Genomic DNA, 115343 nt, shown 5'->3' with positions numbered 1-115343 from the left:
TCCTACACAGCCAAATCCTTGGATAACTACTTTCGCTTCTTTATTTACACCTTTAAACTTCCATGCTTCATCCGCGCAAAATGCAACACCGTAGCCTGTTACAGCATCATTTAAAAGGAAACAATCTATTTTAGTAGAAAGCAGATTATTAAAATCTTTTATTCCATTTTGAACACTTGCATCCTCCTTCATCGATTTTGTTAAAGGTATTCCTACATTGAATTCATCAAATACTCTTAGTACGTCCTCATACTTCGTACCTAAATCACTACCTAAAGAAACTCCTGCTTCTACATATGGCATCATCGCAATCAAAAATCTTCTTAATACGTCATATGCATCCGGGGCTTTATAATCATAAGCAATACCAGCTTTACATCCACCTGTAGTGATACTTTCTGAAGCCATATATTTATAAGCCATTGCCTCTGCCAAACGTTCTACTTCTTCCCTTGTCACTGTTGGATGCATTCTTGTCCCACCACCAGCATACCCTTTGACAAAGTTATGTACCACTAACCACCCTTTTGCATCTGTTTCACTATCATTCCACTCTACAACTAGGTAAGGTTTTTTCATTCTTAATAGCCTCCTTTTTAGATCATGTCTTATATTGGATTACTTGTGTTAGTATCTAAAAGTTATTTGTATACTGATCAAATACTCTGTTGAGTCGGTATATCTCCGTGTTTTTTCTTCATGCCAATCTTACCTTTATTTTTTCCATGACGTAAAAAGTAATAAAGATAACTTACACCCATAAAGCCTAAACCACCCATTAAGGAAGAGCGTTGAGTAGGATCAAAAGCCATAAATACTATGGATATTCCACATAAAACAAGACATAGAATAGGTATTAATGGGAATAGTGGAACTTTGTACTTTAAGTCCTTAACATTTCCACCATTTTTAATAAATTGTCTTCTAAAGTTATATTGCGACAAGGCAATTGCCATCCAACTGAATGTACCAGCTAGTCCAGTTACAGACAGCAGAACGACAAAAACTGTTTGTGCAGATACTACACTAGTAAGTAATGATACTAATGCAAAAAGAAGACTAAACAATACTGCATTAAACGGGACACCACGAGAATTTACTTTACCTAAAGCTTTAGGTGCCATTCCGCTTTTGGAAAGTGACCAAAGCATCCGAGAACATACATATAATCCCGAATTACCTACAGATAGCAAAGCCGTTAAAATAACTAGATTCATAATATCAGCTGCGTACGGAATCCCTACGCTATCAAATACTGCAACAAATGGACTTTCTACTACTCCTGCATGTCTCCACGGAATCAAAGCAGCTAAAACTAAAATGGCTAACACATAAAAAATTAGAACACGAAAAATGATACTTCTTATTGCTTTCGGAAGAGTCTTTTCTGGTGCTTCACTTTCACCAGCTGCAATTCCAACAACTTCTGCACCCTGAAATGCAAATACTACTGCCATCATAGTTGAAAATATAGCTGAAAACCCATGCGGGAAAAGCCCACCATCTTTTGTAAAATTAGTAAACAAAGGTGCTGAACTCCCTTTATGACCAAACCCAAATATAGTTGCTGCTCCAATCAGTATAAAAGCTATAACTGCAAATACTTTAATTCCCGCAAACCAAAACTCTGCCTCTGCATAACCTTTTACACTAAGAATATTTAAACCTAACAAAAGAACGATAAACACAAGACACCAGATCCAAACAGGTACATGTGGAAACCATCTTTGCATCAATATTCCGGCCGCAGTGAATTCTAATCCAACTGTTGTTGCCCAACTCAGCCAATACATCCAGCCAATCGTAAACCCAGTACCAGGACCTATGTACTTTGTAGCATAAGTCTTAAATGAACCTGTAACTGGCATTGTAATAGATAGTTCACCTAAACAAACCATTACAAGATACATCACCAATCCACCGAATAAATAGGCAACAACCGCTCCCCCTGGACCAGCTTGATTAATCGTTAGACCTGACCCTAAAAATAAACCTGTACCGATTACTCCTCCGAGTGAAATCATGAACAAATGCCGACTTTTCATGGAACGTTGTAACTGACCTTTTTCATTAGTAGAATCCATAAATGCCCCACCTTTATTTTAGAATATTCAGAAAAAACAAAACGTAATAAGAGAAAAAATAGAACTACTAAAATAGAATAAACCTTTATAAACATTTACAATTTCTGATAATCTCAAAAATCGCCACAGAACTAAACATATTGCTCTTACTCAACATACAATCTAAATAGTGAAAATGAATAAGAAATTAAAATCTTCTAAAACACCTCCTATTTCTGCCCATCTAAAATCGGAAATAACTTTCTCCTCTTCTCACTATTCTTAAGCAAAATTCATGCCAACAAAAAAAACACGAATAAACCAACCTATTAGCTATTCTTTAAATCTAAAAACAACTGATTTATTTTAAAATCTACTCAATTCATTTATTTTAGACTCAATTACATTTTTTAAAAAGGGTCTTTTCTCATTAAGATCATTTTATTTACTTAAATAATCAATCTCAAATTCTATCCAATTAGTACAGCAGGATTGCAGAAAATTTTTAAAAAAATTTAGTTACGTGAAATTTATTGCTTCAGATTTTGAAAAAAGGTACATTGAATTGCAAAAAAATGGAAAAGTATAATATGAAACAGAACTCCTTGAGGAATATTGCTTTTTAAATTTTATAATTACAAAAAAGCCAAGATATTGGAGAAAAAATGTGAAAAAGAAATTTTTTATTTCATTTCTTATTGTAAGTATGCTTTTAGGTGGTTGCTCTAACTATAAAGAATTAAATCAAGTATCGATTGTGGTTGCAATGGGAATTGATTACTTCCCAAAAGAAAAAAAATATCATGTAATCACTCAAATTTTTAATCCTAGTGCAATTGCAACTACAACACAGTCAGGTTCGCAAGCTGTTCCAGTAATTGCGTTAGATGAAAAAGGTAAAACCATTTCAGAAGCTGTACGAAATGTGTCTAAGAAAGGATCTCGACAAAATATATATTCTCATGTTGCTCTTGTCATAATAGGAGAAACATTAGCAAAAGAAAAATCATTGAATTATATTTTCGATGTATTTGAAAGAGATTCTAAAATTCGTGTAAATATTCCAGTTATTATTGCAAGAAATAAAAGTGTTGATGAAATAATGAATAACATAGCAGCACTTGATAAAATATCTGCTAAATCAATTGTCGGTAAAATTAAAAATACATCAGCTCTTTTAGGTGAAAATCAAGAAACATTAATGCGTGAGGCAATTTCTGCAATTTCTAGTAGTGGAAGAGAACCAGTAATAAATGGTGTGAGCTTAGAAAATGAAAGTGAAACATCACAAACACTTGAAAATGCTAATAAAGTCACTTCTAGTTATGATAGGATAAATGGCATAGGAATTTTTAGAGATGGAAAATTAGTTGGCTGGCTAGATGGACCACCGGCAAAATCAATACAAATTATTGATAATCTGATCAAAGAAACGAATGTGCAAATACCATGTAATAAAAAAGAATATGATTCGATGGAACTTACTCGGGTAAAATCTAAGACGGAAATTAAAATCAAGGATAATATTCCAATTATAAATATAAAAATCAATTCAATTGGCCATCTTGACGAGGTATTTTGTAATGCCAATTTTGATAAAGCAAAAACTCTCAATAAATATGAAAAGACAGCTGAAAATGTTATAAAACAATCAATAGAAAAAGGGATTTCTGAAGTAAAAAATCTCGGTGGAGATGCATTTGGATTTGGTGAAAAATTATACATGGTTAATCCAAAAATTTATAAAAAATATGAGAGTAATTGGAATGATACATTTAAAAAAGCAAAAGTAACAATAAGTGTCGACGTTCAAATTAATGATGTTGGAATGAGAAGGAAAACTTATCCTTATTAGGAGGTTGTCTAATTAGACAACCTTTTCTAGTTCAAAAATCAACAATTAAATTTAACATAGCCTTTAAATTTAATTTCTTATTCCTTTTATTAAAAATAAAAACCCTAAAAAGATTTGGTATTCCCTTTTAAAAATCTCCTTGCATTTGTTATGATGAGGTTTTACTAATAGATCTCTACTAGTCATAACGGACATAGTGTTACACTTAAGAATTTATTCCTTATATCCATGAAATTTGTAGATATTTCCCGGGAATTTGTAAAAAATTGATATAAAATCCAATATCCAAAGTATTATTTTAAGCTGAAATAAACATAGATCAGTTGATTTTTCATTCTACTGGTGAGTTAGAGTTCATTATCATAATAATCTAACTACACAATTAACTTATATCTATAAAATTCCAATACCTATCGGATATCGCATAGTGATACATTGGTTCAGTTATATGTTACTTTTTTTATTTCAAAGGAACATCTGCTGTATCGTTTAGAGACTTTTTTGTATCGCGTACGAATTTTCCCTATTAAAAAGACTTTTGAATGAATTAATCGCAATTTGTATCAATCAGCCAACGATACGAAACAAAAAGCCGATACATCCTTGTGGAAGTATCGGCCTGTAAGTACTTATTAAAGTATTCATTTTCAAAAGTTTTAATCAAATTTTTACAAGATTAGCATAAAAAGACTTGAATAGCTCATTTATTATTTAAATAAAGAGAACAGCCATCTCCATTTCTCTTTAGGCTTTTGTATCACAACTTCTAAACGTTTATTAAAATCATCTTGTGATCGCCACTCTATTCTCTGTTCTTCTCGCATGTTTTGTATTTCCTCTTGTAAAAAATCAATTTTTTGTTTTTCTTGTTCCAGTAATGTCTCGTATTGGATTTTTTGCTGTTCGGCTAATTTTTCAATTTTGGTATTAGTTTTGTTGGATGAATTTCCGATATTTGCACTTATATCATGATGGTCTTGTTGAAGCCTTGAAACTGCCGTTTTAAGTTCTGACATATCATTTTTCAATTGAACATTCATTTCACGTGCAGCTGCGAGTTCACTGACTAAAAACCTTAAAAACTCTTTTAATTGATTTGGGTCATGTGGTAAATTTTCATATGTATCGGATATCGCAATTTGTGTTTCATCGAAACCTTCTAATCTTTCTTTTTGTTGAAATACGAGGTCTTTTGCAGTATCTTCCAGGGGTTTTTCTGAATCGCGTAACGCTATAAGCACTCTAATATCAGATTGAACAAATATACGCCGATCTCCATCTTTCAAGAACTCATATCCATTTCGCTCTAAGATTTGGCCATACTTTCGAACAGTAGGTGCTGCAATACCCAGTTCTTCTGCTACTTCCTTGGAAGAAAAAGCTCGTTCATTCGGTTGTATATCACTTCGCATAACAGACCTCCTTTTTAACAAATATGAAGGATTTTTCGGCATATTGCAACATATATCACTGTGATACAAAAAAACATGTGATGATTTCCTACTTCAATCGTTTTTTAGTGTAGCGCTCTTACAAAAGCATTTTCCAATTAAGAGGTTGGAAACGGCAAAAGTTACAGTACAAGTAAGTCTTAGAAAAGCAATATGCACGATATATATACTAATTCATACTTTATAATCTAGCGCTTTTGATAGTGAAAGCACCTAAAAAATCCCCTTTTCACACTTAAGGAAAGTAGGGGATCAACACATTATACTAAAATTGACATTAATTAGCGCCTAAAGCACCAACTACCGGATGTGGAACATAAGGCTCTTGCAAATACGCAACTTCTTCAATCGACAATTTAACTGACAAAGCCCCCACTGAATCTTCAAGATGAGATGTTTTAGTAGCTCCAATTATAGGCGCACTAACTGGTTCTTTCTGCAGTAACCAAGCAAGAGCAATATTTGATTTTGTTACTCCATGTTTTTCAGCAATCTCTGCAACTCGCTCCACAACAAGTCTGTCTGTATTTTCAGTTGCACCATATTTAGATTTTTGAGTTTCATCCGTTTCAGATCTTAGTGTCGTATTTGACCAATCACGTGTCAATCTTCCTGATGCAAGTGGGCTATATGGAATTACTCCGATTTTTTCTTCCTTACAAAGAGGCAGCATTTCCCTTTCCTCTTCACGGTATATGAGGTTGAGATGATTTTGCATTGAGACAAATTTGGTCCATCCATTTTTCTCTGCAACATGTAAAGCTTTCAAAAACTGCCAAGCATACATAGCGGATGCACCGATATACCTTACCTTACCAGCCTTCACTAAATCATGAAGTGCCTCCATTGTTTCTTCGATTGGTGTGTTATAATCCCAACGATGGATTTGATATAAATCCACATAATCTGTTCCGAGGCGTTTAAGACTTTTATCAATTTCACTCATAATATGCTTTCGGGAAAGTCCGGAACCGTTCGGACCTTTGTGCATAGGGAAATAAACCTTCGTAGCTAGTACTATTTCATCTCGATTGGCATAATCTTTTAAAGCTCTACCAACAAATTCTTCACTAGTACCATCTGAATAGACATTCGCCGTATCATAAAAATTGATACCTAGGTCTAGTGCTTTTTTAATAATTGTACGGCTGCTCTCCTCATCGATTACCCATGGATGGATCCAACGTTTTGCATCTCCAAATCCCATACAACCAAGGCAAAGTCTAGATATTTCTAATCCTGTATTCCCAAGCTTTGTATATTCCATTTTAATTTCCTCACTTTCAAAAATATGTAATCTATTCATCTTATAAAACTATACTTGGACTACATCACTAAAATTATGATTGATAATCTCAACTAATTTAAATTCCCTATTCTCATATTCAAACTTTAAAATGCAACAATTTCCAATTCGATCTTGTTGTGTAATAGAGCTTTTGTGTTCCCAGTACCTCATAAAATTTCTCAAAGCTGCTCCGTGCGAAACAGCTAACACTACTTCATTATCTTCTTCCATTATTTTTTGACATGTAGTAACAATTCGTTGTTGCAATTCTTTTTGGTCTTCTCCGCCAAACTTAACAAAAAAGTCACCATAAGGTAGTGGAGGATTTAAATCTTCACTTTCACCTTCAAACGATCCAAAATTCCATTCTTTTAATCCTTTTAATCTTGTATACTGCAATTCTGTCACGATTTCTAACGTATCACTCGCTCTTTCTGATGTGGAACAATAAGCATGGTCAAAAATAATATTTAGTTCTTTAAAATGCTTTGCAGCAGCCTCCGCTTGTTTAATTCCTAATTCTGTTAGTGGTGAATCACACCAACCTTGAATCTTCCTTCTTTTATTAAATAATGTTTGGCCATGTCTCATTAAATAAAAAGTCTTTTTCATTAGTATCCCCCTTTTGGATCTTAAAAGCATATTTTAAAAATCGAGTGGTACGCATTCATTTGACCTTTTTTAGCCTCAAAATTTAATAACAACTTACAATCTTATAGTATCAATATATTATTTTTAATCGTTAGCATATTCCTCTCAAATAATTGCCTATTACTCTTAGTTCAAGAAAAAATTTAATAAGCTAAACATAAAAAAGCCCAAACCTTTGTTGCGTGTAGGTCTGAGCTTTTTACCGTTATTCTAAATAGATTTTCTTAAGACTTTGCTGCTGTAGTGTATTTTTCTTCCAAAGTCTTCTTTAAAAATGAAGCTAATTCGAGCATTCCGAATTTTCCAGCTTTTTCTTCTGCATCTGAGTTATAGTTGGTGTTTGTATTGATATCATAAGTAAAAATTGTACCTTCAGCATTTCTGATAAATTCGATTCCTGCAACTTGGACATTATTTTTAGCTAGAACCTCTTTATATTTATCAATAATTTCGTCCTCGAAGCCTTCAATGATTTGGAACTTAGGTTTCTCTTCTACTTCTTCTCCTACTGGGCAGAATAAATCACCAATTTGGCACGCATCAGCTGGGCAAAGTTCAAAACCTTCCGAAGTATCAACTTTAACTGCATAAACAAAGTTTCCTCCTACAAATTCACAACGAGTGATGTAGCTCTCAGGTGATTGGATGTATTCCTGAATCAGTGTAATTCCATCAACGGGTTCTTCAAAAGTCGGTCCTTCCACATAAGCCTTTAAAGCTTCGATACTATGGAATAGTTGAACCCCTAATCCTTTACCAGCACGATTATGTTTCGTAATAAATGACTGTCCAGCAAAGATATTAGCTGCCTTAATAATGTTTTGTTTTCCAACTGCTGCGATCGTTTTAGGAGTCTTCACACCATACTTGTTTAGCTCTAAATATTGTAAAACCTTACTAACTTCTAGCTTCAAGGCATTCGTTCCATTCAACACCGTACGACCATGTGCTTCAAGCCAAGCTAATACTTGACCAGTAAATTCGGCTGCAAAACGATGATCACGTGTATGAGAGGAAGCACTCATTCGGCTATAAAAGATCCCTTCTGGTGGTGCAGTTGATAAATCTACCGTACCTTCGTCTAAATGCCATTCCTCATAAGGAACTCCAAGCTCCTCTAATCTTTTAGTTAAATGCACAGTCCACTCACTATTTTCATGAATTACGTATACTTTGCTCATCTTTAAATCCCCTTTCTAGTTCTTTACTAAACTACGTTTTTGTTCTACTAATGGCATAACTTGTTTTGAAAAGCGTTCCATTTCCTCAAGTTGAGGTGAAAATTGTAATAATAATAAGTCGAGACCAGCTTCTTCATATTGTAAAATTCGGTCTGCAATTTGCTCTGGTGTTCCTACTAGATTTGGTCTAAGACCACGATTTGAAACTGAGTAATCTTGTAATTGGATTTGTTGTTCTAATTGTGATTTTGTAGTGAAGTCTTTAAAGCCTGCATACCCGCTTGAATCTTTCACAGTCGTAATTTTTTCTAGCTCAGCCAAAGCCTCTTCTTCTGTATCTCTACAAATAATATAAGCGGCCATACCGAAAGAACTTAATGGTGCATTTCCTGTTTGTTCACGGCGCACCTTCATACCTGTTACTTTCTGATTAATTTCTTCAACTGTTCCACCGTGCATCACATATGCGTCGCACTTTTCTACAATCGTTTGCTTTCCTTTTTCACTTTCTCCGCCTGCATATAGAATCGGATTTGGTCTTTGAACTGGTTTTGGAGCAAGCTTTGTATCCTTTAAGTCGTAATATTTACCTGAATAATTGAACGTTTCTTCTGTCCATAAGCCTTTAAGAACATCAATAAACTCCTCTGTCCGAGCATAACGCTCATCATGTTCTGTAAAAATACCGCCATATTGACGAGCTTCTTCTGCCCACCATGCAGAAACGACGTTTAGCGTAAAACGGCCGTTACTGATTTGATCAATATTAGCAGCCATTTTTGCTGTTACTGCAGGATTATGAAAACCTGGACGAATCGCAGTCATAATTTCGATTTTTTCCGTCACTGCAGCAAGTGCCGCTGCTGTTGACCAAGCTTCAAGTGAATCATGCTCCGGCCCTTTAATGTCGTTTAAATATAATTCAGCTATTAAAGTAGTCGAGTATCCCCATTTTTCAGCCGATTGAATGACCTCTTTAGCATATTCAAATGTTGGTGGCATTCTTTCGTCATCCACATTACGTAACCATCCTCCAAAAATCGGTAACCAAAAACCATATTTCATTTCTATTCTCTCCTTTATCATTAAAATTGTCTAGTTTTCGCATTGGTTAAGTTGGGTTTATATTTAATATAAATCAGTTATGTTTAACCTCCCACGTAAATAAATAAAAAAAAAGCCTCTTTCATTCAGAAAGAGGCATCGGAAACAATTGTTTTCGACTTATCTATCAGAATGATTTCATTCTGCAGGAAGTGGCACCTTTTCTTAATAAGGAGGTTGCCGGACGTCATAGGGCCTGATCCCTCGGTCACTCTCGATAAGTTTGTGTTATGTAATTTCATTAACTGAATCATAAATCCTAGTAAACAGATTGTCAATAAGGTATTTAAACATTTTTATCAAAAAAGCGCTTTCACCGTTGTATTTATTAGAAAAAATAAAATTTTATAATTATTTAAATACATAGTACCAGTTCCCTTTAGTTTCACTTCTGATTTTACTCGAAATTCAATTTTCGGATAAATTTCTTCCCACTTATTTATTTCTTTTTCTGTCATTCCGTATTTTGCTTGAAAGTTTAACCCAAGTCCGAGTGGATCAACATTTAATTCCTGTAAACGTTCTAGAAATTTTTTTGTTCTTGAGTTCATAAATTTTGATGCTGTTTTCTCATACTCTTTCAATTCTCTATTTTGATGTATTGATTTTTGGGATTCCTCAATAAATCCTTTTACCTTTATATGAACGTCTACATATGGCTTTTTATTTTTGCGCATAACGATTTTCATGTCAGTTTTCATATTTCCAGCACTTACGTAAAATTGATTTTTTCCTTTTCCAACATTAATTAATGTTGTTTTTTCTGGATTTAATAGTTCATTAAGTAATCTTGTTTCATCGCGATTTAATACTGCTTTAAATTTTTTTCCTTTAAAAACTACGGCAGTATTAATTTTAAAGGAACTATCGAACGGTTCAATAATAGGTAAATATGGATTTATACCGGTTTCCTTCAATCGCATATAGTAATCATTTAGTATCTCTGTAATTACATATGGTGACCTATTCGATTCTTCATCAAAGGTTAACACCATAGAATATTGATCAAACTTATCAATTACAATTCCCCAATTTCTTATCGAATCCTGCTGGATAAACTCAATTAAGGGACCAATAGCATATGTAAGTAATTCTATTGCCGTTTTTCCTTTTTCATTTGGAGCGACAGGATAGTTTAATATGTCAGGATTCAAATTCATTTATTTTTAAATTAAATTTATTTATCTATGCAAATGTTAAATGGTGGAATGAAGGGATACGCATAGCACCAAGTTCAGTATACTGGTAGTCAAGAAATGGTTCTCTCTTTGTATAAATTCTTCCCCCAATTCTTCGATTAGCCTCGATAATCGTAACTTGATGCCCTTCTTCTTTAAAAGTGACGCACTAACTAATCCAGATATACCTCCACCAATTATAGTTACCCGCTTTGGTGAATTATTTTTAGTTAATCCATTTTTGATAATTTTAAGCATTTCCTCCATCGAAGGGGTTTCTCGAACCAAAGGATACCACCTCATCTCGAAAAAAGATTATCTTATAAACACTATTCAATTTCAAAAAGATGTAGAATTTAAACATATATTTTGTATATAGATCTAAGGAAAAAAACTAATCTAAATTCTGTACATTCTGAATAAAAAACACACAGTAAAAGCTTTTTTAGTGAAAGCCTATTAGCTCAATTAAATAAAAAGTATAAAATTCTCAAATGGTTGAATAATAATTTTCGTACCTACCTCTTTACAAGGAGATTAGTATGAATTTATTTGAGAAGGGAAGTAAATTTATAATGGGAGTATTAAGTGGAAATCCTCAAAATGAACCTTTACATTATGGAGAAGTTTACGGTCTATGGACTCACCTATCAGCTACTAAAGCTGGCGTAGATACTTACCAAGTTTATATTAACCATACTGGTGATGAAGAGTTAAAATCATTTTTAAAACAAGTAATTGAAAGTTCAATGAAACCTGCAATTAAAGAAATTGAAGAAGTACTTCTACATAATGATATTGCAGTCCCTCCTACTCCATCAGAACGACCAGAAGCAGATTTGGAACAAATTCCAGCTGGAGCTAGATTTCAAGATGCTCAAATCGCTTACATGGTTGCTGCTGCAATAGCAGCTGGAGTTACAGCTGATGCATCATTAATGAGCCAATCAATTCGTGAAGACATTGGTATGATGTTTGCTAGTTTTGGTGCTAAAAAAGCGAAAGATGGTGCGGCACTACTACAAATCATGAAAACAAAAGGTTGGCTAGTTCCGCCACCACTTCACTTTGAAACAAAGCAACAATAATAACATTTTTTAAAAAATTGTCCACCATAATATTAGGTGGACTTTTTAGTACTGTTTTATTTATCTGCGTACTAGAGTAGTAGATAAGTGTAATAGTCATCATATTTTTAATTGCCTGCAAAATTCGAGATATTGTCACACTTTTTTTATTTTTTAATATATCATTTTGTTAAAATTTAATTAAATTTTAGTAAAATTTTAATAATAGAAAAAGGAGAATATATGTGAAAAAATATTTTTACTCATTTTTGGTACTACTATTAGCTTTTAATTTTGTAAAACCGGTATTTGCAAATGAGGAAAGTTTTAATAAAGATGGTATTTTTAAAGATTACAATGAGGAAGAAAATTTGTTAATAGTAGATGATTCTATGACTAATAGCGAGCAGAATGCTATAATTGATGGTTTTTTAGCAAATCCTGAATTAGAATCTTTAATCGTTTTAAATGCATCCGAACTATTAGAAGTTCATGTTCCCTATGATGATATTAAACCTAAAGCTAGACTTGGAGTTAATATGTATAAAGTAAACAACATTCGTAATGGTAGTGATGTTACAGGAACCAGTGCTATTGCCACTGCAATCGGTGAGCCAGGCGTAACGATTGGAATCTCACAAACTAAAAGTGTAGCAACTACAATCAGTTCTAGCTATGGTGCTAGTAATTCAGCATTAAATGCTTCAATAGGATGGGATGTTACCAAAAGTACCTCTGTTTTAATTACAGGTTCAGTGAAAGTACCTAATACAGTAAATGGTAAAAAAGTTGCTAAATTAGCATTAAAAGCATACTCCGTCTACAAAACTAAAAAATTCGATGTTCATAAAATGCCTTGGTATTCAATTTATTGGGATTTGGAAGGCACAGGTACGGCTAATAAGGCTAATGGAGTAGAATATAAAAAAACGTATACTTATAAATAATTGAGGTTATTAAAAGTGAACAAAAAATACTTATATATATTATTAATGTTAATTATACTTATAGGAAGTTTAAAGATACCTAGTATATTAGAGACGTCATATCCATTAAGTAAAGAAGATATAGGACAATCTTTTTATAATATAAACTATTTAGTACAAAGTCTGTTTTATTTAGTTTTTATCATCTTTATTAATATAATATTATTGATACTTTTTTTAAATAATAAAGAGTAAATGCTGTCTCTGGATAATCTCGTTCATTTGGTTTACCAACAAAAGAAAATATTAACTGCTTACAAGCTACATATTGAAAAAAGTGCATTTCCACAATATAGAATAATGCACTTCTTTTTCAATATGTTTCAATCACAAAGATTAATCGTTACCAATCAATTCTTTCTCCATCTCTAAAAAATTCTCCATTAGGTCCATCACTTCCAATTGTTGCTAGCCAAATAATAGACTTTGCAGCTTGCTCAGGAGTTCTTGGGGCAGATGGTCCACCCATGTCAGTACTTACCCATCCCGGATCGACGGCATTCATTTTGATATCTCCTTTGATTTCTGCAGCTAACAATCTTGTCAATCCATTTAGGGCAAGTTTAGATAGCTTATACGCTCCTACTTCTGGAAATGCCATTTCACTCATCGCTCCATATTCTGAAGAAACATTAATAATTCTTCCATAACCTTGTTTCTCCATAATAGGAATAAATGCACGAATCACATTGTACACACCGAAAAAGTTGGTTGTCATCGTTTTCTCGAGAATTGTCGGTTCCATCTTTAATAAATTTTTATCTTCATGAAAAAGCACACCAGCATTGTTAATCAATACATCTAATCTTCCAAACTTCTGACTAACAATATAGGCAGCATTGTTGATGCTTTCTTGATTGTTTACATCCATCTCTATAAAGGAAACGTCTAGTTTGAAATCATTAAATTTCTGGGTTATTAATTTTCCATTTTCAAGATCACGACTTGTTAAAATCACTTTAAAACCATCCAAAGTCAATTGTTTGACTAACTCATATCCAATTCCTCGATTTCCACCAGTTACAAGTGCAATACTTTTTTCATGTAACATATAGCTCCTCCTTGTATCGTTTTTCCCATTAAAAAGGTAGTCTCCCTTATAAGGAAAGTTGTTTAGTTGAATTAGATAAATAATTTCTGAATAGCATACTTACCAAACCAAGTATCAATGATAAAATTCCCACTAATATGACATATCGTGTACCTAACTCAGTTATAAATGTCCCACCTACAGCTGCACCAATTGTTGTTCCTATGTTACAAGCAGACAAAAATAAACCGTTAGCAAAATCTGGGGCCTTGGGTGCTGATGATGTAATCCAATATTGATTGATATTCCCACCAATACCAGCTAAAATCCCCCATGCTAATGTAATAAACAAAACAGATACGGTAAAACCACCTGTAAAGAATAAAATGATATAAACGATCGCTAATATAAATGGATAGATGACAACAGTTTTACTCGCATTTTTCGTTAGTAATTTCCCTGCTACTACGTTACCTATAATATTAGCACTACCAAATATGAAAAATATTAAACTTATAAGTTTCGGAGACATATTCGTAACTGTTTTTAAATACTCAGCAAAATAACTATACACTCCAAATACCGCTGAATTTAATAAAATAACCCCCACGATTGAAAGCAATGTAATCGATTTTTTTAAAACGCTTAATTGCCTTCCGTAAGAAAGTCTTTCCTTTACAGGCATCGATGGTAAAAAGAGTAATGTAGCAATGAATACAATTATATTAACAATAGCAAAGAACGCCATTGCTAATTGCAAATTAGCTGCAGTTGCAATAAAACTTACGATTGGTACACCCACAACCATCCCTGCAGAAACCCCAATAAATACTTTAGAGACAGCTTTTGTAGCTTCATCTTTACTTACTGAAGCAGCAGCTACTGTAAAAGCTAAAGAACAATAGATCGGATGAAAAAATGCTGGAATTATACGAGCTAGCAAAAGAACGTTAAAACTATTTGTAAATATTGAAACCATATTCCCCGCTATGAAAATACTAAGGACAAGTAACATCACTTTCTTGCGATCTATTCCCGAAAATAATAACGGCATCGTTGGTCCAGCTAATGCAACAGCAAATGCAAATAGACTCACTAACAACCCTGCTTGAGTTACACTAACATCATATTGCGCTGCAATATCTGGTAATATCCCAATAACCCCCATTTCAGTGTTTAAAATGCCGAAAACACCAAACGAAAGTATAAATAAAAGTAAGTAATTACCTCTCACTCTAATCCCCCTTAGTAATTTAAAAAACACCCATCATGGAAGAAAATCGAGAGTGTTTACAAATTTAGATTTTAAAAGTTACTAAAACACATGTTTAGCTTGGCAATGATTACTGTTTCTTTTCACTCTTTGTAATCTATTCTAAAGTACATTTTTCATATAGCAATTGCTTATATCTTATAACTTGATATGCTTGATAGGCATATCAAGTTTATATATACTGGTATCATTACTAAGGGGGAATGATGCATGGAACTAAGAGTATTGCGATATTTTCTTGCTGTAGCAAGAGAAGGAAGTATTACGGGTGCTGCAGATTTTTTGCATATTACACAGCCTACCTTGTCAAGACAGATAAAGGATCTTGAACAAGAGTTAGGAAAAAAACTATTTACTCGAAGTAGTCACAGTATAATTCTTACAGAAGAAGGAATGATTCTGCGAAAAAGAGCAGAAGAAATCATTGATATGGTAGATAAATTAGAGGCAGAATTTAGCTCAATGGAAGAAACAATTAGTGGTGATGTTTACATAGGTAGCGGAGAAACAGAAGCAATGAAACAGATCGCAAGAGTAGTAAAAATTCTACAGCTAAGCTATCCAAGTATAAGATATCACCTTTACAGTGGTAACGAAGACGATGTGACTGAACGGCTAGACAAAGGGTTAATCGATTTTGGGATTCTAATTCAACCCGCTGATTTATCAAGATACAATTATATAAATATCCCAGCCAAAGATGTTTGGGGCGTTGTTATGAGAAAAGACAGTCCTCTTGCCTTAAAAGATACTATTCAAGCAAGGGATTTGTTAAATATTCCATTAATCTGTTCGAGACAAGCAATGAAAAATACATTTTCTAAAAATGAATTTGCGGATTGGTTTAGGGAAGAATTTGATAAACTAAATATCGTGACTACATACAACTTAGCTTATAATGCTGCGATTATGGTTGAAGAAGGTATTGGATATGCGATCGTACTTGATAAAATCGTGAATACATCTAGTGATAGTAACCTTTGTTTTAGACCGCTAGAGCCAAGGCTAGAATCTGGCCTAAATATCGTTTGGAAAAAACATCAAGTTTTTTCGGCTGCTGCAAATCTGTTTTTAAGAAAAATACAGGAGGAGTTTTCAAATTTTGCAAGTTTTCAATAAATTGAATTCCCCCCCAATATTCATATACACAAATATGAATATTGAGGGCTTCTGTTACTTAGTAACGAAATTCCCTATTTTTTTACTTTTAAAAATAGCTTCCGTTCCTGCTTCCAAAGCAGCCTCGTAATATGAACATTTATGCTGGATTATTTCCATCGTTCTTTTTAATTCTTCCATCTGTGCTTCTACACTAGCTTTTCTTTCCAAAAACATGTCATATCTTTGTTGTAATGTAGAGTCTCCATCGGAACACCATTCAATGAAATTTTTAATTTCCTTAATAGGCATCCCAGTCGCTTTCAAACATTCAATTACTTTTAAAGCTTCAATATCGGATTCTTTAAACACTCGTATTCCACTAGTTGTCCGTTCTACAAATGGCATTAAGCCTTCTTTGTCGTAGTATCTCAAAGCATATACTGTAAGATTCAATTCTTTTGCTACTTCACCGATCGAATATGTCTTCAATATTAATCTTCCTTTCATTTAGATCTAGACCTCGAGTTAACTCTATTATTATGAATGGATTTTATCACGTTATTTTTTTGATGTCATTTTTAAGTACACAAAATTTTTTCTTTCTTAAAAATATCATTTAATCACTTGACCTAGAGTTAACTAGAGGGAATATCATGGTGGTGAAAGAGAAAAAAATGATTGAATAGTTCAACCCAAGTGTTTAATTTATTCTCTTAAAAAATATTAATTTGGAGGTTTTATAATGATAACTGCAAAAGCACGAGCTGTTGATGGTCCTGACAAATCCTTTCGAGTTGCTGAGATTAAACGACGTGATCTTGATTTAAATGATGTTCTAATTGAAATTAAATATGCTGGAATATGCCATTCTGACATCCATACTGCACATGGAGAATGGGGTCATGTGCACTACCCACTTGTACCGGGGCATGAAATTGCAGGAGTAATCACCGATGTAGGAGCAGAAGTTACAAAATATAAGATTGGTGACAGAGTTGGCGTTGGATGTATGGTAGACTCTTGTGGCGATTGTGAAAACTGTCGTAAAGGAGAAGAACAGTATTGTCTTAAAGGAAATATCCCTACTTATGCTGGTGTTGACAAATACGGTGAGCCAACTCAGGGTGGTTACTCATCCCACATAGTTGTAACAGAGGATTTCGTAGTTAGAATTCCAGATAATATTGAACTTGATGTTGCAGCACCATTACTTTGTGCAGGTATTACTACATATTCTCCATTAAACCATTGGGGAGCAGGACCTGGTAAGAAGGTAGCTGTTATTGGTATGGGTGGTCTTGGTCATATGGCTGTCAAAATTGCACATGCAATGGGTGCAGAGGTAACCGTTCTATCACAAACATTGAACAAAAAAGATGATGGTTTACATTTTGGAGCAAGCCATTACTATGCTACAAACGATGCAGAAACATTTGAAAAACTTGCAGGTACTTTCGACCTAATTATTAACACTGTAAGTGCAAAGATTAATTTGGATGCCTATTTAAGTTTACTCACTTTGGATGGTACGCTAGTAAATGTCGGTGCTCCAGCAGAGCCGTTGTCACTTAGTGTTTTTTCACTTATAGGTCATCGTCGTTCATTTGCAGGTTCAATGATTGGAGGAATTCGTGAGACTCAGGAGATGTTAAACTTCTGTGGAGAACATAACATTGTACCTAATATTGAAGTTATTTCAGCTGATCAAATTGACGAAGCATACAAGCGAGTTCTAGCTTCTGATGTGAAGTATCGATTTGTCATCGATACTAGCACTATGTAGGGTGTACGATTTAATTATTACTTATATTTTTTGAGATGTCCTAAAAGCATTGCTTATGTGGCATCTTTTTTAATGGAGGAAGAAAAATGATAAAAAATGAAGAAGTAAAAAATGGTGTCATATTCCCTGTTGGCGAAAAAAATGAAGCATACGCACAATTTTTTGTAGGACAAAGTTATCTTAAAACCTTAATTGCCGATCCTAAAGTGAATGTTGGTGTTGGGAACGTGACCTTTGAACCTGGTTGTAGAAATAATTGGCATATCCATCATGATGGATTTCAAATTTTATTAGTAACCGGCGGAGAAGGTTGGTACCAAGAAGAAGGTAAACCAGCTCAATTCTTAAAGGCAGGTGATGTGATTGTTACTCACGACGGTGTGAAACACTGGCATGGTGCTGCAAAGGATAGTTGGTTTGAACATATTGCAATAACTGCAGGTACACCGGAGTGGCTGGAACCTATTTCAGATGAAGAATATGAAACTTTAACTAATTAAATTTTAAAAACTATCGCAAAAATTAACCTGTATTACAGAAGGATTTTAAAAAATAGTCGATAATCTAAATACTTTTTCTTCAATTTTAATATATTGTACTAAGTATTTTCTTTTTACCAAATTTCACCTATTTTAAAGAGAAACTAAGGTTTCTCTTTTTTTTAAAATATCTTTGAAAATATAAACCAAGAAAAAAGTACAGACTGAAATAATTCCCCAACCTGTACTACGCTATTTTTATTTCATTCGTTTTTTATATACATTCATCGAAATCATATAAAACATAATCCCAATTCCCACTAACCATAACACTGCTGTTACAATCGTACCATAATCCGGCTGACCAGCTAAAAGGGAACGCACACTTTCGGCGATTGGGGTCATTGGCTGATTTTCTGCAAAAGCACGAAGCTTGTTACCCATATTATTTGTTGGGACAAAGGCAGAACTTACAAACATTAAGCCCATTAGTAGATAAGAGAACACGCTCGCACCTTCATACGATTTTGACATTAGCCCGCATGCTACTGCTATCCAAGTGAAAGAAAATACGGTAAGCAGGATCATACCAGCTGCTAATAGCCATTCCACGAAATTAGCGTGAGGACGGAATCCCATGATAAAAGAAATGAGAATCACGGCAGCAACTGATAAAATGTTTAATATTAAAGTTGAGATGACATGCCCTCCCAATATCGATGATTTAGCGATTGGCATGGAATGAAATCGATCAAAGATACCTCTAGTCATGTCTGTGTTCACTCGAACTGCTGTATATGAAATCCCCATTCCAATACACATAAGCAACACACCTGGAACGATAAAATTCACATAATCTACTTTATCCATTGTCATGGCACTACCGAAAATATAGACAAAAGCAAGCATTAGCATAATCGGCATGAGAATTGTTGTGATAATTGTGTCAATACTTCTTAGTGAATGCTTCATCACCCGACTGCTCATTGTAATTGTATCGCTGAAAAAATGGTTTCCACTCATTACTATTCTCCTTTCTTTCCGGTAACAGCGAGGAAAATTTCCTCAAGGTTCGGTTGCTTTTCTACGTATTCCACTTTTTTAGGTGGAAGAATTGCTTTTAATTCATCCAATGTTCCTTGAACGAGAATCTTTCCTTCATGTAAAATCGCAATACGGTCTGCTAGTTGTTCGGCTTCTTCTAAATATTGAGTAGTGAGAAAAACGGTAATACCAGCTTTCGCCATATCACGAATCACTTCCCACAAAGCTAAACGTGCTTCAGGATCAAGTCCAACTGAAGGCTCATCAAGAAAAACAAGTTCAGGTGACCCAAGTACTGTCATTGCTAAATCCAAGCGTCGTTTCATACCGCCTGAATAAGTAGCAAGAGCACGATTACCAGCTTCGACTAAATCAAAGCGACGTAGACTTTCTTCTACTGCTTCTTTCCGATTAGGCAAATGGCGAAGTTTTGCTACTAGCTCGAGGTTTTCGCGCCCTGTCAAAATATCATCTACTGCAACGTTTTGTCCGGTTAGGCTGATTTTCTCACGTACTTGTTGTGGGTTTGTTTGAAGGTTGGCATTACAAACTTCAATTTCACCCTGATCTGCTTGCGATAGTGTAGTCAAAATTTTTATAATAGTTGTTTTACCGGCACCATTTGACCCAAGTAAAGCGAAAACACTGCCTTTTTCCACTTCAAAATCTACACCCTTGAGAACCTCAATTTCTTTGAAGGATTTTTTCAGTCCTTTCACTGAAATTGCTGTACTATTCATAATTATTTCCCTCCCATATATGAAGTTGAAGGCGCGTTCTCAACAGCGTAGTAGCGCCTGCAACTGTTTTTTCTATATTGAATGACAATTAATCTAGCGCTTATTTTTTCTTACCCACACGATCTAGAACGCTTTTGTTCAAATTATTGCGTAACTTATCATCCCATCTTTTCGCTTGATCGGTAAGCCCATTAGCGAATGCTGTCAAGTCTTCACCTGTCAATTCCAATACGTCTTTGCCATCTGCCGCACCATCTTCAAACAAATCAATGAGATCATATTGGATTCTCAGCATATCCATGCCACTTCCAGAGGCGAAACTCCACATATAGTTACAGATTGTTTTGTATGCTTCTGAGTAGTTTTCAGGCAAAGCTTCCACACGCGCCATCATTTCTTTGTATTCTTTTTTGTCATCAAGTATCTTTTTGATAAAATTTATCATGATTTTTAGCCCCCTAATTTATTTTTTATTCGTCCAAATTTTTACTTGCTGCTCAACTCTACTCTCAATGTCTTTTTTCAAATCTACTTGCCCTCCAAATATACTCGCTGATTCTCCATCTAATTTTGAAAGAGCCATTAATTCGTCAGCAAATGCCGCCACGTCTTCACCGGTAACATCTAGTACATGCTTGCCTTCTGCTGAACTTGCTTCAAACAGTTCATACAAATTGATGATTTCTTCACCAAATCCATAACCGAAATTCCACATGTATTTTTGAATCTTTTTAAACACAAAAGCGTAATCGCTCGGTAGAGAATTGACTTTTTTCATAAATGCTTTATATTCTTTCTTGCTTTCTAAATCGCCAATGATTAGCTCTATAAATTTCTTCATAATTACTTCTCCCCTTTTAGGATATTTATTTTTGATGAAACAAAGTCCCATTTTTTCCAAAATTGCTGTAATTCCTCAAGTCCAGCTTCGGTTAATGAATAAAACTTTCGAGGTGGACCCATTTCAGAACGTTTTTTCTCAATATTTACTAATTCTTTCTTTTCGAGCCTTATCAAAATTGTGTAGACCGTACCTTCGACAACCTCTGTAAAACCTAGATCATTAAGGAGACGCGTAATTTCATAGCCGTAAGTATCACCTCGACTAATGATTTCCAGTACACAACCTTCTAATGAACCTTTGAGCATTTCTGTTAAATTTTCCATTGCTTACACCTCCTCTATTCGTTGGTTAAATTAGTTTTCGGTCTATATTGAATAGATAAAACCGTTTTTCAAGCTAATTAGTAATACAGATATTCAGTCTCACTTAGTACCGGATAAAAAAATATCTAAAATAGCCAATGGATCAAGGATTTCAAATGATAATTTTTACATGAACTCTTTTCAGCTATCTAGCGTGACTGATATTCAGTGTTACTTAGTAATAGTATATTGTATTACTAAGTAGAGAAAATGTGAACCATTTTATAAAAAAAATTTTATAAACATTTCCTACTATTTAGTATTACAGATATTCAGTATTACTTAGTACCATTACATAGTAACACTAAGTAGTGCTAATTATCAAGTTGTTAAAAAAAATTAAAGTTGTTTTGTTTTACCAATTAAAGTGAATGGTAATGTAAACGAATCAAAGAGGCATTTATTAACTAACTACTTACATGGCGTATATCTAAATGTTATCAACTTCTTACATATTATTGAAGATAGGGCTTTGCAAAAGTAATCCACCGTTTGAATACAGGCTCAATGAGAGGGCATTCTAACTATTGTTGAAATTTTAGTATTAAATTTTCACTAACATATAATAGGAGGAAAATACTTATGACACAACATCAGCATTCTCATAAAACAGGTGAACCAGTAATGGAAACAGGTCATTATATTGACGCAGATGGCGAACATATTGAATTAAAAGCAGGACAAACATTCCCAAATTGTCCTTCATCTGGTCATCCAACAAGTTGGAAACACGAGCAATAATATATTAAAAAAAATAGCACTAAAATGCTATCTTTTTTATACGGACAGAAATAAAAATAAGTTATACAGATCAACTGTACTTTTGAAGTAAAGGATTATTCTTCCTGTTATAAAATGTTGTGGAGATCACAAAAATAGAAATAGAAAAACATTTGACTTATATGAATATATGCTCATATAATAATGTTATATATATGAATAGATGCTCATATATACACGTGTATAATTTGACAGAAAAATGGAGGAACTCTATTTGACGAATGAAAATATTCAACCATGCGAACAACATCTCGATGAAGAAACAGTGTTCATGGTATCTCAAACATTTAAAGCTTTAAGTGACCCTACTAGAATACGGATCTTAAATTTATTATGTACGAAAGAACATTCCGTAAATGAGATTGCAGACATTTTAGATTTGGGTCAATCGACAGTTTCACATCAATTGCGATTTTTAAAAAATTTACGACTAGTCAAGTTTAGACGTGAAGGTACTACACTCTTCTATTCACATGACGATGACCACATTATGAATTTATTAAAACAGTCAATTGAGCATGCTACACATACCTAAAATGACATTTTTAAATAGGGGGAATGAAAATGGGGCATAATCATGAACATACTCATACCCACAATACAAATAAAAAAGTATTACTAATTTCATTTATCATTATTACAGGGTATATGATTATTGAGGCAATTGGCGGTTATCTAACGAATAGTCTTGCACTATTATCGGATGCTGGTCATATGTTAAGTGATTCAATCTCCCTAGCAATCGCGTTAGTCGCATTTAAATTAGGTGAAAAAGCCGCAAGCAAAAGTAAAACATTTGGCTATAAACGATTCGAAATACTTGCAGCAGTATTAAATGGTGTCACGTTAATTTTGATTGCACTCTATATATTCTACGAGTCGATCAATCGTTTCACAAATCCACCTAAAATAGCCTCAACGGATATGCTAATAATCAGTGTAATTGGTTTATTAGTCAATATACTGGTGGCCTGGATTATGATGCGTGGTGCAGACACCGAAGAAAATATAAATATGCGCGGTGCTTATTTACATGTCTTAAGTGATATGCTTGGTTCAGTTGGTGCGATTATTGCTGCATTATTAATGATTTTCTTTGGGTGGGGATGGGCAGATCCGTTGGCGAGCGTGATTGTAGCCGCTTTAGTACTGAGAAGTGGTTATTATGTCACAAAAGCCTCTATTCATGTGTTGATGGAAGGAACACCAAAAGAAGTCAATCTAAACGAAGTGATTCAATTAATAGAAAAAACAGATGGGATTCAAAGCGTACATGATTTACATCTTTGGACGATTACAAGTGGTCTAAATGCCCTTTCTTGTCACGCTGTGGTGGATGATCAATTAACAATTGAAGAAAGCGAAATAATTTTACGTAAAATTGAACATGACCTCGAACATAAAGGTATTATGCATGTCACAATTCAATTAGAAACTGCTGCTCATAAACACGATAATTCCATACTTTGTCAAATAAAGAATGAACCATCCGCTCATCATCATCATCATCATTAATAAAACTAATCTTATTGATAAACAAGTGATTTAGGTGACTATATTATTTTTTTACAAATTCTTTTTTTAACAGCATGAAAAAAATGATCCTCTTGTAGAAGATCATTTTTTTTTAGTTCTTGATAACAATGCTTATAAAATTTAAAACAAGCCCCAAACATCTAAATAATAGGCACCGAAAATAAGAAAAATAAGGATTGAAGCTATCGATAAATAAACAACCAAGATCCTTGAAAATTTAAACGTCTGATTATTAATATCATTTCCCTTGATAAAATAACTGATCGTTGAAATGATTAAAGCAAAAATTCCAACTATAATCGATGATAATCCAATGATTTTTGATAATACGCCTCCTATATTTGCATTAGAAGCCAGAGTTGAAAAATGAAGATTAGTGATTAAAAAACCAACCCCCATAATGGTTATACTTGTTCTTACCCAAGCAAGATAAGTTCTTTCATTTGCTAAATGCTGTTGTATATATTTAGAATCAATTGTTTCTTTCTGCTTTTCTAATGCATTATTCATATACATACCTCTGTTTCTATATCTTTCTTCAATATAACCTCGACTCTCATTAAAGGTTCACTAACTTATTATCCTTTCTTGTTGATACTTGTTTATTTCGGTTTCCAAAAAGGAATATTAATAGCGCTGCAATTACCATCGCAATTGACATTCCATAAATTGCGATGCTATATCCATCTGCTGCATTTGCACCAGAATTTTGAATAAGTTTCCCAAAAATAATCGGAGTAATAATTCCCGATGAAGTCATTATTCCAAAATACGTTCCTGTCATAACACCTCTTTGCTGTGGAAGTATACTAACTACAATAGCTGGACTAAGTGTGTTTACAGTAATCACCAGTGTATTTACTAATGAAAGTACGATGATAATTGAACCCGACCCATTCATTAGTGGATATAATAAGTACAAAATCCCTGCTAGTAAAACACTGATAGCAGAAAATAAAATGCGCGATTTCCATAAACTATGTGTTTTTTTGTATAAACGATCTGAAATAATCGATAGTACGATTGCTAAAATAGCCCCAATTAATCCAGAAATAGCAATAACCGATGCTGACTGTTGTTCAGATAACCCCTTTACTTTTATTAAATACGAAGGATTAAACGTAAGTCCAAAGACAATGAAGGAGTAAGCAATAAATGCAATTAAAGTTGTAAAGATGAAAATAGGAGATCGTAAAGCTTTCCAAACATCTTTTCTATTATTCTCTTTTATGTTTTCCATCGTACTAACTTCTTCTTCAAAAGTAACAGTTGGTTTCATTCTTCCTAACCAAAGCCAACAAATGAACCAGACAAAGCTAAAAATGCCAGAAATAAAAAATGCTTGTCTCCAACCATAATTTGATATTAGGGAAACGATAATAGGAGCTGTAACAGCTATTCCAACAACATTTCCAAAATTAATGATGGATATGGCTAACCCACGTGATTCTGGCTTAAACCAATTACTAATATGACTAATTGCAGTTGCCAGAAATGCGCCTTCTCCTGCACCTAATAGTAATCTACTGATAATTAGAACCGGTAGACTTGATGCAAACAAAGCCAAAGATTGTGCGATTGTCCAAACAATTGCCATAATAGCAAGTGATTTACCAGTACCAATACGATCTGATAATGAGCCACCTATTATTCCAAATATTGAAAATAACCAAAAAAAGCTACTACCTAAAATACCATACTCGGTAGAGGTTAAGTTCAAATCTTTCGTAATATGAATTCCAGCTAAACCTAAAATTGATTTGTCAGCAAAATTAATAATAGCCATAATAAAAAGTGAAAATAATATGATCCATTTCGCCAAGCTTTTCATCCAAACTCCTGCCTCTCAACAAATCTATCCTTTTTCGCTAATCCTTAGTAAACATACTTTTGGAAAAACATCTGCACAATCTATATTTTTTCCTACATGATTGAGCAGATGCTTTTTTTAAAATTGAATCATTCATTATTTTTTCTGTTAATTAAGGAGTTACGATATTTATACAGCGTTCGAACTCATCTAAAAGTGATAAAAATTCATTCAATTTTGTTTGATCACCAGAAATGATCAATTTTCCTGCTCCCACTGCTTGTTCGGGTGAAAGAAGTCCTAGTAAAGTTCCATAAAATGCAAATTGATCAATTGTTAATGAAACATCTGCATTGTCATCTAACTTATTTGCTCTCGAAAATAAAACAGAATTTTCCAAATATAAAGCGTATACTTGCTTAGTGTCTGATAATATTACATTTATCGTTATTTTTTTGCCTTCTGCTTTTGGACCATTTAATTTAACGGCTATTAATTTTAAGAATTCGTTGACTGGCATATTCTTAATGATTCCCGAGACATCTAGTGGTGCATTTTCTTTATTAATTCCATTTCTTAGTTCAGATGCACCTACAAGATAAATATTTCGCCAATTAGCTGATTCAGCTTGATACCCTAATTGCTCAAATGCATCTGCTAATAAATGTTTAGCATCTGAATTTTCTGGTTCAGCCATAATGACATTTTTTAATACTTGAGCGACCCAACGATATTCACCTTTTTCAATATCAGCTTTTGCTTGTCTCAAAATATTTGTTGATCCACCCATGTATTCAACATATTTTTGGCCAGTTTCCACTTGTGGTAGTGGATCTAAATCGGAAGGATGAGCACTATAATAACCTAAATAATAATTGTAAATACCTTTTGAATTATGCTTTAAAGTTCCATAATACCCTCGATTTCCCCAGTAAGTATCCAATTCTGTTGGAAGTTTGATTGTTTCAGCTATCTCATCCATCGTATATCCATGATTGGCTAATCGCACTGTCTGATCGTGCATATATTTATATAAATCACGTTGCAATTTTAAATGATTGATTGCATTATCTTTCTCCCATACAGGCCATGCATGAATCATTAGTAATGCATCAATCTCTTCATTTTCAAATAATTCGATTGTTTTATCTAGTGAATTAGCCCAATGTAATGCATCTCTCGTTTTTGCTCCTCTTACAGTATAAATTTGATGCATAAATTTATTAGCATTCTCTGATACAAATAATAATTTGTAATCCCTAATAAAAAAATGCATTTCAGCTGGTGCTTCGGTGTTTGGCGTTAATAAAAATTCAAAAGTTACACCATCGACCTCCATCGATTGGATTTCATTTTCTATTTCAACATTTGGTAACTGAAAACTCATAGTACCTGAACCCATTGTTGGTCCAAGTCCCACTGATACTGAGCCTTTTGTACCGTCTGGTAAATCTTTCCCAAACTGATATTCCGCACGACGCGCCATGATTGTACCTAAAAGTGCATTCTCACTTAAAGCTTCTTCTGTAAAATATTGAGGAACTATAATCGGAATATTAGGATTCTCAGCATAATTAAGCACAGCTTGAATACCGCCAAAATGATCAGCATGACTTTGACTGATTATAATGGCCGTTACTGGCTTTTGTGGTCGATGCTTATAATATAATTCCATCGCGGCTTTAGCTGATTCATTACTTCCTAAAGCATCAACGACAATCACTCCCTGTTTTCCTTCAATAAAAAAGTTAGTTACAAATGATTGTCCACGAACTTGATATACTCCTTCTACAACTTCAAACAAACCAGAAATAGCCTGTAATTGTGCATTTCTCCATAAGCTAGGGTTCACAGTCTCAGGAGCAGCGTCATTTAAATAGTTTAACTTTTCGATGTCCCAAACAGCTTCTCCAGAATCATCTTTAATAATTTTGGCTTCTAGTGGTGCAATCAATCCTCTATTTGCATCCAAGAAGTCCTGCCGATCATCAAAATTTAGAGAATCATATACTGCTAAATTTGCTTTTTTTGTAAAAGATGTTGCCGCCATCGATTGAGTTAAAATGTTATTTGTCATAAGAACCTCCATAATTTGATATAAATTCAAAAGCTATTATCAGAAAAATACTCTATTAAACTAATTAACCTTCACTTGTTCAACATTTAAAGCTCTTTTTAAAATCTTACCTGTACTATTCTTAGGTAATTCATTCTTAAATTCTATTTGTTTAGGTAACTTGTATTTTGCAAGCTTGTCCTTGCAGAAATGTAAGATGTCGTCCTCTGTTAAGCTTTCATCATTTGATACAACGAAAGCCTTTACGATTTCTCCGTAATCTTGATCACTTATTCCTAATACAGCTACTTCAACAATCGCTGGGTGTTGATAGATTACTTCCTCTACTTCTCTTGGATATACATTGTATCCATTTACAATAATCATGTCCTTTATTCGATCAACAATATAGATATATCCGTCTTTATCCATTTTTGCTAAGTCACCAGTATAAAACCAATCATTTTTAATGGCGTTAGCTGTTGCCTCGTGCATACCTAGATAGCCAATCATGACGTTTGGACCTTTTACAATTAGTTCACCTATCTCACCCCTTGGAACTTCATTTCCAAATTTGTCGACAACCCTATTTATGACGCCTGGAATATCTACTCCGACAGACCCAATTTTTCTTATTCCTTTTATAGGGTTAAATGCCGTTACAGGAGCTGTTTCAGAAAGTCCAAATCCTTCAGCTATAGTAGTCTTATATTTTTCTTCAAATCGTTGAAGTAATTCAACTGGTAATGATGCTCCACCTGATAAACAGACTCGCATAGATGCGAAGTACTCAGTTGAATAATCTTTTAATTGTAATAAAAAGTTAAACATCGTTGGAACACCAGCAAATAATGTCACTTTCTCATTAAAAATAGTATGAATGACTTCAATAGGATTAAATTTTTGAACTATTACGATATTAGCACCACTCATAATTGGTGTATTAATACAAACTGTCATGCTAAATACATGGAACATTGGAAGGGCAGCTAACATGCGATCGTCTTCATTAAACTCTACTAATTTAATAATTGACTCTGCATTTGATGCCATATTTCTGTGACTTAGCATAGCTCCTTTTGGTCTTCCTGTTGTTCCAGAAGTATATAAAATAACAGCAAGATCTTCTTCCATAACTAAAGCAGTGTCATAGTTTTTTGAGTTATTTACAATCAACTGCTGCCAATTGAATTCAGCTTTTTTCGATCCCACGTAATAATGCATTTCGATCTGTTTTAATTCTAATTTAATCGAAGCAATGATTGGTTCCAATGTAAAATTAGCGATGACAGCTTTTGCTTGGCTATTCGATAAAATATATGAAATTTCTTCTTTCGTAAAGATCGGGTTAACTGGTACAACTACACCACCTGCACGAAGAATTCCATAATAAGCGATGACAAATTCCGGACAATTACCTAATACCAAGGCTACTTTATCACCTTTTCTAATTCCATCATGTGCTAAACTAGAAGCTACACATTCAACTTTTGAATATAATTCACTATACGTTATATTTTTATTTTCAAATGTAATTGCATTACGATTTGGATATTTTTCTGCACTTTTTCTTAGTACTTCATTTAAATTCCAATTCATAAAAATTTCTCCTCCTGATAACTACATACCATTAGTAGGCTACATTCTAGTAAATTAATGAATTAAGAGAGCTAGATTGAAATTGTTATACTAAAGATAGACTCTTTTATTATTTCGTTCCAACTTTATACATAAAATTAAAATATAATTGAGGCACCATCAAAAATTTTGACGGTGCCTGGTAACTATAAATAAAAATTATGAAATTACTAAGCCAGAACCTGCAACTTCATTGGAAACTTTTGCTATTACTTCAGGTGGAATTTTGAAGAATATTCCGCAAGGATCACTATGAACCATCGCTACAATGTATGCCATATTATCGACATTCACCTCAAAATCAGCAAATGTACTAGGAAGACCAACTTTTTCACGTAAATTACGGATGAATAAAACGACTTCTGCAAGGCACTCTTCTGTTTTTTCCGGTATATCTTTTAAACCTAAAGCTTGTGCAAAACCCTGAATTCGTTTCAAATAATATGGTGCTAGTGATTCCATTACATTTGGTAATAACACTGCATTTGCCAGTCCATGTGGAATTCCAAATTTCGCTCCAAATACATGAGCAATATTGTGAACTGGAATTGCATTAACTGAAAGACTGAAAGCAGAAATTGCCATCGAACTAGCCATTAACATATTTGATCGTGAAGCAAGATTATGTCCTTCATGAACAGCAGTAGGTAAATTATCTACAATCATACGAATCGCTTGAATTGCATATGCATCTGTCATTGGATTCGACTGAGGTGAGAAATAGGCCTCAATCGCATGAGTTAATGCATCAAATCCTGTAAAAGCTGTAATTTTCGGTGGTAAACCAATTGTAAGTTCTGGATCTAATATCGCCATATCAGGGCTTATAAATGTGTTTAGGATATTCGTTTTAATTCCGACCTTTTCATTGAATACTACAGCGATAGGTGACACTTCCGCTCCAGTACCTGCAGTCGTTGCAATTGCAACATGTGGAATTGGAATATACTGAGCTTTTGGCCAAAATTCCATTACATTTCCTACAAGAAGTTCTTCACGAATGTCATGAACTTTATTATGTAGCATCCATTTAATTGCTTTTACTGTATCTAAAACACTTCCGCCACCAACAGCAATTAATGCATCTCCATTACATTCTTTATAGAACTTAGCTCCGCGGTTTATGATTTCACCTTTAGCATCCTGTTCTATGTCCTCAAAAACACCCACTATTTGTACATCGCTAGGTATTGTTTCAAATAACTCCTTAATTTTATCTGTAATTCCTGCTTGTGTTATTCCTTTATCCACATAAAGAACAGCTCTTTTACCACCAAGCCCTTTAATCATTTCAGGTAACAAAGAGCGAGCTCCAGCTCCACTGTTTACAACTGTTCGAACCGAAAACTGGAAAAATGATGTTATCATGAAATCACCTTCTCTTTTCTGTTTAAGTTTGTTTAATCTAATCTATATTCATTTGTTTTTTTCTATTTTTATAATAAGATGCCATACCAAGGTTTTTGACTTAGTTCAGGAGTAAGTGAGCAATGAACATGTTTTACTTGCGTGTACTCGTCTAACGCATACCGACCAAGCTCACGACCAAATCCACTTTGTTTATATCCTCCAAATGGTGCGTCGCTTCTTAACATATGCCAGTCATTAATCCAAACTGTTCCCGCCTTTAAATCTTTTGATATTTTAAGAGCTTTATTTACATCTTTAGACCAAATACCAGCTGCTAACCCATAAATCGTATCATTAGCAATTTCAATCGCTTCTTCAATCGTCGAATATCGAATGACACAAAGAACAGGTCCAAAAATCTCTTCTTGAGCGATTTTCATTTTATTATTAACATCCGCGAATATCGTTGGTTCAACAAAATATCCATTATCATATCCCTTACCTATTAAACGTTTACCACCACAAACTAAACGAGCTCCTTCTTGGATTCCAGCATCAATATAAGATAAAACAGTGTTTAGTTGTTGTTCTGAAGCCATTGGCCCCATTCCAGTCGTCATATCAAGCTGGTTTCCAATCGTAATTGAAGAGGCTAAATTCGCTAATCGCTCAACTACTTCATCATAAATCGAATCATGTACTAAAAGGCGCGTTCCTGATTCACATAGTTGTCCAGAATGAAGACAGAAACCGAATAAACTACCTGGAATAGTAATATCTAAATCAGCATCAGGTAATACGATCGATGGTGATTTTCCTCCTAATTCTAGAGTGACTCTTTTAACTGTTCCAGAAGCTAACTCCATAATCCGTCTTCCTACTTCAGTAGATCCCGTAAATGCTACCTTATCTACATGTGGATGAGTTGCTAGCACTTCGCCAACAGTAGCTCCCGGTCCTGAAACAACATTGAAAACTCCTGCCGGGATTCCAGCTTCAGTAGCTAATTCTGCTAGTTTCAAAGCGGAAAGTGGTGTATTTGATGCAGGTTTAACAACAATTGAATTTCCCATTGCTAGCGCAGGTGCAATTTTCCACATTGCTAAAAGCATTGGTAGATTCCAAGGTGTAATTGCAGCTACGACACCAACGCCTTCTCGCCATACTTGATTGTTGCTTGGTCCTGGAAAAGGTAGAATTGGCAAAGACTCAACAAATGGATACTCAACAGTAAATTTGGCTGTTTGCTGTAGTAAATCTACTAAATATAAAATATCCAAATTTGAGATTCGTCTTACAGTAGCTCCAGAACTAACAGATTCCAAGAATGCAAGTTCCACCGAATGTTCAACAATCTTATTCCCGAAATTAATTAAGATTTGAGCTCTTTCTTTTGGAGATTTTTTTGACCAAACTCCTGAATCAAAAGCATTACGAGCAGAAGTAATAGCTGCTTCGGTATCTTCTCTTCCAGCTTTAGCTACTAGAGCGACTACTTCCCCTGTTGCTGGATTTTTCACACTAAACGTTTCACCACTTTTTGCAGGTGTCCATCTACCATCAATATAAAGCGGAAATTCCAATAATTTTTGAGTCGTTTGCATTTAAAAACCTCCTAAAATAGTTATTAAATTAGTTAAGTAGGAAATACAGTTATACCTGACCCCCTTTTGAGAAAACGCTTGCAAATTAAAAGAAATACTTAGAAAATAATCTTAAGGACTTGTCTTAATTTAAAAATTAAGAATTATCTGAATTGATTGTATAACTTCACAATCACTAAGTAAAATTAGGATTTGTAATACCTTGTTCGCATTTTTTAATATCTAAAAATAGAGGTTTTTTATTATCCAAACTTATTTCTAATATAGTAATCTTTAAAAAGGTGGTCACCATATGCACATTCAAAAACTTAAGATACTTTCTGAAGTTGCTAAAACTGGATCTTTTTCTATTGCAGGTCAAAATCTTCATATAACCCAATCTGGTATTAGTCAGGATATAAAAAAAATAGAAGATGAATTAGGAATAAAAATTTTCGATCGCTCTCGATATGGGGTTGTTCTATCAAATGAAGGAGCCAAAATTGTAAATAAAGCAAATGAGGTATTGTTAAAATATGAAGAAATGTTTGAAGAAGCAAGAATGATTCTAGAAATACATTCTGGAAATCTAAGAGTTTCAACTATACCTGCTTTCTTTACTTATTTATTAAAACCATTAATTGAATTTAAGAATTTATATGCAAATTTAAACATAGAAATTTTAGAAAATATAACTGAACATACAGTTGAAGCGGTTCAACAAAATAAAGCAGAGATCGGACTTATATGTATATATGAAAATATTTTGAAAAATATTGGGCTTTTAAATTTTGAAAGGATTCTCGAGGGGAAACTAAAGGTTTATGTAAGTAGCGATTCTCCTTTTGCTAAAAAGAAAAAAATTACACCAGAGGAAGTCCTTCAGCAGGCAGTAGTATTATACAATGGTGATTATATCAATTGGTTTGTTAATAATTTTCAACTTAAATTTGGAAAAATGAATATTCTTTTATCATCCAATCAAACGGAAGAATTATCACGATTAATCTCCGAAGGATTTGCAATTGGCTTTGCCCCAGATTTTGCTACTAAAAGTAACCCTTATGTTATTGAAAACAAGATTGTTGAAATTGACCTTATAAACTATGAACCTGTAAATGTTGCACTTGGAATTATTCATGGAAAGAATAGAAGTCCTTCAAAAATAGAGAAACACTTAATCCAGTTTATTAAATCTGAATTACAATATTATATAAGTTAAAAAACATCATTATATATTCACTTAGCCATCACATATATCCTCATGTTATTAATAATATTGAATAGTCCATCGAATCATTTAGATTCTCTGGACTATTTTTTTATCATCTACTATAAGGGGTACAGTCTACTAATTGGTGCTTTTTGTAATTTAATAGATTACTTAACCGATAAATATCATTGTTCATACAAAGTAATTGTTAGTGTTATTTAATGACCTAGCAATTTGTTTTATTCCTTTTTCAATATCTGTAGGTTCACAATTTGAAACGTTGATTTTTAATATTTTTTCTTGAAAAAAATTATCTAAATAGTTTTGCTTAATTGATTTAACCTGAATATTATGTTCATTTAATTGTTTAATTAATGCAGTCATATCAACTTGCTTGGGCAAAACAATATGACTGTGCATTACGAGTTCGGTTGCGTACTTGAAATTTATTAGATGAGTTTTTAACGACGTTTGAAGTATTTGAGCACGAGCTAGATATTTATCTCTGACTTGTTTTTGATAGTGTTCAAACATACCACTTTTTAAATACAACTCTATAGCTGCTTGTGAAATCATTGAACTATCTATATCAATTACTGTTTTAAATTGCTGAAAAGTTTCTATTAACGAATCAGGTAAAACTGCTATACCAATACGTAAACCTGGGAACATAATTTTTGAAAAACTTTTCAAGTAAATAACACGACCATGCAGATCATTTGCAAACATAGGATCATTTTTATTCATATATTCAAAATCTGCTAAATAATCATCCTCTACTATATAAACATTGTATTTATAAGCTAATTTTAAGATTTCTAATTTTTCTTTTTTATTATAGGAAGTTCCTAATGGGTTTTGAAATCTAGGCATAGTGTAAAAAAATTTTATATCACCCTCACGGAAAATTTGTTCGAGTTCTTGTAGATTAATCCCCTCTATTGTTCGCTTTATCCCTATTACAGGTAATTTATATAGTTTTACTAAGTCAATGTATAAATGATAACTTGGCTGCTCTACTAAAATCTTAGTTTTATTATTTGAAAAAGGCATAGTACTCAGTAAAAAAAGAGCTTGCTGAACGCCTGAAGTTATAAATATTTGTTTTTTTTGAGCAAATACTTGATATGATTTTAATAATTTTTCAACCTCATTTATTAAAGACGGTAAGCCCTTATCGGTACCGTATCGAAATAAGTCCGCTTGAAACGTATCAGCTGCTTTATTTAAACAATGTTGGAAATCTTGATACGGAAACGAATGCCAATTAGGAGCTGAAGTCGCAAAATCAATTTTACTCGTTTTAAATGGTTGTTTAAACATCTTATGCTCAACTACATAAAAACCACTTTTGGGTCTTGCATAAATAAGGTGTTGATTTTCTAATTTCTCAAGTGCAGTAAGGATACTACTATTACTACAAGAAAAATGTCTCGCTAAGTTTCGTATTGATGGAATCTTTGATCCCGCTTTTAACTCTCCAGTTTGAATTTGAGTAAGTAAAGATTGATATACATATTCATATTTGAGCATTATATAACTCCTTTAAAGGATCCTGTATTTTTCCTGTATCGGTACAGATGTCTAATTTTTAAACGTTACAATTTTAAAATGCACATAAAATATAAGCATTGGCCGGTTCAAAATTTAGTATAGGGAGAGATGTATTTTGCGAATTCAAAAATCAAAACAAACTCTTTCATTGAAAGATTCAATCGAATCACGTCGTAGTATTCGAAAATTTATTCAAGAAACAATTCAAGACGAAGAAATCCAAGAAATTTTCAACCTTGTTAGATTAACACCTAGTGCATGGAATATTCAACCATGGCATTTTCATATTATCAAGGATATTCAACTTAAGGAAAAACTTCAAGAAGCAGCTTATGGTCAGAGACAAGTAACCTCTGCTCCAGCTGTTGTAATTATTTCAGTTGATATGGAGAATTCGATTAGCCGTTTATCCGAAACAATTCATCCTGGTATTTCTGAAGATCGAAAACAAATTGAAGTAGCTAATCTTACATCTGTATTTGAAAAGATGAGTAAAGGAGAACAAATAGCATGGGGTCTAACACAGGCAAATATTGCACTTGGTTTTCTTTTACTAGCAATTCAAGGTCTTGGTTATTCAAGCGTGCCAATGTTGGGTTTTGATCAAGCGAAAGTTAAAGAACTGTTAGGTCTTCCCGAGCATGTAGCTTTTGCTGCAATGGTACCATTTGGCCACCCAGACTCAGATGGTTATGAACATCATCGTTTTGATTTAAATAAAATTATTACTTTTCATTAATAAGAAGGAGCAGGCTTTTTAAACCTGCTCCTTTCTCCCTTATGTTTGAATCCTCCTGTACCGATACAGATACAAATTATTTACCTCGATAAGGGTTACTTTTTTACATAAAATTAGCATTAACAGTTCTGATTAATAGGGGGAAAACATTATGACAGATAATAGAAAAGCTTATTTAGCGATTACTATTTGTTCATTAATCATTGGGTTATCATTTCTTTTTGTAAAACAAACGTTAACAATAGCATCACCACTTGATACCTTAGCACATCGTTTTACAATTGCTTGGCTTGTTGCCACGATCATTTTAATCTGTAAAAAAGAAAGTATCAGGATTAAGAAAGGTGATTTAATTAAAATTTCATTTCTTGCCACATTTTATCCAGTACTATTTTTCTCATTGCAAATTTTTGGACTAATGCATACAACCTCCTCTGAAGCAGGTGTTATACAGGCAACAGTTCCAATATTTACTTTGATACTAGCCAGCTTACTATTAAATGAATCATCAACAATTGTACAAAAAATTGCGATATTCATTTCCGTACTTGGGGTCATGTATATTATGTATATGAATGGAGTTAAGAACATTAATACTAGTATTGTAGGTAGTATGTTAATCTTACTATCAGCGCTTGCAAATTCAATATATAATGTTTTAACAAAAAAACTCATTCAACAATATTCATTATTTACGATCACATATTTCATTACTCTTATTGGGTTTATTGTATTTAATGGAATTACTCTATTTTTGCATTTAAGGAACGGAACAATTCAACAATTTATCCTGCCTCTTAAACACAATGATTTTATAATTGCTATATTATATTTAGGGATTTTTTCTTCTTTAGGTACATCCTTTCTTTCAAATTATGCTTTATCAAAATTACCAACTTTTCAGATAAGTGTATTTCAAAATCTATCTACACTTATTACAATTTTAGTAGGTGTTTTGTATCTCAAAGAATCATTCCACTATTATCATATAATCGGTAGTTTTCTTATTATCTTTGGGGTTGTTGCTGTAAATTATTTTAATAAGAAAGTAATCGTAGATAAACATATTCGTAAAATAAATATGTAAATTTATTAAGTCAAAGAAATTTTGATAACACTCTAGATGCAGTTCAAGTTGCTAACTAAGAAATTAAATCTATATATTAAAAAACATAAAACCGTGTAATGAAAGGGGAACATTCTATCGAGGAAGTGGATCCAACAACATAATCAAAAACTTATATATGTAGAAAAGAGGCTAAAAGAATTTTTAAATATAATATTCTATAGTCTCTTTTACGTTAAAATAAACAGGCCCTTAATAATCGCGGACCTGCTTGTTTTCATTTATATAAAAACTATTCCAATTAGTCTTTTAAAAATGTTAGTAACGCTTCATTAAATTCTTTTGGATGAGTTGCGTTTAATCCATGCGGACCACCTTTTATTAAAGCCAGCTTACTATTAGGAATGGAATCATATGTACGTTTTCCACTTAACTCAAATGGTACAGTTGCATCAGAGTCACCGTGAATAATAAGAGTAGGTATATTGAACTTTTCCAAGTCCTTTCTAAAATCAGTCTTACTAAATGCCGTTATACAATCTAGTGTTCCCTTAGGTGAGGCACTAGCTGCAATATCCCGATTATATATACGGAATGGCTCACTAACTAAATCTGTTTGATTACCCGCCGCGAAAAATCCCTTCGTAAATTTGTCAAGAAATGCTAGGCGGTCGTTTATCACGCCACTTTTGAATTCTTCAATTGTTGCATCATCAAATGCTCCTTCTGGATGATCCTCTGTTTTGTATAAATAAGGAGGAACTGCACCAGCAAAAACAGCCTTTTCAATACGATCTGTACCATACGTACTAATGTATCGAGCTACCTCTCCTCCACCCATAGAAAAACCAACAAGTGTGACATTTTGAAGATCTAAATGTTCTAACAGTTTATGTAAATCAGAAGCAAATGTATCATATTCATATCCTTCCCACGGCTGTGATGATTTTCCAAAGCCTCGACGATCATATGTAATGACTCTGTAACCTGCTTCAATAAGAGCTAGTACCTGATACTCCCAAGAGCGTCCACTTAAAGGCCAACCATGTATTAAGACTACAGGTTTCCCTGAACCATGGTCCTCATAATAAAGTTCAATTGGAGCATGATTTTCATTACCTACAGTAAATTTTGCCATCTAATTTTCCTCCTATGAATTTTCATTATTAAACCTATGTCCTTGCTTCTCTGATGAAAAAAACTTTTTACTCCAAAACATTAAAATATTTTTTTGCAAAATGTTTATAAGATGATTATATTCCCTTCTATTAAAATTGTAAAATTATTCCAAATATATCAAATCAATTACTATTTTAAATTACAGTTTATTTGTATAAGCCATTCTCGGTACCATCAAGTGATGGAGATGAATCCCTTTAATTTCTTTAACAGTTAGGTAATTGTCTTTCATAACAATAAGCTTGTTGCCCTTAGTTCCTAGATTTTTTGTGATAAACACTTATCGAAATTAAATAGTCAAAAGATTAGGTATAAAGCCACATTTTCCATTATGGTATATTATGGTAATATTAGGATGATTTTGACAAAAGGAGGGCGTATATGGTTAAAACAATAGGTCTTATTTGTGGTAGTTTACGAAAAAACTCTTATAATCGAATCATTGCTCAATCATTAACAGAGATGGCTGATTCCCATCAATTTCGTTGGATCGAGATTAATGAACTACCTTTATTCAATGAAGATTTAGAAACAGATGTTCCAGAAGCAGTGACATCATTTAAGTCTGCTATCAAAGACGTTGATGGTATCATTATTGCAAGTCCAGAGTACAATTCTGGAATTCCAGGCGTATTAAAGAATGCATTGGACTGGGCATCAAGACCTCGGGAATCTGCTGTTCTTAGTAGAAAACCGGTTGGTTTAATTGGTGCAACTCCTGGAGGACTAGGTACTGTTTATGCTCAAATACAAATCAGAGAAATACTAGAAACTATGCAAGCTCATGTTCTTCCATTTCAAAAAATGCTGATTTCCCAAGTACATGAAAAGATTGATTCTGATCATAAAGTACTTACTGACGAAAAAACAAAACGTTATCTTCATCGTTATTTACAACAATTTATAAATTGGATAGATAAAACTCCTGTTTTAGATTAATAGAAGGAGTGCATTTTTTTCTGATTTTTGAGAAACTGACTGACGTGCACAAACGAAGAATTTTATGATAATATTCCAGTTTTAAACTTTGTTCGATTACTTAATTTTTAGGAGGAATACATAATGTCTGATCTCTATTCTCGTATTAATAAAGATGATGCTGTCGTTCTTTTAGTGGATCATCAAACTGGTCTTATGGCTGGACTAGTTCGTGATTATGGTGTTGACGAATTCAAGAACAATGTTTTAGCTCTTGCTCACACTGCTAAGTTTTTTGATTTACCGGTTATTTTAACAACAAGCTTTGAAAATGGACCTAATGGACCATTAATGCAAGAATTAGTTGATCTTTTTCCTAACGCGCCAAAAATAGCTCGTCCTGGACAAATTAACGCTTGGGATAATGATGATTTTGTAAAAGCAATCGAAGAAACTGGAAAAAAACAACTTATTATCGCGGGTGTAGTTACAGATGTGTGCGTTGCTTTCCCTGCACTTTCCGCTATAAATGCTGGGTATGAAGTATTTGCTGTTACTGATGCTTCAGGAACTTTCAGCAAACAAGTTGCAGATGCGGCCAATACGCGTATGGCACATAGTGGCGTGCAACTTTTGAACTGGTTTAGTGTAGCGTGCGAATTACAACGCGATTGGCGCAATGATGTCGAAGGTTTTGGTAATTTGCTTGCTAGTAATCTTCCAGGTTATCAAAATATAATTGGAAGTTATAGAGGAGCTCAACGAGATTTCAGTAAACAAAATGCATAAATTTAGCGCTGATTTAATCAGCGCTCTTTGTTAAATTAGAAGCAAAGCTCATCTGACGTTTGCATTCCATAACCATGTATTGGAATCTCCAAAAAACCATCTTTAAACGATAATATATTTGGTTAGTACGAAAAAATAGAAAACAAAAAAGAGATTGGCCAAAAAGTAGGCTAGTTCACGGATGAGACAACTTTCTCGTAGCTAAAAATATGGTTAATCTGTAAAATGGTAGCGCAGGCATAAGCACCCACGCTACCATTTTCTATTTAATCTATTTGCTATTACTTAAGCAAATTATTAATAAGTGAGAACCACTAGCTTCTAAACTCACTTTAAACACTTACAGAAAATTTTTTATTAAGTATTCTTTAATTTGGTTATATTCATGCTGGTAAACAGGTCTTCCGATGGTCCCATATATAACCTTTACATCAAGGATTCCTAAATCCTTTAAGAAGTTCAGATACTTTCTCGCTGAGACCCTTGAAATGCCCACAACATTTGCCACTTCTTCGGTGGAAAATGGCACCTCCTTCAATTCCTGAATCGCTTCCCATACTTGCTTTAAGGTATCTTTAGTCAACCCTTTTGGGAGCTCTTCAACTATTGCAGCTTCATCTCTGTGAAAAAGATAATTATCGAGCTCCTGTTGGCTAACTGCTTCCAGTTTATCGGTAAACCGTGTCTTTTGCTGATAGCTGACAAGAGCAGCGTTGAACCGTTCAAATTCAAAAGGCTTTATTAAATAATCGACAACACCGTACCTTAATGCCTTTTTGATTCGCTCTAGATCCGATGCTGCCGAAATAATGATTACATCAATTTCAAGTTCATTTTTCCGGAGGTACGTTAATAGCTCTAACCCCTGTTTGCCCGGCATAAAAATATCCAGAAGTATAAGCTGTATCTCTTCCTTTCCAAGCAAAAGGATCGCATCATCAACTGAATTGGCTACTGTAATCAAACGGAAACCACCAATCCTAGAAAGGTATCGTTTATTGATTTCCGCCACCATAGGGTCATCTTCAACTATCATTACATTGATCATGCCTTTTCATCCTCTGCTTTATAAGGTATATACACCGCAAAATTCGTTCCTTTTCCCGGCTTAGAAGAAATGATTAGGTCCCCTTCAAGTCTTTCAATACTCTGAGCTAAAAGATACAGTCCGACCCCGCGGTTATCTCCTTTCGTGGAGAAGCCTTTATCGAATATTTTATTTTGCATTGCATTCGTCATTCCCATACCTGTATCCTTCACTTCGATTGTTAAAATATCCTCTGCGTAATCAAGCTTTAAGTCAACTTTTTTGACAGGACTGTTCGCTATCGCTTCCATTGCATTATCGACGAGATTTCCAATAATCGTTATTAGTTCTTGGGTGATTCCCGGGTTCACAGGTTGGGGAATCTTATTGGAGCAATCAAATGTTAGTGATGCACCTGATTCTCTTGCAAAGCTTAGCTTGCCAATCAAAAATCCTGCTAGAACCGGATCCTGGACATTCTTGGTTACAAAACCCATTTCCATTTCCCGGTGGTTAACCGTTTCACTCACATAGTTCGCAAGTGTATCATATTGTTCAGTACGGACAAGGCCAAGAATAACATGCATCTTATTCATGAATTCATGGGCATGGGCACGGAGGGCATCCGCATAATTCTTCACACCTGTGAGCTGTTCGGCCAATAACTGAACTTCCGTTTTATCACGGAATGTCGCAATTGCTCCAACCGGTTGATTATCCACCACTACCGGTACCCTGTTTACCAAAATAGTAACCCCATGCAAATCCTGTTCCTGATCAACCTCAGTTTCTCCAGATTTCAAAATACGGGTTAAGCGTGTCTCAGGCAAATAATCTTCTATTTTGAGTCCCTTTGGATTCCCTTCTAGGCCAGCTTTTTTAAAAAGCTTTTGGGCTGCCCTATTTACAAGGGTAATTTTTCCTTCTTGGTCAATGGCTATAATTCCCTCACGCACAGATTGGAGCATGGAACTCCGCTCTTCAAGCAGCCTGGCAATAGCGAACGGCTCAAGGCCCAATAGGATTTTTTTGATAAACCTGGCCAAACCCACCGCACCGGTTACCCCGATTAATATTCCAATTATTGTTCCAATCAGCATCCCCATCCGGCCTTTATGTACAGCCTTCGTTACGTTTTCCAAAGAAATTCCTACAGCAACAGCGCCGACTTGTTTCCCTTTTGAATTCTTTATAGGTGTAAATGCCCGCATGGAAGGGCCGAGAATCCCCTTTGAGTTAGATACATACTCTTTCCCTCGAAGGACTGGGCCTTCATCTCCTCCCCTGAATCTCTTTCCAATTTCACTGGGATCTGGATGGGAAAGCCGAATTCCTTTCATATCCATGACGACAATAAAGTTAACATGCGTTAAATCTTTTATTTGATTAGCAATAACCTCTACTACTGTCGAATTTGTTTTCCCCTCAAGAGACCCAATCACTTGCGGGTTAAGAGAAACGATCTTTGCAATATTAAGTACCTTTTCTTTCTGTGTCTCTTCTACACTGGAGGTAATTCTTTTACTGATTAGCAAATCGGTTATACCTAGTGACAAAGCGACAACAAGGCATACAAAAAAAATGATGATGGCTTGTAAACTAAATCTGCCCTTTTTCATATTCTCCTCCAGGTTATCTGCATAATTATAGTATGAATAAGGTTTATCCATTACATACTAAGAGACCGCAAAGCTCTCTGGAAAGAGGTTTGCAGTCTCTCTTATTAGTAAAATTTCCCCCGTCACAATTGGTTAAAGAATGCAATTGTAACGAAATAAAGATGGAGTCAACGTAAAACTTTGCTCCATCTTTATTTTTATCCAATATTTAGGCTCTGTTTTATTATTAAGGACTAACTGTTATTAGCATTACCCGTAACTTCTATACTTCTAAAGCTACCCTTTTTATTTCTTTATACTCAGGTTTCCACATTGCTTCTTCAATCTCATTTTCAACATCTTGAATATCTATCTTTGCAATTCCTTCATGTATTGCAGCATGGGCTACTTCAATGGCTACGTATTTTGAGACTTCATGAAGCTTTTCAATGGATGGCAGAAGGGATGCTCCAACTTTACTGGTGTCAGACATACTTGCAACCGCATTAGCAGCCGCTGCAAACATTCCTTTTGAGATCACTTCAGCTTTTGCAACAATCGCTCCCAATCCTAGGCCTGGGAAGACAAATGCGTTATTTGATTGTCCAATTTCATAAGAAACACCTTTGTATTCCACATTGGCAAACGGGCTGCCTGTTGCAATTAGAGCCTTGCCATCGGTCCACTTAATCAGATTTTCCGGCACTGCTTCAGTCAATGCAGTAGGGTTGGACATAGGCAAGATGATGGGACGCTCAACGTGCTTGGCCATTTCTTTAATAATTTCTTCAGTGAACGCGCCGGCTTGTCCAGAAGTACCAATCAGGATTGTTGGCTTTACCCTTTGAACTACTTCCATTAATGAAATGATCCCTTTCTCATCCTTATCCCAGTCCTTAACTTCATCTACTTTTCTTGCATAAGGCTTCTGGAAGTGCAGAACATCTGCTGTTTCATCTGTTAGTAGACCCCGATAGTCTACAGCCCAGAAACGATCTAATGCTTCTTCTCTTGTTAATCCTTCTAGAACCATGGCATCTGCCATTTGGTCTGCGTTACCGATGCCGGCAGCCCCTGGTCCAAAGACAACAATGCGTTGGTCCTTCAGGGATTCTCCTGTTACTTTCAAAGCAGACATCATAGCAGCAAGAGTAACAGCACCTGTCCCCTGGATGTCATCGTTGAAGGTAAGGATTTTGTCACCATATTTGTCCATAATTTTTCGCGCATTGACGTTGCCAAGGTCCTCCCAGTGAATGAGAACCTCTGGAAAGAACTTTCTTGCAGTTTGAACGAATAAATCAATGAATTGATCATAACGATCACCTCGGACACGTGCGAATTTGTTACCGATATACATAGGATCTGCAATCAAAGCCTGATTGTTCGTGCCAACATCCAACACGATTGGTAGAACACGGTTTGGATCAATACCAACTGCAGCCGTGTACACGGCAAGTTTGCCAATCGCAATATTAATACCGCCTACCCCTTGGTCCCCAATACCAAGAATGCTTTCAGAGTCGGTCACGACGATTAAATCAATACCATTCTTTGGCTTTCCAAGATTATTAAATGCCTTTTCAATACCCTCAGGATTATCAATCGAAAGATATAAGCCATCTGGGCGACGGTATCTATGGGAGTATGACTGAATTGCATCGCCAACAGTAGGAGTGTAGATGATTGGGAGCATTTCTGCCAGATGATCTTTCAAAAGACGGTAAAACAAGACAACATTACGGTTATATAAATCATAAAGCAGCCCGTTTTTGAACAGATTAGTCGTCCGCAATGAATATTGTTCATAGACCCTATTCACTTGTTCATCAAGGGTGATTACTTGTGGCGGTAACAGACCCTCAAGTCCAAGTTCTTCTCTTTCCTCTTTCGTAAAAGCTGTTCCTTTATTCAAAAAAGGATTGGTGAGAACTTCTTTTCCTTTTATTGTAGTTATAATAACATTCTCATGTACATTCATGATGTTTCCTTCCTTCTATCTTAAAATGGCTATTCCTAACGCAACCATTTTAATAAAATTTTCCTTATCTCATTATTTTTTTAACTAAATACCCTTTTTTGTAACTAAAAAAAGCAGTAAGTGAAACCACTGACTGCTTTTTACTTGTTACATTTTCAAATTGGCTTCAAGGCTTCGGAAGCATATTAGCCAGGAAAACAGTAGATTTTTATTTTATTGTCAGGATGCCCTTGCAATTGATTTATTAGCTTTTTTCTTTTCGGACATTTTAAATACATAATTAACAATAATAGGACAGACTATTGCAGATATTACACATGCTGCTGCAACTTGCGCAGTAGCTCCCGGTGCTATTGCAGCTAAGGTTGGATCTGCTGCAGCAACAACAGCTGGTGTAGCTACAGCATTCCCTGCAGTTGACCCTGTTGCTAAACCAACGATCGGATTTTCTTTAAATAACTTTAAAAGTAAGTAAGCTCCAATTCCAGTGAATGCAGCTATTAATCCTAGTAATATGCCAGGACCTCCCGCTTTTATAATAGTTGAAAAATTCATTCCTGCACCTAATGGAAATGAGAAGAATGGGATTAATAATAATTTACTGCTTCCAAGGAACTTTCTCATATCAGAATCAATATTTCCTAAAATCATTCCTATTACAATTGGAATTAATACTCCTAAAAGTGTTTGAAAAGGAATTGTGGCAAGTCCAGATGCACCTAGTGCAACTAATGTGAAAAATGGACCATCTTTTAAAGAAAATAACGCATATGCGCCTACATCGGTTTCGTCACCATATGATGAAGCAAGAGATGCATATAATCCACCATTAGCATTTAATAACGCTGCAAGGATCGCTAATGGTGATAAACCTAATATTCCGGCTGGCCCAAAAAGCATTGCTACAGTTAAACCTATACCTGCACCCACTATAAATTTTCCTGTTAATAATATTGCACCTTTTTTTAATGCCTTGGGTGCCAATTTGAAATTAATTTGTGAACCAATTAAAAACATAAAACACGCCAAAATAGTAGATGACGCTTCTTTACTAAATAATGCCGTTGTAAAACTTCCAATTTGTAAAAATTGCGGGAAAAAGGTATTCGTTAATACTCCTAAAAAAAGTGGAACAACCATCAGACCACCTGGAATTTTATCAAGCGTTTTCTTTATTGGAATTTGCATTTTTAACCCTCCTAAAATAGTTTTATAATCTCGAATGAATCCATTGTTATACCAATCGTTCAAATAATTGTAGAAAGCGGTTCCAATTCCCTTGCTTACTATATCTTAATCACCCATGTTTTGTTACCTGTCTATCATATTCGGATAAAAACTGTTTTCATAGTTTATGAAAGTTTAATAATTCTTTTTGTAAATAAAAAAAGTAAGCAGTTTCAAAAATGAATTGTTACCCGAATAATAGACATTTAAAAAAAAGGGTCTATTATTCGGGTATTTTTATGTCCTCGACATTCAAATCCCGTTTATAATAAAAATATAAATAGATGAGGTCGGGGAAAAATGAGTAAAATTATTTTTAGTAGTTTTCAAATAAAACAACTTGAAAAAAATAGTAATGTGATTAAAGTATCAGATCGTTCAATAAGCTATAAACCAGAGTTTAAATTAAAGGCTGTATTAGAAAATCTCAAAGGAAAAGGCCCTCTTCAAATCTTTATTGAAAATGGATTTGATATAGAAATGATAGGTAAAGATAAACCAGGTCAATGTTTAGAACGCTGGAGAACTACTTATAAAATCTATGGAGAAGAAGGTTTTTATACTGAAACACGAGGGAAAGGTTCAACCGGAAGACCTACTTCAAAGGTTCAAACAGCTGAAGAAAAATTAAAGAAAGCTGAAGCACGAATAGCTTTTCTTGAGGCAGAGGTAGAGTTTTTAAAAAAGCTCGACGAACTAGAAAGGCAGGCGGCGAAGAAAAAGAAACGTTAACAAAAGCCGAGAAATTTGAATTAATTGAACAGATAATAAGACAACATGATTATCAACACATGGTCTCAAATCAATATGACCGTGAATCCAAAGTGCAGGATCATACCCCTCTTCCACTGTATATTCATCATCACTGATTTGATACAAACCAGGTGGTCGATCTAACGTCACTTTCGGAGGTGTATTATCGACCAACATTAACATGACGTGGATTATAACACGGCTTATGGTCGTATGTTCATCGTGAAGATTGGGCCAAAGCCTTAGATTATGCAAGGATATTGGAGCAAATAGCTATAGAAGGAATTTGGTATGGAGAGGCTCTAATGATCCAGTCGATTGTATTAAGACGTTTGGGTGGTACTTTAAATGAAATATTAGAACTTATCGAGCGGTCTGCTCAAGTTAGTGAACTTCATGCCGAATTTGCAACAGGAAATCGTTTAGTCACATATATTGAATTTGGACAGCTTGAGTATTTAGATCAATACCTTGCCTGGTATGAAGGAAGAGACTACATTTTTATGGGCTTACCATTTATGCTGGAAGGATTTGTTAAATTAGGACGATTGGAAGACAATACATGCAGATACCAATCTTCTAAAAATTATTGAACAGAGTCAAATTGAAAAGAATAGTTAACAATTTCATCGGTTACATCTGTAATTTGTTTATGTTCATAGTTCGGTGGCGTTCTTTCCGAAAAATAATATTACCAAATACTCAAATCTTCGAAAGAACTGATCATACAAGAAGATATGTACCTGTTCCAAAACAAGGCAAGGAAAATAAAATCAATGATACGATTTGGGAAAATGTCTATGATTTATCAGCTATGGGGACGACCAATACATATTGGAACTAATTTGAAGGGAAAACAGTTTTATTTTGTTATGAAGGAAAGAACTTGCATAGGGAGTATGTGCAATCCACTTAGTAATAGGTGATTTTTTGTATTTAAAAGGCCTTCCCAAAAGTCAGTTCTCCTAACTTAAGGGATAGCCCAATTTTTATTTATACATTTTTATTTGTGGTGCTTCAGTACTGTTACTCTGATTTAATTTACTGTTTTTATAACCGTAAGTAACATAAATTACTAAACCGATTACTAACCAAACCAAGAATCCCTTCCAAGTAAATGCTGAAAGTTGTAGCATTAAATATACACAGAATACAACAGCTAATACTGGTACTACAGGTACCCAAGGAGTTTTGAATCCGCGCTTTAAGTCTGGGCGAGTTTTTCTTAATACTAGAATACCAAGAGAAACAGCAGAGAAAGCGAATAGGGTACCGATATTTGTTAATTCAGCTAATTTGTTTAATGGAATTAAGCCAGCGAATAAAGCAACTAGTCCGCCAGTTACCCATGTACTAGTTACAGGAACTTGAGTTTTCTTGTTAACATTTGATAATTTTCCTGGTAATAAACCGTCTTTACTGATTGCATAGAATAGACGAGATTGTCCAAACATCATTACGATTAATACAGTTGTAATACCGATAATTGCGCCAAGTGAAATGAAACCAGCTGCCCAATCTTGGTGAATAAATGCTAGTGCAAAAGCAACAGGGTCTTTAACACCTAATTGATCAAACGGAACGATACCAGTAAGAATTAATGAAACGACAATATATAAGATGGTACAAATTGTTAAAGCCGTGATAATACCGATTGGTAAGTTACGTTGAGGATTTTTAACTTCCTCAGCTGCAGTTGATACTGCATCAAATCCAAAGTAAGCAAATACTACTACTGCAGCACCAGCTGTTACCCCATGGAATCCCATTGGCATAAATGGAGTCCAGTTATGCGGTTGAACATACCAAACACCAACTACGATGAAAAGTGCTACTACTGCTAATTTTACAATTACCATAATTGTGTTAAGTTTTGCTGATTCTCTAACACCTCTAGTAAGAATGAACGTTACTAGTAAAACAATGATTACTGCCGGTAAATCAATGAATGTATGTTTAGATGGATCAAATGCACTTGTTAAAGCTGTTGGAAGGTTTACTCCAAAACCATGTAATAAACTTTGGAAATAGCCAGACCATCCACTTGCTACTGCTGAAGATGCAAGTCCATACTCTAGTACCATATCCCAACCTAATATCCAAGCAATGACTTCACCAAAAGCAACATAACTATAAGTGTAAGCACTACCAGCTTCTGGAATCATAGATGCAAATTCAGAGTAACAAAGTGCAGCGAATGTACAAGCTAAACCTGCAATAATAAATGAAAGAATAAGTGCTGGACCAGCGTAATCAGCTGCTGCTACACCAGTTAAAACGAATATACCTGTACCGATGATGGCACCGATACCTAACATTGTAAGATCAAACGCCCCTAGAACTTGTTTAAGTGAACTAGGCGAACTGCTTGAAACTGATTTTTTTCGAAATAAATTCATATGAGCCTCCTCTAAATTCTTGTGCTACTTTTTTAATTTTTTAATAGTTTCATATTTGTTTGTAAAAAATAGAAAATTCCGATAACTAAAACCAGAAAAATTTAATTGTTAGAATTAAACGATTTTTATCTTATCATACGATTTGTAACTATACAGAGCATTTTTCAACAAAAAAAAATATTCAGAAAATGTGCATAACGACTATATTCAGATCCTTTATTACTAAATTTCTCCTTTATATAAAACTTGCAAAAATTAAATAAGCAAAGACAGCATGGGCTTATTATCCCTACCCTTGTTACAACCTGACTACAACACTTTTACAATCCCTGATTTGAAGAAACAAATTTATTGGCTAATCCACCAACTGCTTTGATTCTAAATAGAGCGATTGAATGAATTTTTTCATGTTGATTCGGCTTTGATTAGTGCTTTTTTCACTTTTACCTTCAAGCTCTAACATTTTCTTTCGGACTTCCGAGAAATCGAAAAACGTGGATGAATACGCTTCGAATTTTGGATTCGTGTAATCTGTTAATCCTAATGAGGCAATATGGATGAGCACATGGTAAATAGCTCTGCGAACTCGTTGTTCGGAGGCTTTCGATTCTTTTTGTATTTCCGCCTCGGTAGCCTGTTCTCCAAGCGATTTTTTGGCATATCCATAAAATATTTCTTTTAGAGACGGAAAGATGTAGAAGGATCCAAACTTTTGTTTTTGGTCCTGCAGGAATTCTAAAATATTCATCAAGTCTTCACTTCCGCTTTCTCCGATAATCCCTAAATCCGAAATCAATGAACGGCCGGCTTCGATTATGTTTTTTGTATGAGAAGCGCCGAATGGTGGCGACTGATGACCTTTTAATAAAGTTAACGATTCTTGTATGCCTCGAATTGATTTTTCCAGAATCACCCGTTCGTTAACCTTTTTTAACACTCCTGAGATTTCAATGCGGTTTAACGGCTTAGTGATGTAGTATTCTGCTCCTAAACTATATACTTCCCCTATGAGCTCCTTTGCCTCTACTTGCGAAATCATCACGAATTTCCCCTTGAATTCAGAAGAAAGAACACGAATTGTTTCAATTCCATCCCTCTTTGGCATCAGTAAATCAATAAGTACTACGTCTACTTTTTTGAGCGCAAGCAAGTCATTGTCTACCAATGATCCGTCTTCTGCTTCACCCATCACTTTGCCTAAATCCTCATCCTCAATCAAGTCTATCAGCATCGCTCTAATAGCTGGATCATCGTCAATTATAAAATAATTCATTTAATTTATCCTTTCTGTATCATCGCATTAATCGGGAGCTCGATAACAAATACTGTTTCTTTATGACTTTCTTTTAGCTTAATATGTCCGCCAAGCTTGTCCACGGTTAGTTTCACATATGAAAGTCCAATTCCTGTAGAAGGATTGCCGGAAGCATCATACTTAGATGTAAACCCCTCTTTAAAAATGACTTCTTTCAACTTCGGTGCAATGCCTGGTCCATTATCACAGACATGAAATTCTACAATCCAGTCTCTTCGAATGACATACAACGATACATGTCCCTCTTGCTCGATGGCTTCCACCGCATTTGCGATCAAGTTATTGATCAAAGATAATACCCTATAGACATGATATGGCGGATGTTCCCCTTCGACGTGCATAGAAAACAAAATGTGTTTATTCAATAACTCTGCATACCGTCTATTGGAAACAAGGATAATGTTACTCAGTAACTCAATGCCCATGTAGTCCTCTAGCTTTTCAGTAGAAATCAACTGTGATAGTCCAGCATAAATTCGCTGATTATCTTTTTTTACTTCATGCACGAGACTTGCAATTTGCAGTGCGGTTTGGGAAAAATGGACATGAGAAACTTCCGATTTCAACCTACGATAAAAATCATAACTTATGCGGGTGATTTCTTCCGCATTTTGCATTGTTTTCTTAAGCTGTACCGATTCCTCATACAAATTCGAAATGAACAACAGCATTTGCTCGTTTTGTCTACGCTGCTCTTCCACTGCCAATTTTGATTCTCTCAGTTTAAAAATGTTAAAAAAGCCAAGTACAAAAAAACTTCGAATAAACGAGATAAAGATAATCTGTTCGATTGAGTGAAATGCAATGATTTTATCCGCTATCGAGTATCGAATCACCATTTCAACTAAACTTGCACCAATTTCTATGACCATTCCTAGTAATCCAATCATAAATGGCTTGTTATGCTGCTCATTCATTTTTGTAAAATGAAAGATGAAAGCGAACACGACGTAATAAAAGAGTACTGGAAAATGACTGTAAAATGCCTCATCAACCGGTATGTCACAGATAAGGACCGCCAAAAAAAACCGAAATACAAACACACTTGTCCCAGTCAAAATTCCTGCAATATTCGGGTGAATGCCCCTTCCCAATAACAAAAATAAGAAAAAAGCCGGTGTCCCCAGGCTGACACGGAATGCATCATTGAACGGATAGAATTTAAACTCTCCAGCAAGCGGAACGGTAATCATCAAAAATACAACTGCTAAAATTCGTTCCTTCAGTTCCACACCTCCAAACATTAAACATTTTACTCAAACCTTTGGAAAATTGAAATAGTTGTGAGAAAATTATTTATTTTTTATTTTTTATTTGTAGGTTTTTGTATGATTCGGTATGATTTTGAGTGGAATCGCTTACATTCATATTCTTAATAAACTTGAAGGGGTGTATGGGATGAAAAAACTAAAACTTGGGTTAGCTTGGCAGATTGTAATTGGTCTCATTTTAGGTATCGCAGTTGGAGCTGCCTTTTATGGAAATCCAAATATTGAAGGATTCCTTAAACCGATTGGAGATATTTTTATTCGTTTAATCAAAATGATTGTTATTCCTATTGTTGTCTCAAGCTTAATTGTCGGTGTTGCCGGCGTTGGGAATATGAAAAAGCTTGGTAAACTCGGTGGTAAAACGATTTTATATTTTGAAATCATCACAACTATTGCCATTCTTGTTGGATTGCTAGCGGCAAATATCTTTCATCCCGGTAGCGGCGTTGATATGTCATCATTACAGAAAACAGATATCGGAAGCTATATACAAACAACCGAAATGACGAAAAGCCACGGTTTTGCTGAAACTTTCGTCAATATCGTTCCACCAAATATCATTTCAGCAATGACAGAAGGCAACATGTTAGCCATTATTTTCTTCTCTGTTTTATTCGGACTAGGTTTGGCAGCGATCGGTGAAAAAGGAAAACCGGTCATAAAGTTTTTCGAGGGAACAGCTGAAGCAATGTTCTATGTGACAAATCTAATTATGAAGTTTGCTCCATTTGGTGTATTTGCATTAATTGGTATAACGGTATCAAAATTCGGTGTCCAATCACTTATTCCATTAAGTAAGTTAACAATTCTTGTTTATTCAACGATGATTTTCTTTGTGTTAGTTGTTTTAGGACTTGTTGCAAGATGGGCAGGCATTAACATTATTCATTTTATTAAGTTATTAAAAGATGAACTGATCCTTGCTTATTCAACGGCTAGTTCTGAGACTGTTTTACCTCGTATTATGAATAAAATGGAGAAATTTGGATGCCCTAAAGGAATCACATCGTTCGTTATCCCAACAGGATATTCTTTCAACTTAGATGGTTCTACGTTATATCAAGCATTAGCGGCCATTTTTATTGCGCAAATGTATGGTATTAATTTATCGATTAGCGACCAAATCTCATTAGTACTTGTATTGATAGTAACATCTAAAGGAATTGCAGGGGTTCCGGGAGTGTCGTTTGTTGTATTGTTGGCTACGCTCGGTACAGTTGGAATTCCGGTAGAAGGATTAGCGTTTATCGCAGGTATTGACCGTCTTTTAGATATGGCGAGAACAGCAGTTAATGTCGTAGGTAACTCGCTAGCGGCAGTTGTTATTTCTAAATCAGAAGGTCAATTCGATAAACAAAAAGCGCAAGCTTATATTAAATCACTTGATTCCGGTAAACAAACAAATGTAGCATAATCTTTCTTAACATGATAATTGAGTAGACCAGATTCACCGACTACTAAAATTGCATGCATTGACTACATTTCTTAAGCCTTTCGATTTTTTAGATCAAGCTCTTCTTCTTGTAATCAACTAATCTATATAACAACAATTAATCGTTTAAATTAAAAGCCTGTATCTTCAAATACCAAGTAATTTTCGATACAGGCTCTTTTTATCTATTAACATTGTTATGTTTAGACTGACAAAAAAGAGAAACTCACAGGATAAAGAGTTTCCCTAAAAAATAGGTGATATTGGTAAAAAAGAAAAAAGTAACTGTACTTTATTATATAAAAATTATTATGTATCGTATTAGTTATTCGCCTAACTTGTTGGAAGTCTTTTCCACAGTTATATAACTAAAGCAATACATTAGTTACACAAGAAAAGCCTTAGTTAACCCTGTATAGGCAATTTCATATTCTGATTTCTCGTTCCAAAACCTAATGCAATCGCGGCGCCAATACAGCAAAAAAAGCAACCAGCAATCAAATACACTGATGGATCAGACTCACCGATTAAAACAGAGGCCACTCCACCAATTGCGGGGAAAAGGGCGACCATATAGCCACTTTGAGCTCCTCCAATTTTTTCTACTAGCTTCAGATAGAATAACCATGCAGCAAAAGAAGCAACCAACGTTAAATATAACAACGCAGATAAGTACGTAAAAGATGTTGGAAAAATAAATTCTTTCCCTTGAAACAATATTATTGCTCCCATCAATATACTGCCCACTGTAAATCCAATTGCATTTGCATAAATGGGATCAACCTTGCGATTTGCATTTCTTGCCGAGCATGCGTCACCAACTGCTGTTAGGAGAGTACCTAGGAAAGCGAAAATAATTCCTTTTATGTCATGGAACCCTTGAAAATTTTCCATTGTCGGATAAATTAGAATACACACTCCCACTACACCAAGAATACCTCCAATTAGAACTCTCGAATGTAATTTTTCTTTTAAAAAAATCCGGAGAGCAATCGGCGTTAAAATCACTTTTAAAGAAAATACCAATGTTACGATTGCTGCAGAACTCAAAATTGTAGCGTAATAAAGACACAGATAGCTTAATGCAAAGTTACATATACCAAATGCCATTACAAACGGGAGATCTTTAGTTGTTGGTCTCCCCTTTGGTCGAATGAACAAAACAAGAACTAAAAATAAAAAGGCTGTCATAACTAGTCGAAAAGTTAAGGATAATTCTAAGCTTACTGGAGTTCCTTGAATTTTTACAGCAATAAAATTAAGTCCCCATACAATCAAGCAAAAAATATACATAAATTTTATCATTAATATTACCTCTTCCTAATGTTCCTCCAGTAATTGTAACAAATCAAACTAAAGTAGTTCAAAAGATTCTCAAATCATTTCTTTCAATAATTTGCTTTTTAGTTCAATTAAAAAGCGACCTTCTATTGAAGTATCGCATTGCTTTAGTTGAACAAGAACTCACATTTCCGTTAATTTATTTGCCTTCGTGCCAAGCTTTTAAGACATAATACAAAAAAATCTACTATTATAGAGTTGTCATTCACAGACTTAGAAAATCTAATTTTTAAATTCTAGGTTGGTAGTCTTAATTTAAGTCTGTCTAAAAAATTAAAAATCCCTAAATTAAAACCTTTTTGGTTTGGTGGTTTGACAGTTTCGTTCATATCAGTTGCATAAGAACGTTTAAGCATTGACTAATAACTGTCCCCATCCTTTCAGGAAATTAAAAAGACCGTGCAAGACGGAATCCAAGGTCGTCTATGCAAAATGACGGATGGCTACGACGACGACATGAAGCGCCACAACCTCTTGCTACCTCTGCCCAGCTACCACCTCGAAAAATTCGATATGACCCATAGACCTGTTCATCATATAAATCCCAACACCACTCCCAAACATTTCCTAACATATCATACAGACCCCATGCATTCGCTTCCTTTCTTCCTACTTCATGTATTTTATCTCCAGAATTTTCATTATACCAGGCAATTTTATCAAGTTCACCGTATCTATAACCCGTCGTCCCTGCTTTACACGCATATTGCCACTCTGCTTCTGTAGGAAGTCTATAGCCATCTGATTCCCAATCACAAAATATGTTTTCACCATCATTACTTATTGAATAACACTCTTTCAGTCCTGCTTTCTGTGAAAGTAGATTACAAAAAGAAATTGCATCATTCCAAGAAACATTCACAACTGGTTTTAGATCTCTGACAAAAGTATTAAGTGATGTATTTGTAATAGTATTGTATATACCCATAGTTACAGGATACTGGGCAAGAAGAAATGGTCTTATTTCAGTTTTCCATTTACTTTTTATTCTATCGTCTCTTAATTCTATATTTCCCCCTGGAATTTTTACCATTTGATAGTCAATGTAACTCTTAATTTCATTTGACACTCTGTCTTCCTCCTATGATCATGATTTAATAAAAATCACCTCGTTAAGAACTATAATATCAATTCAAAAATTACGTTGGTTTTTTGTAGATAAAAATCCGTTAGTAAAATAAAAAAGTCTACAAATCAGCATATTCGTTATACAACAAACGCATACGATAGTTGTATAAATTAAGATATATCTAGAAGTAAAAATCCTAGACTTAAAAAACTCAATTTAATACTGTATAACCAAGTAAATGAACACCAAAAACCGGGGAATAACTGTCATCACAGATAAGATTTATAAAACTGGGGAAACGATTAATTTCTAAATCCGATCAATATGAACTAGTTTATAAACCAACATTTTCAAAGAAGGTTAAAGAAATAAAATTTAGTGTAGATCCGAATTAACCGTTCTATTCTAATTAAACAGTCATGTCAAAAGGTAGTTATGTAAAAATACTGTATCTGATTTATAAAAAATTCGCATTCTATTACTTCTATGTAAATTTCTTTATACTAGAAGACACACAGATTAATATTATATATAAAATATTAAGTATTCAGCATAAGCCACTTTTTATTTATTTGTTTTGATATTATAAAAAATAAAATAAGGAGGGTTTTTGATGGAGAATTCACAAAAAGTTTTAAAAAACGATGCATTATGGGCGGTATTCTTAACTCCGCATTTTTTATTTGCTATTTTTATTATTGCTTACTTTATGATCTGGTGTTTCAATCCGCAGGATAACATAGTAATTGCAGTTGCAATTAGTTCCTTTTTTTATTTTTTTGTAGATTTCTTTATTTCCTTACAAGAATCAAATGATAAACAGAATCCAGATCTTGTAAAATTTAAATGGCTTGCATTTGGTGCTACTTTTCTATGCTTAGGCATAATGCCATTAATTGTACCAATATCGAAAGTTGAATATGGATTAGCTGAATTTATTTCTTTTATAACATTTACTGGTGCAGCTGTTTTACATGCGCTAAAACAAGCAATTCCTACTTTTAGAGAATTAAAAAAGTTTCAATAAAATGATGGTTATACTCCATATAGAGCTGTGTCTACAAACTTAAAAGATGGTTATTCACCATCTTTTTTCTTTTTTAGTAGGCTCTGTTAAATTAAAATTTGATTTGCATGCGTTAGCCATCCATGAATCCTCAGATTCACAACAGTGAATGGAAGTTTATATCGTATTCCCATGGTAGTTGAACAAGAACTTCAACTCGATTGAGCTTTTTTTATTAAAACGATATATTCAAATATCACAATTCATTTAGTAAATTAACTATAGTCATAATTGTTCTATAAGGTGGCTTACTCACTCTTGCTTTAGTCTAAGAAGCAAGTTCAAAAATGCGCTTTTGTGTTTGGTTTTGGAGCCTTGTCTAGCAACCATGGGTTTTGCATTAAGTAATTATTCACCACATACTGCATATCTTGCTTATCTACGACACGATCAAAATTGATGTCGGCATCACAATTGTTTGCTTTCCAATTGGCCTGAATGAAAAGCGCATCTTGAATATCAATTACAATATCTTTGTTCACATCTCCTGCAGGTGCATAGTCATAGTAGAGTGCTTTCGAGTATGGTTTAATTACACCATCTTCTTTCAATCCAATCGTAAAGGTTTTCTTTACAGTGAAATGCCCCGGCATATCTACTTCCAGTGTAAATGGTTTATCTGTTAGTGGCAGATTAGATGATAACGAAAAAGGAAACATCCACCTATTGCTTTCAAGTGTGTTTGGTTATTCTTTCCCTGTTTCATCTGTCACTTTGACTTTTGCGCCCGCCTCTACATATTTTATAGTTGATGGTTCATCAAGACTTGGAAGGAGCGTAAATGCTTCTGCATAAACCCACGGTTTCATGAACGAGTAATTTCGATTCACAAGTTATGGCACACCGATACCAAATGTGGAGTTGGACGTATCATCTGTATTTGTGTATGATACATTTAATTCGTCAAAAGATAGATATCCTTCAGGGGCATCATCTTTCATTTTGAATGTGATATCTACCATTGGAACTTTTCCGGATACACCTGTTTGTGTTGCCTTGTCAGTTAATGTCGCAGTAATCTTCCTTTCCATGACCACTCCAGTTCCGTCTGGATCCATACTTACTGTCTGAATATTCAATTTCCCCTCCAATGTTGGGTGTGGTTTGATACTTACCAGTTGCGCACCTTGGGATATAGTTGTATCAAAAAAGGAATACACTGCTTGCTTCATGTTTGTCATGTTGTTCATGGCAAGGGTAATCGTCACCGTATCACCAGCTTTTACTCTCTGTTTATCGGCAATAGCAGTTCCATAAGGCGTGCCTTGTTTCACGAAATTTACAACTTTATAACTAGAATAGTTCTGTACTGTTGACATGTTTTCTGCATACATGTTGACCTGGAATGGTTGCATAGCTGTGTTCACTTTGAATTGTGTTGTAAAGTTACCGTTTTCGTCTAATGGAACGGATACTTTCCCGCCTCTACCAGGCAACGTATAGACAAATTTATTATTGGCTTGAGACACATTCATACTGCCAGCTTTCATTTTTTCTATATCTGGATCGTAAACAGAACCTGTAAGTGTTATCGTTGGTTGATCTGGGTTATATTCATATACACCAGAGTCTACGTTAAGATTGAGATTTGGCTGTGTAACGCTATTATAAACCGGTGCATCTGAGTTAAAGGTTCTTTTATATTGATAAGATCCAAAGCTATTTAAACCTATTACTTTGTATTAAAAGAAATTTTGATATTTCATTGTAAAATAATAAACAAGAGTTAAAAGAGCTAAAATCGAAAAGTTATAAAAGCTAAATCTTATAAGGTACATTTTACTTTTTAGTGGCTCTCTCTTAATAAAAAGTTTAAATGAAATTACACTTGCGAGAGAAGCAACAATCGTACCAAGTCCACCTAAATTTACACCTACTAATAAAGGCTGCCAATTCACGGAGAATTTTGATAAAAAGATCGCAGCTGGTACATTACTTATCAGTTGGCTTAAAAATATGGAACTGAAGAAGATTGATGTGGGACTTTTGAGATTTTCGCTGGCAAATGTGTGTACTACCTTTAATTCGGATATGTTTCCTATAAATATAAAAAAACAGATAAAAGTAATAAGCAATAAATAATCAATTTTTTTCAATAATTTGATATCAAGTATACACGCGGTTCCAAATGCAATGATAAACGCAAGTTTGTAGTTTAAAACCCCTAGTATGGATGCAGATATGATTCCAAATAGTACTCCCCATACTGTTGCCTTTTTTTTATTTTTTATAAGAATATATGGAAGTTCCATTTCCAATGTTTTACTTTTCAATCTTTGATTAAAAAAGAATAACAGAACAATTCCCAGAACCACTAATAGAAGAATTGTTGTAAAAAATTGTATAGGCCTTATTTCGTAGTAAGTAAATATGAAAAGATTTTGTGGATTTCCCATTGGAGTTAGGCTGCTTCCAATGTTAGCAGCAATTGTCTCTAGTATAATAGTATCTAACATAGAAGCTTGTATTATCTTACTAATTATAAGTGTTAATGGTACAAATGTTATTAATGCCACATCATTTGTTACAAGCATGGAACTAAAAAGGCATAATAAAATTAGGATTGCTGAAACACTTTTACTATTATGACATTTACTCAGTATAGCAATGGCGAACTTATCCAATAGTTTAAGATCTTCCAGAGCCTTAACTACGAGCATAAGATTAAATAAACTGATTAATACTTTAAAATTTATATAATCCAGTTTAGGTGGATGGAATAAACAGCTAACGATTGCTAACAAGAGTGATATGGTAAATACAATGTCTTTTTTTAAAATTCCAAATTTCAATTTCGATTTTTTTTCGTTTTCCACATAAATATATTCTTTCATCAATCCCCCTCCAGTATTTTCTATTCTACTACACACCCCTGTTTCTTGCATTTGAAACCTCGATACACTTAAAAAATGCCATAATTTCCATTAATTTCTTTCGGAACAAAACTGCCATTTAGTTACATAAGAAATTTTACGAATTTTAATAAAATAAAGTCTTTCTGCCCCAATTCTGCCCCATATAACTGTTTCCCTATAAATCAAGTACTGTTATAAAACAAAAAACCTCTTGATATACAAGAGGTTTAGGTATGATCCCAACTGGACTTGAACCAGCGACCCCTACCCTGTCAATTACAGAGTACGAGTATAATTCATTATTTATGAATATTTTAGGTCAATAGAGTCCAGTAAATCAAGCGGTCGATGAAATTTATTCATCATAAATCTATTAATTCTATAGTTTCCAATATGTCTGTGCAATTTATGTGCAATCGAAAAGTTTTGTTCACGAGGTAGGGTGATTGGTGTAATAGGAAACTGATTGTTTAATTTATATATACGATAAACAAATTATAATTCATTCAGGATTCACGATTTTATTCCAAGATATATTGACTTAAAGAATTATTTACCACTTGAAGAAAAAACGTTTCTTATCCAGCAATCGTAAACATGCTTGCCATAGAACAATGTTTACCTCAACTACGTAAAAAACGACACATAGCAAATGCTACATGTCGTTTGATTAATTATGCTTCTACAGTATGTTGATCCATTCCACTTCCGTATTGCTTTTTGAAAGCTACAGCAAAGTATGCTAAAGATAATACACTAAATAAGACAATAAAGCCTAATAAGATTATTACATTATGCCACATTAAGCTATAGTCTCCAGTGGAAATAACTACCTTAAATGCTTGAACAGTATATGTCATTGGTAAAATCGCATTAAAGTGTTGTAAGAATTTCGGAACTAGTTCTAATGGGAATGTACCAGCACTTGTTGTTAGCTGTAAAATTAACGCAATAATAGCAAGAAATCTTCCTGGTTCTCCAAAAACAGTTACTAAAAATTGAATTAACGCTAAAAACGCAAAACTCGAAACAAGACTAATTAATAAATAGTAAGGTAAAGATTTAACTTCTAGACCTAATATACATATTAATGCAACACTTGCTATAACTGATTGGATGATTCCTACCACCATTAAAACACCTGTTTTTCCAGTAAACCAAGCAAAAGCATTTTTAGGACGTGATGCAGCAGCTCTCATTGGGTAAACAACCGACATCAATAGACCACCCACATATAATCCCATTGAAAGGAAGTATGGTGTGAAACCTGTTCCATAGTTAGGAACATTATTTATACTTTCTTTTTTCAATTTAACTGGATTTGAATACATATCTAATTGTTTATTATTTACACCAACATCTTTTGTTTGCTCTTTCGCATCACCTAATTTTGTTGATAACTCATGTGATCCATCCTTAATTTTACCTAATCCGCTGTTTAGTTGATTAGATCCATCTGCCAGTTGATTCACACCATTTTCTAACGCTGGTGTATTATCACTTATTTGACCTATTCCACCTGCAATTTGACTCATACCATCTACTAATTTTGGTGAATTACTACTTAATTTATTTGCTCCATCATTTAGTTGATTAATACCGGACAGTAATACTGGTGAGCTTTCCGACAGTTTATTTGTTCCATTTGCTAAAGCTTGAGTTCCTGTAGCAAGCTGTTTTCCACCGTTATTTGCTTCTCCGAGTTTTTCTCCAAATTGAGTTAAGCCATTTGTCAATTTTGTTTGACCAGCAGCTAATTTACCTACACCTGCTTCAAGTTCATTACTTTTTTCATTTAAAGTAGTTGCTCCTGCTGCTACTTGCTTACCACCTTGGCCTAGTTGCCCTGCTGCAGATGATAAATCACCTACGCCATTTGCAACTTGCTTACTACCTGAAACTAACGCTTCGATTTTTGCATTATAAGCATCTTGTTGTTCCTTAGGTAATGAAGATAATAATGGTGCTACTTCTTTCTGTAATTGAGATAGCCCATCTGCTACTTGGCTAGCTCCTATTTTCGCTTCATTCGCCTTATTTTGCCATGTAGTTAAATTGGCTGATAATGAATTTGCACCATCTGCTAATTGCTGAGTACCGGCTTTTAGTTGAGGAAGATTTCCGTTTAATAAATTTAACCCGCCTAACACTTGTTTTGAGCCGTCAAGTAGTTGACCGTTTGCTGAATATAATTGATCTAGACCATTTGATAGAGAATTCATACCAGTATTTAGCTTAGACGCTCCAGCGTTTAAATCACTTACACCTTTTGAAAGAGGCCCTACACCAGTATGAAGTTGGTTAATTCCTTGAGATAATTGTCCTACACCATTTGTGTATGCTACTAAACCATTTTTCTCTTTTTGAGAACCATCATTTAATTTACTAACACCTTCTTTTAATTCAACTGATTTACCTTCTAATAGTTTAAGTCCATTTGCAAGTTTCTCTGAACCATCCTTAGCAGTTCCAACACCTTTATCTAATTTTGATGACCCATCACTAGCTTGAGCAATGCCACCAGTTAATTCGCCAATACTATCGTAAATCGTTTCTACATAATTTCGAGTTATTGTATTAGAAATTTTTTCTTTTACTTTTTCAGATGCAGAATTTCCAATTTGTGCTGATAGAAAATTGAATCCTTCATTTGGAATATATTCCATTGTTAAATGTTTTGGATTTTTTTCAGAAACAGAAGCAGCGTTTTTTGAAAAGTTTTCAGGAATACGAACTGCCATATAATATTCTTGATTTTTCAAACCTTTCATAGCCTTTTCATTGCTAACAAACTTCCATTTGAAATTGTGATCTTTTTTAAGGTTCTTAACAAAATCTTTTCCTATGTTTAAAGACTTTCCGTCAACTGTTGTTCCCTCATCTAAATTTACAACTGCTACTGGTAATTTCTTTAAACTTCCGTACGGATTCCAAAATGCCCATAAAAACATTCCACTATATAATAATGGCACTAACAATACTGCAATCACTGGAATTAAAAGCTTTTTGTTTCGTACAATATGACTTAATTCTTTTCCAAATTGTGAAAACACGTCTCTCTCTCTCCTTCTTAAATTGAACAATTGACCATATTGTTCAAACGGTCAATTTTATTTATTTAAAAATGGATTATCATTTTGACAATCCATTTAAAATATAGAAATTAAATAGTTCTGTAATACGTTGCTTATCTAGAGGCTCGTGATCTCTGCTCCATTCAATCGTTAGTGTTGTATACAACTTATATAAGACTACAGCAGTGATTTCTGCATCACATTGAACGATTTCATTTCGATTATTCGCTTCTTCAATCTTACGCTTAAGATATTGAATAACCACATCGTTAATTCTCTTAATTGCGTCATGGACCTCAATTGTTCCAATTTCGCGTTGTTCTTGAAGAAGTTTAATCGTTAAATCATGTTCTTTTTGAAATTCCGTTATTGTTTCGATTCCTTTATGAATTTGGGTAATAAAAGAATCAGAATCACAAATGGCATTTTCCGCTACACTTTTCATATCTAAAATTAGATTATTAATAATTTCATCAAATAATTCCTCTTTATTTTTGAAAAAAGTGTAGATCGTACCTTTTCCAACATTTGCTTGCTTTGCAATTTGACTCATTGTTGTAGCTTTATAACCAAATGTTCCAAAAGATCTTGTCGCTGCCTCTAAGATACCTTTCTTTTTACTTGTACTCAACGTATTACGCTCCTTTTGACTAATTGACCGAAAATGTATTTCGGTCAAATTGATGTTCTTAATTTAACATACCTTTTTCATCTTTTCAACTTTGATTTAAAAAAATTTACTTTTTTTTGTAATCTTTGTTGTTATTTAAGAGGACAGCAAATTAATTGAATCATTGTATCAAATCTGTTTATTTTTGTTCAAACATTTTTTTTTGTAAAAAATCAATAAAAACAGATTTAGATTTACCTTTTAAATAAATAAAATCAATACTAATATTTATTTTCACAGGTGGTGTCATTTCTACTCGAAATAACTCCCCATTTTCTAGTTCTTGTTTGACACAATGTTCAGGTAAGAAGCTAATGCCCATTCCCTGTATTACTAATTTTTTTGCTGTTTCCATATTATCAACTTCAATGGAAATATTAGGGTTTAAATCATTACTTGAAAATAGCCGATGAATCATAAGCCAATCCATTGAACCATAATCAAAAAAGATAAGAGGATGTTTACTTACATGTTCAATTGTTACTTTTTCTTTTAAAAAAGCATGATTTCTAGGAACAAAAAGACTAATAGGATCATTATAAAGACGAATTGATTCTACTTGAGGATGTGTTTCAGTTCGGACAATACCAAAGTCAACTTCTTTATTAATGACCTTGTGTAGAATATCTTTAGAATGTCCCGTCATAATCTTTATTTTGACATCCTTAAATTCAGATTTAAAAGCAGGTAAAATTTTAGGGAGAACATTATTTGAAATTGACAAAGCACTCCCAATCACTAGTTCATAAGGAATAGTTACTTGATGTAATCCATACTTTGCTTCTTGAAAAGATTGGAGAATTTTTTGTGCGTGTGGAAAAAAATATTCTCCTTTTTCAGTTAAAGAAATCTTATTCCCATTTCGATGAAAAAGCTTTATATCAATTTCACGTTCAAGGGATTGAATACGTGCTGTTACAGACGGTTGAGATAAATAAAGAGCCTCTGCTGCTTTATTGAAACTCCCCAGTTGACAAACATAGATGAAGGCTTCAATATTTTCAATATTCATATCAATTGCTCCTTATTTTAGTTCACCAGTATTTTTATTACCTATATTTCAACATTTACATTGTACATATAAAAGATAAGAGAGTATTAGTATTCACATATTCTCTTTTCTTCCATTACACAAATTGTATTTCTTTATTTGTTCCAGTAGCTGTTTTAACCACCATTTTAGCTAAAATTTCCGTTGGATCAATGACACAAATATCATTGGATGATTTAAGTACAAGGGGAACCTCTGTACAACCTGCTATAATAGCCTCTGCCCCGCCCTTTGTCAATTGATTAGCGACTGTTGAAAAGCATGAAAATCCTGTTACTAAATCACCGCCTTTAATTGCATATATTCCTTTCATCACTTCTTTTTGCATTTCAACATCTGGTTCAATAACCTCAATATCATAGTTTTGGCAGCTGTGTTGATACAATTCTGTTTTAATAGTTCCATCCGTTGCTAATAAGCCCACCTTTTTAAATTTGTTTTCATGTAAAAACTTGGCTGTTTCTGCAGGCATATGCAAAATAGGAACATTAACAGATTGTTCAACTGGTCCAAAGAAAAAATGTGCTGTATTACACGCAATAACTAGAAAATCCGCTCCAGCGTTATGTAGTCGTTTTGCTGATTGTATAATATATGGGGTTGGATCTATTCCCTTACCCAATATAGCCGTTGTTCGATCAGGTATTTGAGAATAGTTGTCAGCGATGATATGGATATGGTCTTGATCCTTTTTTGCTCGCGTATAAAAAATAATTTTATTCATTAAATCAACTGTCGCCATTGGACCCATTCCACCAATAATTCCAACTACTTTCTGCATTTCTTTCACCACTTTTAAATGTTTTCTTTATTATAGTTTTTCTTTTATGTGATGAATTATAGAAATAATCTATACAGTTATAGAATCTATGTATCTTGAAATGGTTAGCGTATTAACTAAAGCAGTTAATAGTTAATTTAATGAAGCGAAAGAAAAGTAAGTACATAAAAAATTAGTAATATTAAATCAAATAACAAAAAAATCCTGCAACCAAAGGAATAGGCTTGAGCATATTTAATTTATCTAATTAATAACTTTGAAAACTCGTTGTACTAAACCAACATCTCTAGCAAAAACTCGTAAAATATTTAGAGATAAGCTTTGAATATCTTGAGCAAATAGTTGTAATTTATCAGTTACAGAAATAGCCATACAAAAACGCCCTCTTTTCTTATGATTCTACAGAAAGAATGGCGTATTTTTCCATTTTAGGGGGGGGTTCAACTGGAAAAGATACCCGAAACCTTAAGGCATCTTTCACTAGATAACCACCTTTACACTCTTTTCGCCATCGCTCTACTGAATATCAAGTTCACTGCAATCACGAGGACTGCACCGATAAGGGTTGCAAATATACGGTCGAACAGAATGATAAACTGGAACGGCTTGCCGGCTTCCATGATCAAAATAATGAGCGGAATCATGGTTGCAGAGTATACAAGATAATTTCGAACCTTTAGAAGAGGTCGAACACCTGCGAATAGCCCGATACTTATAACTAACCCCCAAATCGGTAGCCTAGTTGCGAGAAGCAAGCTCGCAACTATCACGCCGATTACTGTACCAAGCACTCGTTGTGTTGTTTTGATTGGTAAGAGTTCTATTTTCCGCTGAGTAAGGATCACTACGGTAATTGCAATCCAATAGAAGTGGTGCTCGGGCCAAAGTATTCGCAATCCCTCAGCTATACCTAGACATAATGCGAGCCTGATTGGGAATTGCCAACCGGATAGGTGTGCAATAGAATTCCGCCATAGAAAGATTTTTCTCGATGTTGGCTCTTTCACAGCTACATCAAGCGATGATTTAAAACAACGGTGTACCCATATGCCTAGCACCAAGCTGACACTGACGGTCCAAATCGCCCCAGCTAGGATTGAAAAAATTAGTTCCATACGGTACTCCGTCTGGTCGACCATGTTGAGGATGATGATAAGGAATACGACAAAGCGTGTTGTTGTCACCGCGAAGGCACGACTATATCCGCCAATTAACGCAGCAAGGCTTACCTGCAGAATCAAGACTCCAAATGTCAGATAGCCATGTCCGGAAGAGAGAATAGCAGCAATCGCAGCGAGCACTACTGATATCAGCGCTGATGCCAATTTTTTCCCGTGATTTATAAAACTCGAACCGACTTTCACGCTACTGACTGCCAAACTGCCGATCGTTGCAGCAAAACCAAGGGCGGGATAGCCTAAAACTGTGGCGAATACAACAGGTCCGGCCATACCTAAGCCGGCGGAAATGAGTTCTACTATTTCTACCTTGTCCTCCTTAGACCAAGAAAACACTAGCGCCCTATATGTCTTTACATTCATCTATTGCACCTCTTTCGACCCAAAGAGTAGGGTACAGTTTAATATGGCTCTTTCTTTCATCCATGAACAAGTGGTGATATCTATGTCCATCAGGCTAATATTTTAAAGTTTCCCCAAAATGAAAATTTTATCTTTCCAGAGTTATTTATAATAATTCAGCTCATTTTTTCGATATGGGGAATTGCAATTTCTTAAGTTGATGTCAATGCGTTGCGTCAGTGTCCATATTCAAATAACGTATGCGTTAGCCAACATGAATCCTCAGATTCACCACAGTGAATGGAAGTTTATATCGTACTTCCATAGTAGTTGAAAAAGGTTTTATCATTTTTACATACATATAGATATTTTTATGAAACTATTTTATTACTTAAAAGTTGCCCCACTCACTTTACGAACAAATATCTCTTGTTTTAATACAATTGTCTTACCCCATAAGCCATCCATCGGTAATTTCACTTTCCCTTTATAAACACCTTTTGAGACTTCCTTAAATTTTCCATCTGCAGTGCAGTTTGGAATTATCTTTTCAAACACTACTAGTTATCAGAAATAAAATAAAAAGCCCAAACCTCTGATTCACTTAGGTTTGAGCCTTCTCATTCGTATGATCCCAACTGGACTTGAACCAGCGACCCCTACCCTGTCAATTACAGAGTACGATTATTATTCAGGATTTATGAATATTTTAGGTCAATTAAATCCAGTAAATCAAGCGGTCGATGAAATTTTATGCACAGCATGTCTGTTATTTCTATTACTTCTATTTTGTCTGTGCATTTTATGTGCAGTGTTTAAATGAATAAGTGAGGTAGGGTGCACTTATAAAAGAATTAATATAAAGTTTTTTACACATATACTAATAACTAAGAAAATTAATTCGATTTGAAAATATAATTCAATAGATTTACTTATTTTTTATTTCCCCTTATCATCATGCGGATATTTATGTGGGCTATTTATTAATTTACGTAAATCTCCTCTATAAAAAACATCTTTGAATTCTTTAAAATTAAATGGAATTAGTGGTGCTAAGTATGGAACACCTACTGAACGTAAACGAGACATATGTATGATCATTATTAACAATCCAATACCCAAACCTGTGAAACCGAAAAAATTCCCTATAAAAAGAAAAATATAGCGTATAGGTTGAAGGGAACTCGGTAATGTACCAACTGTAAGCATAGTGCTTGTAAGGTAAGCGATTCCCGCTACGATGAGACTAAGAGGGTGAACTAGCTTTGCATCTATGGCTGTTGTACCGATTGAAATTGTAGAGATTAATGAAACAAGTAGCATCATTTCCCTTGAGATTTTATATGAACCAATTCCTAATATTTGTAACAAAAAGATAAGTAAGAATACTTCAGCCCACAAAGGTAAAAGGGTAGCTGTTTCTACAAAAAACTTTTTATGTAGTTCTTTCGATACCAAATGGTCATGAAATTTTGCAAATGCAAGATAAAATCCAGGTAACAAGATTGTTATAAGGAAACATATTATTGTTATAATGCGAACGCTTAACTTTAATTGTTTAACATAATAGTCACTTGGTTGCTGTAAGTATTGAACGAATAAATTAGGCACAATTGTTGCAGATGGGGTACCGTTCACCATAATTGCAATTCTTCCTTCATACAATGCGGCAGAAACAGCATCCGGCAACTCAGTATTAAAAGACAGCGGAAAAAATGTTTTCTGTTTTCCTTCAATTGCTATTTCAATTACTCTTGACTCAAGTACATAATCAACTTGTAAAGAGTCAATTCTATTATGAACTTCTTGCAAAGCAATTTGATCAACTCGATCAGTTAAATAAACAATTGCTATATCTGTTTTTGCAACTCTTCCTATTTTCTTCTTTTCTACCATAAATGTAGGTGACTGAATCATATTACGAAGTAAATTTAAGTTCACTTTCATTTGTTCTGAGAATGCAATCAATGGTCCTTGAATATTACGTTGTCTTGTACTCTGTTCAACTGAACGTTGTTGCCATTGTGCTGTATCAACAAGTATGCCACTTTCAAATCCATCAATTAATACAAGCGTTTTGCCACTAATAATCCCTTCAATAGAAGATGATATTGATGTTATTACCTCAACATTTTCTGAACGAATATAATAAAATGCTAACGTATTCATAAATGTATCTTTATCATTGATTCGAATACTATGTAAAGGATCAATTATACTTTCGCGTATTAGCTCAGTATTAACAATTCCATCTATATACAATAATGCACCTATGTTGTCTCCATTTGCGTTTAATTGAAATTGTCTTACAAAAAGTTCGGGTGATTCGTGTAATCCTCTTTGTATCAATTTTATATTTTTATTCAGGCCCTTACTTAGATTTTTCACTTCGCTATTCATATATCACCTCGAAGCATTTTTATACCAATCTTTTTTAGTATCTAATAATCAACAATTAATATTCAATTTCACTAATTACTTTTTTGACTTTATCATATTCTTAAATATTTAATTCACAACTTAAAATTTCATATTGCTAATAAAATAAAAAGATGTCTCTAATGATACAATTCATTTGAGACATCTTTTTTATTCATTATATAAAATTACTTTACTAATTTTTTATTATTCTTTTTACTCAATTAAATTTTTAACCGGCCTTTTATTGTCGCTGCTCTACCATTAATTTCTACACCATTTTTCACGAACTTTGAAATTAGTACTGTTTATTTAGCTTATGATCTATAACTGTTGTTTTAGATGCAGTACTCTGATTTCCTTCACTATCTATGGCATAAACTGATAGAACCGTACCTTCTTTTTGTTTACTTAATTTAATGCGATACGCTCCTTTAGAATCCGCTTTTCCAGTTGCTATAATCTCATCATTTTTCTTAATAATGATCGTTGCATTTGCTTCTGCTTTACCAGTTAGATCATTATCATTGTTATCAATCGTATCGATTATTGGCGCATTTGGAGCTGTACGATCTAATACGGTGGTTGATAATGTTTTTTGGTATCCTGTCATACCTTGTACTTGTAATGTTAAAACCGTACCTGCTTTTTGAGGACTGATTTGAATTACATATTTACCTTCCGAATCTACTTTACCTGTTGCGATAATACTATCTTTATTTTTCACTGTAATATTTGCATCTTGTTGAGCTGTACCAGAAATTGTAGTGTCATTGTCATCAATCGTATTGACTGTAGTTTCTACATAATTTCGTTTTAAAACAGTCAGTGCAAATTCTTTCGTCGTCCTTGCATTTCCTTTTGTTATTGTTGCTGTTAATGTGATTGAACGATTTCCATCCTCAAAATATGGGCGAATTACTGTTCCATCTTCTTTTATAACAGAATCATCTCTAGAAGACCAAGTAATAGTTGTATCATTAGTACCTTGTGTTGGTAAATTCAAGTTAGATGTAACAGCATTTTGATCTGTATTATTATTTTTAATCAAATTCCAAACAACCGATGATTTTGCTGCCAAAACAGCTGGTTCGTCAGAAGAATCTTTGCTTCTTACAAAGAAATAAAACATTTTCCCAAGTCTTGCATCACCTAGTTTTATATAAGCGTATACTGGAACGTATTGATTTTGAGCAGGTCTTTTCACTTTTCCATCATTTGCAATGACGTCTGGCATGTCCGATTCCCATCGAATTTCGACACCGTCATTTCCAAAAGTTGTAGGGAAGTTTAAATCCTTTGTCACGTCCAAATCACTTGTGTTTTCTCCAAGTAATTTGTCAGTTGTTAACCCTTGATACACTCGTAGTACTTTTGTTCGTTCTGCGTGTTGTGTATCTCTTAGGACTGTTAGATGAAATGTTTTGTATAATGTACTGCTGTTTCGTGTGATTTTTGCAACAAGTTCCACATGTGCATCATCTTCGTCAAATAACGGCAGGTACACGCGACCTTGATTTGTAATATGCTTTTGATCATCAGAAGTCCAAGTAATTACTGAACCATTTGATCCTCTAGTTGGTAATGATAAAGCTTGAGATACATCACCTTGGTCAGTATTTCCATCACGAATAACATCCCAAGTAATAGTTGAAGAATCTTCAGCAACAGCCATTGAATCATTTTGAGTTTTCGCTTTTACTGTTAGGTTAAACGTCTTAACAGCAGTAGCACCGCCTACAGTTGCAGTAGCTGTTAATGTAATATTCGTATCTTTATCTGCTCGATATACCTTCCCATCGTTTGTGATGATGTTTGGATCACTGCTTTCCCAACTAATTTCTGCTTGATTATTTTTATCATAGAAAGGTAGCACTAAATTAGTCGTTACATTCGTTTGCTCTGTGTTACCACCTTTTATCTTGTCCCAATTCAACTGTTCCGCTGCTTTTGTTGCTAGAGGTTGATCTGTGCCCTCTGCTGCTCCTAATCGATAAACTACCACATTAAATACTAATGGATGGTTCCCTGCAAATGGGTGACTAGGGTTCTCACCGATTGTACTTCCACCATCTATTTCAAAATAGTTTGCTCCTGGTTTTAACTCACCTGTTGGCATACTGAATGGTTTTACGCCTGGATCATTGTTATATCCTTCTGGGATATTTCCTCCAGTTTCTTCGTTAAATGCATCGTCATATGGACCACTTCTCCATTCTAACGTTGGATCAAATAAGTTTTTATAGAATTTATCTTCTCCCGCTACTGCTCGATTCCAATCAACCCATTCAGCGTAGAAATTCATTCCATCCGCAGTTATCGACCCTTTTACATCATATGTTGAATCATAAGTAAAAAATGTTGCAGTACCCGTTGAATCAATAATCGCGTTATCAAATTTCACTTTTGGTATATACGGATTTTTGATGACAGGTACTTGGATCGTTGTCTCGTGACCTAAATAATCAATCATCGTTACCGGGAACGTACTTTCACCTTTTGGTATACTACCCGGATCATTATATCCAACAGGACTATTAAAGGTATATACATCTCCTAATGGCAAGTCCCACTCTGGAATAGCATTAGGATAATACGATGTTGCCGCTTTTCTTTGTTGATTTCCAACTAATAAAATTGGTGCTAAATCTGGATCCGCTGACCATGTTTTATTGTTACCATAAGGTGTTACAAGATAACCTTGAACCCCTGGATCGAAATTTTCTACATGGTAAGTCTTATTGTAATGAAGTTTTATTTCTGTATTTCTACTAGCATCTTTAAATGGAACAACATTAATTGGAAGTTCAATGTTTGTACCATCATTTTTAATGATTACTTTATCTGCTGTAACACTTACATTAAATGTAGTAGTACTTGCATTTCCCATATAATCGGTAGTTGTAAGGACGATAGAGTGATCTCCATTTTCTAACACAACTGGATATCGGAAAGTTTGAGCAGATCGATCAAGAGTTGTCACGCTTCCCATTGATTTTAGAGAACCACCATCAACAGCAACTTCTACTTTATATCCCCTTGAATTTGCTATTTCATCTTTCACTGTCGTATTTAACATGAGAGAAACAGGATCTCCGCTCTTTTCTACGAATGCTTTCATTTTATTCGCATTCACTGAAATCGTTGGTGCCACTGTATCTACATATGTCTCGATACCAATAGTTGGAATTTCTGCATCATTCCAATGTTCACCATCAGCTAAACATACATACTTCACAACATACTCTCCTGCAGGTAAATCTTTTGGAACGGTATATTGTCCTTTAATCGAATACTCACTGTATTCTCCATATGTTGGTTTTTCCGTCATCACTTGATCTAGATCAAGATCGATAGGACCTCCAACAATTGTATTATTATCGTAATAATCTTTTAAAAGGACCGCTTGAATTTTTTTCACAGCACCTGTACGTCCAACAGCTTTAAAATTCAAACTAAAATTGTCGCCAGGCTTTACGTTAGCAGTCCAATACATACTTGGAACGCTGTCGCCTAAAGTAGCTGAATATGAATCGATCCAAACATGATTACTTGTTTTATTAACAATTACGGTATGAGTTTCACCATAATTTCCGACTTTATCGATTGGCGCAATAGTGATGATGTTTAGTCCTTCATTTAATCCTGGTACATTTAACTCATATGTGCCATCTGCATTTTGTTTAACATCTGATTTATAAGTAGTAAAGGGCTCGCTTCCATTAACGGCTAGATATACACTTCCGTCAACTCCACCAGCATCTCCATCATCCATCGTCCATCGCACAGTATAACTATCTTTATTCGTCACTTCTGGATGTGTTTTTTCATCATAGTCAGCTGATCTTAATAAATTTAATTTCGGTGCTGTAGTATCCTTATACATAGGAATATAAACTGTCGGTTGTGGTTTTGCATTTGGTGCATCTGCTGTTGCTGTAACTGCAAAGTAATATTGTCCATCAGGAACAGGTAGTCCTTGATTATACGCATACCAAACCCAGTTTTGTGAAACCTGAGAAGGTAAGCCACCTGAATATGGATCGTTTTTGACATTCCATTCTTCATCTGCCAAATGAGTCACAAGATTATGTCCTTTATCAACAACATCTATTTTTATGTTTCGTGCGCTTCGGAGTAGGGCAAGCGCTGGTACTGGGAAGAATTCAGGACCAAAAGCATAAAACTTGTCACCTAAAGCAATCTGAGCAGGTGTTGTTGGTTTACCGAATAACTGTTCATATCCAAAATAGAAAGGACCTGTTTGAACTGCTAATTGTGTACCAAATCCTGACTGTGTCCATACATCCGTGGTATTTGGTGTATCGATGACTTTTGGCTCATCCCATTTCCCATAAAAACCATTATATGGCACGTTTAGTGTCGGGTTATTTGAATCTGTCGGTGTTAAATAAATATAGCCCTCAACAAATGTATTTTTTACTGTAGCATCTGTTAAAGATAAAGTAACAGTTACTCGCTTAGTTGAATTTGCTGGAATTGTAATTTCGTTTAAATCAAATGATAAGTTTGCATCATCTAAATATCGACTACGAATGTTATCTGAATTTGTCTTAAGCTTGTCTTTTAAAACATCCGTCATCACAGTTCCATTTAATTTGTAAGTTACAGCTTTATCTGAAAGATTTGAAGCAGTTAGAGTAAATGTTGTATCTTTGCCTATTTCTTTCAAACTAATACTACCAGTACCAGTTGAGCCGGTAACAACCACGGGAGTTTTTACAGCAAGGTCTGGGCGAATCATCCCTGTACCCTGTCTTCTAGGTTGATATTCAGTCATATAGTCACTACGGTCAATTGAATTATTACCATTTACATAATCTCTTTTTGCTGGAATCGATGTATTCATAATTAAATTCTTCGATAACCCCGCAAAAGCTCTTGTTCCCGGTTTAAATCCTTTATCAATTAAAGCTTGCATTACATCTGCAACCGCACCTGCTACATATGGAGCTGCCATAGAAGTTCCATCTTCGCTCTCATACGCATTGTGTTTATTCGGATCAGCGGTTCTAACTGATGAAACAATCGCATGACCAGGAGCCATTACTTCTGGTTTTAATAATAAATCACTAGTTGTCCCCCAAGATGTGAAATCCGTTGGTTGCCCTGGGTTTGATTCAGCGAATGCTGAGCTTACTTTCTCATCAGTAATTTTAAACTTGATTGACTTCTGAGTCGTTGCATCTAGTGGTCCAAAAACTGGGCCCCCTCCACAAGTGCTAAGTGGACCAATAACTGGGCCATCATCGCCACCACATGAAAGTATATCGTCTAATGCCTTACCATCATCATAACTAATAAATGAAAATGGAATTGTTTCGAATCCTTGAGGATCTGGTGCTGGTTGAGAAGAACTTCCGTTATAAACAATTACTCCAGCAGCACCTTTTTGTTCCGCATTTGCTACCTTTTCTGCAAAACTTATTGTTCCACGCTTAATTAAAACGACTTTACCCGTCACATCTAATCCATCGTAATCTGATGGTACGCCAATACGTTCATTTCCACTACTGTCTTTTCCTAGCGAAACTAAAGTATACTCTTTGTTTTTGTCTGATGGCCAATTCCAGTCATCGAGACCTTCGCCAGAAATATCATTATCAACTTCGTCTGTATGAAATTTATACGTATGTTTGGAAACAATATTATTTGCAGCTGCAACTGTAAATGAATCTGGATAAACACCTGGATTCCCAATTTTATTTAAATCAGGAGTTTGTCCAATTTTTATTGTTTCACCCATACCACCAGATCGATCTGCATATGCATTAGACGCATTTCCGGCTGCCACTACGACAACATGTCCCTCGTCTGTTGCATTTCGAATCGCAATTCCTAATGGATCGTTAGGGTCTCTTGTATCGAAAGAAGAAGATGAACCTAAACTCATGTTAATTACATCTGCTCCTAATGCAGAAGCATGGTCGATACCTTTAATAATATCTTCTGTTAATGCACCAGCTTGATGGTCAGAGAACACTTTTTCGGCAATAATTTGTGCTTCTGGTGCTACCCCTTGTATAACTGGGCCAGATCCAGCAGCAATTCCTGCTACATGTACACCATGTGAGCTTGTTGCATTATTTGGATCTTCCACTCGTGGGATAATATCATCGTTTTGATCAGCCCAATTGTACCCGTCTACTACTTTTAGTGAAGTTGTGCCATCTAGCCGTTTAAATTTCCCTTTTTTAATTCTTGCTTTACTCATATCTTTCGGATCTGGGAATGCTTCATGCGTATAGTCAACTCCAGTATCAACTACTGCAATGACCATCCCTTCTCCTTTATAACCAATCGGTTTTCCTAAAGAAGAACCATTCCAAAGGTTTTTAATTCCTGTCAAATCATGCTGTTGATTTACAGCTGGCGTAAATGTTTGTTGTAATGTAACAGCTTGTACATCTGGTAATGATTTAATGTAATCTATATCTTCAAATTTAATATTATCGATACTAAATCCTTTAAATATATTTTCAAATTCATGCTTAAATTCTAGTTTATTACTACTCTTCGTTTTACTATTTGATAATTCACTCATGATTTGGTTTTTTGTCGTTTTAATATCTTCCTGAACACTAATTGCAGCATTGGTCACAGACATTTTATTGACTCCAACATGATCAGCCGCTGTCAACTCCGAAACCGTTTGACCTTTAAGCTGAACAATGACAGAAACCTTCTCATCTGGCTTATGAACTTCAATATTCGACATTTTCGCCATATCTGCTAGTTTCTTTTTCTTATCCCTTTTAACTGCAGCCTCAATGCTTTTTTTACCCTTCTCATTCAAGGCATCTAGATCTTTTTGAGACAAATTAGGTGAATTCAAGTTTCCTTTACCATTCGTTACAAATATTCCTGATTTTGGTTCGGATTCTTTTACTGTGAATGGATTTTTATGACTATTTTCCTCAGCAAATACAAAATTCATGTTTGACATGACAAGGCCGAAGACCGCCATATACGACATTTTTTTCAACAATCTTTTTCTATACTTCATATTTCCTCCCCCATTGACTGAACAATCTACTAGTGAAGTTCACTTGCTCAATCGAAACCCAAGTTATAAATCTAATTATTAAGAATTTTATTAATAATAAAACTTATTGTGTTTATTGTACTTAGGCTTATATTTGCTGTAAATTGGGGTTAATTTTACTTTACTGAAATAGATTATTAAAGTTAAGACCAACAAAGCTTCAGTTCCACTCGCAAATTTTGTAGTAAAATGTAGAAATTCTAAATAAAATGTAGAATTTCGAAGTGGATAGAATATAAATAAAAAAAATTCTATTTTAAACTTGGGGGAATTCGCTAAATAAGATCGTTAAAAGTTATACTGTCAATTTAAGATCGTGAGAAATTATTTTAGAATAGATTATGATTTATATATTTTTCATTCATAACTTACTAGAAAAACAAAATAGCAGGTAAAAAGCTTAAACTTTTAAGTATAAGAGTTTGAGCTTTTTCAGACGTGTTATTAATCAACGTAGATAATTACTGATTTCAACGAAAGTCCTTTGAAATTCACACCATATTTGACTCAAAATATAACATTCGATTTAACTCAGATAAATCATTAATTTTTCAAGAAAAAAAATCAAAAAAAAAGCTTACACATCAAAATGCTGATATGACAAGCTTATAGAGTATGACCTCAACTGGAAGCCAACCAGCGAACCCTACCCTGTAAATTATGGAGGACGAAGATAATTCAGTATTTATAAATATTTTAAGTCCATATATAGTCCAGTGAATCAAGCGGTCGATGAAATTTAACCCAACTTCATAGGTACTATGCTACTATCCGATTCCCTATCACCACAGTGAAAGGAATATTGAAGATTTCTTCCATTGTAGTTGAATAAGTATTAAAATTTCCCACCTAATCTTCCCCTTGCTTTTTTGACACTTCTACTATATTAATTTCCTCGTATGTGCTAATTGATTTCTTTCTATCTTTTTATTTTTCTCTGTCCTGATTACGATTTTTTCTAGTTTAAATAATCGACCACCCCATCAACGATTGAGTTTGTTGTCTTTGTTTGAAATTCTTCTGAATTCATTCGTGCTTCATCGGTTGAATTCGAAATATATCCAAGTTCAAGTAAGATGCTTGGTCTCGGGTTTTCTCTTAATACATAGTAATCACCAAAACTTACCCCTCGATCTCGTGCATCCAAACCATTAGTAAAAATATGATCATGCATTAATCTAGCTATTGGCTTGTCCACTATTTTATTATAATAAGTTGTAATACCTTCGACTTCATTCGTAAAAAAGGCATCAAAATGGATACTAACAAATAAGTCTGCATTACTTTCTTCAGCAATTTCCACTCGATCCCCAAGTGATATTTTTACATCATCATTACGCGTTAATATAACTTTAGCGTCAGTACGATTCTCTAGCTCATTTTGTATATTTTTGGCCATTGTTAATGTTACATCTTTTTCATTCGTTCCGTTTTGTCCACTTGCACCTATATCTTTTCCACCATGACCTGCATCAATGACAATTGTTTTACCAGCTAATATCTTCGCAGAAGATGTATTTACTCTCATTCTATTTTCAGTTGATGCTTGAGCTGTATTTTCTTTATTTTTTAATAGTCCATTATCTTTATGTTTAATGATAAATACTAATATCATAATTGATATAATTAAAAATAAGAAGGTTCTTATCCCCTTTTTTTTCTGATTCATATAAATTCCCCCCTAGTTATCTATCTATCTTTCAGATATTTAATAGTCAAATTGTTGCTAATGATGACAAACTCAATATTAGATAAAGATGAATTGAAGATTAAAATTTCAAAGACGTCAATCATTCCAAAAATTTAGTGAAAAATGTTCGTTCGGATTATATACCTTAAACGCATAACCTTTTGCTCTTAAAAAACTAACAATTTCAGGAAGTGCATCCAATGTTGTTTGCTTTTCGTGAAGTAAAATGACTTCTTTATTTTTGTTTGTTTGCTTCATTACTTCAAATACAACTGTCGAAGCGTTCGCAGTGTTCTCCCAATCAAGTGTATCTACATTCCAATCCCAAATCTTTAATCCTGCGTTAACTGCATCATTGCGAAGTTTTAAACTCAAACCTGGTCTCGAGCCATAAGGAGCACGAACTAGTCGAGTTTTTTCACCAGTCACACGATTGATAATTGATAAAGTTTGTTCCATTTCTGAAACAAAAAAACCTTGTTTGTATAGTCGATGATAGTTATGGGTCATACTATGTGCGCCAATGTAATTCCCTTCATGAACCGCCCTTTTTACTTCGTCTAGATGGTTATTTACGTTTTTTCCAATCATAAAGAAAGTCGCATTTATCTTTTCCCTGTTAAGTACATCAAGGATTTGGTTTGTTAGCATACTCGGTCCATCATCAAATGTCAGATAGACAACTTTCTGATTATGAATAATTTGTTGATTCTTAATGGATAAATTGATTTTATTTTCTTGCTCCTGATTTTGCTTTTGACTACTTTCTATTGATTTATTTAGTTTCCCGGCCTCTGATTTCTTAGCAGTTGATTGTTTTGCATGATCATCTGTGTTTTGTTTGTCACTGTTTTTGGAGGTCTTTAATTGTACTTGATCGCTTTCGGCACTTTTTGCTACATTTTCAACAGCAAATCTTTTTAATTTACCAACTAAATGGTAAAAGCTTAAGAATATGAGTAATACCGCACATAAACTTAAAATTATGCTCATTAACATCCATTTTTTCTTTCTTTTACAGGATTTCATCTCTCTTTCACCGCTCTCTCCACTCCTTGAATATCTATACAATAAAAATAAAGCTTCCGAATAAAGATAAGATAAAGATGAAATGAAGTATCAATGAAGATTGATAAAAACGGACAAAACGGACAAAAATTCTGGTTTTTACTATTTCTGGACATACAAAAAGAGACCATTTATGAATGGTCTCCTAAAATTTTATTCTTTTACTCGTTTAAGTAAGTCATTACTCTGTTCTGTATAATCTTCGCTACATTTTCCGCAGTTTTTTGACCCTTAAAATAGCTTTTCGATTCTTCCTCTATGATGATTCTGATTTTTTCATTCCATCGTACCTGTGTATTCGCTTCAGAAATCATTTGTTTCAATGGCTCCAATGATGCTTCTGAAACCGTTACTGTAGCACCTTTGCCACCTTTTCCGCCATTATCTTTTGTATTGTCTACTTTTCCATCTATTACATCTGTAAATTCCTTCTCATTTGCTGCGATATTCACAGGAAACATACCGCTTACTGATTGAGTTTGTATTTCATAAGAAAGTAAAAATTTCAGGTAATCCCATGCTTCCATTTTGACAGTGGAATTTGCATTCATCGCATAGCGATCGTATCCAGCAAAAGTAACACCTGTCTCTTTTTCCGTAGAATGTGGAAAGTCGTAAATGCTCGCATTCTGATAGTACATAGCAGAACGCATCGCATAATCGTTTACAGAATAGATTGGTGAGCTTGTAAAATACGTTGTTTTCTGCACACCGAGCTGATAATCTGATAAAACGCCGTCGTCATACATTTTTTTTACTTTTTTGATTAAATCAATAAATAACGGAGAATCGAATTTGGCTTCCTTTTTCTCCATATCAATCAGTTGGTCGTAGTTTTCATTTGAGAAAACTAAGGGATTTAAGATACCTTCAGGTGTAACTTGCATCACAGTATCAAGTGTTCCTTTTGACTTTAACTGCTTGCTTATTTCTGTAAATCGATCCCAAGTCCAGTTCTGGTGGTCATCAATTTGGATGCCTGTTTTTGAAATCGCTTCCTGATTTGCAATTAAAGCACCTAATGAAAAACGCGTGGGCAAAACGTACAGACCGCCATTTATTTTAGACTGTTCAAGAATGTTCATGTAATATTGACTTTTGTCAAAAGACGTATCATTTTCAATGTATTGATTGAGATCAACAAAGGCATGTTTATCAATGTATCGATCAATCGGCAAACTTTGATCGTTCAAGATGAATAAATCAGCACCTTTTCCAGATAACACTTCTGTCGTCGTCTGTGACACATATTTCTCAAGTTGAAGTAGAGATATCCCGCCACCGCCAGAAGCAAAGCTTTTCAGTTCGATTGTAATATTTGGATGTTTTTTTTCGTATTCCTTCGCAGCCAATACAAAGTCTGGGTGCTTCCCTAAGACTGAGATGGTGATCGTTTTTTTCTCATCTTTGCTTACCTTTAACGAAAGATCTTCCCTATTCATTTTTCCACCGTTGTTATTACCACTTTTGGAATTGTTTTGTTCTGTTTTCTTACTTCCCTCACTTTGTGTGTTTCCACTACTACAGGCGAAAAGGCTAAATATTAGGATTAAACTCATCAATAAAGCCACTATTCTTTTCATTTTTTCATCTCCCTTTCTCATATTCAGTTAATGTAAGATTACCCTCCTCAAATAAAGATGAAATGAAGATGAAATAAAGTTTTTTAAAAGATTAATAAAAATTTTAACTTAATAATAGTTGGTTAATTCTAGGAGCGGTAGCTTGAAATAAAAAATCGCCCTTTTGACTAGGGCGATCCAACAGAAAAAATAGTATAGTTAAATTTTTTTAACACAATTTCACTTATTTTTATTTAAGCAAAAGTAAAATAATACGCCATCCGATGTATTCATGACCCCGTACTTCACACCATGTAAATCTAATATATTTTTCGAAATGGCAAGCCCTAACCCAGTACTACCTTCTAATCGTTGTCTAGACCTATCTCCACGATAGAAACGTTCCCAAACCTTTTCTAATTGGCCATCTGGTATATGTGATCCTTTATTTTCCACACTTACTTTCACTTGTTCATCTTCAATTGTCATTGAAATAAAGATATGTTCATGAACAGGGGTATAACGGATAGCATTTGTAATATAGTTTGTTATGACTTGTTCAATTCGATGTTGATTTGCGAACACTTCGATTGAAATTAAATCTTTATGAATTGTTAGTTCCTTTTTCTCAATGTCTAAAGATAATTGATTACAAACATGATCAATTATTTTATCAATAAAAAAAGGTTCCATTTTCATTTTATACGTTCCAGACTCGTATTTAGCTAGTTCTAGCATATCAACAATTAATAGATCCATCTTATCGACTTCTTTTTCCATCGCTTCAAAATAGTAGTCCTTCTTATGAATAGCAACACCGTCTTTTAGTATCGATATACAGCTTTTCATTATACTGAGCGGGGTCTTTAATTCATGAGAAACACCTGAAATGAACTCTTTCCTTGTATTTTCTAATTGTTTTTCTTTCTCAATGTCTTGTTGTAATTGCGTAATATGTGAATGTAACGTATTGGAAAGTAAATTAATATTTTTTGATAAATCGCCAATCTCATCTTTCGAATGATATTCAATTCGTTCTGAAAAATCTAAGTGTGCAATTTTTCTAGTTGTATCGTTTATTCTTAATAAGGGTCTTGCAATTTTGAATGAATAGTAAATGGACGCTAAAATTGTTAGAAGTAAAACAAACGCAATGATATAGACAAAATAATCTTTTACCATTTGTACTGCTTCGTCAACTGGTTGTAGGGACGCCATTGAAAAAATATAATATGTTTCACCATTTTTATTTTTGATTGGATCGATAAAAAGTTTATATTTAATGCCATTTTGTTCATAATCGAGTGTTTTGAACGTTTCGTACTTAGATTGTTCATCAAACAATAAGCTCGTTTGAAACTCATTAATACGATCCATCAATAAGTTATTACTATATATGATGCTTGAAACATCATTCCGATTAGGAATCCGTACCTCTTGTATGATTCCCTTTGATCGATTGATTCGATAATTAGAGACATACTTTTGAGTTAATTCTACTTTCTCTTTTAGATTGTAGTGTTGATTAGTAGGTTTTATTTCTTTTTCAATGTTTGTCCAAATATATTGATTTACCCAATATGAATTATTCTGTACTGAATATAGATAGAATGGGATTTTTCTATTGTTTTTTTCAACAGTATATATATCCACACTATCTCCTTTTGAAATCGTAGGCGTATCTTTTAAAAAATCTTCTGCTTTAAAAAAATGATACAGAGGTACCCTTAAAAAATGATATGAACTTTTGCCTTCTTCTATTTTAATTTCCACATAATAATCACTTGCAGTTTTTATATTCCCATTTTGATCTAATGTTGTTATCCATGTATTTTGAGCACGATAAAAGTCTTGCTCTAATTGCTGGATTGTTTGAACATTACCTTTGCTTTTTAGGTATTGTTTCTCAAATGATTTGATACTTGATTTCAGATCATTTACTTTTCGATTTGCATAGTATTGTTTAAAAAAGATTGTTTGACCAATATAAATGGATCCAGTGATAAGCAAACACAAAGTTGTCGTTAATAAAAACAGTTTTAAGACTATTCCTAGTTTCATAGGGTTTCCTCAAACTTATATCCTGTTCGAATGATCGTTGAAATCAGTTTTGATTTACTGCCTAATTTTGTACGTAAATTACGGATATGTGTATTAATTGTTCGATCATCACCATTGTAGTCATAGCCCCAAACCTTTTGCACAAGTTGTTCTCTTGTAATCACAATCCCATGGTTTTGCATTAAATATGTTAATATTTCAAATTCAGTATGGGTTAAGTTGATATTTTCACCATCTACTTGAACTTTCCGTGAAGAAAAATCAATCGATATGCCATGTTTAGTTAATGTATCTTTCGATATAGCATTCGTTTTATATCGACTTTCAAGCAAACGTTTAACTCTTGCCAGCAAAATTGGAGGACTATACGGTTTTGTAACATAGTCATCGGCACCTAACTCAAACCCCAGTAGTGTATCATCCTCATCAACACGTGCAGTTAACATTATTATTGGTACATTTGAAGTTTTACGTATTCTTCTACAAACTGCCCATCCATCAAGCTTCGGTAACATGATATCAAGAATAATGAGATGAAAATCTTGTTCTTGAAACAATTCCAATGCTTGTGCACCATCGATCGCTTCAATTACTTCATGACCTTCATATACTAAATAATCTTTTACGATTTCACGTAAAATCGTTTCATCTTCTACTATTAAGATTTTGTATGGCATGATCTATCCACGCTCGCTTTCTATGCTCTCCCATTCTTATATTTTATCCAACATGCAATTTTATTAATTCATGATGTATCCTTTAATCCTTTGCTCCTGATAGCTGAATTCCCTTGATTAAATATTTTTTTGCGAATCCAAAAATCAATAACATTGGTGCCATATATAAAATTGATGCTGCGAAACCAATCCCTTTTGTATCTTGGATGATTTGAGATAAATATAGTGACAATGGAAATTTTGATGGATCATCTAGAAAAATAAGTGGTTGCTCAACCATATTCCAATAATCGGCGAATAATAATACGACTAGCGCAGCAAGTCCTGGTCGAATAAGTGGTAATATGATCTTTATAAAAATCGTAAAGTGACCAGCCCCATCTATTTTTGCAGCTTCGATATATGAATAAGGAATCGTCATGACGAATTGTCTGAGCATAAACACACCAAACGCACCAAATATTCCTGGGAAAATGATGGCTCCAAAACTATTTAAGATCCCTAACTGTTCTGCAATAAGATAATTCGGTACAAGTGTGACTTGAAACGGCATCAACATGGTGACCATATACACGAAAAATAGCGTATCTCTTCCTTTGAACTTTAGTTTTCCAAAGACATATGCTGCAAGTGATGCAACAATCAGTTGACCTAGTATGATTGGAAATACCATTAAGACGGAATTCCCATAAAATTTCATATTTGATTGTTCTTTGTCAATGAATGATTGTTTTTTGTCAAAGAATCCTTTATATTGTTCAAACGAGAACTTTTCAGGAAGCAACTTCAAATGGATAAACGAATCTTTTTGTGCATTGTTATCTTGTTGATTTTCAATATCTGATGGATAGTTTTGGCTAATTTCTTTCTCTGTCATAAAAGAATTAGATAACGTAAAAACGATGGGAAAAACCATCATTGCTGCCATTATCAATAAGAAAAAAGTTAAAATCCATTTTCGTATTAACGACTTTCTTTTCATCCTCTTCACCTCTCGTTCTTAACTCATAAACTTTCGATATCGACGTTCAATCGCGAAGAAAACAAACACTAAAATTAAAATACATATGACCATTAATGACGCAGCAGCGGTTAGTTTTTGAACATTTAATGAAGCAAACATGTTGTTCATATAGTGCTGAATCATATAAATGCGATCATAAGGATAATCTCCTGCGATTAGATACGTTTCACGGAATACTTTGAAGGAGTTAATAATGCTCATTAAAACAACAAAAAACATCGTTGGCGTTAAGTAAACCAAAGTAATCTGTCTAAATTTAAATAAACGACCTGCGCCTTCTATATCGGCTATCTCATAGTAATCTTTTGGTATATTTTGAAGCCCAGCTAAGAATAGGATCATGTTATAGCCGATGTTTTTCCATAAATAAACAACAGATACAACTGCAATCGACCAATTTGACTTCATCCAATCGATTTGAGTAAAGCCTAAATTCACCAACCATGAATTAAATGTACCGTTCCAGTCAAATAATATTTGCCATAACATTACAATCGAAGCGACTGGTACAACAATTGGTAAGATGAATGAACTGATAATGATATTTTTAAACAGTACTGTTTGATGCAAGCAAAGTGCCAGTAGTAAAGAAATGCCTATTACAAGCGGGACATTGATTGCCGTAAACCAAAATGTGTTTGAGGCTGCTTTTAAAAATGAAGCACTTGCTAATAGCTCTTTATAATTGAAAAGACCAACAAAAGAACCACCAATCGCTCCATCTTTAAAAGAATAAATCGTACCCATTACAAATGGAATTAGATAGAAAAGGGAAAAACCAATTAAACTAGGTAATAAGAAAAATGTTGCGACCCTACGATCGTTATTTAATCGTTTACGAATGTTCATGTACTCACTTCTTTCTATAATTGAGTAATTATAATTTGATTAATAATTCTGCTCGGAAAGAAGTATATCCTAATGAGATAAAGATGAGATAAAGATGAAATAAAGATTTGGCGAAAAAGTAATTTGTTAAAACAATAAAAAAATAAAGTATCTGTTAACTTTTTAAACACAATAAAAAACTGAGAAAGAAGACTACCACCTCTCTCAGTTTTTAATTATTTTTCATGTGTTTTAACATCAAATTCTAATTTTTTTAATTCGCTCTACTTCAATGACAAGACCATCCCCTATCTCTTCGATTTCTGCCTTAATTGCCTTTTCTAATTCATGTAAAGTATCATCAAATAGCGGTAAAAAGAAAGTTTAGGCTATCTAGGAGTTAGCAAATTGATTTTTAGTAGTAAATCCTTTTTGTACATTGCGATATACATTAAACCCAATATTTAGTGTAAAGGAAAACACGCAAGATTTTGCTTATTGGATTCTGGGTTGATTCCTGCAAAAGGTATAAAAAGACCATATCGCTATGCGGTATGGTCTTTTATTTGCCGAATTTTTCTGTAAACAAGGATTTGGTATATGAGTACGATCCCGTAAAATACCCAGAATGGTAGGGAAAATGTAATATTTAGTAATTTTGGCAGGGTTACAACAAAGACTGATAGGAGGTAAATCTGACTAAACTCCACTTTCGCTTTCATAATCCATTTTAACAGGAGTCCAATAACGGAAGCGACTAGTGCACTCCAGAACATGCCTATGACACCCAAAAGGTAATATAACACGATGAACAAAATCCCGAAGATATACATCAGATTAAACCATTTGAGGAGGTCTTTTTTGGTGAAAGACAGCTCTTTAAAGTCTTTAAAATATGTGGTTTTTGTCTGCCCCTGATTTTTTTGGATGATTTCGTTTGCTGTCACCAAAAAACCAGTTTGATATGAATCCAATATGTGTACTGTCGTTTTCCCTGTGGTATCCACCACGAAAATGGAGTTCTTTTCTTTCTCCAAATAAATCGGATGGTCGCTATTGACTGTCAATCTTCCGTCCTTTAAATTAAATTCCGGTACTTTCGTTTGAAAAGCGGATTTCATAAGCGTCATTTCATGGTAAAATCCTGGAAACTTCAATAGTATAAATAGTACCGTTAAAATAAGCGGAAGTAGAAATATATATTTTACTGCATAGGAAAATTTTTTATCTGTCAAACCAGCATAAAAGTTCATGTTCCATAGACTACACACGAAATCATTGAAAAATTTCATTCTATCACCCCGCTTTTATCCTATTAAGGACCCCGTCCAGTTATTCCTTTTCTTCTTCTGATTTTTTTCTGTTTCAGGCATTACTATCTTTTTCAAACTGTTCCCTTTCCGATAAAAATCACTTTCATATGATCTCACCCTTGTAAAATACAACAAAATACAAGCCTAGCTCATTTAAAGCCGGCTTGTACCAAAAATTAACGCTTTACTGTAATTTTTTTTGAATCTGTTGTAACTTTAAATCCATCCTTCGTGGTTACACCTGCAGAAATATAATACGTACCATCTGGGACATTTGATTCAGGTGTCCATTTCATACGTAAAGTATGCTCATTTAATACTTCTTTTGTATCAATTATGTTGCCATTTTCATCTTTAACATAAATTTTCCAATCTACACGATTGTTTGCATAACCAGTTATTTGAGCCGGATTATTTTCGTTTACATTTGTTCCAGAAACATAAAACCAACTAAGAACCATATTGTAATCAATATATGATTCGTCACCCCAAACAGTATAGCTTTGATTGTATGCATAATCATAAGCCATTACTACAATACCTTTTGGTTCAGTTGGTACACTAAGCGATGTTTCTCCTTCGTTCGTTTCATAATACTCCCCATTTACAAATACAATGGCACCGTTGTATCCGCTACCACCGGCACTATCAACAGCATTAAATGATATTTCATATTTTCCATTTTTTGGTTGAACTTGAATATCTGATACTTTTACAGCCTTTGAATCAATCTTTACAGGCAGCTTTACATATTGTGGTTTCGCAGATTCATAATCCAAAGTTGATTTGATTACATAATTATAAGTACCATCTGGAACAAACTCACCCTTCTCATTTGTTTCGTTCCATGTATAATTAGGCGCAGAATATCGATCCAACATATAGTAGAAATCACCATTAGCCATGTTATTTTTTGTGAATTTAAATGGTGAACCATCCGGTGTGAATTCACTTAGGTTTCCTAACCATTTCACTTTTTTCCCTTTTTGATCTTCAATATACATTTCAGTTTCTTTTAAATTTCGTAGTACTTGAAACGACGGATAAACACCTGGTGCGAACGTGTTTGGTGAAATCGTCATATGATCTAAATTAAAGCTATTTGTCATTCGATCATATCCCAATGGAGTTTCAGATACATCATCCCAAAGTACAGTATATCCTACATATACACCATCACTCCACGGAGCAGGATCAATATTTTTTGGTTTTGTCCAATCACCTAAAAAGCCCATATATGGCATAGCTAAAGGAACTGCTTTGTCTTTATTTGCACCAGTCGGTATAAGACGAACAAATCCTTCGATAAATGCGTCTTTCTTTAAGGTTCTAGGAAGTCGAATTTCAATATTTAAGTTTTTTTCTTGTCCTTGCTTAATCTTTAATGCAAGTCCTTGTGAGTTAGTTATCTTTTCTCCGTTTACATAGACAGAAGCACCCTCTACACGTTTACTTTGTAACGTTAAATATTCATTAGAATAATCCTTTTTCCCGTCATTGTTGTAGTCGAATTCTTTCGTTTCAGTTCCATCTGTTAAAACGTCTACATACACAGAGTATTCTAAATCATCTTTTAGATTAAGGTTTTTAAATGCTTCCACATTCAAGTTGAAAATCGCTCGATCATTTTTAATTTCTTTTAACGCTACAGCTCCAGCTTGCTCAAGTGGTGCCCCTTTTCGTGTAATAATAGCCGGAGTCGTAATTGCATTTTGAATTTGCATTAAACCAGAACCTTGAATTCGAGGAGAATAAGGTAATGTGTTATTCGAGTTAGGATCCATTATCATCTTCGAAGTATTCATTAAAGCAATTTTTGATTTTAGAACAGTCTCCTCAGAATGGCTTAATCCTTTATTATATAATGACTGTAATAAAAGTGCTGCTCCTCCTGCTACATGTGGTGTTGCCATTGATGTACCACTATAAACATCATATTGATTTCCAGGTACTGTCGAATAAATATTTCCGCCAGGAGCAGAAATTTCAGGTTTAAAATCTAACGTATAAGGTGAACCATAAGACGAGAAAGAAGACATTTTGTTTTTATTTTCATTATCGACATATACTCCACTTGAGAGTTGCATACTTATTTTTTGCCCTTTAGATAATTTTGAGATTAAATCATCACCTATAGCTTTAGAAGTAGTAACGGATGTCAAGAAGTACGGTGAAAAATCTACATTAGGGTAATCTGGTAAATCTGAGGGTGGTACTTGGATCAGTGCAACTGCCCCTTTCCTTGCTGCTTCTTGTTGGAAAGTAACATTCCCTCTATAGCCTGTTGATGGAATTGGTTTTGTTACAACGATTTTACCATTTACATTTTTACCCGCGTAATCAGCAGCTCTTCCTTCACCAACGTAAACAAATTCATAATTTTTCCCTTCTTCTAAAACGTCACTAAGTTTCTTATCAGCTTGATTTTTATATGGGAAATTTTCACCAGTAGTTGATTGCATAGACTCCACATGCATTTTTGAATTTTCATAGGATGCCACAGATAAAGCAAAAGGACTGACACTAGGTGATCCTACTGTTCCAATATCTGGGTTCTCAGCAAATGGTAGTGATGTTCTTTCTAATAAATAATTTTTCGTACTATAAGCAGCATTTCCTCCTGCAACAACAACCAAAGTGCCCTGCTCAGTTGCTTGACGAATCGCTTTTTGGACTGGATCATCTTCTTCGCCAACCCACCCCGAATCACTTCCTAAGCTCATATTAATAACATCTGCACCCATCGTTACTGCGTGCTGTATTCCTGCAATAAGATCATCCTCATATGCTCCGCCACCATAATCCGAAAATACTTTTTCTGCTAACAATTGTACGCCAGGTGCAATCCCTTTTACTCCGTCATTTGTTTCATCTCCATTTGCACCAATTGTTCCTGACACGTGTGTACCATGTGGACTTCCAAATTCGCCAGGAATAACATCTGTGTCATCATCTGCCCAGTCATATCCTGTTGGAACTTTGTCGCTATACCAAATATCATTCACATTTGTTTCTGCAAATTTCCCTTGAATCTTTTCTTTAGTCCACTTTTCTTGTTGTTTTCCTTTGTCAGTTATCGTCAAATCCTTATGTGTCCAGTCAATACCTGAGTCGATTACTCCAACTACTAAACCTTCTCCTTGATATCCATATGATTCCCAAACTTTTTGAGCTTGTACTAATTCTTTACTGGCAGCCATAGATGGTTGGAACACTTTAGCTAGATGAATATTTTTTACACCTTGAATTGATTTGATTTCATTCACATTCTTGTATTCTGTTTCAGTACTAAATCCATTAAACCCTGTAAAGAAACGATGTTTTACATGAATATTTTTTTTCGTTTTATTAAGTTTATTAATGACATTATCTTGCTTTATCTTAAACTCTTTCTCTTTTGTTTTTTCAGACATGGCTGATGCATCTACTGGACTATCAACCTCAACTATTATTCTTACTTTATCGTCTGGTTTAAACTTTTTAATTTGTTCTTTATCTAAATCGTATAAGTTTTTATCTCCAACATGATTTTTGTCACCTGATCGTTTTTGACTTTGTTCAGATATTAATCCTTTTTTTATGTAATCGCTTATATTACGATTTACTTTTTCATTTGATGAATTATTACTAACTCCTTCAGCAAATACATTTGATGAAAATAGTATTACAGATAGACCAACTGAAGAAATTACCTTGTAAGGAAATACTTTTCTTTTTTTCAAACTCTCCACCCTTTCAAACTATTAAATTATAAGCGGGTAGTCTTTACAAGAAAATTAGAGGATTAATTTGATGGAATAATTCTAAATTTAGTTGAAGTTTACAGCGAGAGAGACAGCCCCATTTAACTAGTCAAATTGAGACTACGATCTTTTTTAGATCTTGAACAAGATTAATTCACTTTACTTTTGTAAGGCAAAAATAACGATTTAAATATTAAAGATCTAAGACTTTATTGAAATAAACAAGAATATGTAATACCTCATTTCTACTTCCTTATGTTTTGTTAAAATATCTCCCCTTTCAAATTTCATATCCCCATTTCCATAACGGAACTTAATAGATATTAATCCGTCAAAAATTTTCAACAAGACAAATCTAATATTCTATCGATTTAGAACGGGAACTTTATTCATATTGTATTTGTACATGCATTCACTGTAAATTGGGGGAATTATTCATTACTTCGTTACAAGAATAGACATTTTCCTCTTATTTAAATAGCGAAATTTGAAGAATAAAATAGGTTTATGTAAAATACTCTTTAAGTATTTTATTAAAATAAGTAAATTAGATTGCTAGAGATTGGGGTAAACGGTCATTAAGACCTATAATATATTGACATTATTTTAATAAAATGGATTATTTAAATATGAACTTAGTCAATAGATTCTAAGTATATAATTTTAAAAACAATCCCCTTTGCAGGAAAATTTTACAAGAGATTTTTTTAATGTACTGCTATCAAGAGAATTTAGACATCGGAAATAGTGATTTAGAGCTTTCAGCGATTGGACTAGGTCTGATAGGAATGTCCCCAGGAATTTACAGTACGATAAATGATGAAGAATCAATTAAAACCTACCTCCATTGATGAGATTGTTTCCGCCAATTCCAGTGATTACATCATTTCTCCATGTACCTTTTAGTTTGTCACTTCTAGATGTACCAATGATCGTACATTTTTTTCCTGTACTAGTAGTTGCAAACGTATTATGACCTGGTAATAGTAAACCTAGGAAGTGTGAGTAGCGTCTACAATGATTTTCCTAGCATCCCTAATTAAAGTAATTTTTAAACATGATTTTATACTTAAAGATTAATAGATAAGTTCGGATTTATATCCAATACAACAAGGTGAGGTTCGGTAGTTAAACCACAAAAGGATGCGACAATATTAATGATAATGGGCGAGAACCCGAAGATCGTTAGTGATAGAATGGGCCATTCAAGAGTTGAAACAAAACTTGGTATTTACTCACATTCAAATGAAGAAATGCAGAAGAATACAGTTGATCGATTTGAAGAAAAATTTGGTTTAAATTAATACTCACGTGAATTTTCTGTGCAGTCTTTGTGCAATGAACTTTACCCAAAAAAGTAACAACTAAAAATAAAAAAAGCCCAAACCCTTGATACACTTAGGTTTGAGCCTTCTAATTTGTATGATCCCAACTGGACTTGAACCAGCGACCCCTACCCTGTCAAGGTAGTGCTCTCCCAGCTGAGCTATGGAATCAGAATGTAGGCTGTTAAAGCCTTACAGCTACTGAGTTTCAGGCAGTTGAGTACTTTTCAGCATTTCTCAACCCTAACTCCATTTTAAACAGATGTGGAAAAGGTGTCAACTGATGTCTTAAAGTGCTCAACTGATTTTCTAACTTTATGACCTGTTATTACTATTTTAAAAGAAGTTCTTACACTCATTTATTGAAAGTCTTTTACCTGAAAAAGTATAAGTCTTACTGCTTATCAATCAAGTTTCCTATGCTATTATTATTCTACTATTTTAGAAAAAAAAGAGCAGGAGCACCAACTACCACTAAATAAGTTTATGAATTTATTTAAAGTTATCAGTATCTACTGTTATTAATATCAGCTCAGCTCCCCCAGGAACTACTATCTTCTCTGCATCTGTAGCTGTTGGTATTGCATCTCCATCATCCTCATAGACAGCCAGTAAAGCTCCTAAAGCATCATGAGCCATTTCAACTGCTTCCTCTAGTGTAGCCCCATCAGTAAAGCAATTCTCTAGATCAGGAAAACTAACAGTAAAAACATCCTCCTCAGGTTCAATAACTACATAATACTTATATATAGTCATTAAATTACCTCCACACTATTATTCTTCAAACACTACTTCCTTATCAACTTGAGTGATTCTCCCCTCAAATGACCACCCTTTAGCCTCAATAAAACTAATAAATTCCATAAAAAACTTTTTCTCATTTATATCTAGCTTTTTGTCATCTGAAAATATTGTACCTTTTATTTCAACTCCTAACTGTTTTTTCACATTATAAATATTGCTATCAGCTATCTCAATCAGTTTTCTAGCTATTAAATCTATATTTGGAGTTCCATAGAATTCCATAATTACTCCACCACCCTTACTATCCATAGTTCTATATCTATCAGTAAGTAATTGACCATCTTTATTTTTTTCAATACCAATTTTAGCCTTATCCTCATCTGTGATTATTCTTGCCACATTTTTGTAAACATCCATTGATACCCCTCCAAATAATTGTTATTTAGTTAATATAAATTGATAATACTAAATTGTAAATGTTTTCCATTATTATGTAATTCAGTATTCTGTTATTCTCTCCAATCATCAGGCTCATGCTCTATCATATACATAGCAATAGCATAAGCATCTTTTGCATCTATATTAAAAGTATAGGCAATGGAAAGAGCAGGAAAGACTGTTATGAGGATTTTATGAACTATAAAGAAAAGCATCCATTTAAAATAAAGAGGTTATTTATAAGTAGGAGCTGAGATGATGCTCATGCCTTTTTTATTGTAAATATCTTTGTACCAATTAATATGACATCCCAATTTGAGTAACATAAGAAAGCAGGATTTGAAAAAGTCTGCTAAAACTTAAAGTATGTCCACTAAAGTAATTATTTTCTGACAACTATTAGAACCCTTGATATGACTGGGTTTATAAATTAATAAAATTTTCAGTTATATTAAATTTATGTAAGAGTACTTTAAATGGACATTGATAATTAGACATATATATGAATAATCCTTATTAAACTGTTAAATAAAAAGTTAAATACAGTTAAAGTTATTAAAGATGTAATGCTTTTAAGGATAAGTCTGTTCACTATGTTCACCTTTGTATAAAACATACTGATCTAAAGCTCAGACAACAATTAATAAAATAATATTAAATATTGTATAGACATAACAATATAGATACAGATCAATAAATAATTAAAAAACAGCCTAATTTAGCTTAAGGATAACATTTCCCTTTGCTGCATTAGGCTGTTTTTTTTGTTTATATATTGGAATATTTTCTGATGTTGGATTATTAGAAAAATAGAAATACAGTATTACCAAGTGTTATCACTATACATATATCCAAGAAATTAAGAGTCCATCTAATATAAAAAATATTTACAATTAATTTTACCTTTCAAATCTATATATTCTCCATGCATTATTCCTGTTGTACATGATCCTAATAATTGTATATGTGAATCCATCTACTCTGCTTTAGGTCACAATTTATAAATACTACTTTTGTTACTGATATATGAGACAGTTTCATGTCAGTAATATCAACCACATTCAAACAGTCTCAATAGCAGTTGATTATGAGACCATTTATTTATATTGTAAGCAAAAGAAAGGGGGGACATGGGGGAGCAGGAGTAGCTCTGACCTGCAAGTAGTGTCTAAACAATTTCTACAACAAAAAATACTTTTAAGTTGTCAGATAATCTAACAATAGTCTTATAAGATTATAAAAAAGAGCAGGATTCTATTCTCCTACCCTTTAAGTAAAAATCAATTACTTTCTCATAACTGCCCATCTGGAAAAGCTTTAAGGAACTTTATTCTTTCTTTTATTCTGTCTATTCCTTCTAACATATTAAATATCCTTTCATCTAAATCATAAGTAGTTAATTTAAAATAATGTGTCTTTTCTTTACTAGCATCATCTTTATTTAAAGTTGCTAATTCCACCATTAAATCTTTTAACTCTTGCTCTACCCTTTTTATAGCATTTCTCATTGCAAATTTTACTGCTCTATTATATCTAAAGTTTAAGATAGTTTTACTTTTACCCACCTCATGTGTCTCAGAAAGCATTTGTAGGAAAAGATCTTTTTCACTTTCAGTTAAGTAATCAATAAGTTGATTTTTGTTAATTAACTTAAGAAAATAATCATCATTACTAAAAAGGTCATGATTTTTAGGTTCAACTAGGAAATTTTCATCTGCAAATATGTAATGAGCATCTGACTCAACTTTTTCTTCAATATTTCTAATATGCTCAACTTCCTTAGAAACCTCCTGAATTTGTTCTTCTGTCACATTAAAATCCTCATCCAAATATTCTTTTGCATTTATAACAAATTTATCAGTTCTATACATGTAGAAATTCTGATTTGTTTCATTATAAAACTCTTGGATAAGTTGAGGATGTGGTCTTTTAATTTGTCCCTTAGCCTTCTCCCACCAATCCTCTTTTCTATCTTCAGTAATTAATATTATCGGAGATGAATTTTGCTCATCTTTTGCTCTGTCAATTATTTGTTTCCATACAATTAAGTCACCAAACAAATGCTGATACCTAAAATCACCATATGTTCTAAAGCCTTCTTTATCCTTTTTTCCACTATCCTCAAACCCTGGGGGTACATTATTTTTATATCTAACAATTCCCTCTTTTTCAATTTCATCAATTCTCTTTTGTGGGTATGGCACTCCAATAATTCCATCTAGTAAAGATAATAAATCCTTTTGTATTGTGTTAAAGTCAGGTAAACTGTCAATTTCTCTCTTTATCTGATCTTGTACCTGTTCATTTGCAAGTTCTAATCCATCAAGATAAAATTGAAAATTATCTGTCATTATGTAGGGATGTTTACTTTTAACATTACTTAAAGTTTTTTTAGCATCATCTTTTAATTTTTTTAATTCTTTTCCTAATAGGTCATAGCCCTCATGTTGCTTAAACATATTATCTTCATGATTGAAAAAGTACTCAAGTGCAACTTGATGAGGAATCCATAACCTACCTTTTTCTTTTAATGTTTTTAGTATATCTAATAGACTTTGTGTGGACTCTTTTGTAGTGTATTTGTAGAAATTTATTAAAATGTTTGTATCAACTACAAAAACTGCTTTGTCCCATAAATCTTTTAATTCATCTTCTGTATAAGAAATAAATCCTCTAAATTTTTCTAACATAATTATCTCCCTTAAATCTCTATGTATATTTAAAAAAGAGGCTTCCTCAGCCTCTAATTATAATTATTTATTCTTCTGAATTTCCATTAGTTAATAATTTAGTTGCATTCTCAATTAGTGTTAAAGTTTTTTCTACATCAGGGAAAGCTTGTTTTGTTTCTTCTGGAGCATTTAGAGCAGTATGTACTTCTGTACCCTTTGACAATAGTTCAGCTAACTTTTGAATTGAATGTGATAAATTAGTATGATATTCCTGATGACTCTCATCTATATTAAAGTCTTTCATTAAAGCACTTGCATGTGACTGAGCTTGCATTTTTATATTCTCTTCTAAAGCCTTTAAAATTAATTGTCTTGCATTATCTTCTGTCTCAAGCATTTTTATAGTATGACTTGTTTGTTTCCATGATAAATAGCTACTTTTCAAAAAGTTAATTGCACTATTAACAAGTCCACCCATAAAAATAATTGCTTCTTTATTTTCTAATATTATTTCTATCCAATTTGAACCTGAATCAAAATTTTGTAATTTAATAGATGATTTGTATTCATTAATAAAGGTCTGATTAAGTATCATATCAATTTCTTTCATGAAGATTGAGACCTCTTTTAATTCTGTATACATTGGTAATTTTATACTTATTGAATTTTGATCCTGTTCTGGAAGAGCTTCTTTGATTGCATTTATTACTGCAACTACTTTTAAGTTTATGATATCTATTTTAGTGGCAAATGTAGTAAGTCCAGTACCATCAACAATTACTCTTTGGCTCTTATCATGAAATATAGTATCCATTGACTCTAAGTACTCAATATCTTCCTTAAGAAAACCAAGATTTTCTAAATTTCTGATAGCTTTATAGATCTCTTGAAATGCTAGAATTTCATATTTTCCATTTATTTCTTTGTATTCAGCTCTTAAAAAGTTAACATTTTCTTCTAATATCTGTTTAATTTCTCTTAGTCTCATTTCACTAAATCTCCCCAAACATACTTCCATTTATTTCTAATTTATCATTTTTTGACAAGAATGAACATAAAATTACTTAAATTTACAATTCTCTATAATTTAAATTTATAAATAAATTCACTCCTACTTTTTTAATTTTAAAGATATTGTCATATTAAAGAAGGACTATTAAATAAGTAGGACACATATTTTCAACCTCTGAAAGTAATATTGCATTCTCATTAAGGGTTAAGTCTCTTCTTTTAGACATATAGTTCACTCCACTTTATAAACTACAGTACAACCTGTACATTATTCTACAAAAATCAACTAAACCCTTTTTTTCCAACATTATTACATAACAAATAAGGAGCTAGGCTGTCATACCTGCTCCTTAATCTTTTAATTTATTTTTTATAAAAGTTTGTTTAATGGATTAAACTGTTCATTTGATCTTTGTAAATCCTCTACACTCATATTCAAGTATCTTTCTGTAGTCCTAATAGTGGTATGTCTTAGTATTCTTGAGAGGCTCTTAATGTCTCCTCCTGACTGGATATATGTCTTAGCAAAATAATGTCTACATACATGAGCTGAGCATCTATAGTTCAATCCTACAACCCCTGAAAGTCTTTGAAAAAAGTTTCTCACTCCATCAACATTGAGAGGTTTCTTTTGTACATCCATAAAAATATGTGTTGGTAGTTCTCCAAAATGTTCTATGTTATATGCTTTCCATGATAATAACTCTTTAATTAGTAAATCACTTACAGGAATAAACTGCTCTTTCCTAGCTTTGCCATATACTCTCATCATTGCATTTTGCAGATCAAGATCAGACCATTTAAGGTTGCAAACTTCCCCTCTTCTTAATCCTGTAGAAATGAAAGTTAGAAAAAGATAATAATTCCTTTTAGCAATGTGAGGAAAGTGTTTTTCTAATCTACATCTCCTCTTTAAATAAGAAATAATCATTTTCACATCTTTATCAGTAAATGCAGTAGTATAACTGTCTTCTCTAACCTTTGTAATGGCTTTAAATGAATTAGTTTCTACTATATCCTCCTCAATGCCCCAATTAAATAAAGCCTTTAACAGTTTTAACTTTGTATTGAGAGTTACAGGGTTATTGCCTAGCTCTTTACATTTAAACATAAAACCTTTTGCTACTCTTGTATTAACTTGTTCTACCTTAGTTAGTCCTTCATCATGTAAATACTGCTCAAACATTTTAAAAGTATCCTGATAACCTTTAATAGTAGCTGGGGAAAGTCCTCTGTAATTTCTTTCCTCAATAAATTCCTTTGTAAACCTATTAAATTGCATAAAAAAAACCACCTTCCTAAACTTTTAGGGTTGTGGTGTACTGATGTTTATAAGTGCTCAACTGCCATAAAAAGCAGGTAAAAGTTCACTGTCTGAAAAATCACTTGTGTCAACTGATGTCTAGCTTTTGCTCAACTTTTAAACAGGTTTTTGATACCTGTCAAGGTAGTGCTCTCCCAGCTGAGCTATGGAATCGTAATATATGTGAGAGATCATTCTCTCTAATTAAGTCTATTATACTGTTTTGTCTAAAACTCTTCAACCAATATTTAACAAAAAATTTCGAATATAAGTCCACTAGTTTGTAGTTTTAATTTTGAAAAATACTCATTTATTCGACCTTGCTTCGATTTCACCAATTGTATGCATTAAATCTTTCCATCTCAAATCTTTGTCTTTCGGTATATTGCTTAATAGAATACTACCAATCACAATTGTTAAGAACAATAGCAAAACACCCACACCAAATACAAATGTCTGAACTTTATAGTTTTTAACGATTTTTATCATTCTACTTTTCATAGGCGATCTCTCCAATAGTTAAAAATTAATATTCCCATATTCCTTAACTAAACATGGTGAAGGTATACCCTCTTTACTATTAATATTTTCCTGTTTGCCTATTATGTAATCAAAAATTTTTAAAATCGTTTACTATTGAGTATTTTACTAAATTTGTAAGAGTGCAAGTACTGTACTGCTGACATATATCTTCTATTTAATAATATACTCTACAAGATTCTTTTAAGCTCCTTTAAGAAACAGCTTTATATGAGGAACTCTTTTTAATCTTTAATCTATGTATCTAGAACTAACATCCACACTATTGCTTATTTTTGTTAGCTCTTTTTCTTTATCTCTGTATATTCTGAGGACATGCTTTTCTTTTGATTTTGTTCTATATTATTCTCCGCTGATTTTTTCTGTTTATTTTTTCTTTTAGAATTGTTCTTCTTTTCGAATGTCTTCTCCTCTTTGTCATCTTGATCATCTTGTTCATCTTGTTCATCTTGTTCAGAATTCCTTTTAAATAACTCTTTTTGTTCAGCGTATACGGATATGATTGAACCACCAGCTTGAATCCAACTTCCACTATATTTTAATAGTAATGCTAGTTCTTCGTATTCCTTCACTAATGGGTTTGTTTCAGTTTCTGAATCATATTGTTGAAGCACATCAAAAATGACTCCATCTGCCAGATCACTAGGCTCGCTTTGTTGGCTAAAAATTGATTCATCCTGTTGAGTTGGAATCGTTTCATATTGTTCATCAATTGGTTCATAATCTGGTAATCTACCAAAAAGATATTCAATTTCATTCAATTTTTCATCATTAGAAGATTCACTTACTAGTTCTGATATTTTTCCATTATGATCTTCAGTTTCATTTGAAAGTTCAACGGTATCATCTTCAGGTAATCTTCCAGTATATTCCTGTACTTCATCAAATATAATTCCATCCGATAGTTCACTAGCCTCAGATACTGGCGCACTGCCATGATATTCTTGCAGTACGTCAAATATGACTCCATCTGATAAATCGCTAGGTTGTTCTACTTGCCCGGTTTCTTCTAAATAGTCTTTTAAATCCTCTATTTCTAGCTCTACGAAACCAGCTAATGATTGTAATGTGTTTCCAATCGCTTGTAAAAAATTTCCCATAAAACCAGATACATCAAAATCTTCTGAACTTACTTCGTCTAAAGCTGCGATTAATCCACCGAAAGCTTGTTGAGCATTCCCTGTTATATTTAATTTTATCGCTCGATCTGGGTTTTTTTCTTCTTCTTCTTTTTCTTCCTCTGCTTCTGCAGCTAATAAACTAAATAATACAGTGACATTACCTGAAGCTTGGATAATTTCACCTGCATCTTCTAATACACTAGGTTCTCCTAAATAAGCTTCTATTATATTTCCGATTGCTTGAAAGGCATTACCGCCAAAATCTAGATGAAAACTTAGTTCCTCCCACCCTTTTCGGTCTTCTCCTTTTAACCCTCTCATAGGTGTACTACTAATTGCTGAACTGACCGTTCCTAACGCATTTATCCAGGATCCAATAACTTCCATAACTTGGCTCATACAAGAACACCAATCCTTGATTAGTCATTTAGGATTAGTATATTCAACCATGACGTTTAAACGTTCCAAATAGGTAAATATAATTAAGCCCTAATTGATTTACCCAACTTTTTTCTTAAACAATTCAATTTTTGATTTTTCTCCTACAATAAAAATTAAATCACCACTTTGAAAAACTACGTCTCCAATTTGTGATACCATTGGCTCACTGTCACGGATGATTAGGACAACCGTAATGCCAAATTTCACTGAAAAATTCATTTCTCTCAATGTTTTACCAACTAATTTTTCAGGGATGACCGTTTCAACTCCTGCAACGTTCTTTGTAATTTCTATGTATTCAATTATCCCACTCATCGCTTCCATACGTGCTGCTTTATGTCCAGCTTCCTCTTCTGGATAGATTACTAAATCCGCTCCAATGCTTTCTAAAATCCCACCAACTTCACGATTATTTGCTTTACAAATTATTCTTTTTACTTTTCTCTCTTTCAATCTTCTCGTTATTAAGATAGAGGCTAAAGAATCCGTTCCAATCGCTACAAATACTGCATCAAATTGACTTACATTTAAATCCTCTAGAATAGACTCTTCACGCAAATCGCCAATTACTGCATACTCTGTGTACTCTTCTAATTGGTCTAATGTCTTTTTATCTTTATCACAAACAACAACTTCATGACCTAACCGATCAAATTCTTTTACAATTCCTCTCCCAAAACGTCCAGCACCTATTACCAAATATTGTTTTGGCATATATAATTTCCTCCTTACCCAACTGCTAAGTCTTTTTCAACATATTTTAATTTTTGATTATCTACTCGAAGTACGAAATAAATTAACGTGAAAATCCCAATTCTTCCAATAAACATTAATAAAATTAAGACTATTTTTGACACGCTATGAATATTTGTTGTAATCCCTAATGATAATCCAGTATTTGTGATGGCCGAAATGACTTCTAGTAATATTAAATCTAACTGAAATGGTTCAAAAATCGAAATAAAAATTGTTGCAGATGTGATTAAAATGATAAAGCTCATCGCAATAACAAATGCACGGTCAACTACTTCTTTCTTTACGCTTGTTCTAAAAATAATTGTATCTTCCTGTGACTTAATAACGGAAAACATCTTTGCAGCTAATACCGAAACGGTTGTTAAACGAATCCCACCTGCTGCACTCGACGAAGCTCCACCGATATACATCAGCACTAAAAGTATTAAGATTGCGGGCAATGTTAGTTCTGCAATATCAAGCGGTGCATACCCACCATTTCGACTCGTAACTGATAAAAAAAATGAATTTGTTAGTTGATTAAAAAAATTTAAATGTTTAAACGCATGTCGTCTTTCTAAAAGCCAAAAAACAATTGTCCCAATAATCATAAACGAAAAATGCAGGCGCATATTAATTCTTGTAAATAAGGATTTTTTCTTATTGTATTTATAGATATATTCCATAATAGTCGGATAGCCTAATCCACCTATAAAAATTAGCGCTGCTGTTACAATTAAAACTACATTATTTTTTTGAAATGAAATTAAACTATTTCCAAATAAATCAAAACCGGTATTTGTAAAGCTTGCAACGGAATGAAAAGCAGTAACTAATAAAGTTTCTAATGCAGTATCATACTTCCCTCTAAATTGACTATAAAAAAAGAGTCCACCTATAAATTGAAAAAATAATGATGTATATAAAACTGATAAACTTAATCTTTTAATTGTCTTAAAGCTACTTTGATTTTGATCCTTCGATATGACTAGTAAATTTGAAATTGTCATCCGAATACCGAGTAGCATAAAACCATAACTAATAAATACAACAATTCCGATTGCACCAATTTCCATTTGGATCATTAATAGTATTTTCCCCCATACATTAAATGTCTCAACTAAGTTTACTGTTGTTAGTCCAGTCACACTAATCGCACTCGTTGAAACAAATAAACTGTCTATATAACTTATATTCGAAATTCGCGTAAATGGGAGATAGTATAAGAATGAAAATAAAAATGTAATGATTATATAAGAAATAAAGATGTAATGGAGAGGATTCTTGGCCTTTTTCTTCCTTTTCTTCATAAGTAGCTCTTTTCTCCTTTTATTTGCTAGATAAAAGTTTATGGAATATTTTTCTAATCGCTATTATCTATTCTACCTATTTTTAGTTAAAAAACAAAAAAACTTTCAATCTAAAGATAGATTTGAAAGTTTTTTGAAGTAATTTTTAAATTTAATTTAATAACTTTTCGTGATTCTCTAAGCTGATGAAGAATTATCTGTTTTGACTTGTATTGATGAAATTTCTTTTTGCTGTTGATATAGGTACAAGAATACACTCACAATTACGATTGTGCCTCCAATTAGCTGAAATGATGATAACATTTCGTGAAGAAGGAAAACTGCTAAAATCGATGCACCAACTGGTTCCCCAAGGATACTCATTGATATTGTCGTAGCATTTACGTAATTTAATAAATAGTTATTTATAATATGTGCTAATGAAGGAATAATGGCAGATGCAATAAATATGATCCAATCTTTTGATTGGTAATCAAAGAAATTATCCATCGTTACGATATTATAGATTGTTAAAAATGCAGCTGAAAATGCGAATACCCAAAAACTATACACCCAATGAGATGTATTTTTTACGGTTGTTTGTCCAACCATTAAATAGAGCACTGCAGCAATTACACTTAAAAATGAAAGAATATCACCTTTAAACGCTGACATACTTAAGCCGATATCACCGAATCCTATTAGACATACGCCAATAATAGCGATAATCATACATATTTTAGATTGCATAGACGTTCGCTCTTTAAATACAAAGTATCCAAGAATCATTGCCACTAATGGCTGAAGAGCTAATATGATCGTTGAGCTTGCCACTGAAGTGAAAACTAATGAACCATACCATAATATAAAATGGATAGCTAACATTAACCCACCTAAAGCGAATGATTTATAATGTGATTTTTTTAAAGCTTTTAATTCATTTTTTCGTTTCAATACAAATGGTAGCATCCATATACATGTAAACCAGAGGCGATACATGCTTAAAACAGATGGAGAAGCATTCGTCCATTTAGCTAATATAGCTGAAGTTGAAATCGCAACAATGGACAAAATTAATAAAGACATCATTGCATTAGGTTGTTTTTTACTCATGTTTCACCTCTTTTCAGACTTATTTTGTAAGCGTTTAATACATTTTGCTTTTCTAAATTTTTTGTATGAAGTAACATCTAATTATATCATCCTAGGGAAAAGAAGAGGAGACATTTTATGATTCAAACAAATGGTACTAGAGAAGAACATACATTATATAGTGAGCACATTAAAAAAGAAATAACATTTACAATATACTATTCAAGCATGCACACTCCGTTAATAAAACATCACTTATTAATTGCCCAAGATGGACAAGATTATTTTAATTTAGGAAAAGTTCATCGAGTAATTGAAAAATTAACAAAAGAAGGTTCAATTCAGCCTACAATTATAGTGGGTATACCATATTCTTCACCAGATGAGCGCTTTAAACTATACCACCCTTCTCAACCTGGTCAAAAAAACTATATTCGTTTTTTAGCTGAAGAATTACTTCCATATTTAGATGATCATTTACCTTTACTTGGATTAGCCCATAGCAGAACATTAATCGGCGATTCATTAGGTGGTACTGTTTCATTACAAGCTGCATTTACATATCCTAATACATTTGGACAAGTCATTATGCAATCACCATTTGTGAACGATGATGTAATAGAATTTTTAAAGAATACAAAATTAAATTCGATTCTTTCTATTGTTCAAACTGTTGGAAAACAAGAAGATAATGTTTTCACACCAAGTAAGCAATGGGTTAATTTTGTCAAAGGTGGTTTACAGTTAAAGGAATATTTAGCAAATTTCCCTGTAGAATTACATTACTCAGAATATGAAGGGGACCATACTTGGACAAACTGGGAAAAGCAACTTGAAGATGTATTAAAAATTAGTTTAGCAAAATAATTCGTGAAACTTAGCGATTTTCAAAAAATTTGGTATAATTAAAATTAGTTATTTTTATTTTGTTAATTTTTTCAAATTAAAATATAAAGTATTGCAAACAGGAGGTAATTTTTATGAAATGTGGCGTTGTTATTTTCCCATCTAATTTCGTTCAAGAAAAGGCTAATGAGTATAGAAAACGTTTTGATCCAGCTTATACGTTAATCTCTCCTCATGTAACATTAAGAAGTGGATTCGAATTAAACGAAGAGCAACTTCCAAATATTATTTCACAATTAAATGAAATTGCGAGTCAAATTGAACCATTTGAATTGGAAATTAATAAAGTAAGTTCTTTTGCACCAGTTAATAATGTCATCTATTTAAAAGTTACACCTGTTGAAGCATTAAAAGAGCTTCATGAAAAAATGCACACTGGCGCTTTCCCAGAAATAAAAGATTATGCTTTCATACCGCATATTACAATCGGTCAGCAATTACAAGATGCTGAATTTGCTGATATTCTAGGCCAGTTACGTATGATTCAATTTAGTTACAATGAAGTAGTAGATAACTTTAAATTAGTTTACCAATTAGAAAACGGTGCTTGGGAAGTGTATGAAACATTTAAATTAGGAGCAAAAAAATGAGCATTCGCACAATCGTCGCAGCAACAGACTCAAGTATACAAGACGCTCTTAAAGTACGAGTAGAAGTTTTTGTAGAGGAACAACAAATTTCAAGAGAATTAGAGTTTGATGGCCTTGACGAAGAATGTATACATTTTGTTTCATACGATGGAGAACAGCCGATTGCTGCAGGTCGACTTAGATTAATCGAATCGACTGGAAAAGTTCAGCGAATTTGCGTTTTAAGTAACTATCGAGGAAAAAAAATTGGGAATGAAATTATGTACTTAATTCATAAAACTGCAAAGGAAAAAGGCTTAAATCAATTAGTCCTACACGCACAAGAATCTGCCATTCCTTTTTATGAAAAATTAGGTTATGCAATCTCTTCCGAAATATTTTTTGAAGCTGGTATTCCTCATGCCGAAATGAAACTAAAATTAAATTAAACACACTTAAAACTATGATTCAATTGAATCATAGTTTTTTCATGGGAAAATAAAAAACTATACTCGAGGCTATGTGACAAATAACGATCATACTAATGTATTTAGTTCTATCCAGATGAAAAGATACTTTTTTCCCATTAAAATTCACTTTTCGTACACAAATCTTTTTGGTAACATAGATGAGTCTGCTTTAATTTTAAGGGGGAAAATAATGAAAATTGCAAACTATCAAAATCAATCAATCTATTTACCAGAATTCCCTCGATCAAGATATGAGGAAATATATCAAGCCAGTATTCGCGGGGAAGTTAAATGTGTTAATTGCCATCAAAAATTAAGCTTCACATTAACTATTTATGATATTCCTCATTTTTATCATATAAACAAAGAGCAAAATCTAGCATGTATAAATCATACCGTAGAGTTGGAGCAAGAAATTGTTGCTAGATTTGAACATAATAATTCTACTACCGAAAATACTAACGATCGTATTATTAAACTACCTACTAAGCGTTCGATTTCAAATACAGCTACAATCGAAAAAATAGATGAAAATCAATTTATTAACAGACTACCTTTTTACAATATTCCACCATATAAAAAAAATGAACAAAAAACGGATGAATTTGTAATCAATCAAATTTCATTAGATTCACAACAATGGAATGCTGTTACACATATCGGTTCGCCATTACTTGTACTTGCTGGAGCCGGAAGTGGTAAAACACGAGTCATTACAACACGAGCAATGCACTTAATGAATAGCGGTATACTCCCGCATGAAATGATGCTCGTAACATTCACGTCAAAAGCATCTGCAGAAATGAAAGAACGAATGAAAGGTCTAGGTTACCCTATTCAACAAATGGAAATCGGTACCTTTCATAGTATTTTCTATAAAATGCTTTTACGGTTTGATCGAGCAAAATGGGATTCAAGTCGATTAATTAAATCGGATTTTCAAAAGGAGATCATGTTAAAGCAAATTGGTCGACGACTTGAAATTGATGAAAAATCATTTGCATACGACCAAGCTATTCAACAAATCGGCTTATGGAAGAACTCTTGTGTTTATCCACATGAGATTAGATCAAAAGATGCTTGGGAAGAACAAGTTACTTCTCTTTATGAAGGCTATGAATCATTAAAAAAGCAAAACGGTCAATTTGATTTTGACGATATGTTACTCGGTTGCTTTGAAATGTTAAATGAAAATAATGAATTACTTTTACATTATCAAAATCGATTTAAATGTTTATTAGTGGATGAGTTTCAAGATATTAATAAAATCCAATTCAATATTCTAAAAATCCTATTTCAACATACAGAAAACATTACAGCTGTTGGTGATGATGATCAGTCAATATATGCGTTTAGAGGAAGTGACCCTAGGTTTATCTTAGACTTTAAAGAGCATTTCCAAGGATCTAAAATTTATCATTTAAGTGAAAATTATCGTTCCACCCACGGGATTGTATCATTAGCAAACGAAGTTATTAAGCCTAATAAAAACCGCTTTGTCAAATCAATGCATGCTCAATATGACTACGATCAAGTACCTTCTTTCTTCTTTCCTTACGATGAAGAAGAAGAAGCAACGATGATTATTAATGATATGAAAGAAAAAATTAATAACGGTGCAAATCCAGGACAATTTGCAATTTTGTATCGCACTAATACTGCATCAAGGGCTGTTTTTGAACGATTAATTGGAACAAGCTTACCGTTTACAATCGATCAAGATGGTGACTCATTTTATGATCGACCGATTATTCGAAAAATGATCTCTTTCCTACTATTAATAGGAGATGAGGATCACCAAGCAGCATTGAAGGAAATATTACCTGTCTTTTTTCTAAAACAACAAGCATTTCAAGATGCGAAAATGAATAGTGTTATGCAAAATCTATCTTTCTTAGAGGCATTCACTACTATTAAAAGTGCAGCACCATTTCAAATTAAAAAAATTGAAAACCTGATAAAGATTTTACGTTATTTAAAACATGCATCTCCTTTAGATGCAATTGAGCGAATTGAAGAAAGTCCAGCATTTATGGACTATATTAAAAAACGTGGAAATGAGTCTAATAAAATCGAACGACCTTCTGATGATTTAAGAGATTTAAAAGTCGTAAGCAAAAATTTCAAATCAATTAGAGAGTTTGTTGATCACGCATTTCATATCTCTGCTAAATTTAAAGAATATAAGCAGAAAAAAAATCAGTCATCACAAGGTAATATTTCGCTTTTAACAGCTCACCGTTCAAAGGGATTAGAGTATGATTATGTTTATATTCTAGGTGTTGTAGACGGCGGATTCCCTCATGATTATGCTTTAGAATCTTTAAAAAATGGCAACTCAGATCAACTAGAAGAAGAACGTCGCCTTCTTTATGTGGCATGTACAAGAGCTAGAAAGCTATTATACTTATCGATTCTTCAAAAAAGAAGAGGGAAAAAAGCTAATTCATCAAGATTAATTCGACGTTTTATTAATAAAAAATAATATTGCCAACTATCATAAATAAGTACAAAAAATTAAGGTGAGCAAAATATGCTCACCTATTTTTATGGATTATCGTCTAGTTGTTCTACTGCCACAGCCACAACCTGATTTTTTCACATAGCCGGCCGGAGCGCCTTGGTAATATGGGTTATAGTTCGCTTGATTCATTTGTTGTTGCATTTGTTGTTGTTGCATTATTTGTTGTTGCATTTGGTACTGTTGTTGTTGTTGTTGCCATTGATAAGGAGTCATTTGACCTTGACCTTGATTATACATATCTTCCCTCCTATATAAGTCTATTCATAATAGTATATGAAAGGAATTTTCAATCGTTCTACCTAAAATTACGAATTCAGTCTATTAACAATCGTTTCTATTACGCCTGCTGCCCCTGCAATAGCTAATAAAATGATGATGAACTCTCCCACATGTGGGAAGAACACATATATTAATAGTAAAAACGCTGTACACCAAATTCCACTACACCAAGTACAACTTAATAACTCACCAAAAAAGTATTGAATTCCACTTCCTTTAATCTTTGTATAAGTAACTGGCATCCCATTTTCTTCAAGAGTTATTTCATCAATAAAAGGTCTTCTTAGAAAAGCTGTTATTTTATCGTGAACAACTAAACGAGTCAATCGAAAGCTTGCCAAAATTAAGATGAATAGCAACAACCAACTTATATCCATGTTAAGTACGAAGGACATGGGATATGGATGCAAGGGGTAAATAATCTCACTTCCTTACCCTACGTTTATGCTCCTCTAATCCCTTCCAACCCTTCTCCTCCCCTTCTCTTTTTTACTCTCCCTATTCCCCTTTTACAGATCTAATCTCTTCTTTGTCCTTCTAGCTTTAACTGTACTACTCTGCTCCTAAGCCCATTTATCTAAAAAAGCAATAATCTTCAGTAACCGTTTTTCGCCTGCTTAATATCATAGTTAATGTAATATCCATCTAAAAGTGATAAGGAGTGAAAAAGATGAGTTGCAAAGACAACCACGACAAAAAAAGAAACCACTGTGTATGTGACGTTGTAAAATTCATAAACGATCTACAAGATTGCGCAACACACACTTGCCCAACAGGTTGTGACGTTCCATTCTTAGGTGCTAACCCTAATGTCCCTCTTGCAAATACTCGCCCTTTCCTATTGTATTTAGCAAACGGTGAATTATTTAGAGTACCAGCATTTAATAATAATATGATGGCAGTTATGGCTCAACAAGCTAATAATCAAAATCAAGACGGCAATCAAAACCAAAACAAAAACGCTCAAGTCAACAATTGCCAAGATACAGTTGTTTTCCGTGTTGAAAGTGTAGATGAAGATTGCTGTGCAGTATTAAGAGCACTAGTTCCAGTTAAACAAAACCAAGGCGGCGGAAACAAAAATCAAAATCAAAATACTTTCTGCGAATTAGTAGAATCTGACATGTTTGTTGCTTCAAACACTTGTGTAACTGTTGACTTAGATTGCTTCTGTGCAATCCAATGCTTACGTGACGTACACGTTTCAAATCTGTAAGTTTAATGTAAACTAAAAAACTATGGGTGGTAGATCATGTATCTACCACCTTTTTAACGCCTTAAATACCTACCATTTGAATACTTACAATACTTTGAATATCCAATTCGATATCATTTATTTTTGAAGAAACCTTAATTGAAACCTTTCCTTCGTTGTAACCCATAATATAGCCAATAAATAAATCTTTTTCTGTTCGAATTCGGCACTCAACCTTTGGAATATAATGAGGCTTATTAATCATAAATAAAACTTTTTCTTCATTCGTCATAGCTTTAAATGGTTTTTTCATCCAAGCATTGTCTGCTTCGACTTGTTCTTCTTGCTGTTCTTCTTGCTGCTCTTCTTGTTCATCTAAATTCACAACAACTTCTAATTCCTCTACTTCTTCTAGTTCTTCAACTTCTTCGTATTTAGGAGCTACATATTTTTTATCCTTTTGTTTTTGATCCTGATTATTTACTTTGACCACATAAGAGTGTTGTACGTTCAACTTGGCTTCTTGAAAATCCGGCTGCGCAATATATAATAATGGCTTTACACCTTCTTTAGACTCTTTTCTTGCCATTGTTGTTCCTCCCTCGTAAGTGTGCTCTCATAAATTATATGAACAGACAATATTTATCATGTTACTTTTTTCTCAAACAAGTAACCTACAAATTTGATAGAAATACGAAATATTTGCCTATCAACACTTGACTAATTTTATACATATTCATATAAATTGGACAAATATCCTAGTACAAACAATTGACAGGGCACATATAAATACATTGTAACCGCACAGAAAAAACAAGGAGCGATGAAAAAGTGAATAAAGAGTTATTCTCAGTATTCGTAGGTAAAGGAGTTAGAATTGGTCGAGGAGGTCATGAATCTAAAGAAGGTTTATTAATTGGTGCATTTGGAACACATATTGCTCTTTTTACAGAGGCTGAAGGTGTAATCTACTTCCCTTATACTCATATTAAAAGCGTAACTTCATTTGCTAAAGGTAAATTATCTTTTGATGAAATGTACAATACGATTGAATTATTACCAAACGAGAGTTTTGTAGACTTATTAAATTCTCAAGTTAGACAATGGGTAAAAATTAATCGCGGTGGCCACGACAAAGTTGAAGGCATTCTTCTTGATGCAAACCATGATTATGTAGAAATTTCTTTTAACGATGAACTAGTGTATATTGCTACTTATCATGTAAAAAGTGTAAGTTTCGGAGAAAAATTTGAAGTTTACGAAAGAAGTAATACGACAAGCCAAACATTAAGAAGAAGAAAATAATGTTTAGAAAGGTCGTTTTATGAAATAAAACGACCCTTTTTTATAAAACTTTGACCCTCGATGCCATTCTAATTATGTAAAACCATTATAAAGTAATTTGAAACTATACTTAATTTTGAGTGGTAATCAATAGATCATTGGAAGTATGCTGTTATGAAATAACTGATCCATCTATAAAATTTTCAAACTTAATAATCTTTTTTCATTCATATAAGACAGGCACTATCTACCTTGCCAACCTTTAGATGAAATGATTGATTTTATTTAGACAAACTATCATCCTAATTGATATGTCCATATTAATAAAATTGAAAATCCTTTTTCAGAAATGAACATGTCTGAATAATAATGATTTATCTTTTTAAGAAAGGAGAAAATCATGGCAAGTTTCAAAAATTTTCTCAACAAACAAGTTACAATTGAAATATCTGGTAACAGTAATGTTGATGGAATCTTAATTGAAGTTGGAAATGATTTATTAGTTGTTTTCAATGGTGAAAATTTCCTTTATATTCCACTACTTCATATTCATAATCTTAGTGAAAGTACACTCGAAGAATCCTTTGGTGTTGTCCCTTCCCTACAAGAATTAGAACACGAAAAAGATGAGTTATCTTTACGTAAAGTATTAACTGCTGCCAAAGGGATTTTTGTAGAAATTAATCTCTCAAATAATCGTTCTTTTCATGGCTTTATTACAACCATCATGAATAATTACTTCGTATTCTATTCACCGATTTATAAAATCATGTATATATCCCTACAGCATTTAAAGTGGTTAACCCCGTATCTCACTGAAAAAACCCCTTATATGTTAAGTCATAATTTATTACCTGTTAATCCTTCTAATATCCCTTTAGCACGCACGTTAGACGTTCAATTAAATAAGTTGATTGGTGAATTAGTCGTAATGAACAGTGGAGAAAATTACGAATATATAGGTAAGTTGAGTTCCATTGACTCAAATTTCATAGAGTTGACTACATCTAGAGGAGAAAGCAAATTAGTAGGTCTTCGTCACTTAAAATCAATTTTTATTCCGTAAGAATTAATTAAAATTAAAATGCCACATTTAAAATAGATAAGTGCCTATTTATGACCATCATAAGAAGGCACTTTTTTTATTTGACTAATATGTCAGGTTAATTTCCCTAACCGAATGTTTACCTATATAAGGAAAAGGAAGGACGCTTTTTTCCACTCCAGGATGTACGCTTTAAATAGGAGCATGAGCTGAGCTATTTCGTTCCAAAGGGATCTTTAGCCTTCCCTCATCTCCAATTTGAGATGAGCAACATCCGTTCTAATCTGATGAGTTAGTTACTTTCTGCTTCTCGCTGTTGTACTTACTCATGAACACCTTATGAGTATGTTATTTTCGTCTTCTCGCTCTCTTACTTACTCATGAACACCTTATGAGTATGTTATTTTCGTCTTCTCGCTCTCTTACTTACTCATGAACACTTATGAGTATGTTATTTTCGTCTTCTCGCTCTCTTACTTACTCATGAACACCTTATGAGTATGTTATTTTCGTCTTCTCGCTCTCTTACTTACTCAAGAACCTTAGTTAAAGTATGTTCATTAAAAACACGAAAAAAAATAGAAGCCATTAAAGACTTCTATTTTTCTTGCTCTTCTTATCCCATTATATGGTATCCAGAATCAACATGAATGTTTTCTCCAGTAATACCTCTTGCTAAGTCACTAAATAAGAATAAGGCAGAATCTCCTACTTCTTCTTGTGTTACGTTTCTACGTAATGGAGCTTTTTCTTCGATCTCTTTTAAGATTGTATTAAAGTCGCCAACACCTTTTGCAGAAAGCGTACGGATTGGCCCTGCAGAGATTGAGTTTACGCGAATATTGTCTTTCCCTAAATCGTTTGCTAAATAGCGTACAGAAGCTTCTAGAGCTGCTTTAGATACACCCATTAGGTTATAGTTTTGCATTACACGCTCTCCACCTAAGTATGTTAGCGTAACAATGCTTCCACCTTCAACCATTAATGGTTTTGCTTCACGAGCTACTCCTACTAAAGAGTAAGCACTAATGTTTTGTGATAGTAAGTACCCATCACGGCTTGTGTCTACAAAATCACCTTTTAAATCTTCTTTATTAGCAAAAGCGATACAGTGTGCTACACCATGAATTTTGCCTACTTGCTCTTTAATTGATGCAAAACATTTTGCTAAATCCTCATCACTAGTTACATCACATTGAACTAAAAGATTGTTTGGATTTTCTAATGAGTCAGATAATTCACGAACACCTTTTTCTAATCTTTCAGTTGCGTATGTAAAAATTAAATTTGCTCCCGCGCTATGTAATGATTGTGCAATACCCCAAGCGATACTACGGAAGTTTGCAACACCCATAACAACAAAAGTTTTGCCTTGCAATGAAATCATATTATTCATCTCCTTTATTATTAGTTATTAGTACTAGATACTAAAATAGTAGCACAAATACGATGAATTGAAAATAGTAAAGTTATATCTAGCTTTATCCACATAAAGAAAACTCGTCGACTGACGAGCCTTTTAGGCGAAGTCAGAGGCATAGTTGCACTTATACTTTGTTCCTAGAATTGGCTACCACGTCGAGTACTATTCCTAGCTGCCGATTTATATTTTAAAGTGAAAAATATAAATATAATAGTTTATTTAAAAAGAGTTTATAGTTTTGAATTCCTTTAAGGGCGAAAATAAATTATAATGATGATTGTCGTACATTAAATGTGCCTATTTAAAAGCATACTAATAATACTTATTATAGAGAGGTGAGGACATGAAGGAAGACCGTACATCTCCCTTTCAAATTGATTTCAAATTACTTTTTATCCTTTTTTGTATTGCCGCTGTAAGTTACCTTGCAATTACTAGTGCAATGCCAAGCCTTCCTGCAAATCTAAGAAACATCAATTTCGCTGGACAACAAATTAAATGGTATATCATTGGACTTGTTGGTATTGCTTTAATTATGATTATTGATTTTGATCGATATAAAAATGTTATTTGGTATATGTATGGAATTGGACTACTCCTGCTACTTGGATTAGAACTGCATATCCCAGGTGCTAAAACTATCAAAGGTGCAACGGCGTGGTACACATTACCTGGTATCGGTAACTTCCAACCATCTGAATTAATGAAAATTTTTATGATCATTATTTTAGGAACGATTATTTCAAGACATAATGAAACGTACGCTGTTCGTGGAAAAAGAGAAGATATTTTACTATTAGGTAAAATATTCGGTATTTCATTACCTCCTTTACTACTAATTGCGAAAGAGCCTGACTTAGGAAATACAATGGTTATGTGCGCAATTATCGCAACAATGATTTTAGTTTCTGGAATTCGTTGGCGCTATATTCTTGGACTAGTTGTATTAACGATTTGTCTTGGTGCTTTCATGGTTTATCTATACTTTTATCATTTTGAATTTTTCACTTCGCATATACTTGAGGAATACCAGTTAAATCGTTTTTACGGTTGGTTAGCACCGTATGAATATCCTTCTCAAGGATATCAGCTTACTCAAGCATTAATGGCAGCTGGTTCTGGTTTACTTACTGGTAAAGGGTTCCATCACGGTGAAGCATACTTCCCTGAACCACATACAGATTTTATTTTCACAGTAATCTGTGAACAATACGGGTTCATAGGAGCAAGTATAGTAATTTCATTATTCTTCTTATTAATTTATCGCATGATTCATATTGCTTTAGAAAGTAACGACAAATTTGGTAGTTATCTTTGTGCTGGTGTAGTCGGAATGTTTACTTTCCAGATTTTCCAAAATATTGGTATGACGATTGGTCTACTACCGATTACAGGGATTACTCTACCATTCGTAAGTTACGGAGGAAGTTCTCTAGCAACTAACCTACTTGCAATTGGATTCATCCTTAATGTAAGATCTAGAACAAATAAATATATGTTCTGATAGAGTAGAGAAACAAAAAAGACAGGGGTAAAGATCTAATGAAGATCTTTACCCCTTCTTTTTTTATTTAGCAATATCGCTACTTGGAAAGTTCTTTGACGCTGCTTTTTTTGGGGCATACTACGAATATTACTTGTTGAAATAACAGACTAAAAGGATTGATAGAATGAAATACGATATTATAGGTGATATTCATGGTTGTTATAATGAATTTGTTGAATTAACTAAAAAACTTGGTTATTCGTGGGAGAATAATATTCCTGTTCACCCTGAAAATCGAAAGTTAGTTTTTGTTGGTGATTTAACGGATCGAGGACCTAATTCGCTTGCAGTAATAAAAGTAGTATATGAACTTGTGATGAAGCATAAGAAAGCACATTATTCACCAGGGAATCATTGTAATAAACTTTATCGTTATTTTCTTGGTCGCAACGTAAAAATTCAACATGGACTTGAAACAACAGTTGCTGAATTAGAGTCAGTTAGTGATAAGGAGAGGAGCCATTATCAAACATCGTTTATAAAACTTTATGAAGGTTCTCCACTTTATAATGTTTTATACAATGGAAAATTAGTTGTTAGTCATGCTGGTATACGTGAGGACATGATTGGTAAGCATTCAAATAATGTTAAAACATTCGTTTTATATGGAGATATTAACGGTGAAGTGCTTCCAAATGGAATGCCCGTAAGAAAAGATTGGGCTAAAGAGTATAAAGGTAAAGCATTAATTGTATATGGTCATACTCCTATTAAGGAACCAAGAGAATTAAATAATACAATTAATATTGATACTGGCGCTGTCTTTGGTGGTAAACTAACAGCATTTTCGTATCCAGAACGTACATATACTCAAGTACAATCTTCAATGCCATACATTGAAGAAAAATTTAGTTTTTACGAAGAAAAAGAAAGCAGAGTTTAGGAAAGTCATGATGACCCTTTAATAGAATATTTTAGCTTAAATAGATACAAAAAAAGTAGGTTTCTAATCGGAACCTACTTTTTTGCTGATAATGTAAGCGCTCACTTATCAGCTTAATATATTAGTCTCTTCCATCCCCATGGAGAAACACTACATACTAAAAATAATCTATATTTCATAAATTGTCAATAATTTATACAAAATTTAGACAAATTTATTACTTGACATTCACGATTCCAATAAGCTCTTTAAATCAACAGGTAAAGCGATTTCAAAGTTTTTTTCCGTATGATCAATCGGATGAATAAATGACAATTGATAACTATGTAACGCCTGTCTTTTTAATAGATCAGTATTACCTCCATATAAGTCATCCCCGACTAATGGATGTCCAATCGAAGCCATATGTACGCGGATTTGATGTGTTCGACCTGTTTCCAATTCTAATTCAACAACCGAGCTGTCTCTATTTACGACAAGGACATTAAAATGTGTGATTGCTTCTTGCCCCTCTTCAGAAACAATTCTCTCGATAATACTATCACTTTTCCTAGCAATCTTTGCTCGTATTACCCCTTCTGTATCATTCATTTGTCCATGAACAATTGCTAAATATTTTCTTTGTACATTTTTTAATTCATTTTTCGAAAACAAATAATGAATATAACGATTTTTAGCAATTAACATTAATCCCGAAGTATCTTTATCTAATCGAGTTACAATATGAATGGTCGATTGGAGCCCAATTGTTTGATAATAAAATAATAATCCATTTGCAAGGGTTCCACTAGGATGCTCTCTAGAAGGTATACTTGGTATTCCAAAAGGTTTATTTATGACTAATACAGCATCATCTTCATAAACAATTTCAAAAGGAATATCTTCAGCTATAAGTTCCTCACTTGGTTTCTCGATTGGAAAATAGATCTTTACAAGA

Annotated in this window: 99 protein-coding genes, 1 tRNA gene, 1 pseudogene and 1 riboswitch (2 of these 102 cut by a window edge); of the genes and pseudogenes, 29 read left to right on the top strand and 72 right to left on the bottom strand. The window is 33.6% G+C overall.

Annotation, left to right across the window (positions count from 1 at the left end; all coding sequences use genetic code 11):
- A protein-coding gene (locus AN960_RS16970; RefSeq protein ID WP_056473823.1) for a Glu/Leu/Phe/Val family dehydrogenase crosses the window boundary here: on the bottom strand, positions 1-579 show its 5' portion. Its footprint begins 567 nt before the window's first position; only the first 579 of its 1146 coding nucleotides appear in the window; its start codon is at positions 577-579; the stop codon falls past the left edge of the window.
- A gap of 77 nt (positions 580-656) precedes the next feature.
- Positions 657-2084, bottom strand: coding sequence for an amino acid permease (locus AN960_RS16965; protein WP_056473821.1), 1428 nt, complete (start codon positions 2082-2084; stop codon positions 657-659).
- 646 nt (positions 2085-2730) lie between these two features.
- Between AN960_RS16965 and AN960_RS16960 the strand changes: the two genes are divergently transcribed.
- Positions 2731-3918, top strand: coding sequence for a Ger(x)C family spore germination protein (locus AN960_RS16960; protein WP_056473819.1), 1188 nt, complete (start codon positions 2731-2733; stop codon positions 3916-3918).
- A gap of 707 nt (positions 3919-4625) precedes the next feature.
- On the opposite strand, the gene AN960_RS16955 is transcribed toward AN960_RS16960, so the two are convergent.
- The 7 genes and pseudogenes from AN960_RS16955 to AN960_RS25465 form a co-directional block, all read right to left on the bottom strand.
- Complete coding sequence (locus AN960_RS16955; RefSeq protein WP_056473817.1) at positions 4626-5330, bottom strand: hypothetical protein; 705 nt, start codon at positions 5328-5330, stop codon at positions 4626-4628.
- Positions 5331-5646: 316 nt separating this feature from the next.
- The gene (locus AN960_RS16950; RefSeq protein ID WP_056473815.1) at positions 5647-6636 is read right to left on the bottom strand and encodes an aldo/keto reductase; all 990 of its coding nucleotides are present in this window, start codon (positions 6634-6636) and stop codon (positions 5647-5649) included.
- A 48-nt stretch (positions 6637-6684) separates the two neighbouring features.
- On the bottom strand, positions 6685-7269 hold the full coding sequence (locus AN960_RS16945; protein WP_056473814.1) for a histidine phosphatase family protein: 585 nt from the start codon (positions 7267-7269) through the stop codon (positions 6685-6687).
- 263 nt (positions 7270-7532) lie between these two features.
- Entirely contained in the window at positions 7533-8489 is a 957-nt protein-coding gene (locus tag AN960_RS16940) for an ATP-grasp domain-containing protein (RefSeq protein ID WP_056473812.1), read from the bottom strand.
- 15 nt (positions 8490-8504) lie between these two features.
- Positions 8505-9554 carry an LLM class flavin-dependent oxidoreductase gene (locus tag AN960_RS16935; RefSeq protein ID WP_056473810.1) on the bottom strand — a complete coding sequence of 350 codons (1050 nt, stop codon included), beginning with the start codon at positions 9552-9554 and terminating at the stop codon, positions 8505-8507.
- 156 nt (positions 9555-9710) lie between these two features.
- A riboswitch (SAM riboswitch) is annotated at positions 9711-9817 on the bottom strand.
- 75 nt (positions 9818-9892) lie between these two features.
- A complete protein-coding gene (locus AN960_RS16930) occupies positions 9893-10747 on the bottom strand; it encodes a Ger(x)C family spore germination C-terminal domain-containing protein (RefSeq protein ID WP_172795429.1) in 855 nt (284 codons plus the stop codon).
- Positions 10748-10778: 31 nt separating this feature from the next.
- Positions 10779-10916 (bottom strand): annotated as a pseudogene (locus tag AN960_RS25465) (FAD-dependent oxidoreductase); the annotation flags it as partial.
- A 430-nt stretch (positions 10917-11346) separates the two neighbouring features.
- Between AN960_RS25465 and AN960_RS16920 the strand changes: the two are divergent.
- Positions 11347-11859 carry a DUF3231 family protein gene (locus tag AN960_RS16920; RefSeq protein WP_082459573.1) on the top strand — a complete coding sequence of 171 codons (513 nt, stop codon included), beginning with the start codon at positions 11347-11349 and terminating at the stop codon, positions 11857-11859.
- A 224-nt stretch (positions 11860-12083) separates the two neighbouring features.
- Entirely contained in the window at positions 12084-12785 is a 702-nt protein-coding gene (locus AN960_RS16915) for a hypothetical protein (RefSeq protein WP_056473802.1), read from the top strand.
- A gap of 382 nt (positions 12786-13167) precedes the next feature.
- On the opposite strand, the gene AN960_RS16910 is transcribed toward AN960_RS16915, so the two are convergent.
- Entirely contained in the window at positions 13168-13875 is a 708-nt protein-coding gene (locus tag AN960_RS16910; RefSeq protein ID WP_056473800.1) for an SDR family oxidoreductase, read from the bottom strand.
- A 46-nt stretch (positions 13876-13921) separates the two neighbouring features.
- Positions 13922-15088, bottom strand: coding sequence for an MFS transporter (locus AN960_RS16905; RefSeq protein WP_056473798.1), 1167 nt, complete (start codon positions 15086-15088; stop codon positions 13922-13924).
- A gap of 249 nt (positions 15089-15337) precedes the next feature.
- Here AN960_RS16905 and AN960_RS16900 point away from each other — a divergent pair, with 249 nt between their 5' ends.
- Positions 15338-16246: a LysR family transcriptional regulator gene (locus tag AN960_RS16900; protein ID WP_056473796.1), complete on the top strand. Its 909-nt coding sequence runs from the start codon at positions 15338-15340 to the stop codon at positions 16244-16246.
- Between the two features lie 54 nt (positions 16247-16300).
- On the opposite strand, the gene AN960_RS16895 is transcribed toward AN960_RS16900, so the two are convergent.
- Positions 16301-16717, bottom strand: coding sequence for a MerR family transcriptional regulator (locus AN960_RS16895; RefSeq protein WP_056473794.1), 417 nt, complete (start codon positions 16715-16717; stop codon positions 16301-16303).
- Positions 16718-16970: 253 nt separating this feature from the next.
- On the opposite strand from AN960_RS16895, the gene AN960_RS16890 reads away from it, so the two are divergent.
- Together AN960_RS16890 and AN960_RS16885 are read left to right on the top strand one after the other, a co-directional pair.
- Positions 16971-18011, top strand: coding sequence for an NAD(P)-dependent alcohol dehydrogenase (locus AN960_RS16890; RefSeq protein ID WP_056473791.1), 1041 nt, complete (start codon positions 16971-16973; stop codon positions 18009-18011).
- An 86-nt stretch (positions 18012-18097) separates the two neighbouring features.
- Complete coding sequence (locus tag AN960_RS16885; RefSeq protein WP_172795428.1) at positions 18098-18511, top strand: cupin domain-containing protein; 414 nt, start codon at positions 18098-18100, stop codon at positions 18509-18511.
- A gap of 237 nt (positions 18512-18748) precedes the next feature.
- Here AN960_RS16885 and AN960_RS16880 read toward each other — a convergent pair whose 3' ends face one another.
- The 5 genes from AN960_RS16880 to AN960_RS16860 form a co-directional block, all read right to left on the bottom strand.
- Entirely contained in the window at positions 18749-19513 is a 765-nt protein-coding gene (locus AN960_RS16880; protein WP_056473790.1) for an ABC transporter permease, read from the bottom strand.
- Between the two features lie 2 nt (positions 19514-19515).
- Positions 19516-20274 carry an ABC transporter ATP-binding protein gene (locus AN960_RS16875; protein ID WP_056473788.1) on the bottom strand — a complete coding sequence of 253 codons (759 nt, stop codon included), beginning with the start codon at positions 20272-20274 and terminating at the stop codon, positions 19516-19518.
- 100 nt (positions 20275-20374) lie between these two features.
- Positions 20375-20719, bottom strand: a complete 345-nt coding sequence (locus tag AN960_RS16870) for a DUF1048 domain-containing protein (protein ID WP_056473786.1) — start codon at positions 20717-20719, stop codon at positions 20375-20377.
- Between the two features lie 18 nt (positions 20720-20737).
- Positions 20738-21115 (bottom strand): DUF1048 domain-containing protein, encoded by a 378-nt coding sequence (locus AN960_RS16865; protein WP_056473784.1) that lies wholly within the window; start codon positions 21113-21115, stop codon positions 20738-20740.
- Between the two features lie 2 nt (positions 21116-21117).
- A complete protein-coding gene (locus AN960_RS16860) occupies positions 21118-21441 on the bottom strand; it encodes a PadR family transcriptional regulator (RefSeq protein ID WP_056473783.1) in 324 nt (107 codons plus the stop codon).
- A gap of 621 nt (positions 21442-22062) precedes the next feature.
- Here AN960_RS16860 and AN960_RS24565 point away from each other — a divergent pair.
- The 3 genes from AN960_RS24565 (at position 22063) to AN960_RS16850 (ending at position 23775) form a co-directional block, all read left to right on the top strand.
- Complete coding sequence (locus AN960_RS24565) at positions 22063-22221, top strand: hypothetical protein (RefSeq protein ID WP_156339709.1); 159 nt, start codon at positions 22063-22065, stop codon at positions 22219-22221.
- A gap of 310 nt (positions 22222-22531) precedes the next feature.
- The gene (locus AN960_RS16855; protein ID WP_335473489.1) at positions 22532-22795 is read left to right on the top strand and encodes an ArsR/SmtB family transcription factor; all 264 of its coding nucleotides are present in this window, start codon (positions 22532-22534) and stop codon (positions 22793-22795) included.
- Between the two features lie 29 nt (positions 22796-22824).
- Positions 22825-23775, top strand: a complete 951-nt coding sequence (locus AN960_RS16850) for a cation diffusion facilitator family transporter (protein ID WP_056473779.1) — start codon at positions 22825-22827, stop codon at positions 23773-23775.
- Between the two features lie 141 nt (positions 23776-23916).
- Here AN960_RS16850 and AN960_RS16845 read toward each other — a convergent pair whose 3' ends face one another.
- The 6 genes from AN960_RS16845 to AN960_RS16820 all read right to left on the bottom strand — a co-directional run bounded on the left by AN960_RS16845 (position 23917) and on the right by AN960_RS16820 (position 32254).
- Positions 23917-24306 carry a YidH family protein gene (locus tag AN960_RS16845; RefSeq protein WP_056473777.1) on the bottom strand — a complete coding sequence of 130 codons (390 nt, stop codon included), beginning with the start codon at positions 24304-24306 and terminating at the stop codon, positions 23917-23919.
- A gap of 49 nt (positions 24307-24355) precedes the next feature.
- A complete protein-coding gene (locus tag AN960_RS16840) occupies positions 24356-25627 on the bottom strand; it encodes an MFS transporter (protein WP_056473775.1) in 1272 nt (423 codons plus the stop codon).
- Between the two features lie 151 nt (positions 25628-25778).
- Positions 25779-27683: an alkyl/aryl-sulfatase gene (locus AN960_RS16835; protein ID WP_056473772.1), complete on the bottom strand. Its 1905-nt coding sequence runs from the start codon at positions 27681-27683 to the stop codon at positions 25779-25781.
- A 60-nt stretch (positions 27684-27743) separates the two neighbouring features.
- Positions 27744-29261 carry a long-chain-fatty-acid--CoA ligase gene (locus AN960_RS16830; protein WP_056473771.1) on the bottom strand — a complete coding sequence of 506 codons (1518 nt, stop codon included), beginning with the start codon at positions 29259-29261 and terminating at the stop codon, positions 27744-27746.
- A 198-nt stretch (positions 29262-29459) separates the two neighbouring features.
- Positions 29460-30668 (bottom strand): iron-containing alcohol dehydrogenase, encoded by a 1209-nt coding sequence (locus AN960_RS16825; protein WP_056473769.1) that lies wholly within the window; start codon positions 30666-30668, stop codon positions 29460-29462.
- Between the two features lie 68 nt (positions 30669-30736).
- Positions 30737-32254 carry an aldehyde dehydrogenase family protein gene (locus tag AN960_RS16820; protein WP_056473768.1) on the bottom strand — a complete coding sequence of 506 codons (1518 nt, stop codon included), beginning with the start codon at positions 32252-32254 and terminating at the stop codon, positions 30737-30739.
- A gap of 292 nt (positions 32255-32546) precedes the next feature.
- On the opposite strand from AN960_RS16820, the gene AN960_RS16815 reads away from it, so the two are divergent.
- Positions 32547-33455, top strand: coding sequence for a LysR family transcriptional regulator (locus AN960_RS16815; protein WP_056473765.1), 909 nt, complete (start codon positions 32547-32549; stop codon positions 33453-33455).
- A 183-nt stretch (positions 33456-33638) separates the two neighbouring features.
- Here the strand turns inward: AN960_RS16815 and AN960_RS16810 are convergent, their stop codons facing one another.
- Positions 33639-34979: an aminotransferase-like domain-containing protein gene (locus tag AN960_RS16810; protein WP_056473763.1), complete on the bottom strand. Its 1341-nt coding sequence runs from the start codon at positions 34977-34979 to the stop codon at positions 33639-33641.
- 136 nt (positions 34980-35115) lie between these two features.
- On the opposite strand from AN960_RS16810, the gene AN960_RS16805 reads away from it, so the two are divergent.
- On the top strand, positions 35116-35739 hold the full coding sequence (locus tag AN960_RS16805; RefSeq protein WP_056473762.1) for a nitroreductase family protein: 624 nt from the start codon (positions 35116-35118) through the stop codon (positions 35737-35739).
- Between the two features lie 151 nt (positions 35740-35890).
- A complete protein-coding gene (locus AN960_RS16800; RefSeq protein WP_056473760.1) occupies positions 35891-36826 on the top strand; it encodes a DMT family transporter in 936 nt (311 codons plus the stop codon).
- A gap of 280 nt (positions 36827-37106) precedes the next feature.
- Here AN960_RS16800 and AN960_RS16795 read toward each other — a convergent pair whose 3' ends face one another.
- A complete protein-coding gene (locus AN960_RS16795; protein ID WP_056473759.1) occupies positions 37107-37943 on the bottom strand; it encodes an alpha/beta fold hydrolase in 837 nt (278 codons plus the stop codon).
- Between the two features lie 422 nt (positions 37944-38365).
- Here AN960_RS16795 and AN960_RS16790 point away from each other — a divergent pair, with 422 nt between their 5' ends.
- Positions 38366-38923 (top strand): NADPH-dependent FMN reductase, encoded by a 558-nt coding sequence (locus tag AN960_RS16790; RefSeq protein WP_056473757.1) that lies wholly within the window; start codon positions 38366-38368, stop codon positions 38921-38923.
- 123 nt (positions 38924-39046) lie between these two features.
- Complete coding sequence (gene ycaC, locus AN960_RS16785) at positions 39047-39691, top strand: isochorismate family cysteine hydrolase YcaC (RefSeq protein ID WP_056473755.1); 645 nt, start codon at positions 39047-39049, stop codon at positions 39689-39691.
- 340 nt (positions 39692-40031) lie between these two features.
- Here ycaC and AN960_RS16780 read toward each other — a convergent pair whose 3' ends face one another.
- The 4 genes from AN960_RS16780 to AN960_RS16765 form a co-directional block, all read right to left on the bottom strand.
- Positions 40032-40739 (bottom strand): response regulator, encoded by a 708-nt coding sequence (locus AN960_RS16780; protein ID WP_056473752.1) that lies wholly within the window; start codon positions 40737-40739, stop codon positions 40032-40034.
- The gene (gene dcuS / locus AN960_RS16775) at positions 40736-42337 is read right to left on the bottom strand and encodes a DcuS/MalK family sensor histidine kinase (RefSeq protein ID WP_056473750.1); all 1602 of its coding nucleotides are present in this window, start codon (positions 42335-42337) and stop codon (positions 40736-40738) included. Before dcuS ends, AN960_RS16780 begins: the two co-directional genes overlap by 4 nt.
- A 262-nt stretch (positions 42338-42599) precedes the next feature.
- Positions 42600-44297, bottom strand: a complete 1698-nt coding sequence (locus AN960_RS16770; RefSeq protein ID WP_056473749.1) for an NAD-dependent malic enzyme — start codon at positions 44295-44297, stop codon at positions 42600-42602.
- 219 nt (positions 44298-44516) lie between these two features.
- Positions 44517-45485 (bottom strand): 2-keto-3-deoxygluconate permease, encoded by a 969-nt coding sequence (locus AN960_RS16765; protein WP_056473746.1) that lies wholly within the window; start codon positions 45483-45485, stop codon positions 44517-44519.
- A gap of 339 nt (positions 45486-45824) precedes the next feature.
- Here AN960_RS16765 and AN960_RS24560 point away from each other — a divergent pair, with 339 nt between their 5' ends.
- Positions 45825-46256, top strand: a complete 432-nt coding sequence (locus AN960_RS24560; RefSeq protein WP_056473744.1) for an HTH domain-containing protein — start codon at positions 45825-45827, stop codon at positions 46254-46256.
- Between the two features lie 326 nt (positions 46257-46582).
- Positions 46583-46870 carry a hypothetical protein gene (locus tag AN960_RS16755; RefSeq protein ID WP_056473743.1) on the top strand — a complete coding sequence of 96 codons (288 nt, stop codon included), beginning with the start codon at positions 46583-46585 and terminating at the stop codon, positions 46868-46870.
- A gap of 396 nt (positions 46871-47266) precedes the next feature.
- Here the strand turns inward: AN960_RS16755 and bcaP are convergent, their stop codons facing one another.
- The 3 genes from bcaP to AN960_RS16740 form a co-directional block, all read right to left on the bottom strand.
- Positions 47267-48676, bottom strand: coding sequence for a branched-chain amino acid transporter BcaP (gene bcaP / locus AN960_RS16750; protein WP_056473741.1), 1410 nt, complete (start codon positions 48674-48676; stop codon positions 47267-47269).
- Between the two features lie 355 nt (positions 48677-49031).
- A complete protein-coding gene (locus AN960_RS16745) occupies positions 49032-49949 on the bottom strand; it encodes a response regulator (protein WP_056473739.1) in 918 nt (305 codons plus the stop codon).
- A gap of 5 nt (positions 49950-49954) precedes the next feature.
- Complete coding sequence (locus AN960_RS16740; protein ID WP_286131739.1) at positions 49955-51223, bottom strand: ATP-binding protein; 1269 nt, start codon at positions 51221-51223, stop codon at positions 49955-49957.
- Between the two features lie 166 nt (positions 51224-51389).
- Here AN960_RS16740 and AN960_RS16735 point away from each other — a divergent pair, with 166 nt between their 5' ends.
- Positions 51390-52676 carry a cation:dicarboxylate symporter family transporter gene (locus AN960_RS16735; protein WP_056473738.1) on the top strand — a complete coding sequence of 429 codons (1287 nt, stop codon included), beginning with the start codon at positions 51390-51392 and terminating at the stop codon, positions 52674-52676.
- A 423-nt stretch (positions 52677-53099) separates the two neighbouring features.
- Here AN960_RS16735 and AN960_RS16730 read toward each other — a convergent pair whose 3' ends face one another.
- Positions 53100-53999: a DMT family transporter gene (locus tag AN960_RS16730; RefSeq protein WP_056473736.1), complete on the bottom strand. Its 900-nt coding sequence runs from the start codon at positions 53997-53999 to the stop codon at positions 53100-53102.
- A 424-nt stretch (positions 54000-54423) separates the two neighbouring features.
- Positions 54424-55068, bottom strand: coding sequence for a formylglycine-generating enzyme family protein (locus AN960_RS16725; RefSeq protein ID WP_172795435.1), 645 nt, complete (start codon positions 55066-55068; stop codon positions 54424-54426).
- A 649-nt stretch (positions 55069-55717) separates the two neighbouring features.
- Here AN960_RS16725 and AN960_RS16720 point away from each other — a divergent pair.
- The gene (locus tag AN960_RS16720) at positions 55718-56131 is read left to right on the top strand and encodes a hypothetical protein (RefSeq protein ID WP_056473732.1); all 414 of its coding nucleotides are present in this window, start codon (positions 55718-55720) and stop codon (positions 56129-56131) included.
- 320 nt (positions 56132-56451) lie between these two features.
- Here the strand turns inward: AN960_RS16720 and AN960_RS16715 are convergent, their stop codons facing one another.
- The 22 genes from AN960_RS16715 to AN960_RS16625 all read right to left on the bottom strand — a co-directional run bounded on the left by AN960_RS16715 (position 56452) and on the right by AN960_RS16625 (position 89559).
- A complete protein-coding gene (locus AN960_RS16715) occupies positions 56452-56829 on the bottom strand; it encodes a hypothetical protein (RefSeq protein WP_056473730.1) in 378 nt (125 codons plus the stop codon).
- Between the two features lie 27 nt (positions 56830-56856).
- Complete coding sequence (locus AN960_RS24555; protein WP_156339708.1) at positions 56857-57000, bottom strand: hypothetical protein; 144 nt, start codon at positions 56998-57000, stop codon at positions 56857-56859.
- 3 nt (positions 57001-57003) lie between these two features.
- Complete coding sequence (locus AN960_RS16710) at positions 57004-57660, bottom strand: hypothetical protein (protein WP_156339707.1); 657 nt, start codon at positions 57658-57660, stop codon at positions 57004-57006.
- Positions 57661-57852: 192 nt separating this feature from the next.
- Positions 57853-59004 carry an SLC13 family permease gene (locus AN960_RS16705; RefSeq protein WP_056473728.1) on the bottom strand — a complete coding sequence of 384 codons (1152 nt, stop codon included), beginning with the start codon at positions 59002-59004 and terminating at the stop codon, positions 57853-57855.
- A 695-nt stretch (positions 59005-59699) separates the two neighbouring features.
- Positions 59700-62078: a YhgE/Pip domain-containing protein gene (locus AN960_RS16700; protein WP_056473724.1), complete on the bottom strand. Its 2379-nt coding sequence runs from the start codon at positions 62076-62078 to the stop codon at positions 59700-59702.
- 79 nt (positions 62079-62157) lie between these two features.
- Positions 62158-62730 (bottom strand): TetR/AcrR family transcriptional regulator, encoded by a 573-nt coding sequence (locus tag AN960_RS16695; protein ID WP_056473722.1) that lies wholly within the window; start codon positions 62728-62730, stop codon positions 62158-62160.
- 178 nt (positions 62731-62908) lie between these two features.
- Entirely contained in the window at positions 62909-63781 is an 873-nt protein-coding gene (locus AN960_RS16690) for a LysR family transcriptional regulator (RefSeq protein ID WP_056473720.1), read from the bottom strand.
- A gap of 115 nt (positions 63782-63896) precedes the next feature.
- Complete coding sequence (gene cuyB / locus AN960_RS16685) at positions 63897-64601, bottom strand: cysteate racemase (protein WP_056473719.1); 705 nt, start codon at positions 64599-64601, stop codon at positions 63897-63899.
- Between the two features lie 243 nt (positions 64602-64844).
- Positions 64845-64973 carry a hypothetical protein gene (locus tag AN960_RS25140; protein ID WP_286131746.1) on the bottom strand — a complete coding sequence of 43 codons (129 nt, stop codon included), beginning with the start codon at positions 64971-64973 and terminating at the stop codon, positions 64845-64847.
- A gap of 122 nt (positions 64974-65095) precedes the next feature.
- The gene (locus AN960_RS16680; protein ID WP_056473716.1) at positions 65096-66142 is read right to left on the bottom strand and encodes an FUSC family protein; all 1047 of its coding nucleotides are present in this window, start codon (positions 66140-66142) and stop codon (positions 65096-65098) included.
- A 366-nt stretch (positions 66143-66508) separates the two neighbouring features.
- On the bottom strand, positions 66509-66679 hold the full coding sequence (locus tag AN960_RS24550; RefSeq protein ID WP_156339706.1) for a hypothetical protein: 171 nt from the start codon (positions 66677-66679) through the stop codon (positions 66509-66511).
- 381 nt (positions 66680-67060) lie between these two features.
- Complete coding sequence (locus AN960_RS16675) at positions 67061-68521, bottom strand: spore germination protein (RefSeq protein ID WP_056473714.1); 1461 nt, start codon at positions 68519-68521, stop codon at positions 67061-67063.
- 316 nt (positions 68522-68837) lie between these two features.
- Entirely contained in the window at positions 68838-75566 is a 6729-nt protein-coding gene (locus tag AN960_RS16670; RefSeq protein ID WP_056473712.1) for an immunoglobulin-like domain-containing protein, read from the bottom strand.
- A gap of 997 nt (positions 75567-76563) precedes the next feature.
- The gene (locus AN960_RS16665) at positions 76564-77274 is read right to left on the bottom strand and encodes an N-acetylmuramoyl-L-alanine amidase family protein (protein WP_286131737.1); all 711 of its coding nucleotides are present in this window, start codon (positions 77272-77274) and stop codon (positions 76564-76566) included.
- 117 nt (positions 77275-77391) lie between these two features.
- On the bottom strand, positions 77392-78324 hold the full coding sequence (locus AN960_RS16660; protein ID WP_056473710.1) for a polysaccharide deacetylase family protein: 933 nt from the start codon (positions 78322-78324) through the stop codon (positions 77392-77394).
- A gap of 200 nt (positions 78325-78524) precedes the next feature.
- The gene (locus AN960_RS16655; protein ID WP_172795427.1) at positions 78525-79946 is read right to left on the bottom strand and encodes an ABC transporter substrate-binding protein; all 1422 of its coding nucleotides are present in this window, start codon (positions 79944-79946) and stop codon (positions 78525-78527) included.
- A 219-nt stretch (positions 79947-80165) separates the two neighbouring features.
- Complete coding sequence (locus AN960_RS16650; protein ID WP_056473706.1) at positions 80166-81986, bottom strand: sensor histidine kinase; 1821 nt, start codon at positions 81984-81986, stop codon at positions 80166-80168.
- Positions 81983-82663 (bottom strand): response regulator transcription factor, encoded by a 681-nt coding sequence (locus tag AN960_RS16645; RefSeq protein WP_056473704.1) that lies wholly within the window; start codon positions 82661-82663, stop codon positions 81983-81985. The genes AN960_RS16650 and AN960_RS16645 overlap by 4 nt, the downstream gene beginning before the upstream one ends.
- A gap of 82 nt (positions 82664-82745) precedes the next feature.
- On the bottom strand, positions 82746-83645 hold the full coding sequence (locus AN960_RS16640) for a carbohydrate ABC transporter permease (RefSeq protein WP_056473702.1): 900 nt from the start codon (positions 83643-83645) through the stop codon (positions 82746-82748).
- An 18-nt stretch (positions 83646-83663) separates the two neighbouring features.
- The gene (locus tag AN960_RS16635) at positions 83664-84536 is read right to left on the bottom strand and encodes a carbohydrate ABC transporter permease (RefSeq protein ID WP_056473695.1); all 873 of its coding nucleotides are present in this window, start codon (positions 84534-84536) and stop codon (positions 83664-83666) included.
- A gap of 524 nt (positions 84537-85060) precedes the next feature.
- The gene (locus AN960_RS16630; RefSeq protein WP_056473693.1) at positions 85061-85807 is read right to left on the bottom strand and encodes a DUF1189 domain-containing protein; all 747 of its coding nucleotides are present in this window, start codon (positions 85805-85807) and stop codon (positions 85061-85063) included.
- A gap of 197 nt (positions 85808-86004) precedes the next feature.
- Positions 86005-89559, bottom strand: a complete 3555-nt coding sequence (locus tag AN960_RS16625) for a S8 family serine peptidase (protein WP_286131736.1) — start codon at positions 89557-89559, stop codon at positions 86005-86007.
- A gap of 722 nt (positions 89560-90281) precedes the next feature.
- Here AN960_RS16625 and AN960_RS24545 point away from each other — a divergent pair.
- Both AN960_RS24545 and AN960_RS24540 read left to right on the top strand, forming a co-directional pair.
- Entirely contained in the window at positions 90282-90422 is a 141-nt protein-coding gene (locus AN960_RS24545) for a hypothetical protein (RefSeq protein ID WP_156339705.1), read from the top strand.
- A 306-nt stretch (positions 90423-90728) separates the two neighbouring features.
- Positions 90729-90875: a hypothetical protein gene (locus AN960_RS24540; protein ID WP_156339704.1), complete on the top strand. Its 147-nt coding sequence runs from the start codon at positions 90729-90731 to the stop codon at positions 90873-90875.
- 119 nt (positions 90876-90994) lie between these two features.
- On the opposite strand, the gene AN960_RS16620 is transcribed toward AN960_RS24540, so the two are convergent.
- From AN960_RS16620 to AN960_RS16570, 11 genes are all read right to left on the bottom strand, one after another.
- Positions 90995-91067, bottom strand: a tRNA-Val gene (locus AN960_RS16620).
- Between the two features lie 321 nt (positions 91068-91388).
- A complete protein-coding gene (locus tag AN960_RS16615; RefSeq protein ID WP_056473691.1) occupies positions 91389-91652 on the bottom strand; it encodes a type II toxin-antitoxin system HicB family antitoxin in 264 nt (87 codons plus the stop codon).
- An 18-nt stretch (positions 91653-91670) separates the two neighbouring features.
- Positions 91671-92057 carry a hypothetical protein gene (locus AN960_RS16610; protein ID WP_056473690.1) on the bottom strand — a complete coding sequence of 129 codons (387 nt, stop codon included), beginning with the start codon at positions 92055-92057 and terminating at the stop codon, positions 91671-91673.
- A 1313-nt stretch (positions 92058-93370) separates the two neighbouring features.
- Positions 93371-94768 carry a PIN-like domain-containing protein gene (locus AN960_RS16605; protein WP_056473689.1) on the bottom strand — a complete coding sequence of 466 codons (1398 nt, stop codon included), beginning with the start codon at positions 94766-94768 and terminating at the stop codon, positions 93371-93373.
- Between the two features lie 67 nt (positions 94769-94835).
- Positions 94836-95738, bottom strand: coding sequence for a hypothetical protein (locus AN960_RS16600; protein WP_056473687.1), 903 nt, complete (start codon positions 95736-95738; stop codon positions 94836-94838).
- A 393-nt stretch (positions 95739-96131) separates the two neighbouring features.
- On the bottom strand, positions 96132-97043 hold the full coding sequence (locus tag AN960_RS16595; protein ID WP_056473685.1) for a tyrosine-type recombinase/integrase: 912 nt from the start codon (positions 97041-97043) through the stop codon (positions 96132-96134).
- A 327-nt stretch (positions 97044-97370) separates the two neighbouring features.
- Positions 97371-97565, bottom strand: a complete 195-nt coding sequence (locus AN960_RS16590; protein WP_056473683.1) for a hypothetical protein — start codon at positions 97563-97565, stop codon at positions 97371-97373.
- 317 nt (positions 97566-97882) lie between these two features.
- Positions 97883-99124: a DUF6944 family repetitive protein gene (locus AN960_RS16585; RefSeq protein ID WP_056473682.1), complete on the bottom strand. Its 1242-nt coding sequence runs from the start codon at positions 99122-99124 to the stop codon at positions 97883-97885.
- Between the two features lie 99 nt (positions 99125-99223).
- Positions 99224-99880, bottom strand: a complete 657-nt coding sequence (locus AN960_RS16580; protein WP_056473680.1) for a potassium channel family protein — start codon at positions 99878-99880, stop codon at positions 99224-99226.
- A gap of 14 nt (positions 99881-99894) precedes the next feature.
- Positions 99895-101211 carry a TrkH family potassium uptake protein gene (locus AN960_RS16575; RefSeq protein ID WP_082459550.1) on the bottom strand — a complete coding sequence of 439 codons (1317 nt, stop codon included), beginning with the start codon at positions 101209-101211 and terminating at the stop codon, positions 99895-99897.
- A gap of 177 nt (positions 101212-101388) precedes the next feature.
- Positions 101389-102303, bottom strand: a complete 915-nt coding sequence (locus AN960_RS16570; RefSeq protein WP_056473677.1) for a DMT family transporter — start codon at positions 102301-102303, stop codon at positions 101389-101391.
- 117 nt (positions 102304-102420) lie between these two features.
- Here AN960_RS16570 and AN960_RS16565 point away from each other — a divergent pair, with 117 nt between their 5' ends.
- From AN960_RS16565 to AN960_RS16550, 4 genes are all read left to right on the top strand, one after another.
- Positions 102421-103149 (top strand): alpha/beta hydrolase, encoded by a 729-nt coding sequence (locus AN960_RS16565; RefSeq protein ID WP_056473676.1) that lies wholly within the window; start codon positions 102421-102423, stop codon positions 103147-103149.
- A 113-nt stretch (positions 103150-103262) separates the two neighbouring features.
- Positions 103263-103778 carry a YjcG family protein gene (locus tag AN960_RS16560; RefSeq protein WP_056473673.1) on the top strand — a complete coding sequence of 172 codons (516 nt, stop codon included), beginning with the start codon at positions 103263-103265 and terminating at the stop codon, positions 103776-103778.
- Positions 103775-104206, top strand: a complete 432-nt coding sequence (locus AN960_RS16555; RefSeq protein WP_056473672.1) for a GNAT family N-acetyltransferase — start codon at positions 103775-103777, stop codon at positions 104204-104206. The genes AN960_RS16560 and AN960_RS16555 overlap by 4 nt, the downstream gene beginning before the upstream one ends.
- A gap of 211 nt (positions 104207-104417) precedes the next feature.
- Positions 104418-106712, top strand: coding sequence for an ATP-dependent helicase (locus AN960_RS16550; protein WP_056473670.1), 2295 nt, complete (start codon positions 104418-104420; stop codon positions 106710-106712).
- Between the two features lie 69 nt (positions 106713-106781).
- Here the strand turns inward: AN960_RS16550 and AN960_RS16545 are convergent, their stop codons facing one another.
- Positions 106782-106988, bottom strand: coding sequence for a hypothetical protein (locus tag AN960_RS16545; RefSeq protein WP_056473669.1), 207 nt, complete (start codon positions 106986-106988; stop codon positions 106782-106784).
- A 68-nt stretch (positions 106989-107056) separates the two neighbouring features.
- Positions 107057-107407: a DUF1360 domain-containing protein gene (locus AN960_RS16540; protein WP_056474236.1), complete on the bottom strand. Its 351-nt coding sequence runs from the start codon at positions 107405-107407 to the stop codon at positions 107057-107059.
- Between the two features lie 293 nt (positions 107408-107700).
- Between AN960_RS16540 and AN960_RS16535 the strand changes: the two genes are divergently transcribed.
- Positions 107701-108246, top strand: coding sequence for a CotY/CotZ family spore coat protein (locus tag AN960_RS16535; protein ID WP_056473666.1), 546 nt, complete (start codon positions 107701-107703; stop codon positions 108244-108246).
- A 61-nt stretch (positions 108247-108307) separates the two neighbouring features.
- Here AN960_RS16535 and AN960_RS16530 read toward each other — a convergent pair whose 3' ends face one another.
- Entirely contained in the window at positions 108308-108814 is a 507-nt protein-coding gene (locus AN960_RS16530; protein ID WP_056473665.1) for a CotO family spore coat protein, read from the bottom strand.
- Between the two features lie 242 nt (positions 108815-109056).
- Between AN960_RS16530 and AN960_RS16525 the strand changes: the two genes are divergently transcribed.
- Together AN960_RS16525 and AN960_RS16520 are read left to right on the top strand one after the other, a co-directional pair.
- On the top strand, positions 109057-109530 hold the full coding sequence (locus tag AN960_RS16525) for a hypothetical protein (protein ID WP_056473663.1): 474 nt from the start codon (positions 109057-109059) through the stop codon (positions 109528-109530).
- 379 nt (positions 109531-109909) lie between these two features.
- A complete protein-coding gene (locus AN960_RS16520; RefSeq protein ID WP_056473661.1) occupies positions 109910-110575 on the top strand; it encodes a YwrJ family protein in 666 nt (221 codons plus the stop codon).
- A 595-nt stretch (positions 110576-111170) separates the two neighbouring features.
- Here the strand turns inward: AN960_RS16520 and fabI are convergent.
- Complete coding sequence (fabI, locus tag AN960_RS16515; RefSeq protein WP_056473660.1) at positions 111171-111941, bottom strand: enoyl-ACP reductase FabI; 771 nt, start codon at positions 111939-111941, stop codon at positions 111171-111173.
- Between the two features lie 379 nt (positions 111942-112320).
- Between fabI and AN960_RS16510 the strand changes: the two genes are divergently transcribed.
- Positions 112321-113481 (top strand): FtsW/RodA/SpoVE family cell cycle protein, encoded by a 1161-nt coding sequence (locus tag AN960_RS16510; protein WP_056473658.1) that lies wholly within the window; start codon positions 112321-112323, stop codon positions 113479-113481.
- 166 nt (positions 113482-113647) lie between these two features.
- Positions 113648-114406 carry a bis(5'-nucleosyl)-tetraphosphatase PrpE gene (prpE, locus tag AN960_RS16505; protein ID WP_056473656.1) on the top strand — a complete coding sequence of 253 codons (759 nt, stop codon included), beginning with the start codon at positions 113648-113650 and terminating at the stop codon, positions 114404-114406.
- 228 nt (positions 114407-114634) lie between these two features.
- On the opposite strand, the gene AN960_RS16500 is transcribed toward prpE, so the two are convergent.
- A protein-coding gene (locus tag AN960_RS16500; protein WP_056473655.1) for an RluA family pseudouridine synthase crosses the window boundary here: on the bottom strand, positions 114635-115343 show its 3' portion. The gene runs 179 nt beyond the window's last position; the window shows 709 of its 888 coding nt (coding positions 180-888); its start codon lies off the right edge, out of view; it ends in the stop codon at positions 114635-114637.

The sequence above is a fragment of the Bacillus sp. FJAT-25509 genome, from assembly GCF_001420605.1.
Classification (GTDB): Bacteria; Bacillota; Bacilli; order Bacillales; family Bacillaceae_G; genus Gottfriedia.
The sequence above is the reverse complement of the archived record's forward strand: the minus strand, read 5'-3'. Positions and strand labels throughout refer to the sequence as shown.

What these genes read in the sequence shown, in the direction of transcription:
- AN960_RS16875 (WP_056473788.1), bottom strand. Translation starts at nt 20,274, where the DNA reads ATGAATAGTACAGCAATTTCAGTGAAAGGACTGAAAAAATCCTTCAAA.
- AN960_RS16575 (WP_082459550.1), bottom strand. Translation starts at nt 101,211, where the DNA reads ATGAAGAAAAGGAAGAAAAAGGCCAAGAATCCTCTCCATTACATCTTT.
- AN960_RS16600 (WP_056473687.1), bottom strand. Translation starts at nt 95,738, where the DNA reads ATGAGACTAAGAGAAATTAAACAGATATTAGAAGAAAATGTTAACTTT.
- AN960_RS16800 (WP_056473760.1), top strand. Translation starts at nt 35,891, where the DNA reads ATGACAGATAATAGAAAAGCTTATTTAGCGATTACTATTTGTTCATTA.
- ycaC (WP_056473755.1), top strand. Translation starts at nt 39,047, where the DNA reads ATGTCTGATCTCTATTCTCGTATTAATAAAGATGATGCTGTCGTTCTT.
- AN960_RS16560 (WP_056473673.1), top strand. Translation starts at nt 103,263, where the DNA reads ATGAAATGTGGCGTTGTTATTTTCCCATCTAATTTCGTTCAAGAAAAG.
- AN960_RS16660 (WP_056473710.1), bottom strand. Translation starts at nt 78,324, where the DNA reads ATGAAATCCTGTAAAAGAAAGAAAAAATGGATGTTAATGAGCATAATT.
- AN960_RS16935 (WP_056473810.1), bottom strand. Translation starts at nt 9,554, where the DNA reads ATGAAATATGGTTTTTGGTTACCGATTTTTGGAGGATGGTTACGTAAT.
- AN960_RS16715 (WP_056473730.1), bottom strand. Translation starts at nt 56,829, where the DNA reads ATGTTTCCTTTTTCGTTATCATCTAATCTGCCACTAACAGATAAACCA.
- AN960_RS16830 (WP_056473771.1), bottom strand. Translation starts at nt 29,261, where the DNA reads ATGAATTGGAATTTAAATGAAGTACTAAGAAAAAGTGCAGAAAAATAT.
- AN960_RS16790 (WP_056473757.1), top strand. Translation starts at nt 38,366, where the DNA reads ATGGTTAAAACAATAGGTCTTATTTGTGGTAGTTTACGAAAAAACTCT.
- AN960_RS16570 (WP_056473677.1), bottom strand. Translation starts at nt 102,303, where the DNA reads ATGAGTAAAAAACAACCTAATGCAATGATGTCTTTATTAATTTTGTCC.
- AN960_RS16855 (WP_335473489.1), top strand. Translation starts at nt 22,532, where the DNA reads ATGGTATCTCAAACATTTAAAGCTTTAAGTGACCCTACTAGAATACGG.
- AN960_RS16840 (WP_056473775.1), bottom strand. Translation starts at nt 25,627, where the DNA reads ATGAAAAGCTTGGCGAAATGGATCATATTATTTTCACTTTTTATTATG.
- AN960_RS16920 (WP_082459573.1), top strand. Translation starts at nt 11,347, where the DNA reads ATGGGAGTATTAAGTGGAAATCCTCAAAATGAACCTTTACATTATGGA.
- AN960_RS16795 (WP_056473759.1), bottom strand. Translation starts at nt 37,943, where the DNA reads ATGGCAAAATTTACTGTAGGTAATGAAAATCATGCTCCAATTGAACTT.
- AN960_RS24565 (WP_156339709.1), top strand. Translation starts at nt 22,063, where the DNA reads ATGACACAACATCAGCATTCTCATAAAACAGGTGAACCAGTAATGGAA.
- AN960_RS16720 (WP_056473732.1), top strand. Translation starts at nt 55,718, where the DNA reads ATGGAGAATTCACAAAAAGTTTTAAAAAACGATGCATTATGGGCGGTA.
- AN960_RS16550 (WP_056473670.1), top strand. Translation starts at nt 104,418, where the DNA reads ATGAAAATTGCAAACTATCAAAATCAATCAATCTATTTACCAGAATTC.
- AN960_RS24545 (WP_156339705.1), top strand. Translation starts at nt 90,282, where the DNA reads ATGTACTGCTATCAAGAGAATTTAGACATCGGAAATAGTGATTTAGAG.
- AN960_RS16900 (WP_056473796.1), top strand. Translation starts at nt 15,338, where the DNA reads ATGGAACTAAGAGTATTGCGATATTTTCTTGCTGTAGCAAGAGAAGGA.
- AN960_RS16590 (WP_056473683.1), bottom strand. Translation starts at nt 97,565, where the DNA reads ATGAAAAGTAGAATGATAAAAATCGTTAAAAACTATAAAGTTCAGACA.
- AN960_RS16680 (WP_056473716.1), bottom strand. Translation starts at nt 66,142, where the DNA reads ATGAATGTAAAGACATATAGGGCGCTAGTGTTTTCTTGGTCTAAGGAG.
- AN960_RS16655 (WP_172795427.1), bottom strand. Translation starts at nt 79,946, where the DNA reads ATGAAAAGAATAGTGGCTTTATTGATGAGTTTAATCCTAATATTTAGC.
- AN960_RS16650 (WP_056473706.1), bottom strand. Translation starts at nt 81,986, where the DNA reads ATGAAACTAGGAATAGTCTTAAAACTGTTTTTATTAACGACAACTTTG.
- AN960_RS16565 (WP_056473676.1), top strand. Translation starts at nt 102,421, where the DNA reads ATGATTCAAACAAATGGTACTAGAGAAGAACATACATTATATAGTGAG.
- AN960_RS16640 (WP_056473702.1), bottom strand. Translation starts at nt 83,645, where the DNA reads ATGAAAAGAAAGTCGTTAATACGAAAATGGATTTTAACTTTTTTCTTA.
- AN960_RS16880 (WP_056473790.1), bottom strand. Translation starts at nt 19,513, where the DNA reads ATGAGTGGAAACCATTTTTTCAGCGATACAATTACAATGAGCAGTCGG.
- AN960_RS16675 (WP_056473714.1), bottom strand. Translation starts at nt 68,521, where the DNA reads ATGAATAGCGAAGTGAAAAATCTAAGTAAGGGCCTGAATAAAAATATA.
- AN960_RS25140 (WP_286131746.1), bottom strand. Translation starts at nt 64,973, where the DNA reads ATGGCTATTTCTGTAACTGATAAATTACAACTATTTGCTCAAGATATT.
- AN960_RS16555 (WP_056473672.1), top strand. Translation starts at nt 103,775, where the DNA reads ATGAGCATTCGCACAATCGTCGCAGCAACAGACTCAAGTATACAAGAC.
- AN960_RS16820 (WP_056473768.1), bottom strand. Translation starts at nt 32,254, where the DNA reads ATGCAAACGACTCAAAAATTATTGGAATTTCCGCTTTATATTGATGGT.
- AN960_RS16545 (WP_056473669.1), bottom strand. Translation starts at nt 106,988, where the DNA reads ATGTATAATCAAGGTCAAGGTCAAATGACTCCTTATCAATGGCAACAA.
- AN960_RS16690 (WP_056473720.1), bottom strand. Translation starts at nt 63,781, where the DNA reads ATGAATATTGAAAATATTGAAGCCTTCATCTATGTTTGTCAACTGGGG.
- AN960_RS16635 (WP_056473695.1), bottom strand. Translation starts at nt 84,536, where the DNA reads ATGAACATTCGTAAACGATTAAATAACGATCGTAGGGTCGCAACATTT.
- AN960_RS16535 (WP_056473666.1), top strand. Translation starts at nt 107,701, where the DNA reads ATGAGTTGCAAAGACAACCACGACAAAAAAAGAAACCACTGTGTATGT.
- AN960_RS16835 (WP_056473772.1), bottom strand. Translation starts at nt 27,683, where the DNA reads ATGACAAATAACATTTTAACTCAATCGATGGCGGCAACATCTTTTACA.
- AN960_RS16910 (WP_056473800.1), bottom strand. Translation starts at nt 13,875, where the DNA reads ATGTTACATGAAAAAAGTATTGCACTTGTAACTGGTGGAAATCGAGGA.
- AN960_RS16770 (WP_056473749.1), bottom strand. Translation starts at nt 44,297, where the DNA reads ATGAATGTACATGAGAATGTTATTATAACTACAATAAAAGGAAAAGAA.
- AN960_RS16755 (WP_056473743.1), top strand. Translation starts at nt 46,583, where the DNA reads ATGATCCAGTCGATTGTATTAAGACGTTTGGGTGGTACTTTAAATGAA.
- AN960_RS24560 (WP_056473744.1), top strand. Translation starts at nt 45,825, where the DNA reads ATGAGTAAAATTATTTTTAGTAGTTTTCAAATAAAACAACTTGAAAAA.
- AN960_RS16845 (WP_056473777.1), bottom strand. Translation starts at nt 24,306, where the DNA reads ATGAATAATGCATTAGAAAAGCAGAAAGAAACAATTGATTCTAAATAT.
- AN960_RS16810 (WP_056473763.1), bottom strand. Translation starts at nt 34,979, where the DNA reads ATGCTCAAATATGAATATGTATATCAATCTTTACTTACTCAAATTCAA.
- AN960_RS16825 (WP_056473769.1), bottom strand. Translation starts at nt 30,668, where the DNA reads ATGATAACATCATTTTTCCAGTTTTCGGTTCGAACAGTTGTAAACAGT.
- AN960_RS16645 (WP_056473704.1), bottom strand. Translation starts at nt 82,663, where the DNA reads ATGCCATACAAAATCTTAATAGTAGAAGATGAAACGATTTTACGTGAA.
- AN960_RS16745 (WP_056473739.1), bottom strand. Translation starts at nt 49,949, where the DNA reads ATGAATTATTTTATAATTGACGATGATCCAGCTATTAGAGCGATGCTG.
- bcaP (WP_056473741.1), bottom strand. Translation starts at nt 48,676, where the DNA reads ATGAATTTATTTCGAAAAAAATCAGTTTCAAGCAGTTCGCCTAGTTCA.
- AN960_RS16585 (WP_056473682.1), bottom strand. Translation starts at nt 99,124, where the DNA reads ATGAGCCAAGTTATGGAAGTTATTGGATCCTGGATAAATGCGTTAGGA.
- AN960_RS16850 (WP_056473779.1), top strand. Translation starts at nt 22,825, where the DNA reads ATGGGGCATAATCATGAACATACTCATACCCACAATACAAATAAAAAA.
- AN960_RS16955 (WP_056473817.1), bottom strand. Translation starts at nt 5,330, where the DNA reads ATGCGAAGTGATATACAACCGAATGAACGAGCTTTTTCTTCCAAGGAA.
- fabI (WP_056473660.1), bottom strand. Translation starts at nt 111,941, where the DNA reads ATGATTTCATTGCAAGGCAAAACTTTTGTTGTTATGGGTGTTGCAAAC.
- AN960_RS16705 (WP_056473728.1), bottom strand. Translation starts at nt 59,004, where the DNA reads ATGAAAGAATATATTTATGTGGAAAACGAAAAAAAATCGAAATTGAAA.
- AN960_RS16860 (WP_056473783.1), bottom strand. Translation starts at nt 21,441, where the DNA reads ATGGAAAATTTAACAGAAATGCTCAAAGGTTCATTAGAAGGTTGTGTA.
- AN960_RS16665 (WP_286131737.1), bottom strand. Translation starts at nt 77,274, where the DNA reads ATGAATCAGAAAAAAAAGGGGATAAGAACCTTCTTATTTTTAATTATA.
- AN960_RS16580 (WP_056473680.1), bottom strand. Translation starts at nt 99,880, where the DNA reads ATGCCAAAACAATATTTGGTAATAGGTGCTGGACGTTTTGGGAGAGGA.
- AN960_RS16870 (WP_056473786.1), bottom strand. Translation starts at nt 20,719, where the DNA reads ATGATAAATTTTATCAAAAAGATACTTGATGACAAAAAAGAATACAAA.
- AN960_RS16730 (WP_056473736.1), bottom strand. Translation starts at nt 53,999, where the DNA reads ATGATAAAATTTATGTATATTTTTTGCTTGATTGTATGGGGACTTAAT.
- AN960_RS16940 (WP_056473812.1), bottom strand. Translation starts at nt 8,489, where the DNA reads ATGAGCAAAGTATACGTAATTCATGAAAATAGTGAGTGGACTGTGCAT.
- AN960_RS16780 (WP_056473752.1), bottom strand. Translation starts at nt 40,739, where the DNA reads ATGATCAATGTAATGATAGTTGAAGATGACCCTATGGTGGCGGAAATC.
- AN960_RS16605 (WP_056473689.1), bottom strand. Translation starts at nt 94,768, where the DNA reads ATGTTAGAAAAATTTAGAGGATTTATTTCTTATACAGAAGATGAATTA.
- cuyB (WP_056473719.1), bottom strand. Translation starts at nt 64,601, where the DNA reads ATGCAGAAAGTAGTTGGAATTATTGGTGGAATGGGTCCAATGGCGACA.
- AN960_RS16890 (WP_056473791.1), top strand. Translation starts at nt 16,971, where the DNA reads ATGATAACTGCAAAAGCACGAGCTGTTGATGGTCCTGACAAATCCTTT.
- AN960_RS16615 (WP_056473691.1), bottom strand. Translation starts at nt 91,652, where the DNA reads ATGACTATATATAAGTATTATGTAGTTATTGAACCTGAGGAGGATGTT.
- AN960_RS16765 (WP_056473746.1), bottom strand. Translation starts at nt 45,485, where the DNA reads ATGCAAATTCCAATAAAGAAAACGCTTGATAAAATTCCAGGTGGTCTG.
- AN960_RS16610 (WP_056473690.1), bottom strand. Translation starts at nt 92,057, where the DNA reads ATGGATGTTTACAAAAATGTGGCAAGAATAATCACAGATGAGGATAAG.
- AN960_RS16630 (WP_056473693.1), bottom strand. Translation starts at nt 85,807, where the DNA reads ATGAAATTTTTCAATGATTTCGTGTGTAGTCTATGGAACATGAACTTT.
- AN960_RS16530 (WP_056473665.1), bottom strand. Translation starts at nt 108,814, where the DNA reads ATGGCAAGAAAAGAGTCTAAAGAAGGTGTAAAGCCATTATTATATATT.
- AN960_RS16945 (WP_056473814.1), bottom strand. Translation starts at nt 7,269, where the DNA reads ATGAAAAAGACTTTTTATTTAATGAGACATGGCCAAACATTATTTAAT.
- AN960_RS16725 (WP_172795435.1), bottom strand. Translation starts at nt 55,068, where the DNA reads ATGGTAAAAATTCCAGGGGGAAATATAGAATTAAGAGACGATAGAATA.
- AN960_RS16595 (WP_056473685.1), bottom strand. Translation starts at nt 97,043, where the DNA reads ATGCAATTTAATAGGTTTACAAAGGAATTTATTGAGGAAAGAAATTAC.
- AN960_RS16735 (WP_056473738.1), top strand. Translation starts at nt 51,390, where the DNA reads ATGAAAAAACTAAAACTTGGGTTAGCTTGGCAGATTGTAATTGGTCTC.
- AN960_RS16965 (WP_056473821.1), bottom strand. Translation starts at nt 2,084, where the DNA reads ATGGATTCTACTAATGAAAAAGGTCAGTTACAACGTTCCATGAAAAGT.
- AN960_RS16885 (WP_172795428.1), top strand. Translation starts at nt 18,098, where the DNA reads ATGATAAAAAATGAAGAAGTAAAAAATGGTGTCATATTCCCTGTTGGC.
- AN960_RS16520 (WP_056473661.1), top strand. Translation starts at nt 109,910, where the DNA reads ATGGCAAGTTTCAAAAATTTTCTCAACAAACAAGTTACAATTGAAATA.
- AN960_RS16950 (WP_056473815.1), bottom strand. Translation starts at nt 6,636, where the DNA reads ATGGAATATACAAAGCTTGGGAATACAGGATTAGAAATATCTAGACTT.
- AN960_RS24540 (WP_156339704.1), top strand. Translation starts at nt 90,729, where the DNA reads ATGATAATGGGCGAGAACCCGAAGATCGTTAGTGATAGAATGGGCCAT.
- prpE (WP_056473656.1), top strand. Translation starts at nt 113,648, where the DNA reads ATGAAATACGATATTATAGGTGATATTCATGGTTGTTATAATGAATTT.
- AN960_RS16865 (WP_056473784.1), bottom strand. Translation starts at nt 21,115, where the DNA reads ATGAAGAAATTTATAGAGCTAATCATTGGCGATTTAGAAAGCAAGAAA.
- dcuS (WP_056473750.1), bottom strand. Translation starts at nt 42,337, where the DNA reads ATGAAAAAGGGCAGATTTAGTTTACAAGCCATCATCATTTTTTTTGTA.
- AN960_RS16815 (WP_056473765.1), top strand. Translation starts at nt 32,547, where the DNA reads ATGCACATTCAAAAACTTAAGATACTTTCTGAAGTTGCTAAAACTGGA.
- AN960_RS16540 (WP_056474236.1), bottom strand. Translation starts at nt 107,407, where the DNA reads ATGGATATAAGTTGGTTGTTGCTATTCATCTTAATTTTGGCAAGCTTT.
- AN960_RS16670 (WP_056473712.1), bottom strand. Translation starts at nt 75,566, where the DNA reads ATGAAGTATAGAAAAAGATTGTTGAAAAAAATGTCGTATATGGCGGTC.
- AN960_RS16510 (WP_056473658.1), top strand. Translation starts at nt 112,321, where the DNA reads ATGAAGGAAGACCGTACATCTCCCTTTCAAATTGATTTCAAATTACTT.
- AN960_RS16710 (WP_156339707.1), bottom strand. Translation starts at nt 57,660, where the DNA reads ATGAAAGCTGGCAGTATGAATGTGTCTCAAGCCAATAATAAATTTGTC.